At 69.8% G+C, this 115,343-nt stretch carries 86 protein-coding genes and 2 tRNA genes (2 of these 88 cut by a window edge); 56 read left to right on the top strand and 32 right to left on the bottom strand.

The features are described from left to right. The 13 genes from NKJ47_RS14405 to pnp form a co-directional block, all read left to right on the top strand. A protein-coding gene (locus tag NKJ47_RS14405; protein ID WP_254458533.1) for an NADH-quinone oxidoreductase subunit J crosses the window boundary here: on the top strand, positions 1-515 show its 3' portion. It extends 133 nt beyond the left edge of the window; 515 of the gene's 648 nt are visible here — the last part of the coding sequence; its start codon lies off the left edge, out of view; the stop codon is at positions 513-515. Further along, positions 512-817 carry an NADH-quinone oxidoreductase subunit NuoK gene (gene nuoK, locus NKJ47_RS14400; protein WP_017908131.1) on the top strand — a complete coding sequence of 102 codons (306 nt, stop codon included), beginning with the start codon at positions 512-514 and terminating at the stop codon, positions 815-817. Before NKJ47_RS14405 ends, nuoK begins: the two co-directional genes overlap by 4 nt. A gap of 7 nt (positions 818-824) precedes the next feature. Further along, positions 825-2,987, top strand: coding sequence for an NADH-quinone oxidoreductase subunit L (gene nuoL, locus NKJ47_RS14395; protein ID WP_254458532.1), 2,163 nt, complete (start codon positions 825-827; stop codon positions 2,985-2,987). A gap of 20 nt (positions 2,988-3,007) precedes the next feature. Continuing rightward, positions 3,008-4,510 carry an NADH-quinone oxidoreductase subunit M gene (locus tag NKJ47_RS14390; protein ID WP_254458531.1) on the top strand — a complete coding sequence of 501 codons (1,503 nt, stop codon included), beginning with the start codon at positions 3,008-3,010 and terminating at the stop codon, positions 4,508-4,510. Between the two features lie 36 nt (positions 4,511-4,546). Beyond that, complete coding sequence (gene nuoN, locus NKJ47_RS14385) at positions 4,547-6,022, top strand: NADH-quinone oxidoreductase subunit NuoN (protein ID WP_254461436.1); 1,476 nt, start codon at positions 4,547-4,549, stop codon at positions 6,020-6,022. A gap of 217 nt (positions 6,023-6,239) precedes the next feature. Further along, positions 6,240-6,316, top strand: a tRNA-Met gene (locus NKJ47_RS14380). Positions 6,317-6,523: 207 nt separating this feature from the next. Then, positions 6,524-7,129 carry a ribosome maturation factor RimP gene (rimP, locus tag NKJ47_RS14375; RefSeq protein WP_254458530.1) on the top strand — a complete coding sequence of 202 codons (606 nt, stop codon included), beginning with the start codon at positions 6,524-6,526 and terminating at the stop codon, positions 7,127-7,129. After that, positions 7,126-8,637: a transcription termination factor NusA gene (gene nusA / locus NKJ47_RS14370; RefSeq protein WP_254458529.1), complete on the top strand. Its 1,512-nt coding sequence runs from the start codon at positions 7,126-7,128 to the stop codon at positions 8,635-8,637. The genes rimP and nusA overlap by 4 nt, the downstream gene beginning before the upstream one ends. Positions 8,638-8,732: 95 nt before the next feature. Next, on the top strand, positions 8,733-11,450 hold the full coding sequence (infB, locus tag NKJ47_RS14365) for a translation initiation factor IF-2 (protein WP_254458528.1): 2,718 nt from the start codon (positions 8,733-8,735) through the stop codon (positions 11,448-11,450). Positions 11,451-11,563: 113 nt separating this feature from the next. Then, entirely contained in the window at positions 11,564-11,977 is a 414-nt protein-coding gene (gene rbfA / locus NKJ47_RS14360) for a 30S ribosome-binding factor RbfA (RefSeq protein WP_254458527.1), read from the top strand. 220 nt (positions 11,978-12,197) lie between these two features. Continuing rightward, a complete protein-coding gene (truB, locus tag NKJ47_RS14355) occupies positions 12,198-13,124 on the top strand; it encodes a tRNA pseudouridine(55) synthase TruB (protein WP_254458526.1) in 927 nt (308 codons plus the stop codon). Between the two features lie 201 nt (positions 13,125-13,325). Next, the gene (rpsO, locus tag NKJ47_RS14350; RefSeq protein ID WP_003467392.1) at positions 13,326-13,586 is read left to right on the top strand and encodes a 30S ribosomal protein S15; all 261 of its coding nucleotides are present in this window, start codon (positions 13,326-13,328) and stop codon (positions 13,584-13,586) included. A 163-nt stretch (positions 13,587-13,749) separates the two neighbouring features. After that, the gene (pnp, locus tag NKJ47_RS14345) at positions 13,750-15,858 is read left to right on the top strand and encodes a polyribonucleotide nucleotidyltransferase (RefSeq protein WP_254458525.1); all 2,109 of its coding nucleotides are present in this window, start codon (positions 13,750-13,752) and stop codon (positions 15,856-15,858) included. A 348-nt stretch (positions 15,859-16,206) separates the two neighbouring features. Here pnp and NKJ47_RS14340 read toward each other — a convergent pair whose 3' ends face one another. Then, positions 16,207-17,550 carry a sensor domain-containing phosphodiesterase gene (locus tag NKJ47_RS14340; protein ID WP_254458524.1) on the bottom strand — a complete coding sequence of 448 codons (1,344 nt, stop codon included), beginning with the start codon at positions 17,548-17,550 and terminating at the stop codon, positions 16,207-16,209. A 108-nt stretch (positions 17,551-17,658) separates the two neighbouring features. Continuing rightward, positions 17,659-17,979, bottom strand: coding sequence for a DUF3175 domain-containing protein (locus NKJ47_RS14335; protein ID WP_254458523.1), 321 nt, complete (start codon positions 17,977-17,979; stop codon positions 17,659-17,661). Positions 17,980-18,517: 538 nt separating this feature from the next. Here NKJ47_RS14335 and NKJ47_RS14330 point away from each other — a divergent pair. The 5 genes from NKJ47_RS14330 (at position 18,518) to NKJ47_RS14310 (ending at position 27,533) form a co-directional block, all read left to right on the top strand. Next, positions 18,518-22,861 (top strand): DEAD/DEAH box helicase, encoded by a 4,344-nt coding sequence (locus tag NKJ47_RS14330; RefSeq protein ID WP_254458522.1) that lies wholly within the window; start codon positions 18,518-18,520, stop codon positions 22,859-22,861. A gap of 439 nt (positions 22,862-23,300) precedes the next feature. Further along, entirely contained in the window at positions 23,301-24,968 is a 1,668-nt protein-coding gene (locus NKJ47_RS14325) for a methyl-accepting chemotaxis protein (RefSeq protein WP_254458521.1), read from the top strand. Positions 24,969-25,049: 81 nt separating this feature from the next. Further along, on the top strand, positions 25,050-26,732 hold the full coding sequence (locus NKJ47_RS14320) for a methyl-accepting chemotaxis protein (protein WP_254458520.1): 1,683 nt from the start codon (positions 25,050-25,052) through the stop codon (positions 26,730-26,732). 11 nt (positions 26,733-26,743) lie between these two features. Further along, entirely contained in the window at positions 26,744-27,265 is a 522-nt protein-coding gene (locus NKJ47_RS14315) for a chemotaxis protein CheW (RefSeq protein ID WP_254458519.1), read from the top strand. A gap of 85 nt (positions 27,266-27,350) precedes the next feature. Further along, positions 27,351-27,533 carry a hypothetical protein gene (locus tag NKJ47_RS14310; protein WP_254458518.1) on the top strand — a complete coding sequence of 61 codons (183 nt, stop codon included), beginning with the start codon at positions 27,351-27,353 and terminating at the stop codon, positions 27,531-27,533. Positions 27,534-27,860: 327 nt separating this feature from the next. On the opposite strand, the gene NKJ47_RS14305 is transcribed toward NKJ47_RS14310, so the two are convergent. Next, a tRNA-Ala gene (locus NKJ47_RS14305) sits at positions 27,861-27,936 on the bottom strand. Positions 27,937-28,164: 228 nt separating this feature from the next. Here NKJ47_RS14305 and NKJ47_RS14300 point away from each other — a divergent pair. Then, the gene (locus NKJ47_RS14300; protein ID WP_017917624.1) at positions 28,165-28,569 is read left to right on the top strand and encodes an H-NS histone family protein; all 405 of its coding nucleotides are present in this window, start codon (positions 28,165-28,167) and stop codon (positions 28,567-28,569) included. A 119-nt stretch (positions 28,570-28,688) separates the two neighbouring features. Here the strand turns inward: NKJ47_RS14300 and rnd are convergent, their stop codons facing one another. Further along, positions 28,689-29,774, bottom strand: a complete 1,086-nt coding sequence (gene rnd, locus NKJ47_RS14295) for a ribonuclease D (RefSeq protein ID WP_254458517.1) — start codon at positions 29,772-29,774, stop codon at positions 28,689-28,691. Between the two features lie 139 nt (positions 29,775-29,913). On the opposite strand from rnd, the gene NKJ47_RS14290 reads away from it, so the two are divergent. From NKJ47_RS14290 to NKJ47_RS14280, 3 genes are all read left to right on the top strand, one after another. Further along, on the top strand, positions 29,914-31,785 hold the full coding sequence (locus tag NKJ47_RS14290; protein ID WP_254461435.1) for a formylglycine-generating enzyme family protein: 1,872 nt from the start codon (positions 29,914-29,916) through the stop codon (positions 31,783-31,785). Positions 31,786-31,841: 56 nt separating this feature from the next. Further along, positions 31,842-32,753: a M48 family metallopeptidase gene (locus NKJ47_RS14285; protein WP_254458516.1), complete on the top strand. Its 912-nt coding sequence runs from the start codon at positions 31,842-31,844 to the stop codon at positions 32,751-32,753. Between the two features lie 104 nt (positions 32,754-32,857). After that, positions 32,858-33,316, top strand: a complete 459-nt coding sequence (locus NKJ47_RS14280) for a DUF6491 family protein (RefSeq protein WP_254458515.1) — start codon at positions 32,858-32,860, stop codon at positions 33,314-33,316. A gap of 336 nt (positions 33,317-33,652) precedes the next feature. Here the strand turns inward: NKJ47_RS14280 and NKJ47_RS14275 are convergent, their stop codons facing one another. The 4 genes from NKJ47_RS14275 to NKJ47_RS14260 all read right to left on the bottom strand — a co-directional run bounded on the left by NKJ47_RS14275 (position 33,653) and on the right by NKJ47_RS14260 (position 37,837). Then, complete coding sequence (locus NKJ47_RS14275) at positions 33,653-33,931, bottom strand: oxidative damage protection protein (RefSeq protein WP_254458514.1); 279 nt, start codon at positions 33,929-33,931, stop codon at positions 33,653-33,655. A gap of 43 nt (positions 33,932-33,974) precedes the next feature. Beyond that, on the bottom strand, positions 33,975-35,036 hold the full coding sequence (gene mutY / locus NKJ47_RS14270; protein ID WP_254458513.1) for an A/G-specific adenine glycosylase: 1,062 nt from the start codon (positions 35,034-35,036) through the stop codon (positions 33,975-33,977). A 282-nt stretch (positions 35,037-35,318) separates the two neighbouring features. After that, positions 35,319-36,707, bottom strand: a complete 1,389-nt coding sequence (gene ftsY / locus NKJ47_RS14265; protein WP_254458512.1) for a signal recognition particle-docking protein FtsY — start codon at positions 36,705-36,707, stop codon at positions 35,319-35,321. A 422-nt stretch (positions 36,708-37,129) separates the two neighbouring features. Next, positions 37,130-37,837, bottom strand: coding sequence for an AraC family transcriptional regulator (locus tag NKJ47_RS14260; RefSeq protein WP_254458511.1), 708 nt, complete (start codon positions 37,835-37,837; stop codon positions 37,130-37,132). A gap of 171 nt (positions 37,838-38,008) precedes the next feature. Here NKJ47_RS14260 and NKJ47_RS14255 point away from each other — a divergent pair, with 171 nt between their 5' ends. The 20 genes from NKJ47_RS14255 to NKJ47_RS14160 all read left to right on the top strand — a co-directional run bounded on the left by NKJ47_RS14255 (position 38,009) and on the right by NKJ47_RS14160 (position 75,639). Beyond that, positions 38,009-38,950, top strand: coding sequence for a 4-hydroxyproline epimerase (locus NKJ47_RS14255; protein ID WP_254458510.1), 942 nt, complete (start codon positions 38,009-38,011; stop codon positions 38,948-38,950). Continuing rightward, a complete protein-coding gene (locus NKJ47_RS14250) occupies positions 38,947-40,050 on the top strand; it encodes an NAD(P)/FAD-dependent oxidoreductase (protein ID WP_254458509.1) in 1,104 nt (367 codons plus the stop codon). The genes NKJ47_RS14255 and NKJ47_RS14250 overlap by 4 nt, the downstream gene beginning before the upstream one ends. Beyond that, the gene (locus NKJ47_RS14245) at positions 40,047-40,295 is read left to right on the top strand and encodes a (2Fe-2S)-binding protein (protein ID WP_184502469.1); all 249 of its coding nucleotides are present in this window, start codon (positions 40,047-40,049) and stop codon (positions 40,293-40,295) included. The genes NKJ47_RS14250 and NKJ47_RS14245 overlap by 4 nt, the downstream gene beginning before the upstream one ends. Beyond that, on the top strand, positions 40,288-41,658 hold the full coding sequence (locus tag NKJ47_RS14240) for an NAD(P)/FAD-dependent oxidoreductase (RefSeq protein WP_254458508.1): 1,371 nt from the start codon (positions 40,288-40,290) through the stop codon (positions 41,656-41,658). Before NKJ47_RS14245 ends, NKJ47_RS14240 begins: the two co-directional genes overlap by 8 nt. Continuing rightward, on the top strand, positions 41,655-42,560 hold the full coding sequence (locus NKJ47_RS14235) for a dihydrodipicolinate synthase family protein (RefSeq protein ID WP_209031823.1): 906 nt from the start codon (positions 41,655-41,657) through the stop codon (positions 42,558-42,560). Before NKJ47_RS14240 ends, NKJ47_RS14235 begins: the two co-directional genes overlap by 4 nt. A 1-nt stretch (position 42,561) precedes the next feature. Beyond that, a complete protein-coding gene (locus NKJ47_RS14230; RefSeq protein WP_254458507.1) occupies positions 42,562-44,154 on the top strand; it encodes an aldehyde dehydrogenase family protein in 1,593 nt (530 codons plus the stop codon). Next, the gene (locus tag NKJ47_RS14225) at positions 44,151-45,359 is read left to right on the top strand and encodes a M24 family metallopeptidase (protein ID WP_254458506.1); all 1,209 of its coding nucleotides are present in this window, start codon (positions 44,151-44,153) and stop codon (positions 45,357-45,359) included. Before NKJ47_RS14230 ends, NKJ47_RS14225 begins: the two co-directional genes overlap by 4 nt. An 82-nt stretch (positions 45,360-45,441) precedes the next feature. Then, positions 45,442-47,271 (top strand): DUF885 domain-containing protein, encoded by a 1,830-nt coding sequence (locus NKJ47_RS14220; protein WP_254458505.1) that lies wholly within the window; start codon positions 45,442-45,444, stop codon positions 47,269-47,271. Continuing rightward, complete coding sequence (locus NKJ47_RS14215; RefSeq protein ID WP_254458504.1) at positions 47,268-49,109, top strand: DUF885 domain-containing protein; 1,842 nt, start codon at positions 47,268-47,270, stop codon at positions 49,107-49,109. Before NKJ47_RS14220 ends, NKJ47_RS14215 begins: the two co-directional genes overlap by 4 nt. Before the next feature lie 566 nt (positions 49,110-49,675). Then, the gene (locus NKJ47_RS14210) at positions 49,676-51,247 is read left to right on the top strand and encodes an APC family permease (protein ID WP_254458503.1); all 1,572 of its coding nucleotides are present in this window, start codon (positions 49,676-49,678) and stop codon (positions 51,245-51,247) included. A gap of 141 nt (positions 51,248-51,388) precedes the next feature. Next, the gene (locus NKJ47_RS14205; RefSeq protein ID WP_254458502.1) at positions 51,389-53,701 is read left to right on the top strand and encodes a S9 family peptidase; all 2,313 of its coding nucleotides are present in this window, start codon (positions 51,389-51,391) and stop codon (positions 53,699-53,701) included. Between the two features lie 295 nt (positions 53,702-53,996). Next, positions 53,997-54,305: a flagellar basal body protein gene (locus tag NKJ47_RS14200; protein ID WP_254458501.1), complete on the top strand. Its 309-nt coding sequence runs from the start codon at positions 53,997-53,999 to the stop codon at positions 54,303-54,305. Positions 54,306-54,455: 150 nt separating this feature from the next. After that, positions 54,456-56,822, top strand: coding sequence for a Tat pathway signal protein (locus NKJ47_RS14195; protein WP_254458500.1), 2,367 nt, complete (start codon positions 54,456-54,458; stop codon positions 56,820-56,822). Between the two features lie 333 nt (positions 56,823-57,155). Then, positions 57,156-59,984 carry a TonB-dependent receptor domain-containing protein gene (locus tag NKJ47_RS14190; protein WP_254458499.1) on the top strand — a complete coding sequence of 943 codons (2,829 nt, stop codon included), beginning with the start codon at positions 57,156-57,158 and terminating at the stop codon, positions 59,982-59,984. A gap of 167 nt (positions 59,985-60,151) precedes the next feature. Further along, positions 60,152-64,330 carry an Ig-like domain-containing protein gene (locus NKJ47_RS14185; RefSeq protein WP_254461434.1) on the top strand — a complete coding sequence of 1,393 codons (4,179 nt, stop codon included), beginning with the start codon at positions 60,152-60,154 and terminating at the stop codon, positions 64,328-64,330. Beyond that, the gene (locus NKJ47_RS14180) at positions 64,327-65,922 is read left to right on the top strand and encodes a family 43 glycosylhydrolase (RefSeq protein ID WP_254458498.1); all 1,596 of its coding nucleotides are present in this window, start codon (positions 64,327-64,329) and stop codon (positions 65,920-65,922) included. The genes NKJ47_RS14185 and NKJ47_RS14180 overlap by 4 nt, the downstream gene beginning before the upstream one ends. 254 nt (positions 65,923-66,176) lie before the next feature. Then, positions 66,177-68,021: an Svx/AvrXca family virulence/avirulence protein gene (locus NKJ47_RS14175; protein ID WP_429002432.1), complete on the top strand. Its 1,845-nt coding sequence runs from the start codon at positions 66,177-66,179 to the stop codon at positions 68,019-68,021. Between the two features lie 396 nt (positions 68,022-68,417). Further along, positions 68,418-70,832 carry a beta-L-arabinofuranosidase domain-containing protein gene (locus NKJ47_RS14170; RefSeq protein ID WP_254458497.1) on the top strand — a complete coding sequence of 805 codons (2,415 nt, stop codon included), beginning with the start codon at positions 68,418-68,420 and terminating at the stop codon, positions 70,830-70,832. 504 nt (positions 70,833-71,336) lie between these two features. After that, on the top strand, positions 71,337-74,213 hold the full coding sequence (locus tag NKJ47_RS14165; protein ID WP_254458496.1) for a TonB-dependent receptor: 2,877 nt from the start codon (positions 71,337-71,339) through the stop codon (positions 74,211-74,213). A 502-nt stretch (positions 74,214-74,715) separates the two neighbouring features. Beyond that, positions 74,716-75,639, top strand: a complete 924-nt coding sequence (locus tag NKJ47_RS14160) for an IS110 family transposase (RefSeq protein WP_254458495.1) — start codon at positions 74,716-74,718, stop codon at positions 75,637-75,639. Between the two features lie 69 nt (positions 75,640-75,708). On the opposite strand, the gene NKJ47_RS14155 is transcribed toward NKJ47_RS14160, so the two are convergent. After that, entirely contained in the window at positions 75,709-76,731 is a 1,023-nt protein-coding gene (locus NKJ47_RS14155; protein ID WP_254458494.1) for an Ldh family oxidoreductase, read from the bottom strand. 367 nt (positions 76,732-77,098) lie between these two features. On the opposite strand from NKJ47_RS14155, the gene NKJ47_RS14150 reads away from it, so the two are divergent. Continuing rightward, on the top strand, positions 77,099-77,389 hold the full coding sequence (locus tag NKJ47_RS14150) for a hypothetical protein (RefSeq protein ID WP_254458493.1): 291 nt from the start codon (positions 77,099-77,101) through the stop codon (positions 77,387-77,389). Between the two features lie 451 nt (positions 77,390-77,840). On the opposite strand, the gene htpG is transcribed toward NKJ47_RS14150, so the two are convergent. Then, entirely contained in the window at positions 77,841-79,745 is a 1,905-nt protein-coding gene (htpG, locus tag NKJ47_RS14145) for a molecular chaperone HtpG (protein ID WP_254458492.1), read from the bottom strand. A gap of 126 nt (positions 79,746-79,871) precedes the next feature. Here htpG and rsmD point away from each other — a divergent pair, with 126 nt between their 5' ends. The 4 genes from rsmD to NKJ47_RS14125 all read left to right on the top strand — a co-directional run bounded on the left by rsmD (position 79,872) and on the right by NKJ47_RS14125 (position 82,230). Further along, complete coding sequence (gene rsmD / locus NKJ47_RS14140; RefSeq protein WP_429002431.1) at positions 79,872-80,564, top strand: 16S rRNA (guanine(966)-N(2))-methyltransferase RsmD; 693 nt, start codon at positions 79,872-79,874, stop codon at positions 80,562-80,564. Beyond that, complete coding sequence (gene coaD / locus NKJ47_RS14135; protein ID WP_254458490.1) at positions 80,561-81,067, top strand: pantetheine-phosphate adenylyltransferase; 507 nt, start codon at positions 80,561-80,563, stop codon at positions 81,065-81,067. The genes rsmD and coaD overlap by 4 nt, the downstream gene beginning before the upstream one ends. Positions 81,068-81,107: 40 nt before the next feature. Beyond that, a complete protein-coding gene (locus NKJ47_RS14130; RefSeq protein WP_254458489.1) occupies positions 81,108-81,602 on the top strand; it encodes a hypothetical protein in 495 nt (164 codons plus the stop codon). A 130-nt stretch (positions 81,603-81,732) separates the two neighbouring features. Further along, a complete protein-coding gene (locus NKJ47_RS14125; RefSeq protein WP_254458488.1) occupies positions 81,733-82,230 on the top strand; it encodes an AAA family ATPase in 498 nt (165 codons plus the stop codon). On the opposite strand, the gene NKJ47_RS14120 is transcribed toward NKJ47_RS14125, so the two are convergent. Then, complete coding sequence (locus NKJ47_RS14120; protein ID WP_254458487.1) at positions 82,227-83,267, bottom strand: NmrA family NAD(P)-binding protein; 1,041 nt, start codon at positions 83,265-83,267, stop codon at positions 82,227-82,229. The two genes, NKJ47_RS14125 and NKJ47_RS14120, sit on opposite strands and share 4 nt — an antisense overlap. 265 nt (positions 83,268-83,532) lie before the next feature. On the opposite strand from NKJ47_RS14120, the gene NKJ47_RS14115 reads away from it, so the two are divergent. The 3 genes from NKJ47_RS14115 to NKJ47_RS14105 are packed head-to-tail and all read left to right on the top strand — an operon-like array spanning position 83,533 to position 86,517. Further along, complete coding sequence (locus tag NKJ47_RS14115) at positions 83,533-83,817, top strand: YfhL family 4Fe-4S dicluster ferredoxin (protein ID WP_017908325.1); 285 nt, start codon at positions 83,533-83,535, stop codon at positions 83,815-83,817. Then, entirely contained in the window at positions 83,814-85,571 is a 1,758-nt protein-coding gene (ggt, locus tag NKJ47_RS14110; RefSeq protein WP_254458486.1) for a gamma-glutamyltransferase, read from the top strand. Before NKJ47_RS14115 ends, ggt begins: the two co-directional genes overlap by 4 nt. A 52-nt stretch (positions 85,572-85,623) precedes the next feature. Beyond that, complete coding sequence (locus NKJ47_RS14105; protein ID WP_254458485.1) at positions 85,624-86,517, top strand: MBL fold metallo-hydrolase; 894 nt, start codon at positions 85,624-85,626, stop codon at positions 86,515-86,517. A 53-nt stretch (positions 86,518-86,570) separates the two neighbouring features. On the opposite strand, the gene NKJ47_RS14100 is transcribed toward NKJ47_RS14105, so the two are convergent. The 5 genes from NKJ47_RS14100 to NKJ47_RS14080 are packed head-to-tail and all read right to left on the bottom strand — an operon-like array spanning position 86,571 to position 94,559. After that, positions 86,571-88,028, bottom strand: coding sequence for a heavy metal sensor histidine kinase (locus NKJ47_RS14100; protein WP_254458484.1), 1,458 nt, complete (start codon positions 88,026-88,028; stop codon positions 86,571-86,573). Then, positions 88,025-88,708: a heavy metal response regulator transcription factor gene (locus tag NKJ47_RS14095; RefSeq protein WP_254458483.1), complete on the bottom strand. Its 684-nt coding sequence runs from the start codon at positions 88,706-88,708 to the stop codon at positions 88,025-88,027. The genes NKJ47_RS14100 and NKJ47_RS14095 overlap by 4 nt, the downstream gene beginning before the upstream one ends. After that, positions 88,705-91,857 (bottom strand): efflux RND transporter permease subunit, encoded by a 3,153-nt coding sequence (locus NKJ47_RS14090; protein ID WP_254458482.1) that lies wholly within the window; start codon positions 91,855-91,857, stop codon positions 88,705-88,707. Before NKJ47_RS14090 ends, NKJ47_RS14095 begins: the two co-directional genes overlap by 4 nt. Further along, a complete protein-coding gene (locus tag NKJ47_RS14085) occupies positions 91,854-93,056 on the bottom strand; it encodes an efflux RND transporter periplasmic adaptor subunit (RefSeq protein ID WP_254458481.1) in 1,203 nt (400 codons plus the stop codon). Before NKJ47_RS14085 ends, NKJ47_RS14090 begins: the two co-directional genes overlap by 4 nt. A 3-nt stretch (positions 93,057-93,059) precedes the next feature. Continuing rightward, positions 93,060-94,559, bottom strand: a complete 1,500-nt coding sequence (locus tag NKJ47_RS14080; RefSeq protein WP_254458480.1) for an efflux transporter outer membrane subunit — start codon at positions 94,557-94,559, stop codon at positions 93,060-93,062. 188 nt (positions 94,560-94,747) lie between these two features. On the opposite strand from NKJ47_RS14080, the gene NKJ47_RS14075 reads away from it, so the two are divergent. Beyond that, the gene (locus NKJ47_RS14075; RefSeq protein ID WP_254458479.1) at positions 94,748-96,478 is read left to right on the top strand and encodes a glycoside hydrolase family 9 protein; all 1,731 of its coding nucleotides are present in this window, start codon (positions 94,748-94,750) and stop codon (positions 96,476-96,478) included. A 25-nt stretch (positions 96,479-96,503) separates the two neighbouring features. Here NKJ47_RS14075 and upp read toward each other — a convergent pair whose 3' ends face one another. The 9 genes from upp to NKJ47_RS14030 all read right to left on the bottom strand — a co-directional run bounded on the left by upp (position 96,504) and on the right by NKJ47_RS14030 (position 106,119). Continuing rightward, positions 96,504-97,136, bottom strand: a complete 633-nt coding sequence (upp, locus tag NKJ47_RS14070; RefSeq protein ID WP_010342021.1) for a uracil phosphoribosyltransferase — start codon at positions 97,134-97,136, stop codon at positions 96,504-96,506. Positions 97,137-97,274: 138 nt separating this feature from the next. Beyond that, on the bottom strand, positions 97,275-99,455 hold the full coding sequence (locus tag NKJ47_RS14065) for a methyl-accepting chemotaxis protein (RefSeq protein WP_254458478.1): 2,181 nt from the start codon (positions 99,453-99,455) through the stop codon (positions 97,275-97,277). Between the two features lie 318 nt (positions 99,456-99,773). After that, on the bottom strand, positions 99,774-100,106 hold the full coding sequence (locus NKJ47_RS14060) for a non-heme iron oxygenase ferredoxin subunit (protein ID WP_254458477.1): 333 nt from the start codon (positions 100,104-100,106) through the stop codon (positions 99,774-99,776). After that, the gene (locus tag NKJ47_RS14055) at positions 100,103-100,639 is read right to left on the bottom strand and encodes a GNAT family N-acetyltransferase (protein WP_254458476.1); all 537 of its coding nucleotides are present in this window, start codon (positions 100,637-100,639) and stop codon (positions 100,103-100,105) included. Before NKJ47_RS14055 ends, NKJ47_RS14060 begins: the two co-directional genes overlap by 4 nt. A gap of 168 nt (positions 100,640-100,807) precedes the next feature. After that, positions 100,808-102,058 (bottom strand): cysteine desulfurase, encoded by a 1,251-nt coding sequence (locus tag NKJ47_RS14050; RefSeq protein ID WP_254458475.1) that lies wholly within the window; start codon positions 102,056-102,058, stop codon positions 100,808-100,810. Continuing rightward, positions 102,055-103,317, bottom strand: coding sequence for a Fe-S cluster assembly protein SufD (gene sufD / locus NKJ47_RS14045; protein WP_254458474.1), 1,263 nt, complete (start codon positions 103,315-103,317; stop codon positions 102,055-102,057). Before sufD ends, NKJ47_RS14050 begins: the two co-directional genes overlap by 4 nt. Beyond that, positions 103,314-104,081, bottom strand: a complete 768-nt coding sequence (sufC, locus tag NKJ47_RS14040; protein ID WP_254458473.1) for a Fe-S cluster assembly ATPase SufC — start codon at positions 104,079-104,081, stop codon at positions 103,314-103,316. Before sufC ends, sufD begins: the two co-directional genes overlap by 4 nt. A gap of 121 nt (positions 104,082-104,202) precedes the next feature. Continuing rightward, entirely contained in the window at positions 104,203-105,645 is a 1,443-nt protein-coding gene (gene sufB, locus NKJ47_RS14035; RefSeq protein WP_254458472.1) for a Fe-S cluster assembly protein SufB, read from the bottom strand. Between the two features lie 15 nt (positions 105,646-105,660). Continuing rightward, positions 105,661-106,119, bottom strand: coding sequence for an SUF system Fe-S cluster assembly regulator (locus NKJ47_RS14030; protein WP_017909662.1), 459 nt, complete (start codon positions 106,117-106,119; stop codon positions 105,661-105,663). A gap of 196 nt (positions 106,120-106,315) precedes the next feature. On the opposite strand from NKJ47_RS14030, the gene NKJ47_RS14025 reads away from it, so the two are divergent. Together NKJ47_RS14025 and NKJ47_RS14020 are read left to right on the top strand one after the other, a co-directional pair. Then, complete coding sequence (locus NKJ47_RS14025; RefSeq protein ID WP_254458471.1) at positions 106,316-106,783, top strand: SET domain-containing protein; 468 nt, start codon at positions 106,316-106,318, stop codon at positions 106,781-106,783. Between the two features lie 98 nt (positions 106,784-106,881). Continuing rightward, positions 106,882-107,427 carry a type 1 glutamine amidotransferase domain-containing protein gene (locus tag NKJ47_RS14020; RefSeq protein WP_254458470.1) on the top strand — a complete coding sequence of 182 codons (546 nt, stop codon included), beginning with the start codon at positions 106,882-106,884 and terminating at the stop codon, positions 107,425-107,427. Positions 107,428-107,548: 121 nt separating this feature from the next. On the opposite strand, the gene NKJ47_RS14015 is transcribed toward NKJ47_RS14020, so the two are convergent. From NKJ47_RS14015 to NKJ47_RS13995, 5 genes are all read right to left on the bottom strand, one after another. Continuing rightward, positions 107,549-108,145, bottom strand: coding sequence for a DUF1439 domain-containing protein (locus tag NKJ47_RS14015; RefSeq protein ID WP_254458469.1), 597 nt, complete (start codon positions 108,143-108,145; stop codon positions 107,549-107,551). A 91-nt stretch (positions 108,146-108,236) separates the two neighbouring features. Continuing rightward, positions 108,237-108,539, bottom strand: coding sequence for a DUF3861 family protein (locus NKJ47_RS14010; RefSeq protein ID WP_254458468.1), 303 nt, complete (start codon positions 108,537-108,539; stop codon positions 108,237-108,239). A 94-nt stretch (positions 108,540-108,633) separates the two neighbouring features. Continuing rightward, positions 108,634-109,200: a M23 family metallopeptidase gene (locus NKJ47_RS14005; RefSeq protein WP_254458467.1), complete on the bottom strand. Its 567-nt coding sequence runs from the start codon at positions 109,198-109,200 to the stop codon at positions 108,634-108,636. Between the two features lie 4 nt (positions 109,201-109,204). Continuing rightward, complete coding sequence (locus tag NKJ47_RS14000; protein ID WP_254458466.1) at positions 109,205-109,909, bottom strand: tellurite resistance TerB family protein; 705 nt, start codon at positions 109,907-109,909, stop codon at positions 109,205-109,207. Positions 109,910-110,053: 144 nt separating this feature from the next. After that, positions 110,054-110,452, bottom strand: coding sequence for an HU family DNA-binding protein (locus NKJ47_RS13995; RefSeq protein ID WP_254458465.1), 399 nt, complete (start codon positions 110,450-110,452; stop codon positions 110,054-110,056). 290 nt (positions 110,453-110,742) lie between these two features. Here NKJ47_RS13995 and NKJ47_RS13990 point away from each other — a divergent pair, with 290 nt between their 5' ends. Together NKJ47_RS13990 and NKJ47_RS13985 are read left to right on the top strand one after the other, a co-directional pair. Beyond that, on the top strand, positions 110,743-111,174 hold the full coding sequence (locus tag NKJ47_RS13990; RefSeq protein WP_254458464.1) for an OsmC family protein: 432 nt from the start codon (positions 110,743-110,745) through the stop codon (positions 111,172-111,174). Between the two features lie 258 nt (positions 111,175-111,432). Then, positions 111,433-112,038 (top strand): glycine zipper 2TM domain-containing protein, encoded by a 606-nt coding sequence (locus NKJ47_RS13985; RefSeq protein ID WP_254458463.1) that lies wholly within the window; start codon positions 111,433-111,435, stop codon positions 112,036-112,038. A 98-nt stretch (positions 112,039-112,136) separates the two neighbouring features. Here the strand turns inward: NKJ47_RS13985 and NKJ47_RS13980 are convergent, their stop codons facing one another. Both NKJ47_RS13980 and NKJ47_RS13975 read right to left on the bottom strand, forming a co-directional pair. Beyond that, complete coding sequence (locus NKJ47_RS13980) at positions 112,137-113,015, bottom strand: PhzF family phenazine biosynthesis protein (protein ID WP_254458462.1); 879 nt, start codon at positions 113,013-113,015, stop codon at positions 112,137-112,139. 37 nt (positions 113,016-113,052) lie between these two features. Then, a complete protein-coding gene (locus NKJ47_RS13975) occupies positions 113,053-113,199 on the bottom strand; it encodes a hypothetical protein (protein ID WP_254458461.1) in 147 nt (48 codons plus the stop codon). An 81-nt stretch (positions 113,200-113,280) separates the two neighbouring features. Between NKJ47_RS13975 and NKJ47_RS13970 the strand changes: the two genes are divergently transcribed. Beyond that, on the top strand, positions 113,281-115,343 hold the 5' portion of the coding sequence (locus tag NKJ47_RS13970) for a bifunctional aspartate kinase/diaminopimelate decarboxylase (RefSeq protein WP_254458460.1). 547 nt of this gene lie beyond the right edge of the window; only the first 2,063 of its 2,610 coding nucleotides appear in the window; its start codon is at positions 113,281-113,283; its stop codon lies beyond the right edge, outside the window.

Here is a 115,343-nt window from a genome sequence, read left to right as displayed (position 1 = left end):
TGTGGCTGCTGGTGGGCGCCGAGTTCCTCGGCGTGACCCTGGTGCTGGTCTATGTCGGCGCGGTGATGGTGCTGTTCCTGTTCGTGGTGATGATGCTGGACATCGACACCGCCCGCATGCGCGAGGGCTGGGTGCGCTACCTGCCGGTCGGCCTGGTGGTGGCGGTGGCGATGCTGGTGCAGATGATCACCCTGATCGGCGTCAAGGCGCGCAGCGCCGCGCCGTTCCCGGCCGACAACGCCGCGGCGCAGGCGGCCGACACCTCCAACATCACCTGGCTGGCCAAGACCCTGTTCACCCAGTTCCTGCTGCCGTTCGAGTTCGCCGCGATCATCCTGACCGTGGCGGTGGTGGCCGCGGTGATGTTGACCCTGCGTAAGCGCACCGGCATCAAGACCCAGAACCCGGGCGACCAGTCGCGGGTCAAGGCCGGCGATCGCCTGCGCATGGTCAAGATGGACGCCGAGAAGCCCACGCTCCACACTCCGCCGGCATCGCAGGAGGGCCAGCCATGATCTCCCTAGGCCATCTGCTGGCGCTCGGCGCGGTGCTGTTCTGCATCGCCCTGGCCGGCATCTTCCTCAACCGCAAGAACGTCATCGTGCTGCTGATGTCGATCGAGCTGATGCTGCTGTCGGTCAACATCAACTTCGTCGCCTTCTCGCGCGAGCTCGGCGACGCCGCCGGCCAGTTGTTCGTGTTCTTCATCCTGACCGTGGCCGCGGCCGAAGCCGCCATCGGCCTCGCGATCCTGGTGACGCTGTTCCGTACCCGCCACACGATCAACGTGGCCGAAGTCGATTCGCTGAAGGGCTGACCCGCAGATGGAAATTACGCTCTCCAAGAGTCTGCTGATCGCGGTGGTGCTGGCCCCGCTGGTCGGCAGCATCATCGCCGGCCTGTTCGGCCGTCAGGTCGGTCGCAAGGGTGCGCAGTTCGCCACCATCCTCGGCGTTGCGATCAGCTGCGCGCTGTCGTGCTGGACCCTGTACCAGCTGGTCGGGCAGGGCGCCTCGCCGTTCAACCAGAACCTCTACACCTTCTTCGAGGTCGGCCACTATTCGGCCCACGTCGGCTTCATGGTCGACCGCCTGACCGCGATGATGATGGTGGTGGTGACCTTCGTGTCGCTGCTGGTGCACATCTACACCATCGGCTACATGGCCGACGACCCGGGCTACCAGCGCTTCTTCAGCTACATCTCGCTGTTCACCTTCTCGATGCTGAGCCTGGTGATGAGCAACAACTTCCTGCAGCTGTTCTTCGGCTGGGAAGCGGTGGGCCTGGTGTCGTACCTGCTGATCGGCTTCTGGTTCAAGCGCCCGACCGCGGTGTTCGCCAACATGAAGGCGTTCCTGGTCAACCGTGTCGGCGACTTCGGCTTCATCCTCGGCATCGCCGGCGTGCTGCTGTGGTTCGGCACGCTGGACTACGCCACCGTGTTCGCCAACGCCACCGCGGTGCTGGGCAGCGAGGCAGCCGGCGGCCTGGCCCAGGTGCAGCTGTTCCAGGGTCATGCCTGGAACGTCTCCACCATCATCTGCGTGTGCCTGTTCATCGGCGCCATGGGCAAGTCGGCGCAGGTGCCGCTGCATGTGTGGTTGCCGGACTCGATGGAAGGCCCGACCCCGATCTCGGCGCTGATCCACGCCGCGACCATGGTCACCGCCGGCATCTTCATGGTGGCGCGCATGTCGCCGCTGTTCGAGCTGTCGCAGACCGCGCTGAACTTCGTGCTGGTCGTCGGCGCCACCACCGCGTTCTTCACCGGCCTGATCGGCATCGTGCAGAACGACATCAAGCGCGTGGTCGCCTACTCGACGCTGTCGCAGCTGGGCTACATGACCGTGGCGCTGGGCGTGTCGGCGTACTCGGCGGCGGTGTTCCACCTGATGACCCACGCCTTCTTCAAGGCGCTGCTGTTCCTGGCGGCCGGCTCGGTGATCATCGGCATGCACCACGAGCAGGACATGCGCAAGATGGGCGGCCTGCGCAAGTACATGCCGATCACCTACTGGACCAGCGTGATCGGCACCCTGGCGCTGGTCGGCACCCCGTTCTTCGCCGGCTTCTACTCCAAGGACACCATCATCGAGGCGGCCCAGCTTCATGCCGAGGGCGCGCCGTTCTGGAGCATCGCCAGCTACGGCTACTGGGCCGTGCTCGGCGGCGTGCTGATCACCAGCTTCTACAGCTTCCGCCTGCTGTTCCTGACCTTCCACGGCCAGGAGCGCTTCCGCGATGCGCCCGCGCACGACGACGCGCATCATGACGCCCACGGCGCGCATGTCGACGACGACCACGCCCACGACGATCACAGTCACGACGATCACGGTCACGGCCATCATGGCGCGCACGAACCGCACGAGTCGCCGTGGGTGGTGACGGTACCGCTGATCCTGCTGGCGATCCCGTCGATCGCGATCGGCTTCTTCACCATCGGCCCGATGCTGTTCGGCACCGACTGGGCGGGGCACCATGCCGCGGCGGCGATCAAGGGCCAGGCGGTCAGCTTCTTCACCGGCATCGTCGACTTCTACAATCCGGCGCGCGACACCGTCGGCGCGCTGGCCGAGGAGTTCCACGGCCCGGTCGCGTTCGCCCTGCACGGCCTGACCCAGCCGCCGTTCTTCCTGACCCTGGCCGGTTTCGCCCTGGCCTGGATCCTGTACCTGTGGAAGCCGGAACTGGCGGCGAAGGCACGCAAGACCTTCTCGGTGCCGGTGTGGATCCTCGAGAACAAGTACGGCTTCGACAAGCTCTGGATCGGTGGTTTCGCCGGCGGCGGCCTGCGCCTGGGCAAGGTGTCGCGCGCGGTGGATACGCATGTCGTGGACGGCATCATGGTCAACGGCACCGCGCGCGTGATCGACCTGGCGGCCAACCTGCTGCGTCGCACGCAATCCGGTTTCCTCTATCACTACGCCTTCGCGATGATCGTCGGTCTCATTGCCCTGCTGGGCGTGCTGATGCATTTCTGGCGTTGACCTGTACGGAATAAGAACACGTGTCGAACTGGCCTCTACTCTCCATCCTGATCTGGCTGCCGATCGTCGGCGGCGCCCTGGTGCTCGCCCTGCGTGATGCGCGTGCGGCGCGCTGGGCGTCGCTGCTGGTGGCGTTGCTGACCTTCGCGCTCAGCGTGCCGCTGCTCACCGGTTTCGACTACGCCAGCGACGCGCTGCAGTTCGTCGAGACCCACGCCTGGATCCCGGCGTACAACATCGGCTACAACCTCGGCGCCGACGGCATCGCGGTGGCGCTGATCGTGCTGACCACGTTGGTCACGGTGCTGGCGCTGATCGGCGCCTGGACCTCGATCGACAAGCGCGTCAACCAGTACGTGGCCGCGTTCCTGATCCTGGAAGGCGTCACTGTCGGCATTTTCGCCGCCACCGACGCGATGCTGTTCTACGTGTTCTTCGAGGCGATGCTGATCCCGATGTTCCTGATCATCGGCATCTGGGGCGGCCCGCGCCGCATCTACGCCGCGGTCAAGTTCTTCCTGTACACCTTCCTCGGCTCGGTGCTGATGCTGGTTGGGTTGATCTACCTGTACCTGAAGGGCGGCAGCTTCCAGCTCGCCGACCTGTACCAGCTCTCGCTCACCTCCAAGGAGCAGACCTGGCTGTTCTTCGCCTTCCTGATCGCCTTCGCGGTCAAGGTGCCGATGTTCCCGGTGCACACCTGGCTGCCGGACGCGCACGTGGAAGCGCCGACCGCCGGTTCGGTGATCCTGGCGGCGATCGCGCTGAAGATCGGCGGTTACGGCTTCCTGCGCTTCAACCTGCCGATCCTGCCCGACGCCAGCAACGAGTGGGCATGGCTGGTGATCGCGCTGTCGCTGATCGCGGTGATCTACGTCGGCCTGGTCGCGCTGGTCCAGGACGACATGAAGAAGCTGATCGCGTATTCCTCGATCGCGCACATGGGCTTCGTCACCCTCGGCACCTTCGTCGCCTTCGCCCTGGTCGGCTTCGGCAGCGTCGACGCCGCGCGGCTGGGCCTGCAGGGCGCGATGGTGCAGATGATCTCGCACGGCTTCGTGTCCGGCGCCATGTTCTCCTGCGTGGGCGTGCTGTACGACCGCATGCACACCCGCCGCATCGCCGACTACGGCGGCGTGGTCAACGTGATGCCGTGGTTCGCGACCTTCGCGATGCTGTTCTTCATGGCCAACGCGGGCCTGCCGGGCACCAGCGGTTTCGTCGGCGAGTTCATGGTCATCATGGCCAGCTTCCAGGCGCACCCGTTGCTGGCCTTCGGCGCGGCGACCACCCTGGTGATCACCGCCGCCTACACCCTGTGGCTGTACCGCCGCGTGTTCTTCGGCGAGGTCGCCAATGCGCACGTGGCCGAGCTGAAGGACATCAACGGCCGCGAGGCGCTGGTGCTGGGCGTGTTCGCGGCCGGCGTGCTGGCCCTGGGCCTGTATCCGAAGCCGTTGACCGACCTGATGGAGCCCTCGATCGCGAAGCTGGCGGCGCAGATCGCCACCAGCAAGCTGTAAGCGGCCGTCGAGCGTATTGATTCCAGAGATTTGATGATGACCACCCCTGCGCTGCTGCCTCTGACCACCGTCGACCTGCCGCCCCTGCTGCCCGAGCTGGTGCTGACGGCCGGTGCCTTCTTCCTGCTGATGCTCGATCTGTTCATCAGCGAGCGCAACAAGGTCTGGACCCACATCGTCTCGGTGGCGATCCTGGTCGCGGTGTTCGCGATGCTGGTGGCCGGCGTGGGCGGGCAGGGCGAGGTGTTCCACGGCATGTTCGTGCGCGATGCCGCCGCCGACGTGATGAAGACGGTGATCGTCGGCCTCAGCGCGCTGACCCTGATCTACGGCTGGAGCTACCTGCGCGAGCGCAAGCTGTACCAGGGCGAGATCCCGGTGCTGGTGCTGTTCGCCACCGTCGGCATGATGATCCTGGTCTCGGCCGGCAGCCTGCTGATGGTGTACCTGGGCCTGGAACTGCTGGCGCTGTGCTCCTACGCGCTGGTCGCCTCCAGCCGCGACAACGGCATGGCCACCGAAGCGGCGATGAAGTACATCGTGCTCGGTTCGCTGGCGTCCGGCCTGCTGCTGTACGGCATGTCGCTGATCTACGGCGCCACCGGCACGCTGAGCCTGGCCGGCATCCACGAGGCGATCGGCAGCGGCCGCGAGCACACCCTGCTGCTCACCGGCACCGTGTTCATGATCGCCGGCGTCGCCTTCAAGCTCGGCGCCGCGCCGTTCCACATGTGGCTGCCGGACGTCTACCAGGGCGCCCCGGCGCCGGTCGCGCTGTTCATCAGCTCGGCCTCCAAGCTGGCCGCGTTCGGCATGGCCTACCGCCTGCTGGAAGTGGGCGTGGGTCCGCTGGCGCCGCAGTGGCACTGGGTGATCGGCGGCCTGGCGGCGCTGTCTCTGGTGGTCGGCAACCTGATGGCGGTGGCGCAGAGCAACCTCAAGCGCATGCTGGCGTACTCCACGGTCTCGCACATCGGCTTCCTGCTGCTGGGCGTGGCCGGCGGCGGCGAGCGCGGCTACGCGGCGGCGCTGTTCTACGCGATTTGCTACGCGGTGATGTCCACCGCCTCGTTCGGCGCGATCATCGCGTTGTCGCGCAAGGGCTTCGAGGCCGAGAACATCGACGACTTCAAGGGCCTGAACGCGCGCAACCCGTGGATGGCGCTGCTGGTGCTGTGCATCATGGCCTCGCTGGCCGGCGTGCCGCCGTTCCTGGGCTTCTGGGCCAAGCTGGCGGTGCTGGGCGCGGTGGTCGCGGTGCCCGACCAGAACCTGTGGTGGACCGGCCTGGCGGTGCTGTCGGTGCTGTGCGCGGTGATCGGCGCCTTCTATTACCTGCGCGTGATCAAGGTGATGTATTTCGACGAGCCGGTCGGCGCGCCGCTGCCGGCCAACGACGACCGCGTGCTGGGCGTGGTGCTGGGCGTCAATGCGCTGGGCCTGCTGGCCTTCGGCCTGGCCTGGAGCCCGCTGATGGCGTGGTGCCAGCGCGCCTTCGCGCACCTGGCCTGATCGCGAACCGATCGCGAAAGGGCGGCTTTCCCGCTGTTTCCGCCAACGCCGCCGCAGGGCGGCGTTGGCGTTTTTGCATTTGGCGATGCGATTACTGTTTCGTTTTCCATCGTGTGCGGTTATCATGGCGTCCTTCGCACGGCAGCCTCGCTACCGCGTCGAGATGAAAATCAGGGCTTGCAATCGACGCACTGATTCTTCATAATTCCGCTTCTGCTGCGGGGTGGAGCAGTCTGGCAGCTCGTCGGGCTCATAACCCGAAGGTCGCAGGTTCAAATCCTGCCCCCGCTACCATATTTGTCTGCAGCGGCAACCAGTACACCGGTTGCCTGCGGCAGGGAAATCTGGGCTTCGCGATGACGCATGTTCCCGTCGTCGCAACCGGAATCCAGAGTGACCGGAGTTTTACCGGACAAGGGGCCCAGAGGGCCCTTTGTCGTTTCCGGGGTCCGGGAAATGCACGCAATCGACTCTTCAACCATTTCAGATGCAAGGCAGGCTGTGAGCGACAAGGCAAACGAAATCGCGACTCTGCTGGGCCCGACCGTGGACGCGTTGGGCCTGGAACTGCTGGGGGCCGAGTACCTGCCGGCCCCCGGCGGCGCCACGCTGCGCCTGTACATCGACGTGCCGCTGGCCGAGCAGCCCGAGCGCGTGGTCAATATCGACGACTGCGAGCGGGTCAGCCGCGAGGTCTCGGCGCAGCTGGACGTGGAAGACCCGATCAGCGGCAACTACACGCTGGAAGTGTCCTCGCCGGGCGTGGACCGGCCGCTGTTCAGCGCCGAACAGTTTTCCCGCCACCAGGGCGAATCGGCCAAGGTGGTGCTGAAGCTGCCGCAGCAGGGCCGTCGGCGCCTGCAGGGGCGCATCGTGCAGGCCGACGCCGCTGCCGGCCGCATTACCTTCGAGGTCGACGGCGCCGAACTGGCGGTGGACTTCGACAACATCGACAAGGCGCGGATCCTGCCCGACTGGGCGGCGCTGGGCCTGGCGCCGACCAAGCCGGGCAAGGGCCCCAAGCCGGCCGGCAAGAACGCAAAATCCAATAAGAAACCATCCAACGAACCGGCGGCCGACGAGGCTGCGCGCGGAGCGAAAGAATGAGCAAGGAACTGTTGCTGGTAGTCGACGCGGTGGCCAACGAGAAGGGCGTGCCGCGCGAAGTGATCTTCGACGCGATCGAGGCCGCCTTGGCGTCGGCGGCGAAGAAGCGCTACCCCGACCAGGACGTGCTGACGCGCGTCACCATCGACCACAAGGACGGCACCTACGAGACGTTCCGGCGTTGGGAAGTGGTGGCCGACGATGTGGTGATGGAGTCGCCCGACCGGCAGATCCGCCTGATGGACGCGGTCGACGAGGCCGAGGGCGTGGACGTCGGCGACTACATCGAAGAGCAGATCGAGAATCCGGACTTCGGCCGCATCGCCGCGCAGGCCGCCAAGCAGGTGATCGTGCAGCGCGTGCGCGAGGCCGAGCGCCAGCAGGTGGTGGACGCGTGGAAGGATCGCGTCGGCGAGCTGGTCACCGGCGTGGTCAAGCGCGCCGAGCGCGGCAACATCTACGTGGACCTGGGCGGCAACGCCGAGGCCTTCATTCCCAAGGACAAGGGCATTCCGCGCGACGTGCTGCGCGCCGGCGACCGCGTGCGCGGCTACCTGGCCGAAGTGCGTTCGGAGCCGCGCGGCCCACAGCTGTTCATCAGCCGCGCCGCGCCGGAATTCATGATCGAGCTGTTCAAGCTGGAAGTGCCGGAAGTGGGCCAGGGCCTGGTCGAGATCAAGGCCTGCGCGCGCGACCCGGGCGACCGCGCCAAGATCGCGGTGCTGGCGCACGACACCCGCACCGATCCGATCGGCGCCTGCATCGGCATGCGCGGTTCGCGCGTGCAGGCGGTGTCCAACGAGCTCAACGGCGAGCGCGTGGACATCGTGCTGTGGAACGACAACCCGGCCAACTTCGTCATCAACGCGATGGCGCCGGCCGAGGTGCAGTCGATCATCGTCGACGAAGAGAAGCACTCGATGGACCTGGCGGTGGCGGAAGACCGCCTGGCCCAGGCGATCGGCAAGGGCGGGCAGAACGTGCGCCTGGCCAGCCGCCTGACCGGCTGGCAGCTCAACGTGATGACCGCCGAGCAGGTCGCGGCCAAGTCCGAGGCCGAGCAGGCCGTGGCCCGCCAGCTGTTCATGGACAAGCTGGAAGTGGACGAGGAGATCGCCGCAATCCTGGTCGCCGAGGGCTTCAACTCGGTCGAGGAAATCGCCTACGTGCCGGTCGGCGAGCTGCTGGCGGTGGAAGGCTTCGACGAGGACATCGTCGAGGAACTGCGCGCTCGCGCCCGCGACGCGCTGCTCAACGAGGCGCTGGCCGCCGAGGAGAGCGACGAGGATGGTGTGCCGGCGGCGGACCTGCTGTCGCTGCCGGGCATGGACGAAGCCACCGCCTACGCGCTGGCCGGTCATGGCGTGCGCACCAGCGAGGACCTGTCGGATCTGGCTGCCGACGACATCCTCGAGTTCGGCATCGAGGACCTGGACAAGGACCGCGCCGCGGCCCTGATCCTGGCCGCCCGCGCCGAGGAGATCGCCCGCCTGGAGCGCGGCGAATGAGTCAGCGATGAATGCCGCCCTGACCCGATCAGGGCTTAGAATCCGCGCTACCTTCGCACGCGGCGAGGGGGCGCCAACCAGATCATAGGATCCGAATGTCGCAGCAAACCACCATCCGCAAGCTGGCCGAACTGGTGAACACGCCGGTCGAGAAACTGCTGGTTCAACTGGCTGACGCCGGGATGAAGTTCAGCGGTCCCGACCAGGTCGTCACCAGCACCGAAAAGATGAAGCTGCTGGGCTTCCTGCGCCGTACCCACGGCAAGACCGACAAGCCGGTCGAGGAAGAGGCCCAGGCGGCGCCGAAGAAGATCACCCTGAACCGGCGCAAGCTGCAGGAAGTGACGGTCAGCGCCGGGCGCAGCAAGACCACGGTCAACGTCGAGGTCAGGCAGAAGCGCACCTACGTGAAGTCGGCCGAGGACCTGGCCGCCGAGCGTGCGGCGCCGGCCGCGGGCGGACGGGTGGACGACGAGCGCGCCGAGATCCTGCGCAAGCTGGAGGAATCCAAGCAGCGCAACCTGGCCGAGCAGCAGAAGCTCGCCGAGCAGGACCGTGCGCGCGCCGAGGAAATCGAGCGCAAGCGCAAGGCCGAGCAGGAAGCGCGCGAGCGCGCCGAGGCCGAGCAACGCGCGGCCCAGGCCGCGCTGGAAGCCGCGTCGGCGCCGCCGGCCGCGACTCCGTCTGCGGCGCCTGCCGCCGACCGCAGCGCCGCCGCCCCCGCCGCGCCGCGCGCGCCGCGTCCGGCGGTGGCACCGCGTCCGGCCGGTGCGGCACATCCGGCCAAGCCGGCGGCGCCGCGCAGCGACGACCGCAACAATGCCAACAACAAGCACAAGACCCGCGGCTCGCACGTGATGGTCGCCGGGGTCGAGGACGACGACAGCACCAGCCGCTTCGCCGGCCAGCTGCACCTGTCCGCGGCCGACCGCGCGCGCCGTTCCAACGTGCGCGGCAAGCCGCGCGGCGGCAGCCACAGCGGCGGCCGTCGCCAGGCCGAGCCGTCGCGCAGCGGCGGCGGCGCGCATGGCTTCGAGCGTCCCACCGCACCGGTGGTGCGCGAAGTGGCGATCGGCGACACCATCACCGTGGCCGACCTGGCGCAGAAGCTCGCGCTGAAGGGCGGCGACGTGGTCAAGGCGCTGTTCAAGATGGGCGTGATGGCCACCATCACCCAGTCCATCGACCACGACACCGCTGCGCTGGTGACCGAGGAACTCGGCCACAAGCCGGTGCGTGCGGGCAGTGCCGACGCCGAGGACGCGCTGCTGGCGCACACCGAGGACGCGCAGGGCGAGAAGCTGCCGCGGCCGCCGGTGGTCACCATCATGGGCCACGTCGACCACGGCAAGACCTCGCTGCTGGACTACATCCGTCGCACCAAGGTCGCCTCGGGCGAAGCCGGCGGCATCACCCAGCACATCGGCGCGTACCACGTCGAGACCGACCGCGGCGTCATCAGCTTCCTGGACACCCCGGGCCATGCCGCGTTCACCTCGATGCGCGCGCGCGGCGCCAAGCTCACCGACATCGTGGTGCTGGTGGTCGCGGCCGACGACGGCGTGATGCCGCAGACGGTCGAGGCGGTCAAGCATGCGAAGGCGGCCGGCGTGCCGCTGATCGTGGCGGTCAACAAGATCGACAAGTCCGGCGCCGATCCGCTGCGGGTCAAGAACGAGCTGCTGGCGCAGGACGTGGTCGCCGAAGAGTTCGGCGGCGACACCCAGTTCGTCGAACTCTCGGCCAAGACCGGCCAGGGCATCGACACGCTGCTGGATGCGATCTCGCTGCAGGCCGAAGTGCTGGAACTGCGGGCGGTGGCCGAAGGCCGCGCCAGCGGCGTGGTGATCGAGTCCTCGCTGGACAAGGGCCGCGGCCCGGTGGCGACGGTGCTGGTGCAGCAGGGCGCGCTGAAGAAGGGCGACTACCTGGTGTGCGGCATCCAGTACGGCCGCGTGCGTGCGCTGTTCGACGAGACCGGCAAGCAGCCCGATTCCGCGGGTCCGTCGATCCCGGTGCAGGTGCTGGGCCTGTCCGGCGTGCCGGATGCCGGCGACGACTTCGTGGTCGTCGACGACGAGCGCCTGGCCAAGGACGTGGCGCAGCAGCGCGAGACCAAGCGCCGCGAGTCGCGCCTGGTGTCCTCGGCGGGCAGCCGCATGGAAGACATCATGTCGCAGCTCGGCAAGGGCGAAGGCCAGCTGTCGCTGAACCTGGTGATCAAGGCCGACGTGCAGGGTTCGGTGGAAGCGCTGAAGCAGTCGCTGACCGCGCTGTCCAACGAGCAGATCCGCATCAACGTGATCCACTCCGGCGTGGGCGGCATCACCGAGTCCGATGCGAACTCGGCGCTGGCGTCCAAGGCCACGGTGATCGGCTTCAACGTGCGTGCCGACGCCTCGGCGCGGCGCATCATCGAGACCAACGGCATCGACCTGCGTTACTTCTCGATCATCTACGACGTGATCGACCAGGTGAAGCAGGTGGCGTCCGGCCTGCTGGGCGTGGAGATCCGCGAAGAGATCATCGGTATCGCCCAGGTGCGCGACGTGTTCCGCAGCTCCAAGTTCGGCGCCGTCGCCGGCTGCATGGTGGTGGAGGGCGTGGTCAAGCGCAACAAGCCGATCCGCGTGCTGCGCGACAACACCGTGGTGTTCGAGGGCGAGCTGGAGTCGCTGCGTCGCTTCAAGGAGAACGTCGACGAAGTGCGCAACGGCACCGAGTGCGGTATCGGCGTGAAGGCCTACAACGACGTCAAGGCCGGCGACCAGATCGAGTGCTTCGAGCGCATCGAAGTGCAGCGTACGCTGTAAGAGCTGGGATTCGGGAATCGGGATTGGGGAATGGGAAGAGCGGGGCGCTGCAGGCGCGTCGCTCGTCCCGGCTCCTTCCCGATTCCTTTGTTCCGAACAACGAGATTTTCGATATGCCGACCAAATCCTTTCACCGTACCGATCGTGTGTCCGCGCAGATCCGGCGCGACCTCGGCACGATCGTGCATGCGGCCGTACGCGATCACGGCCTGCCGTCGGTCAGCGTGTCCGACGTCGAAGTCACCCGCGATCTGGCCCATGCCAAGGTGTTCGTCACCGCGCTGATGCAGGAACGCTCGGCCGAGGCGGTCAAGGGCCTGAAGGAGCTGGCGCCGCAACTGCGCAGCGAACTGGCGCGGGCGATGAAGCTGCGCCATGTGCCCGAACTGCATTTCCACTACGACGATTCGGTCGATCGCGGCGAGCGCATCGACAACCTGCTGCGCGACATGCCGGAACTGCAGCAGGAGCAGGACGCCGACGGTCATGCCGTCGACGACGGTGACGCGGCGCCGCGCAAGGACTGAGTCCGCCGCCGACGCCGCGGCATCGGTGTCCATTGTCTGAATGCGGACGCCGAACGCGGGCGTCCGTTTCGCAGCCGCGATCGCGGCGTGCTTTCATCCGTACGGCGTCCCGCTGTTCCTGGCGTGCCTGCGCTTTCCGCCCGTGCCGTTCGCATGCGCCGTGCCGGGGCTGGATCCGCCAAGCCCGAATCCCCACTCCCCACATCCCCGTCCGCACCCCATGCCCGTCTTCGGCCCGCGCCTGCCCCGTATCGTTTTCCGCCGCCTCGATGGCATCGTGCTGCTCGACAAGCCGATCGGCATGAGTTCCAACGCGGCGCTGCAGGCGGCGCGGCGGCTGTTCCGTGCGGAGAAGGGCGGCCACACCGGCAGCCTGGATCCGCTCGCCACCGGGCTGCTGCCGCTGTGCTTCGGCGAGGCGACCAAGCTGGCCGGGCTGCTGCTCGGCTCGGCCAAGGCCTACGAAGCGGAGGTCGTGCTCGGTGTCACCACCGACAGCGATGACGCCGAGGGCGCGGTGCTGCGGACCCGGCCGGTGCCGCCGCTGGACGCGGCGACGCTGGAGGCGGCGCTGGCGCCGCTGCGCGGGCGTATCCGCCAGCGCGCGCCGATCTACTCCGCGCTCAAGCAGGGCGGCGAGCCGCTGTACGTCAAGGCGCGCCGCGGCGAGGCGATCGAGGCGCCGGAGCGCGAGGTCGAGGTGCATGCGATCGACGTGCTGGCCCATGCCGGCGAGCGCCTGCGCCTGCACGTGGCCTGCGGGTCCGGCACCTACATCCGCAGCCTGGCCCGCGACCTGGGCGAGGCGCTGGGCTGTGGCGCGCACATCGCCGCGCTGCGGCGGCTGTGGGTGGAGCCGTTCCGGACGCCGCAGATGGTCACCCTGGAGCGATTGCAGCACCTGGCCGCGCACGATCCGGCGGCGCTGGAGGCGCTGGTGCTGCCGCTGGCCGCGGGCCTGGCCGATTTTCCGCCGGTGCGCTTGGAGCATGCTGCGGCGCAGCGTTTTCGCATGGGCCAGCGCCTGCGCGATCCGGCCTGGCCGCCCGGCCTGGTCGCGGTGTTCGACGCCGACGGCGTCGCGCTGGGCCTGGGCCAGGTCGATGCCAGCGGGCTGCTGGCGCCGCAGCGCATGTTCAATCTGTGAACGCGAGCGGTCGCGCGGGCGCTATCTGACCGCCGTTCAGTCATGACGCTGTCTTAACGCCTTGTTCCCCCGGGCCGGGGCCGGTACAATTTCGCGGCCTTTCCGGCACGCTGCGCTCCGGCGCAATCCTTCGCAATCGGCGAGCCAGGCGGTGCGTCCTCTGCACGTTCCTGCCGGCCCCGCATCTCTAGAGAAAACCTCATGTCCATCGACACCCAGAAAGTCATCGAAGAAAACAAGCGCGGCGCCGCCGACACCGGTTCGCCGGAAGTCCAGGTCGCCCTGCTGACCGCCCGCATCGAACTGCTGACCGGTCACTTCAAGACCCACAAGAAGGACCACCACAGCCGCCGCGGCCTGCTGCAGATGGTCAACCGCCGCCGCAGCCTGCTCGACTATCTGAAGAAGAAGGATGGCGAGCGCTACAAGGCGCTGATCGAGAAGCTCGGCCTGCGTCGCTGAGTCAACGAACCCCACCGCGGCGCAGTGATGCGCCGCGGTTTTGTTTTGGGTAGTACCGTGGCCCGGGATCGCTCCGCGCCACTGGCCGGATCCTCCCGGCCACCCGCCAGCGGCATGGGCCGTCAGCGGTCCATTTGCAGATAGCATCATCCAAGGAAACCCCGTGGCAAAAATCACCAAAACCTTCCAGTACGGCAAGCACACCGTCACCCTCGAAACCGGCGAGATCGCCCGCCAGGCCGGCGGCGCCGTCATCGTCAAGATGGACGACACCGTACTGCTGGTCACCGCCGTCGCCGCCAAGAGCGCGCGCGAAGGTCAGGACTTCTTCCCGCTGACGGTCGACTATCAGGAGAAGTTCTACGCCGGCGGCCGCATCCCCGGCGGCTTCTTCAAGCGCGAGGGCCGTGCGACCGAGAAGGAGACGCTGATTTCGCGTCTGATCGACCGTCCGATCCGTCCGCTGTTCCCGGAGGATTACAAGAACGAAGTGCAGATCATCGCCACGGTGATGTCGATGAACCCGGACATCGACGGCGACATCGCCGCGCTGATCGGCGCCTCGGCCGCGCTGTCGCTGGCCGGCACCCCGTTCAAGGGCCCGATCGGCGCCGCCAAGGTCGGCTACAAGAACGGCGAGTACATCCTCAACCCGACCGTGTCGGACCTGAAGGACTCGCAGCTGGAGCTGGTCGTCGCCGGTACCGCCAACGCCGTGCTGATGGTCGAGTCCGAAGCCGCGCTGCTGTCCGAAGAAGTGATGCTGGGCGCGGTCACCTTCGGCCACCGCGAGATGCAGAAGGTCATCAACGCGATCAACGAGCTGACCGTCGAAGCCGGCACCAAGCCGTCCGACTGGGTCGCCCCGGCCAAGAACGAAGCCATGATCGCCGCGCTCAAGGAAGCCGTCGGCGATCAGCTGGCCGCCGCGTTCCAGGTGCGCGACAAGCTGCAGCGCCGCGACGCCATCGCCGCGATCAAGAAGGACGTGCTGGCGCAGCTGGCGCCGCGCGCCACCGCCGAGAACTGGGTCGCCGCCGACCTGGCCAAGGAATTCGGCGAGCTGGAATACCAGACCATGCGCGGTTCGGTGCTGAGCACCAAGGTGCGCATCGACGGCCGTGCGCTGGACACCGTGCGCCCGATCAGCGTGAAGGCCGGCGTGCTGCCGCGCACCCACGGCTCGGCGCTGTTCACCCGCGGCGAGACCCAGGCGATCGTGGTCACCACGCTGGGCACCGCCCGCGACGGTCAGGTGATCGACGCGGTCTCCGGCGAGTACAAGGAAAACTTCCTGTTCCACTACAACTTCCCTCCGTACTCGGTGGGCGAGTGCGGCCGCTTCGGCGCGCCCAAGCGTCGCGAGATCGGCCACGGCCGCCTCGCCAAGCGCGGCGTGCTGGCGGTGATGCCGACGATGGAAGAATTCCCGTACACCATCCGCGTGGTCTCGGAAATCACCGAATCCAACGGTTCCTCGTCGATGGCCTCGGTGTGCGGCAGCTCGCTGGCGCTGATGGACGCCGGCGTGCCGGTGAAGGCGCCGGTGGCCGGTATCGCCATGGGCCTGGTGAAGGAAGGCGACGACTTCGTGGTGCTGTCGGACATCCTGGGCGATGAAGATCACCTGGGCGACATGGACTTCAAGGTCGCCGGTACCGCCGACGGCGTGTCCGCGCTGCAGATGGACATCAAGATCGAAGGCATCACCGAGGAGATCATGAAGCAGGCCCTGGCCCAGGCCAAGGCCGGCCGCCTGCACATCCTCGGCGAGATGGCCAGCGCGCTGACCACCCCGCGTGCGGAGCTGAGCGACTACGCGCCGCGCCTGCTGACGATCAAGATCCACCCGGACAAGATCCGCGAAGTGATCGGCAAGGGCGGTTCGACCATCCAGGCGATCACCAAGGAAACCGGCACCCAGATCGACATCCAGGACGACGGCACCATCGTCATCGCCTCGGTCAACGCGATCGCCGCGCAGGCCGCCAAGTCGCGCATCGAGCAGATCACCTCGGACGTCGAGCCGGGCCGCATCTACGAAGGCAAGGTCGCCAAGATCATGGACTTCGGCGCGTTCGTGACCATCCTGCCGGGCAAGGACGGCCTGGTGCACGTCTCGCAGATCTCCAGCGAGCGCGTGGAGAAGGTCGGCGACAAGCTGAAGGAAGGCGACGTGGTCAAGGTCAAGGTGTTGGAAGTGGACAAGCAGGGCCGCATCCGCCTGTCGATGAAGGCCGTGGAAGAAGGCGAGGGCGCGTCGGCCGAATAAGCCGCACGCTGCCAGCGTCGTTCCAGGAAAAAGCGGGCTTCGGCCCGCTTTTTTCTTGCCCGGCGTTTGCGTCGGCCGCGACGGCGCGTCAACGGTGACGCCCTGTCGCGGCTGAAGCCGCTCCTACGCAGGATGACGCTTGGCCCGCGACTGAGCCGAGGCCGTCGCCGATCGCTTGAGAGCGTCTCCAGATGCACTGACAGCGGCCCAGGATCGGCGAGGGTGGGTAGCGCACGCTTGCGTAGGAGCGGCTTCAGCCGCGACCGGGCTGGCATGGCGATCTATCGGGATATCCGGTCGCGGCTGATCCCGCACCGGGGACAAGCGCCGCGCCTGTGGTGGACGTTCTCAGCCGAGGCCGTCGCCGATCGCCGGATAGCGCGCCAGATGCGCCGACAGCGGCCCGGGATGGGCGAGGTGGTAGCCCTGGCCGTAGCGCGCGCCCAGCGCCTGCAGCGTCGCCAGTTCGCTCTCGCTCTCGATGCCTTCGACGACCACGTCGGCATTGGTTTCCGCGGCGAAGGACAGGATCGCCATCGCCAGCCGCTGCCGGCGCGGCTCGGCGTCGATGCCGCGGGTCAGGGTCAGGTCCAGCTTGATGATGTCCGGCGCCAGGTGCAGCAGGTGGCGCAGGCTGGCGAAGCCGGTGCCCGCGTCGTCCAGGGCGATGCGCAGGCCCTGCCGCTGCAGCAGGCCGATGGACTCGGACAGGCGCGGATAGTCCGGCGCCTGCAGTTGCTCGGTGATTTCCAGCACGATCCGCGACAGGTCATGGCCGTGCAGCAGCGCCTGCAGTTGCGGATGCAGCAGCGTCGGCGCGGACACGTTGATCGCCAGATACAGCGGCGCCGGCAACTGCGTCAGCAGCTCCAGCGCCTTGCGCGCGGCGGCCAGTTCCAGCTCCAGCGCCAGCCCGACCCGGCTGGCGTCGTCGAACCAGCGCAGCGGCGGCAGCGCCGGCTGCGCGGGAAAGCGCGATAGTGCTTCCACGCCGACGATGCGCTGCGAGGGCAATGCCAGCACCGGTTGGGTCACGATCTGCAGGCGCGCCCCGGCGACGGTTTCGCGGATGCGCGTGGCGATCGCCGCCTTCTCGCGGAACGCGTGTTTTTCCGCGTTCTGGCGGCGCGCGATGTCGGTCTGCAGCGCGGCGCGGTCCATCGCCAGCGCCAGCGTCGCGCCGACCAGGGTCGCCAGCAGCTCCAGCGTGCGCACGTCCTGCGCGCTGTACGCGCCCGGCTGCGGCGCCATCACCTTGAGCACGCCGATGCTGCGGTCGCCGTAGCGCAGCGGCACCACCAGCATCGAACGCAGGCCGATGCGCCGGCACGCCGCGCGATCGACCCGCGGATCCTCTTCCGAATCGTCGCAGCGCAAGACCTGGCCGGTGCGCATGCACAGCCCGGACAGGCTGCCGTTGCTGGGCAGGCGCAGGCCGAGGTGGCGCTCGGCGATGCCGCTGGCCGACCAGTACAGCATGTCCTTGCCGTCGCACATCTCCACTACCGCGCCGCTGGAGCGGGTCAGCTCCTGCGCGCGGCGGGTGACCACGTCGACCACCTGCAGCGGATCGCCGCCGGCCGCGGCGATCTCGCCCTGCGCCAGGATGATGCGCGACAGCAGCGCCGCGTCGTCCTGTGTCGCGACGGCGGCGTGCTGGATGAGGTCCGACATGTCGGATGCCTTGGCCATGTCCACATCATGTGGCACTGCGTCGGAGGACGGCAATCGGGCGACGTGCGCCTGGCATGGGCAGCGTGCGGAACTGATCGCTCCATCACGCTGCGCGAGCGCGCGTGCTCAGTCGCCGGCGCTGCCCTTGCGCGGTTTGCCATACAGGCTGCGCAACTCGTCCTTGGCCTGCTCCAGGACCTGGCGGCGCTGCGCCGGCAACTGGTCGCCGGCGCGATTGATGTAGAAGGTCAGCATCGACATGGCCGAACGATACGGTCCCGTGCGGCGGCGTGCGTGCAGGTCGGCCGATTGCTTGAGCGCGCGTGCGATGGCGGCTGGATCGTGGCCTTCGAACACGTTCGGCGCAACGCCGAGCGACGGTTGCGGGTCGCTGCTGCGGTGCTGGTTGAGGTCGTTGTGAGAGCGGTAAGGGCTGCTCTGTGCCATTGGTGATGCTCCTTGGCGATGGCGGATGGAAGGTGCAACGCATGCGCAGTCCCGCAGTGCAGGACCCAGTGGCGGATGCCGCCGCCACCGCTGCCACACGCCGCAAGGCGAGGACAGTTCGACATCGAAGGGAGACGGAGGCGGAGGCGAACGCGCGCCGCCGCATTCGCGTGCGCGGGTGGTGCAGCGTCCCGCGCGCGTGATGGGCGATGCCGTTGTTCGCTGGTGGTGCCGTGCCGCATTCCGTTCCCAAAGGCGAAGCTTGCGTGTGATGCGCAAACGCTAGGCCGGGATACGTGATGCCTTCGACAACATAACCGCGCTGCGCGGAGCGCGTGGTAGACATTGTGTCGTCGGATGAACGCTTAATGGAAAACCCCTTAAAAACAGCGGCCGTGTGGCGGTGTGCTTGATCGTCGGGATAACGTCACCATTTTCATCGTCGAGGCGATGGCGCGAGACAGTCGCGTGGACAATGCGCACAGGTGGCATCGCCGGCGCGCCGCACGTTCGTTGCGGCGGCGGCACAGGAGATCGCATGTCGTTGGCGCAAACGCGCTTCCATCCCGCCGTTGCACGTTGGTTCGAGCGGCGTTTCGCTGCGCCCACGCCGGCGCAGGAGCGCGCGTGGCCGGCGATCCAGGCCGGACGGCACACGCTGGTCGCCGCGCCGACCGGCTCCGGCAAGACCCTGACCGCATTCCTCGCCGCGCTGGATGCGCTGGTGCGCGAGGGCTTGCGCGACGGCGGACTGCAGGACCGCACCCAGGTGCTGTACGTGTCGCCGCTGAAAGCGCTTTCAAACGACATCCAGCTCAATCTCGAGGCGCCGCTGCAGGGCATCCGCGCCGAACTGGCGGCGCTGGGCTTGCCGGATGTGCAGATCCGCACCGCGGTGCGCACCGGCGACACGCCGCAGCGCGAGCGCGCGCAGGCGCGGCGGCGGCCGCCGCATGTGCTGGTGACCACGCCGGAGTCGCTGTACGTGTTGCTGGGATCGGTGTCCGGGCGTGAATCGCTGCGGCATGTGCGCACGGTGATCGTCGACGAGATCCATGCGCTGGCGGCGAACAAGCGCGGCAGCCATCTGGCGCTGTCGCTGCAGCGCCTGCAACACCTGTGCGAGGTACCGCCGTTGCGCATCGGCCTGTCGGCGACGCAGAAGCCGATCGCGGCGGTCGCGCGCTTTCTGGTCGGCAGCGCGGCGGTGCGAGATGGCGAGGCCGACTGCGCCATCGTCGACATCGGCTATGCGCGCGCCCGCGACCTGGCGCTGGAGGTGCCGCCGACGCCGCTCAGCGTGACCATGTCCGCCGACCAATGGCAGCAGGCGTACGCGCGCCTGGCCGAGCTGGTGCGCGCGCACCGTACCACGCTGGTGTTCGTCAACACCCGGCGCATGGCCGAGCGGACCGCGCGGCACCTGGGCGAACTGCTCGGCGTGCAGGCGGTGGCGGCGCATCACGGCAGCCTGGCACGCGAGACCCGGCTGCTCGCCGAGCGCCGGCTCAAGGCCGGCGACCTGCAGGTGCTGGTGGCCACCGCCTCGCTGGAACTGGGCCTGGACATCGGCGATGTCGACCTGGTCTGCCAGCTCGGCTCGCCGCGTTCGATCGCCGCGTTCCTGCAGCGCGCCGGCCGTTCCGGGCATGCGGTGGGCGGTACGCCGAAGGCGCGGCTGTTTCCGCAGTCGCGCGACGACCTGGTCGAGTGCGCGGCCTTGCTGGATTGCGTGCGCCGCGGCGAACTGGACGCGCTGCGCATGCTCGATGCGCCGCTGGACGTGCTCGCCCAGCAGCTCGTCGCCGAGGTGGCCTGCCAGGAGTGGGAGGAGGACGCGCTGTACGCGCTGGTGCGTGGCGCCTGGCCGTATGCGGCGCTGCCGCGCGCGCAGTTCGATGCGGTGCTGCGCATGCTCAGCGATGGCTTCAGCACGCGGCTGGGGCCGCGCGCCGGCTACCTGCATCGCGATGCGGTGCATCGCCGCGTGCGCCAGCGCCGTGGCGCGCGGATGGCGGCACTGACCTCCGGCGGCACCATCCCCGAGACCGGCGACTACAGCGTGGTGCTGGAGCCGCAGGCGCAGACCATCGGCACGGTCAACGAGGATTTCGCGGTGGAGAGCCTGGGCGGGGACGTGTTCCAGCTCGGCAACGCCAGCTACCGCATCCTGCGCGTGGAAGCGGGGCGGGTGCGGGTGGAGGACGCGCGCGGCGCGCCGCCCAACATCCCGTTCTGGATCGGCGAGGCGCCCGGGCGCAGCGACGCGTTGTCGCTGGGGGTGTCGCGGCTGCGCGCCGAGGTCGCGCAGGTGCTGGAGCAGGGTGGGGCGGCGCAGGCGCTGGCCTGGCTGTGCGGCCCGCTGGCGCTGGACGCCGCCGCCGCGCAGCAGATCGTCGACTACCTGGGCCGCGCGCATGCGGCGCTGGGCGCCTTGCCGACCCAGCAGTGCATCGTGCTGGAGCGCTTCTTCGACGCTACAGGCAGTACGCAACTGGTGATCCACAGCGTCTACGGCAGCCGCATCAACCGCGCCTGGGGCCTGGCCCTGCGCAAGCGCTTCTGCCGCACCTTCAATTTCGAGCTGCAGGCGGCGGCGACCGAGGACGCGATCGTGCTGTCGCTGTCGACCCGGCACAGCTTCGCCCTGGACGAGGTGGCGCGCTACCTGCGCGCCGCTTCGGCGCTGGACGTGCTGGTGCAGGCGCTGCTGGACGCGCCGCTGTTCGGCGTGCGCTGGCGCTGGAACGCCACCAACGCGCTGGCGTTGCCGCGCTTCACCGGCGGGCGCAAGGTCGCCCCGCAACTGCAGCGGATGAAGTCCGAGGACCTGCTGGCCACGGTGTTTCCGGACCAGGTGGCGTGCGCGGAGAATTTGGTCGGCGAACGCGAGATTCCCGACCATCCGCTGGTGGCGCAGACCCTGCGTGATTGCCTGGACGAGGCGATGGACAGCGGCGGCTGGCTGCAGCTGCTCCGCGGCATCGAGGCCGGCCAGGTGCGGGTGCTGGCGCGCGAGCTGACCGCGCCGTCGCCGCTGGCGGCCGAGGCCCTGGATGCGCGGCCCTATGCCTTCCTCGACGACGCGCCGCTGGAGGAACGGCGGACCCAGGCGGTGCACAGCCGCCGCTACCAGGATCCGGACAGCGCCGACGATCTCGGCCAACTCGACCCGCAGGCGATCGCCGCGGTGCGCGAGGAGGCCTGGCCGCAGCCGCGCAGTCGCGACGAGATGCACGAGGCCTTGCTCACGCTCGGTGTGGTGAGCGCGGACGAGGCCGCCGCGCGGCCGCAGTGGCAGCAATGGTTAGGCGAACTGGCCGGCGACGCGCGCGCCACCTGCCTGCACGGCGTCGATGGCGCCGCCGCGGCGCTGTGGGTGACCGCCGAAGCGCTGGCGGCGGTGGCGCCGCTGTACCCGCGGGGCCACGCGCAGCCGGCGATCGCGATTCCCGAGGGCTATGCGGTCGCCGACTGGGACCGCGACAGCGCGTTGCGCGAACTGCTGCGCTGGCGCCTTGCAGGGCTGGGGCCGGTCACCGCGGCCGCGCTGGCGGCGCCGCTGCACCTGCCGCTGCGCGAGGTGCAGGCCGGACTGCTGGCGCTGCAACAGGACGGCTATGTGCTGGGCGGGCGTTTCAGCGCCGATGCCGAGGCCGAGGAATGGTGCGAGCGGCATCTGCTGGCGCGGATCCATCGCTACACCCTCGGCCGCCTGCGCCGCGAGATCGAGCCGGTGGCGCCGCGCGACTACGCGCGCTTCCTGTTCCGCTGGCAGCATCTGGATGCGCAGGGCCAGGTCGCCGGCGCCGACGCGCTGGCCGCGGTGCTGGCGCAACTGGAGGGCGTCGAGGCCGCGGCGCCGCTGTGGGAGGCGGAATTGTTGCCGGCGCGGGTGCGCGACTATCGTCCGGCGTGGCTGGACGAGGCCTGCAGCGCCGGCCGCACGCTGTGGACGCGGCTGCGCCCCGGCGCCGGCGGCGCAGCGCTGACGCTGCGCAGCACGCCGATTCTGCTGCTGCCGCGGCGCAGCGCCGGGCATTGGTCGCGGCTGTCGCCACCGCCGCAAGCCGACGCGCTGGGCTCGCGCGCGCGCAAGGTCGCCGACCATCTCGAGGCGCACGGCGCCTCGTTCTTCGACGAGATCGCCGAGGCCACCCGGCTGCTGTCCACCGAACTGGAGGCGGCGCTGGCCGAACTGGTCGCCGCCGGCCGGGTCCATTGCGACAGCTACGCCGGCCTGCGCGCCTTGCTGGTGCCGGCCTCGAAGCGGCCCTCGGCGCTGTCGCGGCGGCGGCCGCGGATGGCGCGGTACGGCGGCATCGAGGACGCTGGGCGCTGGGCGGTACTGCGCGCCGGTAGCGAGGCCGACGACCCGGCCGCGCGCAGCGAGGCGGTCGAGCACGTCGCGCGCACCCTGCTGCGCCGCTACGGCGTGGTCTGCTGGCGCCTGCTCGAGCGCGAGGCGGCATGGTTGCCGCCGTGGCGCGAGCTGCTGCGGGTCTACCAACGGCTGGAGGCGCGCGGCGAGATCCGCGGTGGCCGCTTCATCGATGGCCTGTCCGGCGAGCAGTTCGCCCTGCCGGAGGCGATCGGCCTGCTGCGGCAACTCCGCCGCCAGCCCGGCGACGGCAGCTGGCTGTGCGTGGCCGCCGCCGATCCGGCCAATCTGCTCGGCAGCGTGTTGCCCGGTACGCGGGTGCCGCGGGTGGCGGGGGCGCGGGTGCTGTACCGCGACGGCGTGCCGATGGCGAGCTGGGTCGGCGAGCGTTTCGAGCCGCTGCAGGACCTGGGGGCCGAGGAGCGCGCGCTCGCGCAGCGGCTGTTGCGTGGTGGCACGGCGGCGGAGCGGCGCACAGCGCTGGCGCTGCCTACTGTGTGAAGGCGCTGCCGCATGCGCGCGCCTGCGCAGCGCCAGTGCGCGCGGGCCGGGGTCGCTTCACGTTCTGTCTACAAATTAACGGGGTTGATATCCCACATCGTCCTCGGCGCAAGACCGGGGCGTTCTGCCATTGCAGAACAACTACGGCATCCGCGCCGCATGCGCCAAGCGTGCTTCTTCGTCGCTTCGCGTGCTGCGCCGCAACGCCTGCTGCGTATTCATGCCACGCCGCCGCGGCGCCTGCGCTATGCGGAATTCCGCAGTTTTCACGCGTTTTAAAGGCGCCGTCAATGACGCCGATAGCCCTCACGCACAGACGTTGCGGCGCAGCGTCCTCGCTCGCAGCAGGGCGGGTGTGTCCACTCCGCGAGGCGCTGCGGAACAGGTCCGGAGGCGCTGCTGGCGCCACCGGACGTACACGAAGAACTTGGGGAACATCATGTTGGGCAATATGAAAATCGGGGTCAGGCTGACGGTGGCGTTCCTGATCGTGGCGGCGATCGGCGCCTGCATCGGCTGGGTCGGCATCCGCAATTCGGGCCGGATCAACGACTACGCCACGGTGCTGTACGAGCGCGAACTGCTCGGCCTGTCGCACCTGAAAGAGGCCAACATCAATCTGCTCAATGCCGGTCGCGCGCGCCTCAATCTGCAGTTGGCCAGCACGGCGGAAGACCGGGCCAAGCACGTGGCCAATCTCGACAAGTACACAGCCAACGTGGTCGAGCACATGGGCAAGGCCAGGGCGTCGCTGGACGGGCCGGCGACGCAGGCCAAGCTGGCGCGCTTCGACCAGGTCTGGAAGACCTATCTGGAGCGGCGCGGCCAGTTCGTCGACTCGGTGATGCGCGAGCCGCTGCCGGAAGGCAATGCGCAGCTCGCGGAACTGTCGAAGAGCGTGCGCAGCAGCTCCGACGAACTGGACGCGCTGATGTCGGAACTGAGCGAAATCAAGGAGGCGAATGCGTCCAAGGCCAACACCGCCACCGACGAGATCTACGCCAGCAGCACCCGCACCATGCTGGCCATCGTGATCGGCGGCGTGTTGCTCGGCGTGGGCCTGGGCGTGTTCATCAGCCGCAGCGTGACCCGGCCGATCGGCAAGGCGGTCGGCGTGGCCAATGCGCTGTCCGCGGGCGACCTGAGCATGTCGATCGACGTGCGCGGCCGCGACGAGACCGCGCAGTTGCTGCTGGCGATGCAGCGCATGGTCGCCAAGCTGCAGCAGGTGGTCGGCGAGGTCAACGCCAGTGCGCAGAGCCTCGCAGGCGCGTCGGAAGAAGTCAGCGCCACCGCGCAGTCCTTGAGCCAGGCCTCGACCGAGCAGGCTGCCGGCGTGGAAGAGACCAGCGCTTCGCTGGAGCAGATGACCGCCTCGATCGCGCAGAACACCGACAACGCCAAGATCACCGACGGCATGGCCGCGCAGGCGGCCCGCGAGACCCTGGAAGGCGGCGAGGCGGTGGTGGCCACGGTGGCGGCGATGAAGCAGATCGCGCACAAGATCGGCATCATCGACGACATCGCCTACCAGACCAACCTGCTGGCGTTGAACGCGGCGATCGAGGCCGCGCGCGCCGGCGAGCACGGCAAGGGCTTTGCCGTGGTCGCCGCGGAAGTGCGCAAGCTGGCCGAGCGCAGCCAGGTGGCCGCGCAGGAGATCGGCGAGGTCGCCGGCTCCAGCGTGGAATTGGCCGAACGCGCCGGTCAGCTGCTGGAGACCATCGTGCCCAGCATCAGGAAGACCTCGGACCTGGTGCAGGAAATCGCTGCCGCCTCGCAGGAGCAGTCCTCCGGCGTCACTCAGATCAACGCGGCGGTGGTGCAGCTGAGCCAGATCACCCAGCAGAACGCCACCGCCTCCGAAGAGCTGGCCGCGACCGCCGAATCGATGAGCACGCAGGCCGTGCAACTGCAGGACAGCATGGCCTTCTTCCAGTTGTCCGCCGGCGCGCGCCGCGCCGCGCAGATGCTGGATGAACACGAGGCGTCGCTGCCGTTGCGCGTGGCCAGCACGCGCTGGACGGCGCGTGCGCCATCGGCCGTCGCGCGCCGTGCCGGTGCAGGCAATCACGACCGCAGCGACGCGCTGCTGGGCCACGCCTGATCCTTTTCGTGGCGGCGCCGGTCGCGCCGCCGCTCCATGTCGCTGTCGTTGTCACAACTGCCCCATCGTCGGGAGAGTGCCGTGTTCAAGAATCTCAAGATCGCAACCAAACTCTACGGCGGCTTCGCCGTGGTCCTGTGCATCCTGCTGGCCCTGGCCGGCGTCGCCTACTTCAACGTGTCGGCGTTGTCGCAGGCCAACTACTGGAACACCCACACCTACAAGGTGATCGCCGAAGTCGATGCCGCGCTCAGCAGCCTGATCAACATCGAGACCGGCACGCGCGGCTTCTCGCTGACCGGCGAGGATGCGTTCCTGCAGCCCTACCGCGACGGCGTCGCCAGCTTCGACAGCCACCTGCGCACGGCGCAGGAATTGACCGCGGACAATCCCAAGCAGCAGGAGCGCCTGAATGCGTTGAAGCAGACCCAGGCGCAGTGGCTCAGCCAGGCGGTGCATCCGCAGATCGCGCTGCGCCAGAACGTCAACAGCGGCCAGGCGACGATGGAAGCGCTGAGCGCCGCGGTGCGCGCCTCCAAGGGCAAGGCCTACATGGATGCGATGCGCGATCGCATGGCCGAAGTGCGCCGCGCCGAAAGCGAATTGCTGGCCGTGCGCGCCGCCGAGGCCGAGCAGTTGCAGCAGCGCACCAACCTCACCCTGATCGCGGGCAGCCTGGTCGCGGCGCTGTGCGCCTCGCTGATCGGCTTCCTGATCGCGCGCTCGCTGATGCGCGAACTCGGCGGCGAGCCGAGCACGGTGATGGAAGTCGCCTCGCGGATCGCGCGTGGCGATCTCACCGTGCAGGTGCCGACCCGCGCCAACGACAGCACCAGCGCGATGGTGGCGCTGCAGGCGATGGTGGAGCGCCTGGCGGAGGTGGTCGGCGAGGTCAATGCCGGCGCGCAGTCGCTGGCCGGTTCGTCCGAGGAAGTCAGCGCCACCGCGCAATCGCTGAGCCAGGCCGCCACCGAGCAGGCCTCCGGCGTGGAAGAGACCAGCGCCTCGCTGGAGCAGATGACCGCGTCGATCGCGCAGAACACCGACAACGCCAAGGTCACCGAGGGCATGTCGGCGCAGGCGGCGAAGGAGGCGGTGGAGGGCGGCGAGGCGGTGCTGGCCTCCACCCACGCGATGAAGCAGATCGCGCAGAAGATCGGCATCATCGACGACATCGCCTACCAGACCAACCTGTTGGCGCTGAACGCGGCGATCGAGGCCGCGCGCGCCGGCGAACACGGCAAGGGCTTCGCCGTGGTCGCCGCCGAGGTGCGCAAGCTGGCCGAGCGCAGCCAGGTGGCGGCGCAGGAGATCGGCGAGGTCGCCGCCAGCAGCGTGGGCCTGGCCGATCGCGCCGGCAACCTGCTCGGCACCATCGTGCCCAGCATCAAGAAGACCTCGGACCTGGTGCAGGAGATCGCGGCCGCTTCGCAGGAGCAGTCCTCCGGGGTCACCCAGATCAACCTGGCGGTGGCCCAGCTCAGCCAGGCCACGCAGCAGAATGCCGCGGCCTCCGAGCAACTGGCGGCGACCGCCGAGCAGATGAGCACCCAGGCCGAATCGCTGCAGCAGGCGATGGCCTTCTTCCGCCTCAGCCGCGAACAGGACGTGGCCGGGCCACGCCGCGCCGCGCCGGCGGCGCCCAGGCCGGCCGCCACGCGGCCGGTGCGCAGCGCCGGCAAGGGCCTGCGCCCGCGGGCACGCCCGGTTCCGGCCTACACGCTGGCGGATGCGCCGGACGAAGGCCAGTTCGTCAACTTCTGAAGGGGAAGCGCATGTACAACGATCGTTACGAGAGCGTGGCCGAGCACGCGCCGCAGGGCGCCTTGCAGTTCCTGACCTTCCAACTGGATCGCGACCTGTTCGGGCTCAACATCGCCGGCATCCACGAGATCATCGAGTACCGTCCGCCCACCCCGGTGCCGACCATGCCGGCCTGCGTGCGCGGGGTGATCAACCTGCGTGGCGCGGTGGTGCCGGTGGTGGATCTGCAGTCGCGGCTTGGTCGCGCGCCCAGCCAGGTCACCCGGCGCAGTTGCATCGTCATCGCTACCGGCGCCACCGACGAGGGCGGCGGCGCGCAGTCCTTCGGCCTGCTGGTGGACGCGGTCAACGAGGTGCTGGAGCTGTCGCCGCAGCAGATCGAGGCGCCGCCGGCCTTCGGCAGCGACATCCGCCGCGATCTGCTGCAGGGCATGGGCAAGCTGGAGGATCGGCTGGTGATCCTGCTGGATCGCGCGCGGCTGCTGCGCAGCGACGACATCGCCGAATCCGGCGTACCGGCGTTGGCAGCGTAACGTCCTGTCACGCCGTGATCCGTGCATCACGGCGGCCTCGCTAGGGTGGTGAAGCACGGGCATCCGCCCCAGCGAGGTGCACACCATGGCGAACAACGAGACCACCGAGTCCGGCAAGCAGCAGGGCATCCACGAGGGCCAGCAGGATCGCGCTCAGGACGACACCGCCAAGCAGCGGCCCGGCCTGGAGGACCAGAAACTGCGCGACGCGCACGAGCGCGGCCCGCGTTCCGGCCACGGCGAGATCGCGCAGGACGACAAGGGCTGACGGCCGCCGCGGGGACGCGGGCGCGGCGGCGCCAGCGTCCGAGCGATAGGGATGTTGGCCGCGTGCCGTCTGCGGTATCGCGCATGCGGCGCGGCGGCAGGCGATAGCTACGTGGTTGGCATGCCCTGGCGCTGGGGACTCCTGCACGGGCGGCAGGACATGCCAACCAGGCTTCCATGCGATCGAGTCGGCCAGATTGCGACAACGGCTGGGTGAGGCTGCCGCGTTCGCACGGCAGTACGCCACACGCAGGGCCACGCGGGTCCTGGCGCGCCGCCAACAAAAAAGGCCAGAGAGCCTGGTGGCTTTCTGACCTAGTTTGCAAGATGGTGGAGCGGAAGGGGATCGAACCCTCGACCTTCGCATTGCGAACGCGACGCTCTCCCAGCTGAGCTACCGCCCCACATCAGACGCGTAGTGTAACTGGGCGCGGGGCCGCATGCCAAGGGGGGAGTGCAACTCCGCCGCGCGCCGCCGATCGGGCCGATGCCATGTGCGACCGCCCTGTTGTCTACAGTGTCGGCATGGAGCCGATATACTCGGCGGCCGAAATCCCGCCTCAGGCGATTTCGTCCCGGATGAAATATTCCGTCCGCTTCAAACACTTTTTACAGATACGGGTCTTTTCAACATGACGGAAGTTCGCAACTTGCAACAGATCGCCGAAGCCAAGGCCAAGCTGCAGGAAGAAATGCGCAAGCTGGAAGAGCAGGAACGGCAGGCGCGCGAGGGCGAAACCAATGCCGCGCATGCCAACGTGCTGTCGCTGCTGGAGCAGTTCGCCGAGTTCTTCAGCGCCAAGCAGCGCAACGAGATCGCCGCCTACGTGACCAGCGCGGCGTCCAAGCCGGCCAGCAGCAAGTCCGCCGGCGGCCGCAGCGAGGTCAAGCCGAAGTACCAGTTGCCGCACACCGGCGAAACCTGGTCCGGCCGCGGCCGCACGCCCAAGGCCTTCGCGGCCTGGGAAGGCACCGCCGCCTACAACGAATGGAAGGCGCGGCATCCGGACCTGAAGTTCCCGCTGTTCAAGTACTGAGCAGACGAAAAAAGGCCAGGGATTCCTGGCCTTTTTTCATGGGCGCGCGTTTTTATGGAGGCGCGCGGCGCGCGGCGCGCGGCGTGCGGCGGCAGCCGCAGCGATTCGGCCGCGCGCCTTCAGCGTGCGCCGCCCAGCAGCGGCTGCAGCCGCGGTTCCAGTTCGCGCCGGCGCCAGCCCGCCAGCGGCTGCGGCCACTGCGCGCTTTCCAGCAGGGCTTCCAGGTGCTTGCGCGAGGCCAGCAGGCCGTCGGGCAGGCCGAGTTCGGCGCTGCGCGCGGCCACCGCGTCCTGCAGCCGCTTCAGCGCCGCCTTGTTGTCGTCGCTGGCGGCCAGCGCCAGCGGCGCGTCGGCCTCGTCGGCCAGCGGCGTGGTCAGCGCCTGCCACAGCGCATCGCTGAGCTTGCGTGGCGCCTTGGGGTGCTTGTCGAACAGCGCCAGCAGCGCCTGCCGGTCGTCCGGCGGAAACCGCGCCAGGGTGGCGGCCAGTTCGTTGTCCAGGATCCAGCTGCGCGGCTTGTCGCTGTGCCGGGCCTGCGCGTCGCGCCAGCGCAACAGGCGCAGCAGGCGCAGCTGCGCGGGGCGGTCCATGAACTGCGCCGAGCGCATGCCCAGGTGCGGCCAGCGCTCGCCGTCGTCCTGCTCGACGGTGCCGAGCAGGCGCTCGCCGTCCTCGTGCAGCCAGGCGCTGCGGTCCAGGGCCTGCAGCCGCGTCTGCAGCGCGTCGTGCATTGCGAACAGATGGCGGACGTCGTCGGCGGCGTACTCCAGTTGCGCCGGCGACAGCGGGCGGCGCAGCCAGTCCGAGCGGGTCTCGCCCTTGGCCAGGTGCACGCCGGTGATCTCCAGTACCAGCTTCTGGTAGCCCATACCGGCGCCGAGTCCGGCCAGGCCGGCGGCGATCTGGGTGTCGAACAGCGGCCGCGGCAAGGTACCGCACGCGCACTTGAAGGCGACCAGGTCTTCGCTGGCGCTGTGCATGATCTTGAGGATGTCCGGGGCGCTCAGCCACGGCGCCAGCGCCTGCGGCATGCCCGGGATCAGCGGGTCGATCAGCAGGATCTCGTCGCCCACCGCCATCTGCACCAGCGCCAGTTGCGGCCAGTAGGTCCGCTCGCGGACGAATTCGGTATCTAGGCCGATGCGGGCCGGGCGCTGCGCCAGCCGCTCGCTCAGCTCGGCAGGTTGCTTGATCCAATATGGCACGTGATTTCCGTCGAATGCAGGGTTTGCTCAGGCAGGCGAGAATAGCCTAACGTCGCTCCGCCGGCCGCACGGCGCGCCGGGCGGGACGGCGTCGCCAGGGCCATGATTCGGAGGAAGGGTGCGCAGCAGCGGCGTTGTGATGGTCTGGACCGTGCTGGCGGCGTTGCTGGCCGGCTGCGCACGGCAGCCGCCCGCGCCGCCGACCGACGCCGCGCCCAAAGCCTCCGTGCCCAAGGCCGCCGCCGCGCGCGCGCCGACGCCGGCCAAACCGGTGCAGGCGCCCAGCGTGACCATCGGCGGCGAGGATGCGGCCGAGACCGTGGCGCGCTGGCAGCCGCCGTTGCCGGTCTTGACCCGCAGCGGCCTGCCGCAGGCGCGGCGCCAGGCGGCGCGCGCGCTGGCCGAGGACCGCCTGTTCGCCGATGCGCAGTCGGCGATTCCGTTGTACCTGGCGATCCGCAGCCTCGCACCGCACGATCGCGTCGCGCAGGACGGCCTGCGCAAGGCGCGGCGGCGCCTGCTGCAGCTCGGCGCGCAGGCGCTGGGCGATCCGGAACTCTCCGAGCGCACGCTCGAGCAGGCCGCGCGCATCGCGATGGTGGCGCTGTGGCTGGATGCCGAAGACCCGGCGGTGCGGCGCCTGCAGCAGCGGGTGGAGACCGCTTCGCGCGTGCTGGCCTACAACCGCGCCGGCGAGGACGACCTGCGCGGCGGCCGCCTGGGCGAGGACGGCAACGGCGCGCTGGCCAATTTTCGCGAGGCGCTGCTGCTGGATGCCGACGATGCGCGCGCGCGGCAGGGCGTGGCGGCGGTGGAGAGCGCGTTGATCCGCCGCGCCGAGGCGGCTGCGGCGGCCTCGGATTTCGCCGCGGCCGGCAGCTGGCTGGCGCGCGCGGCGCGGGTGCGCGAGGACGCGCCCACGGTGCGCGACGCGCGCGCGCGCGTGGAGCAGGTGCGCGTGGCGCGCATCGCCGCCTTGCGCGATGCCGGCCTGCGCGATCTGGTCACGCCGGCCGGGTTGAAGTCGGCGCGCGAGCGCCTGGGCGATGTGCTGCGCATCGCCGATCCCGGCGATCCGGTGGCGGCGATGCTGCGCGAACGCATCGACCTGGCCACCCACTACGGCAGTTTCCGCCCCGGCCAGGTGTTCACCGACGGCATGCGCGACGGCGGCCGCGGCCCGCAGATGATCGTGGTGCCGCACGGCGGCTTCCGCATGGGCGCGGCCGAGAGCGAACCCGGCGCCTCGCCGGCGGAGATGCCGCAGCACTACGTGCGCTTCGACCGCGGTTTCGCCATGTCGATCACCGAGGTCACCGTGGCCGAGTTCCGCCGCTTCGTGGAGGCGACCAAGGCGCGTCCGCGCGCCACCCGGCGCGGCCATTCCACCGTCTACGACGAGCGCAGCGGCAACTTCGTGCGCCGCAACGGGGTGGACTGGCAGTCGGACTACCAGGGCGCGCGCGCCGCGCCGAACAGCCCGGTAATGCACGTCAGCGTGCGCGACGCCGAAGCCTACGCGGCCTGGCTGTCGCAGCAGACCGGGCGGCACTACCGGCTGCCCAGCGAGGCCGAGTTCGAATACGCCCTGCGCGCCGGCAGCCGCGGCCGCTATCCCTGGGGCAACGCCGGCACGCCGCCGCGCGGCAGCGGCAACTTCACCGGCGGCGGCGATGTCTCGCCCAGCGGCCGGCACTGGCGCAACGCCTTCGTCGGCTACACCGACGGATTCTGGGGCCCGGCCCCGGTCGCCAGTTTTTCCGCCAATGCCTGGGGCCTGCACGACATGGCCGGCAACCTCAGCGAGTGGGTCGCCGACTGCTGGCATGCCAGCTACCGCCGCGCGCCGGCCGACGGCGCGGCCTGGTACAACCCGGGCTGCCGCTCGCGGGTGGTGCGCGGCGGCAACTGGGCCAACGCGCCGGAACAGACCCGCGCGGCATGGCGGCTGATGCAGGATTCGGACAGCACCAGCGCGCGCGTCGGGTTCCGCCTGGTGCGCGGCATTTGACGCCGCCAAGTCGGTGCCGACGCTAGATTGCCTCACCAGTCAGCGAGGGGAACGGGATGAACGAGGTCTTCGGCCGCCAGGGCGGCGAACCGGGAGGCGGCCGCCGCGGGCCGTTGGGCGGGGTGCGCTGGCTGGTGCTGCTGGGGTTTGCGGTCTATGCCGGGTACTACTGGTTCTCCAACCGCAGCGAGGATCCGTATACCGGCGAGCGGGTGCTGATCGACCGCTCGTTGAACGTGGAGGACGAGAAGGCGCTGGGCCTGCAGGCCTATCGCGAGATCCTGGCGCAGGAACGGCCGCTGGACCCGCAGGCGCCGCAGGCGCAGCGGGTGCGCGCGATCGCGCAGCGGCTGATCGCCAAGGTCGACGTGGTCGAGGACGCGCTGGCCGCCGAACACGGCATGCAGGCGCAGCACGCCGCGCGCAGTTTCGACTGGGACGTCAACGTGATTCCGTCCGAGCAGGCCAACGCGTTCTGCCTGCCCGGCGGCAAGATGGCGGTCTACACCGGCCTGTTCCCGGTCGCCGGCAATGCCGATGCGATGGCGGTGGTGATGGGCCACGAGATCGCGCATGCGCTGCTGCGGCATGGCGCGCAGCGCATGGCCCAGCAGAAGCTGACCCAGATCGGGCAGATGGCCGGCGCCGCCGGCGGCCTGGACCCGCAACAGCAGCAGATGGCGATGGCGGCGATGGGCTACGGCTACCTGCTGCCATACGCGCGCAGTCACGAGACCCAGGCCGACGAAGTGGGCCTGATGCTGGCCGCGGCGGCCTGTTTCGACCCGCGCGAGGCGGTGCCGCTGTGGCAGCGGATGAGCGCCAGCAGCGGCGGCCAGGCGCCGCCGGAGTTCGCCTCCACCCATCCCAATCCGGGCACCCGCATCCAGAACCTGCAGGCGCTGATGCCCAAGGCGCTGGAGTACCGGCAACGCTTCTGCGAATCGGCGCGCAGCACCGCGCAGTGACGGTCCGCGCCTGGCTGCCTTGTCGCTGAACGCCGCGCGCGCGCCCATGCGCGCGTGCGCGGCGGCGGGCGCATGATGCGTTCCACACCATCAGGAGCACTGCCATGAAACGCCTGCTGCTGTCCGCTCTCTTCGCCACGGCCGCACTGGGCGGCTGCGCCACCAACCGGCTCAGCGACGACGAGCGCCTGGCCCTGTATCGCGCCCACGCCGGTGCGCCGGTGCGCGACTTCCAGTACTTCAACCAACTCAACGGCTGGACCGCGCTCGGCGACAGCGCGCTGGCGGTGTGGACGCGTCCGAACCAGGCCTATCTGCTGGAGTTCGCCGGTCCCTGCCAGGACCTGGATTTCGCGCCCAGCATCGCCATCACCCATTTCGGCAGCCAGGTCTCGGCGAAGTTCGACGACGTGCTGGTGCTCGGCGGCGGCCCCGGCGCGATTCGCCTGCCGTGCCGCATCGACAGCATCCGCCCGCTCGACGTCAAGGCACTGCGTGCCTCGGAGAAGGAACTGCGCGAGGCGAAGGTGCAGGAGCGGGCGCAGCAGGTGCCTGGGGGCTGAGCCGGGATTCGGGATTTGGGATTCGCTAGGCGGCGGGGCGGCGGGGCGAGTGCGGGGTTGCGCTGCCGCTCCTCCCTGGCGCTACGGGTTGCAGCCTGGTGCGTTAGGTGTGGCGGAAAATGTGCGCACGCCCTGATAGCCGCAGGGCGCACGCGTGGGAGCGGCTTCAGCCGCGACGGGCTTGCCGGTAACGCCCGTCGTGGCTGAAGCCGCTCCCACAGGGCGCGTCCCGGCGTTATTGAGGTGCCCTGAAGCCGCTCCTGCGCGATGGCGTGATGCTGACGAAGTGCGTGGTTGGTGGTGTGCGCGCGCGACGCGACGACGCGGCGCCGCCGCTCAGGGCGCCTGGTCGGGCGCCACGTAGCCGTCGGGCTTGGCGGCGCCGCCCTGGAACAGGAACTTCTCCAGTTCCGCTTCTAGGAACGCGCGGTGCTTGGGGTCGCGCGGCGACAGCCGGTTCTCGTTGATCAGCATGGTCTGGTGCGCCAGCCACGCCTGCCAGCCGGCCTTGCCGATGTGCGCGAACACGCGCTTGCCGAGCTCGCCGGGATACGGCACGTAGTCGAGCCCTTCGGCGTCGCGTTGCTGGTACTGGCAGAAGACGGTGCGGGACATGGCAATTCCTGGCGATGCGCGCGGCGCCGCGCGCCGGTGCGCGCTAGAGGCCGTCGAGCAGTTTGCGGATCGGTGCGGGCAGGCCCAGCGTCGACAGGTCGGCGCGCGCCACCCAGCGCAGGTCGGCATTGTCGCCCAGCGCATCGCCCATGGCGACCTTGCGCAGGCGCAGCGGCTGCAGATGCAGGCGGTAATGGCTGAAGGTGTGCACGATCGGCGGCAGCGCTTCGGCGTCGTCGTAGGCGCGCCCGCGCATCCAGCGCGCGTACCAGGCGCGCAGTTCGCTGTCGGTGTCGGCCTGCGGCAGGGTCCACAGCGAGGCCCAGATGCCGGTCGGCGGACGCCGCTGCAGCAGCAGTTCGCCGGCGGCGTTCTCCAGCAGCAGCGCCAGCGCCTCGCGCTCGGGCAGGGTCTTGCCCGGCTTGGGCGTGGGCAGCGCCTCGACCAGGCCGTCGCGGCGCGCCACGCAGTCGTCCTGCAGCGGGCACAGCACGCAGGCGGGGTTGGCGCGGGTGCACAGGGTGGCGCCGAAATCCATCTGCGCCTGGGTGTAGTCGGCCATGCGCCGGTCGGGCACGGCGTCCACATGCGACTGCGCGAGCGCCCACAGCGGCTTTTCCACCGCCGGCAGGCCGGGGTAGCCGGCGATGCCGTGGTAGCGGGTCAGCACGCGCTTGACGTTGCCGTCGAGGATCGGGAAACGGTCGTTCCAGGCCTGGCTGAGGATCGCGCCAGCGGTGCTGCGGCCGATCCCGGGCAGCGCGTGCAGGGCCTCGAAATCGCGCGGCAGCTCGCCGCCGTGCAATTCCACGCAGCGCTTGGCGGCGGCATGCAGGTTGCGCGCGCGGGCGTAGTAGCCGAGCCCGGCCCATTGCGCCATCACCGCGTCGTTGTCGGCGGCGGCCAGCGCCGGCAGGGTCGGGAAGTGCTGCAGGAAGCGCAGGAAGTAGGGGATGACCACCGCCACCTGGGTCTGCTGCAGCATGATCTCCGACAGCCAGACCCGGTACGGGCTGCGCGGATGCTGCCAGGGCAGGTCGTGGCGCCCGTGGCGGTCGAACCAGGCGAGCAGGCGGGCGGGGAAGGTGTCAGAGGGCTGGCGCATGCTGGCTTCAAAGTTCCTTCTCCCCTCGGGAGAAGGTGCCCCGCAGGGGCGGATGAGGGGAGGGCTATTCCTTCTCCCCTCGGGAGAAGGTGGCCCGAAGGGCCGGATGAGGGTGCGCGCGAAGCCTAGTGCACTTGATTCCGCGAGACGCTTCGCGCCGCACCCTACACCCCAACCCCGCTCCGCGCCCCGGCCCGCGCTTGCGGCGCGGGCGCTCCAGGGCACGCGCGCCAGTGGCGCGCAAGCCGTGCCCTGTCGCCCCGGGGGGGAGAGGGGCTTCAATCAGCCGCCCAATGCCTCCGGCAGCAAGGCGTCGACGAAGGCCTCGGCGTCGAACACGCGCAGGTCTTCGGGGCGTTCGCCGATGCCGGCGAAGCGGATCGGGATGCCGAACTCGCGGGCCAGGGCGAACACCACGCCGCCCTTGGCGGTGCCGTCGAGCTTGGTCACCACCAGGCCGGTGACGCCGACCGCGGCGTGGAACTGGCGCAGCTGCGACAGCGCGTTCTGGCCGGTGGTGCCGTCGATCACCATCAGCACCTCGTGCGGGGCGCTGGGGTCCAGCTTGCCGAGCACCCGGCGGATCTTGCCCAACTCGTTCATCAGCCCGGTCTGGGTGTGCAGGCGGCCGGCGGTGTCGGCGATCAGCACATCGGTGCCGCGCGCCTTGCCGGCCTGCAGCGCGTCGAAGGCCACCGAGGCGGCGTCGGCGTTCTGGCCCTGCGCGATCACGCTCACGCCGTTGCGCTCGCCCCAGGCCTGCAGCTGCGCCACCGCCGCGGCGCGGAAGGTGTCGCCGGCGGCCAGCATCAGGCTGTGGCCCTCGTCCTTGAAGCGCTTGGCCAGCTTGCCGATGGTGGTGGTCTTGCCGACGCCGTTGACGCCGACGGTCAGCACCACGAAGGGCTTGGCGTTGCGGTCGATGCGCAGCGGCTGCGCCACCGGCTGCAGGATCGCCAGCAGGTCGGCGCGCAGCGCCTGCTGCAGCGCCCGGGCGTCGGCGAACTCGCGCGCCTTCATGCGCTTGCGCAGGCTCTCGATCAGCGCGGTGGTGGCGGGGATGCCGACGTCGGCGGTGATCAGCGCGGTCTCGATCTCGTCGAGCAGGTCGTCGTCGAGCTTGGGGTTGCGCGAGAACAGGCTGCCGACGCTGCGCGCGAAGCTGCTGTTGCGCAGGCGCTCGCGCCAGCCGGGCTTGCCGGCCGGCGCGGCGGGCAGCGCGTCGCTGCGTGCCAGGTCGGCGTCGGCGGCGGGCACGGACGCGGCGACAGGCGACGGCGCGGGTACCGCGGCGGAAGGCTGGGCGGGAACGGGTGTCGGCTGCGGCACGCTCGGCGCCGGCGCGGCGGCCGGCGTCGGCACATAGGCCTGCGGCGGCGGGGTGGGCGCTGCGGGCGGCAGCGGCGTCGGTTGTGGCTGCGGGACCGCGACCGGGGCGGGCGCCTGGACGGGGTGTTCGGCGACCGGCGCGGGCGTCGGCTCCGGGGCAGCGGCGGGGACGGGAGCGGCGGGCGCGGCCTCAGTGGCAGGCGGCGCCGACGGCGCAGGCGCCGCCGGTTCGGCGCTTGCCGGCTTGGGGAAGGCGGCGGCCAGTTCCTCGATGCTGTAACGCTGCGTGCGGCTCTCGCCGGCGTTGTCCTGGGGCTTGTTGCGGCGGAATAGGCTGACCATGGATGACGCGTGGACCGGAAACGCGGAATGCTACCACTTGCGACCTGAGCGGCCTGTGCAGCGGGGGCAGGCTGGGATGGTTGGCGGGATGGGATTAGTGCGTCGTGAACGCGTGTGCGTAGGTGGACGCGTTTCTTCAGTCGCGATCGGGCGCTCCCGGTGAAGCCATCCTCTCAGGGCAAGCGCGGATTTGTCATGGTGTTTCGACGCAATGGCTGCGCCGGACCCTCACCCCAACCCCCGCTCCTCGCCCCGGCCAGCGCTTGCGGCGCGGGCGCTCAAGGGCACGCGCGCCAATGGCGCGCAAACCGTGCCCTTTCGCCCCGGAGGGAGAGGGGCTCTGCATTCGTAGCGCCGCGATCCCAACGCCCGCATTCAGCCAAAAAACGAATCCCCAATCCCCAATCCCCATTCCCAGCTCTTCACAGCTTGCCCTTCATCGACCGGTAGTCGCGCGGGGTCATGCCGACAGTGGCCTTGAACTGGCGGGCGAAGGCGCTCTGGTCGGCGAAGCCGCACAGCTGGCCGATGCTGGCGATGCTGTCGTCGCCGTGCAGCAGGCGCATCGCCGCTTCGATGCGCATCTTGGTCAGCAGTTGCTGCGGGGTCAGCTGGAACACGCGGCGGAAGTGCCGCTCCAGTTGCGCCACCGACAGCTCGGCCAGGTCGGCCAGGGTCTGCACGCGCAGGTTGTCGCCGTAGTGCGCCTGCATGTGCTCCATCGCGCGGCTGATGCGCTCGTAGGCGGAATGGCGGCTGTCCGGCTGGCCCAGGTCGCGGGAGATGCCGACCACGCCGATCACCTCGTCGCCCTCGCACAGCGGGCGCTTGAAGGTCAGGCACCAGCCGGGGGTACGGTTCGGGAACAGGTGCACTTCCAGCTGGTTCTCGATCACCTCGCCGCACAGCACGCGCCGGTCCTGCATGAGGTAGCTGCCGCCCAGCGGCAGCGGGAACACGTCCGCGGCCGATTTGCCGATCAGGTCGGCGCGGTGTTTCTTGCCCAGCCGCCGCACCAGGGTCAGGTTGACGTGGGTGTAGCGGCCGTCGCGATCCTTCACGAAGAACACCACGTCCGGCAAGGCGTCGAACAGCGTCTGCAGTTCCAGTGCCGAAATCAGAGTGTCCATGGCGTTCACCTGGGGGAGTGGGTGGCGGCGCGGGCGCGCTGCCGCGCGTCCCCGGATGTCGATGCTAGCCTAAGTCGGCGCTGCCCGGCGTTGTCGGGTTGTGCGAATTTCCGCATTTGCGACAGGCAAACGCTGCTAGCCGGCGGCGGGGCCGAATGTGAGCATGGCGCCATGCATACACTCGATGTCATCGACTCGCACAGCGCCGGCGAACCGACCCGTGTCGTCGTCTCCGGCTTCCCCGATCTGGGAACCGGTTCCCTGGCCCAACGCCGCGAACTGTTCCGCACGCGCTTCGACCGCTGGCGCAGCGCCATCGCCTGCGAGCCGCGCGGCTCGGACACCATGGTCGGCGCGCTGCTGCTGCCGCCGGTGGCCGCCGATGCCTGCGCGGCGGTGATCTTCTTCAACAACGTCGGCTACCTGGGCATGTGCGGCCACGGCACCATCGGCCTGGTGCGCACGCTGGCCGACCTGGGCCGGCTGAGCCCGGGCACGCACCGCATCGAGACGCCGGTGGGCACGGTCGGCGTGGAACTGCATGCCGACGGCCGGGTCTCGGTCGACAACGTCGAGAGCTACCGCCATGCCACCGGCATCGACGTGCTGGTGCCCGAGTACGGGCGCGTGCGCGGCGACGTCGCCTGGGGCGGCAACTGGTTCTTCATCACCGAACAGACGCCGTGCGCGCTGGAGCTGCGCCACCAGCGCGCGCTGACCGCCTATACCGAGGCGGTGCGGCTGGCGCTGGAGGCGGCGGGCATCCGCGGCGCCGACGGCGGCGAGATCGACCATATCGAGATCAACGGGCCGGCGCCGGACGCCAGCGCCGATGCGCGCAACTTCGTGCTGTGCCCGGGCCTGGCCTACGACCGTTCGCCGTGCGGCACCGGCACCAGCGCCAAGCTGGCGTGCCTGGCCGCCGACGGCAAGCTGGCGCCGGGCCAGGTGTGGCGCCAGCAGGGCATCCTCGGCAGCGTGTTCGAGGGCAGCTATGCGCCCGGCACCCGCGGGGTATTGCCACGCATCACCGGGCAGGCCTTCATCACCGCCCGCGCACAGTTGCTGCTCGATCCGCAGGATCCGTTCGCCTGGGGCATCGGCGCCGCATGAGCAGCGGTTTCGACCTGATCGTCGTCGGCGCCGGCATCGTCGGCGCGGCCTGCGCCGATGCGGCGGCGGCCGCCGGCCTGCGCGTGGCGATCGTCGAGTCGGGCAGCATCGGCGGCGGTTCCACCGCCGCGGCCATGGGCCATCTGGTGGCGATGGACGACGATCCGGCGGAACTGGCGCTGTCGGCGTACTCGCTGCGCCTGTGGGAAGAGTTCGCGCCGCTGCCGCAGGCCGAGTTCAGCCGCTGCGGCACGCTGTGGGTGGCGCGCGAGGCGCGCGAGCTGGCGGCGATTCCGGCCAAGATCCAGCGCCTGGCCGCGGCCGGCGTGCACGCCGAAGCGCTCGATGCGCAGCGCTTGTATCAACTGGAGCCGGCGCTGGTGCCGGGCCTGGCCGGCGGCATGCGCGTGGCCGCCGAGGCGGTGGTGTATCCGCCGCGGATGGCGCGCTACCTGGTCGAGCGCGCCTGCGCCGCCGGCGCGCAACTGTACGCCGGGCGCCGCGCCACCGCGCTGGTCGCTGCCGGCGTGCGCCTGGACGACGGCAGCGCGCTGCATGGCCCGGTGCTGGTCGCCACCGGCTGCGCCCTGCCGGAACTGTTGCCGGAACTGCCGATGCGGGCGCGCAAGGGACAATTGGTGATCACCGATCGCTATCCGGGCTTCGTCGCCCATCAATTGCTGGAGCTGGGCTATGCCGACAGCGCGCACGGCAGCGACGGCAGCAGCGTGGCGTTCAACGTGCAGCCGCGGCCGACCGGGCAGATCCTGATCGGCTCCTCGCGCGAATTCGATGCGACCGACCGCGCGGTGTCGATGCCGATGCTGCAGCGGATGCTGGAGCGCGCCTTCGCGTTCCTGCCGGGCCTGCGGCAACTGCAGGCGATCCGGGTGTGGACCGGCCTACGTCCGGCCACGCCGGACGGGCGCCCGTACCTGGGCGTGGTGCCGGAGCGGCGCGACGTGTGGGTCGCGGCCGGCCACGAAGGCTTGGGCGTGACCACCGCGCTGGGCAGTGCGCGCCTGCTGCTGGACCAACTGCTGCAGCGGCCCGCGGCGATCGATCCGGCGCCGTACGCGCCGGCGCGGGCGCTGGCATGAGCGCGCGGATGCTGCGCCTGCAGGTCGATGGCCGCGACGTCGAAGTACTCGACGGCAGCAGCGTGGCCGCGGCGGTGGCGCAGGTCGCCCCGCATTTCCGCCGCTCGCGCAGCGGCCAGCCGCGTGCGCCGCTGTGCGGCATGGGCGTGTGCGCCGAATGCCGGGTGCGCATCGACCGCGTCGGCCAGTTGCGCGCCTGCATCACCCCGGCGCGCGACGGCATGCAGGTGTGGACCGATGGCTGAGCCGCGCGCCCACTACGAGGTACTGGTGATCGGCGCCGGCCCGGCCGGGCTGGCGGCGGCGCTGGCCGCGGCAGGGCATGGCCGCCGCGTCGGCCTGGTCGATCTGCAGGCGCGTGCCGGCGGCCAGATCTGGCGCCACGACGTGGCCCAGGCGCCGCCGCGCCTGGCCGCGCGTGCGCTGGCGCAACTGGCGGCCAGCGCGGTGACGTTCCTGCCGCAGACCCAGGTGCTGCTGGCGCAGGACCGGCAGTTGCTCACCGATGGCCCGGACGGCCCGCGCTGGCTGGGCTACGACGCGCTGGTGCTGGCCACCGGCGCGCGCGAATTGCTGTTGCCGTTCCCGGGCTGGACCCTGCCCGGGGTGACCGGCGCCGGCGGCGCGCAGGCGCTGGCCAAGCAGGGCTGGCCGCTGCACGGGCGGCGCGTGCTGGTCGCCGGCAGCGGGCCGCTGCTGCTGGCCTCGGCGGCGACGCTGCAGCGCCATGGCGCGCAGGTGCTGGGCATCGTCGAACAGGCGCCGTGGCGCGCGCTGGCCGCATTCGCCGCGCAATTGCCGCTGCGCTGGCCGGACAAGGCGCTGCAGGCGCTGGCGCTGCGCACGCAACTGGCCGGGGTCGGCTACCACGCCGGCAGCGTGGTGCTGGCCGCGCACGGCGAGGGCCGCGTGCAGGAAGTGGAGATCGACGGCCCGCGCGGTCGCCGCCGTCTGGCCTGCGATCAACTGTCGGTGGGCTACGGCCTGGTGCCGAACGTGGAACTGGCGCAACTGCTGGGCTGCCGACTGGGGCGCAGCGGCGTGCACCCGTGCGTGGCGGTGGATGCGCAGTTGCGCACCAGCGTCGACGGCGTGTACGCCGCCGGCGAGGCGCTGGGCATCGGCGGGCGCGATTGCGCGCGCGCGGAAGGCGCGATCGCCGGCCACCTGGCCGCCGGCCAGGATGCCGCGGCGCAGGCGCTGCAGCCGCGGCGGCGCCGTGCGCGCGCCTTCGCCGCGTTGCTGCAGCGGCAGTTCGCGCTGGACCCGCGCATTCATGCACTGGCCGCGCCGGACACGCTGGTGTGCCGCTGCGAGGACGTGCCGCTGGCGGCGCTGCGCGGCCACACCGATCTGCGCGACGCCAAGCTGGCTTCGCGCTGCGGCATGGGCGCCTGCCAGGGCCGCATCTGCGGCAGTGCGCTGACCGAACTGGGGCTGGCCGCGCGCGCCGACGATTTCTCCGACGACGGCCGCCGGCCGCCGCTGTTCCCGGCGCGGCTGCACGCGCTGGCCCATCCCTGTCCGGACCCGGGTCCGGACACCGCTTGCGCCGCGCCTTCGTGCGCGGCATCCCTTCGCAACTCTCCACAAGGTGTACTTCCATGAGCAAGGCTTCCTTCTGGTACGGCGTGCTGCCGGCCATCACCACCCCGTTCAACGCCGACGGCAGCATCGACCACGCGTTCCTGGCCAAGCATGCGCAGCTCATGGTCGACGCCGGCTGCACCGCGATCGTGCCGCTGGGTTCGCTGGGCGAGGCGGCCACGCTGAGCTTCGACGACAAGCTGGCGATCCTGAAGACCCTGGTGCAGGCAGTCGACGGCCGCATCCCGGTGGTGCCGGGCATCGCCGCGCTGTCCACCGACGAAGCGGTGCGCCTGGCGCAGGCGGCCAAGCAGGTCGGCTGCGGGGGCATCATGGTGCTGCCGCCGTACGTGTATTCCACCGACTGGCGCGAGATGGGCGCGCACATGCGCGCGGTGATCGCCGCCACCGACCTGCCGGCGATCCTGTACAACAATCCGATCGCCTACAAGACCGATTTCAGCCCGGCGCAGATCGCCGAGCTGGCGGCCGAGTTCCCGAACCTGCAGGCGGTCAAGGAATCCTCCGGCGACGTGCGCCGCTTCGCCGCGCTGGGCGAGCTGCTCGGCGACCGCCTGGTGCTGCTGGTGGGCATGGACGATGCGATCGTCGAAGGCCTGAGCATGGGAGCCAAGGGCTGGATCGCCGGCCTGGTCAACGCGTATCCGAAGGAGTCGGTGAAGCTGTTCGAGCTTGCCCGCGACGGCGGCTACCCGGCGGCCAAGGCGCTGTACGACTGGTTCCTGCCGCTGCTGCGCCTGGATACCGTGCCCAAGTTCGTGCAGCTGATCAAGCTGGTGCAGGAGAAGGTCGGCCTGGGCAGCGAGCGCGTGCGCGCGCCGCGGCTGGTGCTGGAAGGCGCCGAGCGCGAAGCCGCGCTGAAGGTGATCGACCACGCCATCGCCACCCATCCCGGGCACTGAGATGAGCATGCAACCGCTGTTGCTGGCCGGCCACTGGCAGGCGTCGCTGGAGGAGCGCGGCAGTTTCCGCGCCGAGGATCCGCGCGACGGGAGCGAATTCGGCCCGTCGTTCCCGGTCAGCGGCGCCGCCGACCTGGAAGCGGCGCTGAGCGCGGCGGCGCTGAGCGCCGATGCGCTGGCCGCGGCCGCGCCGGAACGCATCGCCGGGTTCCTGGAGGCGTACGCCGACGCGATCGACGCCGACCTCGCGCAGCTGGTGGCGCTGGCGCATGCCGAGACCGGGCTGCCGGTGGAGCCGCGCCTGGCCAAGGTGGAACTGCCGCGCGCCAGCGGGCAGTTGCGCCAGGCCGCGCAGGCGGTGCGCAGCCACAGCTGGGCGCAGCCGGTGATCGACACCGCGGCCGGCCTGCGCGCGCAGCTGGGGCCGCTGCACAAGCCGGTGCTGGTGTTCGGCCCGAACAATTTCCCGTTCGCGTTCAACGCGGTGGCCGGCAGCGATTTCGCCTCGGCGATCGCCGCGCGCAATCCGGTCATCGCCAAGGCGCATCCCTCGCATCCTGCCACCAGCCAGCGCCTGGCCCAGCTCGCGCACCAGGCGCTGCTGGCGCACGACCTGCCGGCGGCGACGGTGCAGTTGCTGTATCACTTCGATAGCACGCTGGGCCTGGAACTGGCCGGCGATCCGCGGCTGGGCGCGATCGGCTTCACCGGCAGCCGTGCCGGCGGGCTGGCGCTGAAGGCCGCCGCCGACCGGGCCGGCGTGCCGGCCTACGTCGAGCTGTCCAGCGTCAATCCGGTGTTCCTGCTGCCGGGCGCGCTGGCCGAACGCGGCGCGGCGCTGGCGCAGGAGTTCTTCGCCTCCTGCACCATGGGCAGCGGCCAGTTCTGCACCAACCCGGGCATCGTGGTGGTGCCCGAGGGCGAGGCCGGCGATGCCTTCGTCGCCGCGGCCACCGCGCATTTCGCCGCGGCCGCGCCGGCGCTGCTGTTCTCGCGCGGCGTGCTGGAGCATCTGCAGCGCAGCGTGGGCACGCTGCGCGATGCCGGTGCCACGGTGCTGGCCGGCGGCGAGGCCGCCGCGGGGCCGGGTTACCGACATGCGCCGACCCTGCTGGAAGTATCGGCCGAGGCGTTCCTGCAGCAGCCCGAGGCGCTGCAGACCGAGGCCTTCGGCCCGGTCAGCCTGATCGTGCGCGGCGGCGGGCTGGGGCAGTTGACCGCCCTGGCGCGCAGCTTCGAGGGCAACCTCACCGGCACCCTCTATCGTGCCGCCGACGGCAGCGACGACCCGGCCTTCGCCGCGCTGGCCGCGGCGCTGCGGCCGCGGGTGGGGCGCCTGATCTGCAACAAGATGCCGACCGGCGTGGCGGTGAGCCCGGCGATGAACCATGGCGGCCCGTATCCGAGCACCGGCCATCCGGGCTTCACCGCGGTCGGCATGCCCGCGGCGATCCGCCGCTTCGCCGCGCTGCACAGCTACGACGGCGTGCCCGACGCGCTGCTGCCGGCGCTGCTGCGCGACCGCAATCCCGGCGGCGTGCAGCGGTTGATCGACGGCATCTGGAGCACCGCCGACGTGGAGCGCAGCGCATGAGCGAGCACAGCCAGATCGGCGGGCTGACCCTGGAGCAGGCGCATGCGCAACTGGCGCCGTGGCCGCAGCGCGCGCCCGCGATCCACGAGCAGGAATACCGGCAACGCCTGGCCAACGCGCGCGCGCTGATGCGCGCGCACGGCGCCGACGCGCTGCTGATCGGCGCCGGCGCTTCGCTGCGCTACTTCACCGGGGTGCCGTGGGGCGCCAGCGAGCGCCTGGTGGCGATGCTGCTGACCGCCGAAGGCGATCCGCTGCTGATCTGCCCGGCGTTCGAGGAAGGCTCGCTGGACGCGGTGCTGTGCCTGCCGGTGCGCAAGCGCCTGTGGCAGGAACACGAGGATCCGCACGCACTGGTCGCCGAGGCCTTGCTGGAACTGGACGCGCAGACCCTGGCGCTGGACCCGGGCGTGGCCTTCGCGGTGCATACCGGCCTGGCCGCGGTGCTGGGCCGGATCGCGATCCGCGATGCGACGGCAATCGTCGACGGCTGCCGCATGCGCAAGTCGCCGGCGGAACTGGCGCTGATGCAGCAGGCCTGCGACATGACCCTGCAGGTGCAGCGGCTGGCCGCCGGGCTGATCCGCGAGGGCATCACCACCGCGGAACTGACCCGCTTCATCGACCAGGCGCACCGCGCGCTCGGCGCCGACAACGGCTCGACCTTCTGCATCGTGCAGTTCGGTCACGCCACCGCGTATCCGCACGGCATTCCCGGCGTGCAGGCGCTGCGCCCGGGCGAGCTGGTGCTGATCGACACCGGCTGCACCGTGCAGGGCTACCACTCCGACATCACCCGCACCTACATCTTCGGCGAGCCCAGCGAGAAGCAGCGGCGCATCTGGCAACTGGAGCACGACGCGCAGGCGGCGGCGTTCGCCGCGGTGCGTCCGGGCGTGGCCTGCGCGGTGGTGGACGAGGCCGCGCGCAAGGTGCTGCAGCGTGCCGGACTCGGCCCGGACTACCAACTGCCCGGGCTGCCGCACCGCACCGGCCACGGCTGCGGCATGAGCATCCACGAGGCGCCGTATCTGGTGCGCGGCAATGCCTTGCCGCTGGCCCCGGGCATGTGCTGCAGCAACGAACCGATGATCGTGGTGCCGGGCGAGTTCGGCGTGCGCCTGGAGGATCATTTCTACGTCACCGAAGACGGCGCGCAGTGGTTCACGCCGCCGTCGCCGGCGATCGACCGGCCGTTCGCCTGATGCGGGCGGCGGCGGCCCCGGCAGCTTGCGCGGCGTGTGCCGCGCCGTGCAGCGGACACGCCCCGTCCCGCGGAGTCCACCGATGAAACACCTGCGCCTGCCCGTCGCCAGCGTGCTGGCGCTGGCCCTGACCGCCTGCCAGCCGTCCGCACCGCCGGCGCCCTCCGCGCCGGCGGCCGCGGCGCCGGCAAAGGCGGCCGCGTCGCCATCGCAGGCCTTCGCCGCGCTGCTCGATGCGCAATGGCAGTACCACCTCGCGCACCATCCCGAATTCGCCAGCATCATCGGCGACACCCGCTACAACGACCGTTGGAGCGATTATTCGCCCGCCGCGCTGGAGGCCGAACGCCAGGCGACGACGGCGTTCCTGGCGCGCTTCGATGCGGTCGATGCCAAGGCGCTGTCGGCGCAGGAGCAATTGAGCCTGCAGATGATGCAGCGGCAGCTGCGCGACCGCCTGGAGGCGATCGCGCTGAAGAACGACGAGATGCCGCTGGAGCCGGTGGGCGGCATCCAGGTCGCACTGCCGGGTTATGCGCAGGCGTTTCCGTTCGCCAGCGTCAAGGACTACGAGGACTACATCAAGCGCCTGCAGGCGATCCCGGCGCTGCTCGACCAGGTGGTGGCGCTGTCGCGCGCCGGCGCCAGGGACGGGCTGGTGCAACCGAAGTACCTGCTCGAGCGCATTCCCGCGCAGGTGCGCGAGATCGCCGCGCCGGCCGGCGCCGACAGCCCGTTCGCGCTTCCGCTGCAGCAGTTCCCGGCGGCGGTGCCGGAGGCCGAGCGGCCACGCCTACGCGCGGCGATGATCGCGGCGATCGACCAGCAGGTGCGCCCGGCCTACCGCAAGCTGGCCGACTTCGTCGCCGACGAGTACGCACCGCAGGGCCGCCTGCACGAAGGCCTGTGGTCGCTGCCCGATGGCGCGCGCCGCTACCGCTATGCGATCCACACCCAGACCACCACCGATCAGTCGCCCGAGCAGATCCACCAGACCGGCCTGGCCGAAGTCGCGCGCATCGAGGGCGAAATGGGCGCCATCGCCAAACAGCTCGGCTACGCCGACCTGGCGGCGTTGCGCCAGGCGGTGGCGCAGCAGCGCCGCTTCTTCGCCACCTCGCCCGAGCAGATCCTGCAACGCTACCGCGACGCCATCGCGCAGATGCAGCCGCAACTGCCCAAGCTGTTCGGCACCTTGCCGAAGACGCCGCTGGAGGTGCGCGCGATGGCCGCGTTCCGCGCCACCGCGCCCGGCGCCGAGTACTGGCAGAGCGATGCGCAGGGCAGCAAGCCGGGGCTGGTGATGGTCAACACCAGCGACTACGCGCACCGCACCCTGGTCAACATCGAGGCCACCGCGTATCACGAGGGCGTGCCCGGCCACCATCTGCAGATCTCGCTGGCCCAGACCCTGCCGCTGCCGCCGTTCCGCCAGCAGTCCGGCTACAACGCCTATGTGGAAGGCTGGGCGCTGTACGCCGAGCGGCTGGGCAAGGAAGTGGGCTTCTACCGCGATCCGTACAGCGACTACGGCCGCCTGGCCGGTGAACTGTTGCGCGCCAACCGGCTGGTGCTGGACACCGGGGTGCATGCCAAGCGCTGGACCCGGCAGCAGATGATCGACTTCTTCCACGCGCATCCGTCCGACGACGAACCCAGCATCCAGTCCGAGACCGATCGCTACATCGTCTGGCCGGGCCAGGCACTGGGCTACAAGCTCGGCGAACTGGACATCCTGGCGCTGCGCGCGAAGGCCAAGCGCGCACTGGGCGATCGCTTCGACATCCGCGCCTTCCACGATGCCGTCCTCGGCGGCGGCGCGATGCCGCTGGACCTGCTGAACGCGCGCATCGACGCCTGGATCGCCCAGGTCCAGGCCGGCGCCCCCGCCACTCCGGAGACCCCGCGATGACTTCCCGTTCCCGACTGCCTACCGCATTGGCCCTGGCCATCGCCTGCACCCTGGCCTGGCAAGGCGCCGCCGCCGCCGCGCCGGCCGCGGCGTCCGCCGCGGCCTCCGCTGCACCCGCCAGCGATGCCGGTGCGCGCTTCAAGGCCCTGTACCAGCGCGAGTGGAAGTGGCGCCAGGAGCAGTTCGCCGGCGCCGACGACGAAGACGCGCAGGGGCAGGCCGCCGATCACCTGCCCAAGGTCGATCCGGCCACCCAGGCGCAGCGCACCGCGTACTGGCAGCAGGTGCTGCGCGACCTGGACGCGATCGACCCCAGGCAGCTGTCGGCGCAGGACCAGGTGAACTACCAGGTCTATCGCCAGCAGCTGCAGGTGCTGCTCGACCAGCAGCGCTTCCGCGTCTGGGAAATGCCGTTCAACAGCGATACCGCGTTCTGGAGCGACCTGGGCTTCACCGCGCGCGCCACCCTGCGCAGCCGCGAGGACTACCAGCGCTACCTCGGGCAGCTCGCCGACATTCCGCGCTACTTCGACGAACAGATCGCCAACATGCGCGCCGGCCTGGCGCGCGGTTTCGCGCAGCCGGCGGTGACGCTGCAGGGCCGCGACCAGTCGATCGCCGAGGTGGCGCAGGCGCCGGGCGAAAGCAACCTGTTCTACACCCCGTTCAAGCAGATGCCGGCGACGATCCCGGCGCCGCTGCAGGCGCAGCTGCGCGCGCAGGCGCGCACGGCGATTGCCCAGCAGGTGGTGCCGGCCTACGCCAAGCTGCTGCGCTTCATGCGCGAGGAGTACCTGCCCAAGGCGCGCCCGGCGCTGGCAGCCGAATCGCTGCCCGACGGCGTGGCGTACTACCGCGCGCAGATCCGCGAATACACCACGCTCGACCTCAGCCCCCAGCAGATCCACGCGGTGGGCCTGAAGGAAGTGGCGCGGCTGCGCAAGGAGATGGACCAAGCGATCGCCGACAGCGGCTTCAAGACCCCGCCCGGGCAGCAGACGTTCCCGGCGTTCCTGCATTACCTGCGCACCGACCCGAGGTTCTACGCCAAGACCCCGGAGGAACTGCTCAAGGATGCGGCGTGGATCGCCAAGCGCGTGGACGGCAAGATCGGCGACTACATCGGCCGGCTGCCGCGGCAGCGCTTCGCGATCGAGCCGGTGCCGGCGGACCTGGCGCCGTTCTACACCGGCGGCCGCGGCGGCCCCGGCATCTACCTGGTCAACACCTACGATCTACCGTCGCGGCCGCTGTACAACCTCACCGCGCTGACCCTGCACGAGTCCTCGCCCGGGCATGCGCTGCAGATGCCGTTGGCGGCCGAGCAGGGCAACCTGCCGGATTTCCGCCGCTACACCTTCATTTCCGCGTACGGCGAGGGCTGGGCGGTGTACTCGGAATACCTGGGGCAGGAGATGGGGATGTACGACACCCCGTACGACCGCTTCGGCTACCTGACCTACCAGATGTGGCGCGCGTGCCGGCTGGTGATCGACACCGGCATCCATCACGACGGCTGGACGCGGGAGCAGGCGCAGGCGTTCCTGCGCGACAACACCGCGCTCAGCGAGCACGAGGTGACCACCGAGGTCGACCGCTACATCGCCTGGCCCGGACAGGCGCTGTCCTACTACCTGGGCGAGCTGAAGATCCTGGAGCTGCGGCGCAAGGCCGAGCAGGCGCTGGGCGAGAAGTTCGACATCCGCGCCTTCCACGATGCGGTGCTGGAGACCGGCTCGGTGCCGCTGCCGGTGCTGGAGCAGCGCATCGACCGGTTCATCGCCGAGGGCGGGAAATCGCCGTGGGGCGCCGCAACGAACGCACCGATGGCGCCATGACGAACGCGTCGCCACGCGCCGGGATGGCGAACGGCCCTCGCCGCCGTTCGAGGCCATGGGGCAGGGTGGAGATGCGAGCGAGGGGATGCGGGTGAGGGGACGTGGTGCAGTCTTGAGCGGTCGAACTGGCACGAGGCTACGCCCGGACCCTCATCCGCCCCTTCGGGGCACCTTCTCCCGGAGTGAGAAGGGACGTACAAGCCCCTCTCCCTCGGGAGAGGGGTTGGGGTGAGGGTAGTGCGCGAAGCGCATGAGGGATTCAGCTGCACGAGGCTGCGCCCGGACCCTCATCCGCCCCTGCGGGGCACCTTCTCCCGGAGGGAGAAGGGAGGTACAAGCCCCTCTCCCACCGGGAGAGGGGTTGGGGTGAGGGTCGGGGCGCGAAGCGCATGCGGTGTTTCAACTGCACGAGGCTGCGCCCGGACCCTCATCCGCCCCTGCGGGGCACCTTCTCCCGGAGGGAGAAGGGAGTAGCCCCTCTCCCATCGGGAGAGGGGTTGGGGTGAGGGTAGGGAGCGCCGCAGATCGTTGAATCGCCAGTGACACCACTTCCAGCGGGAGACGCCATGGCCGCACAAGGCAAGTTCCACAAGCGCTTGAGCCTGACCGATCTGACCTTCATCGGGTTGGGCTCGATCTTCGGCTCCGGTTGGCTGTTCTCGGCCAGCCACGTCTCGGCGATCGCCGGGCCGGCCGGCATCGTCTCGTGGATCGCCGGCGGCGTGGCGGTCCTGCTGCTGGGCCTGGTGTACTGCGAACTGGGTGCGGCGCTGCCGCGCGCCGGCGGCGTGGTGCGCTACCCGGAGTATTCGCACGGCGTGCTGCTGGGCTGGCTGATGGGCTTCATCACCCTGATCGCCTTCTCCAGCCTGATCGCGATCGAGGTGGAGGCGGCGCGGCAGTACGCGGCGGCGTGGTTCCCGTGGCTCAACCAGGCCGGCAGCACCCATCCCAGCGTCGCCGGCTGGCTGCTGCAGCTGGCGCTGCTGGTGGCGTTCTTCCTGCTCAACTACTACAGCGTCAAGACCTTCGCCACCGCCAACAACATCGTCAGCGTGTTCAAGTTCCTGGTGCCGGTGCTGGTGATCGTGCTGCTGATGGCGCACTTCGATGCGCGCAACCTGCACGTGCAGGGCTTTGCGCCGTTCGGCGCGGCCGGGGTGGAGGCGGCGATCTCCGCCGGCGGCATCATCTTCGCCTACCTGGGGCTGACCCCGATCGTGTCGGTGGCCAGCGAAGTGCGCGATCCGCAGCGCAACATCCCGATCGCGTTGATCCTGTCGGTGGCGCTGTCCACGGTGATCTACGTGCTGCTGCAGCTGGCGTTCCTGGGCGGGGTGCCGGCGCAGCACCTGGCCAACGGCTGGGGTGGCATCGACAAGGCGTTCTCGCTGCCGTACCACGACATCGCCCTGGCGCTGGGCATGGGCTGGCTGGCGGCGCTGGTGATCTGCGACGCGATGATCTCGCCCAGCGGCACCGGCAACATCTACATGAACGCCACGCCGCGGGTGGTCTATGGCTGGGCGCGCAGCGGCGGCTTCCTGCCGGTGCTGACCAAGGTGGATGCCGCCTCCGGCATTCCGCGCCCGGCGCTGTGGTTGAGCCTGGGTCTGTCGGTGTTCTGGACCCTGCCATTCCCCTCGTGGGAGGCGCTGATCAACGTGGTGTCGGCGGCGCTGGTGCTGAGCTACGCGGTGGCGCCGGTGACCGTGGCCGCGTTGCGGCGCAGCGCGCCGGAACTGCCGCGGCCGTTCCGGCTGCGCGGCATGGCGTTGCTCGGCCCGCTGTCGTTCATCGTCGCAGGACTGATCGTGTACTGGTCCACCTGGAACACGCTGTCGTGGCTGCTCGGCCTGCAGATCGCGATGTTCGCGCTGTACGTGCTGTACCGCCTGCCCAACGCCGCCGGCCGCGCGCGGTTGTGGCGGCAGGTGCGCGGCGTGCTGTGGCTGATCGTGTTCTTCGCCCTGGTGCTGGTGGTGTCGCGCCTGGGTACCTTCGGCGGCAGCGGCTGGATCGCGCATCCCTGGGACACGCTGTGCGTGGCGGCGATCGCGCTGGGCTGCTATCACTGGGGTGCGCGCAGCGGCCTGCGCCCCGAGGAGCTGGCGCTGGAAGAGGACGACGGGGAATAACCGTTGCGTGTGTGGAAGGGCTTAGGAGCGGTTCTTGTCCCCTTTGTGGGATTGGCCGCGACGGGCTTTACCGGTAATGGCTGTCGCGGCTGAAGCCGCTCCTACGCAAAAAAGCGTGTTATCGAAGTGATTGGAAACAGTATGAACAAGTTCGTCGTATCGATCGTCATGGCCCTGGCATGCTGCGCCGGTGCCGCACAGGCCGCCCCCAGCGTCGCCGACTACCAGCGTTCGCTGGGGTTGCGCGAGGCCTGGATCGGCCTGACCGAGAACGTGACCTGGCCGGCGCAGTGGCGCGACGACGGCGCGTTCTACTACCGCAAGACCGTGCCGGGCGGCTTCGCCTTCGTGGTCGAGGACGTGGCCAGCCAGCGCAAGCAGCCGGCGTTCGACCAGGCGCGGCTGGCGCGTGCGCTGGGCGCGGCCACCGGCACCGACTATGCGGCGCTGCGCCTGCCGTTCGCGCGTTTCGCCTACGTCGCCGAGGGCGGCCAGGCGCAGGCGGCGATCGCCTTCGAACTCGACGAAACGCCGTGGCGTTGCACCCTCACCACCTATGTCTGCGTCCGCGCCGACAGCGGCCCACAGCCGCGGCCGCGCGGCTTCGGCGTGGTGCGCGACCTGAGCGTGCCGGCCGATTCAACCCCGCGGCGCTCGCCGGACGGGCGCTGGGACGCCTACGTCGACGGCAACGCGGTGATGCTGCGCGCGGTGGCCGACGGGCGCACGTTGCGTCTGGCCGACGATGGCCGCAGCGACGATTTCTACGATCCGGAAACGATCGCCTGGTCGCCGGATTCGCAGCGGCTGGCGCTGTACCGGGTGAAGCCCGGCTTTCCCCGCCGCGTCACCCGGGTCGAGGCGGCGCCGCCCGGCGGCGGCCAGCCGGTGGTGCGCACCCAGTTGTATCCCAAGCCCGGCGATGCGGTGGACATCGAGCGGCCGGTGCTGTTCGACCTCGGCGCGCTGGCACGCGGCGGTGCGTCCAGGCGTCTGGCCATCGACGATGCCTTGTTCGCCAACCCCTACCAGCTCTCGCCGATCCAGTGGCGCCGCGACAGCGCCAGCTTCGTGTTCGACTACGTGCAGCGCGGCTTCCAGCGCATGCGCGCGATCGCGGTGGATGCGGCCACCGGCAAGGCGCACGTGGCGGTGGGCGAGGATGCCAAGACCTTCGTCTATGCCGACCGCAGCTACCGCCACGATGTCGATGGCCTGGGCAAGGAGATCCTGTGGATCTCCGAGCGCGACGGCTGGCGCCACCTGTACCTGTTCGACGGCGCCAGCGGCCGCATCAAGGCGCAGGTCACCAAGGGCGAGTGGATCGTGCGCGACGTGTTGCGCGTGGACGACGCGCAGCGGCGCATCTGGTTCACCGCCAGCGGCATGGATGCGGGCAAGGATCCGTACTATCGACAATTGTTCGCGGTGGATTTCGACGGCAGCCACCTGACCCGGCTGACCGAGGCCGATGCCGACCACGACGTGGCGATCGCCGACGACGGTCGCCATTACGTGGACGTGTATTCGCGTCCGGACATGGCGCCGGTGATGGAACTGCATGCGATCGACGGGCGCCTGCTGCAGGTGGTCGAGCGCGGCGACATCCGCAAGCTGCAGGCCGCCGGCTGGCGCGCGCCGCAGACCTTCGTCGCCAAGGGCCGCGACGGCAAGACCGACATCTGGGGCATGGTGGTGCGCCCGCGCGACTACGACCCGCACAAGCGCTATCCGGTGATCGAGAACATCTACGCCGGCCCGCACGATTCCTTCGTGCCCAAGACCTTCTGGCCGTTCGGCTACCACTCCGGCGGCGACAAGCAGATCGGCATGCAGGCGCAGGCCGATCTGGGCTTCATCGTGGTGATGATCGACGGCATGGGCACCGCCAACCGCTCCAAGGCCTTCCACGATGTGGCCTGGAAGAACCTCGGCGATTCCGGCTTCCCCGACCGCATCGCCTGGCACAAGGCGCTGGCGGCGCAGGATCCGTCCTACGACATCGGCCGTGTCGGCATCTACGGCGCTTCGGCCGGCGGGCAGAGCACGCTGGGCGCGCTGGAGCGGCATCCGGACTTCTACAAGGTCGGCGTGGCGTATGCGGGGTGCTACGACAACCGCATGGACAAGATCAGCTGGAACGAGCAGTGGATGGGCTGGCCGGTGGACGCCAGCTATGCGCGCGCCTCCGGCGTGGACAATGCGGCCAAGCTGCGCGGCGACCTGCTGCTGATCGTCGGCGAGCAGGACAGCAACGTCGACCCGGCCTCGACCGGGCAGGTGGTGGACGCGCTGATCAAGGCCGGCAAGGACTTCGATCTGCTGGTCGTGCCCGGCGGCGAACACTCCGTCGGCCGCTCCACCGGTCCCATCGACTATGTGCAGCGGCGCCAGTACGACTTCTTCGTGCGGCATTTGCTTGGGGAGCCGACGCCGGCATGGAACCGGCTGTAGGGAGCTGGGATTGGGGATTGGGGATTCGCAAAAGCGCATTGATTCCCTTCTCCCCTCGGGAGAAGGTGCCCCGCAGGGGCGGATGAGGGTACGGGCGATGCACTGGGTTCTGGGGCATCGCGGTGCTCCAGGACCCTCACCCCAATCCCTCTCCCGAGGGGAGAGGGGCTTTGAGCGTCGGCGCCGCCGCAGTTGCTCTTGCGAATCCCCAATCCCCAATCCCCAATCCCCGCCACTAAAGACATCGCCACATCAGCCGATACCCCGGCAAGCCTCCCTGCGCGCCCCGTCTGCCATGACCGCCATCGCTCCCAGCTCCTCGATCGCGCTGTCCGGCATGCGCGCCGCCGCGTCGGGGCTGCAGGTGCGCGCCAACAACATCGCCAATCTCGCCACCGACGGCTTCCAGCGCTCGGTGCCGGTGAACCAGGCGAGCGCCGGCGGCGGCGTGGTCGGCCAGGTGCAGCAGGCCGACGGGCAGGGCAGCGATCTGGTCGACGACATGGTCGGCGCGCTGACCGAGCGCACCGCGTTCCAGGCCAATGCGCGGGTGCTGCGCGCGGCCGACGACAGCATCGGCAGCCTGCTCGACGTGCTCGCCTAAGCCGTCACCGCCGCGTCGCGCTGCCGTGACGCAGCACCGCCGCGACCACGTGGCTGTGCGGTTTTCCGCACCGATCCTCGGCACAGCGCACAAGACGCTGCGGCGCGCGCGGCGCACGATGCGACGATCGCATTGCATCGGGGACGGTAGATGGATCGGAGAGATTTCCTGCGTCAGGGCCTGGCGGTCGGCGCGGTCGCCGGCGTGGAAGCGCTGGCCGGGCGTGCCGCCGCGGCACCGGCGGCCGCCAGCGCCGCGCGCGCGCCTGCGCCGCCGCAACTGCAGCCACTGGCGGCCGACGCGCTCGCCGGGCACACCCTGCAGTGCCGCTTCGTCGAGGCCGGCGCGACCTGGGAGGTGTACGAGGATCTGCGCCAGCCCGATGGCGACCTGACCCTGCTCGGGCCGGGCGGGGCGCTGGTGCTGGGCAAGCGCACCGAAGCGGTGTACCCGGCCGCGCAGGCGCCGTACTTCGGCATGGCCCTGGCCGAGGTGGCGATGGCCGACGCCGACCTGCTCGCCGATCGCCTGCTGCGCGACGGCGACCCGAGCGCCGAGGCGGTGCGCGACGTGGCGCCGCCGCCGGCCTCGCAGCTGGACCCCAAGGACTACAACGGGCGCCTGCCGTGGACCACCTTCATCGGCACCCGCGAATGCGCCGACACCATGCCGGTGTACCCGGACGGGCGCACCCGCTGCTACCGCGCCATCCAATCGTTCCCGGAACTGGGCAAGGACGAACTGGTGCGGCGGCGTAGCGAAGGCCTGCTCGGCGGCTGGATGCCGGCGGTGCGCAAGGTGGTGCCCGCTGGCGACAATCGCTACTACGACATCCTGCTGTTCGCCGACGTGCTGGCCGAGGACCGTTTCGTGGTGCAGACCTGGCACCGCAGCGCGCTGGTCGAGCACGGCAAGATCAGCAAGGTGGTGTACGGCTACAGCTATCCCGACTATCCGCCGCGACGCGGTCCGCGCAGCGCCGAAGAGTTCTACCGTGGCCTGCTCGCCTTCGCCGGCTACTGGCAGGCGCAACTCGCCGACACCGTGCAGGCGCAGACCCCGGACCCGAGCTGGCGCGACATGGCGCGCTTCGCCTTCGCCCGCGAGCTGGTGGTGCGCCCGGGCGGCACCTATCCCAAGTACGGCGCAGTGGATCGCGACTACTACGGCAACGAGTACGACGGCTTCCAGGACACCTTCACCAGTTCGCTGTACGCCAACCTGGAATGGGGCCGCTTCCGTCAGGCGGCGGCGGTGCTGGACGGCTATTTCAGCGATTTCGTGCAGGCCGACGGCATGGTCAACATGCGCGGCCCGGAGACCGGCCAGTTCGGGCTGACCCTGTCGCTGCTGGCGCGCTACCTGCGCTACACCGGCGATGCCGCACTGCTGCGCAAGCACCGCGACAAGATCGCCGCCACCGCGCAGGTGCTGGCCGAACTGCACGACGCCAGCCTGCGCCTGCCGGCGTCGGCACCCGGGTACGGCCTGATCCACGGCTGGAACGAATCCGATGCCTGCCTGTTCCCCGATCCGCAGGTGTGGTGGAAGCCGTACTACGCCAACAGCGCGCTGGCCGTGCGCGGCTGGCAGGACCTGGCCGCGGTGTGGAGTGGCATCGCCGGGCCGGGCGGGCAGGCCGCCGCGGCGCAGTGGCAGCGGCGCGCACAGCAGCTGTCCGCGCAACTGCTGCGCACGCTGCGCGGCAACGTCCGCCACGAGCTGCAGCCGCCCTACATCGGTCCGCTGCCCGGGGTGAAACTCACCTTCCGCCAATCGCTGCAGCAGGAACACCCCAGCGAGCAGGGCTGGCCGCACCGCGCCTACGCCGAACTGCTGCAGGCCGACGTGCTGCCCGACGACCTGGCGCACCTGGTCATCGACTGCGTGCGCGGCCACGGCGGCACCAGCCTCGGCGTGGTCGGCAACATCACCGCGCCGACGCCGGAGGCGCGCGACCTGCTCGGCTTCATCTCCTACGGCTATGCGCAGCAGTTGCTGCGCCTGGACCGCATCGAGGAATACCTGCTGTTCCTGTACGCGCACCGCTACCACGTGCATACCCGCGGCAGCTGGACGGCGGGCGAGGTCAGCGGCATCACCGGCGGCATGCCGCTGTTCTGCATCCCGGCGCAGATGACCATCCCGCTGCTGCTGCGCTGGATGCTGGTGTTCGAGGACAGCGCCGGCGAGGAACTGTTCCTGGCGCGTGCGCTGCCGCGCGACTGGCTGGGCAGCGGCGAGACGATCGCGATCGACGCGGCGCCGACGCGCTGGGGCAAGGTCTCGCTGGCGCTGCACGGGGATCCGGCGCGCAAGCGCATCGACGGCAGCGTGACACTGCCGGCGCAGCGGCCGGCACGGACCTGGCTGACCCTGCGCGTGCCGGCCGGCACCCGCCTGCACGAGGTGCGGCTGGACGGGCAGCCGGCGGCGCTGTCGGGGCCGCGCAACGAACGTGTGCTGGTGCCGGCCGGGAGCGCGGCGACGGTGGCGATTTCGGCCGTCTACGGCTGAGTGGCGAAAAAGTCGGAAACGTCCCGCCGGCCTGCGGGGCAGTGCGGTATTCCGCACGTTTTCCCGATAAATACGACAAGACGCCGCGCGCGTCCTACGCGCACATTGTGACCGTGCAGTGAATGTCCAGGGGGAGATTCACTGCACCTCACCGGGGACGCAGCGCATGGCTCCTGCGCGTCGCCGTGCAGGCGGCGTCGGGATCGTCCCGTCCGGCGGCGCATGCGTGGACACGTCCGTTTTCGTATCCGCCACACGCGCTGGCGATGGGGCGCCCGCCTGGGGAAGGGCGGCGCTCCGGCGATCGCCAGGCTGCCGCTCAGGAGATTTCCGATGCCGTCTTTGCTCGAACGCGTTGCGCCGCTGCTCCCGTGTCCCTGGCGCGCCGCGCCGCAGCCCGGTCCATTGGGTGCGGCGATCTGCACCGTCCTGACCCTGCTCGCGCCGGCGGCGCAGGCGCAGGAGGCGTCGACCCAGGACACGCAGGCGACCACGCTGGAACGGATCAGCGTCACCGGCAGCCACCTGCGCCGCGTCGATGCGGAAACCGCCAGCCCGGTCATCACCATCGATCGTCAGCGCATCGAGGACAGCGGCCAGGACACCCTCGGCCAGTTGCTGCAGCAACTGCCGGCGATGGCCGGCAACATGCCCAACGTCGCGCTCAACTCCGGCTTCAGCCACGGCCGTGCGCTGGTCTCGCTGCGCAACCTGGGACCCGAGCGCACCCTGGTGCTGGTCAACGGCCACCGCATGGCCGGCCCGGCCAGCAGCGTCGCCGCCGCGCCCGGCGTGGACGTCAACGCGATTCCGGCGGCGATGGTCGAGCGCATCGAGGTGCTCACCGACGGCGCCTCGTCGGTGTACGGCTCCGACGCCATCGCCGGCGTGGTCAACATCATCCTCAAGGACAAGTACGACGGCTTCGCCGCCACCGCCGACTACGGCCTGAGCACGCACGGCGACGGCAACCGGCGCTCGCTCGGCCTGGAGTGGGGCAAGACCTGGGAGCGCGGCGGGCTGATCCTGGGCGTGAGCCGCAGCTCGATGAACGCGCTGTACGACAGCGACCGCGACTACGCGCGCACCGCGCAGAATTACCTCAACGGCCAGGTGCTGGAACGCCGCGGCAACGGCACCCGCGCCTTTCTCCGCAACGGCAGCGTGCTCACCCCCAACGCCGACCTGCCGCCGGGCCAGGTCACCGCCAGCGACTTCCACACCTACAGCCAGGCGGTCGAAGGCTACAACGCGTACACCGGGCAGTACCTGATCACCCCGGTGCAGCGCACCAACGCCTCCGCGCACGCCAGCTTCGACTTCACCCCGAACGTGCAGGGCTACCTGGACATGTTCTGGACCCGCAGCCAGACCACCTCGCAGCTCACCGCCTACGGCCTGGAACTGCCCAACGCCGCGCAGAACTACTACAACCCCTTCGGCAGCCAGCTCAGCCGCTACCTGCTGCGCTCGGTGCCGGCCAACACCCGCGTCTACACCTCGACGATGTACCAGACCAACATCGTCGCCGGGCTGCGCGGCAAGGTCGGTGACAGCAGCTGGCAGTGGGACGCGGCGGCCGGCTACGCGCACTACAAGGACACCCTGGTGCGCAACGGCTTCTCCATTACCTCGGCGCTGAACAACGCGGTCGGCGCCTCGTTCCGCGACAGCGACGGCACCATCAAGTGCGGCACACCGGGCAACGTGATCGCCGGCTGCACCCCGATCAACGTGTTCAACCCCGACGATCCGGCCACCATCGCCGCCATCAAGGCCACCCAGAGCGCGGTCGACCTGATCGACGAGAGCACCATGAAGTTCGCCGAGGCCAGCGTCAACGGCGACCTGTTCGCGATGCCGGCCGGCGCGGTGCAGGCCGCGTTCGGCCTGTCGTTCCGCAAGAACGGCTTCTCGCAGGGCACCAGCAACCCGGTGGCGGCGGCCGATGCGGAAGGCAACTGCGACTACAACGACGGCTGCATCATGAACCAGGGCCACGACGAGACCATCAAGGAAGCCTACGCCGAAGTGCTGGTGCCGCTGCTCAAGGGCGTGACCGGCGCGCAGGCGCTGAACCTCAACCTCGGCACGCGCTACTCGCGCTACGACTACTGGGGCAGCACCACCAACAGCAAGGTCGCGCTGGAGTGGCGGCCGATCGACAACCTGCTGATCCGCGCCACCGGCTCGCAGGTATTTCGCGCGCCGGCGCTGGGCGACCTGTACGGGTCGCCGTACAACGGCGTGGTCGACGACGTCGGCAGCTACACCGATCCGTGCAACGGCTACACCGGCGGCGGCAATCCTGCCGCCTGCGCCAACGTGCCGACCAACGGCAGCTTCGTCAACACCTCCACCTTCACCGTGCTCACCACCGGCTCGGCCAACGCCGGTTTCGCGATCAAGCCCGAGCAGGGCCGTTCCTACAACATCGGCGCGGTGTACGACCCGGGCTGGGCCGAGGGCCTGTCGCTGAACCTGGACAGCTGGCGCGTCACCCTGGACGACATGATCAACGGCGTCGGCCTGGATCAGGTGCTGCAGAACTGCTACGACGGGCAGAGCGCCTATTGCCCGCTGATCAAGCGCGGCCCCACCGGGCAACTGGTCAGCGTGACCGTGCCGTTCGCGATCAACAGCGGCAAGGTCGACATCCGCGGCGACGACGTCGGCATCAAGTACGCCTTGCCCGAGACCGCCTGGGGCCGCTTCCGGGTTGGCGTCGATGCCACCTACCTGTCCAGCTACCGTTTCAGCGGCGACCCGCACAACTACGTGGGCGAACAATCCAGCTACGGCAACCTGCCGCGTTGGCGGGCCAACTTCACCGTCGACTGGGACAACGGCCCCTGGCATGCGAGCTGGAACACCCGCCTAATCGGACGGACCACGGTCGGCAGCGCCTACGAGGACTTCTGCGTCAACACCGCCGCCGACGGCAGTTGCGTGTACTTCCCGGTCGGCACGGTGACCTACCACGACGCCAGCGTGAGCCGGAAGTTCGAGCGCCTGCACAGCACGCTGGCGCTGGGCGTGAACAACCTAGGCGACCGCACGCCGCCGCGCTACTACGGCTACGCCAGTGCGGCCAATACCGACGCGTTCACCTACGACACGCTGGGGCGCTACTTCTGGGCGCGGATCAGGACCGAGTTTTGAGTCGCACCTCTGCACCCGGTGGCGCCGCGTCGCGCGTGCGGCGCGGCGCTGCCGCCCTCCTGGTTAGCCTGTGGTTCGCCGCTGCGGCTGCGTCGGCCACGGCTGGCAATCTGCCCGACAGCGACAGCGACGGCGAAGGCCTGCAGGCCAGCAACGCCGCGATCGGGATGCCGCGCTTCAGCGGCGATGCGCACCCGCTGCCGGACAGCGGCGTGGCGTTCGCGCCGGGGCAGCGGCAGGGCCAGTTGCAGCGGGTGTTCGCCGCCGACCTGGCGGCAGGCGCCGGCAGTGCGCCCGGCCGCGATTTCTGGATCGACCGCATGCTGGCGCGGCAGGGCACCGGCGGCGGTTTCGGCGACAGCAACAACTGGCTGTTCACCCGCGGCCGTGCCGCCTACCTGTACACGCACAAGCCGGAGGAGCCCGGCTTCGTCGGCGACGTGGCTTACGTGCACAAGACCGGCCACGACGCGCTGTTCCGCTTGCAGGTGGAACGCGACGGCGCGCCCGTGCCACTGGTCGAGGACAGCGCGCAGCGGCGGCAGACGCCGAGTTACTTCAGCAGCGTGTACAGCGGCGCCGGCGTGCGCCTGCAACTGGTCAAGTTCATCAGCGAGCAGAACGTGGCGGTGGCCGAGGCCACGCTGTCCAGTACCGATAGCGTCGCGCACACGCTGACCATGCGCGCGGTTTCGCCGATGGCCACGCATCCCGACGGCGCCGAGCTGACCGGCGCCTTCGTCACCCACAACGCCATCACCACGCTGTTCCCGCGCCTGTCCGGCGACGGCTTCGCGGTGCAAGGCGCGAACATCGCGCGGCAGGTGGTCGTGCCGGCGCACGGGTCCGCGCCAACGCTGAAGGTGCAACTGGGGCTGATCGCGCACGAACTGCCGGCCTCGCTGCAGGAATACCGGCGCATCGCCGCGCAATCGCCGCAGCAGGCCTACCGCGACCATGTCGTCGCCTACAACCGCTGGTGGGCCGACAACCTGCCGTACCTGGATACGCCCGAGGACAATCTCGACAAGACCCTGTTCTATCGCTGGTGGCTGCTGCGCTTCAATTTCCTCGATGCCGCGGTTCCCGGCAACGACTACCAGTTCCCGGTGGCGATCGAAGGCGTGCTCGGCTACGACAACGCCATCGTGCTGACCACCGGCATGTTCATCGACGACCTCAAGTACCTGCGCGATCCGCTCTACGCGTACGGCTCCTGGCTCGGTACCGGCGAGACCGCCGGCGGCGGCAAGTACGTGGACAATCCCGGCGCGCCGGAGAACTGGTCCAATTCCTACGCCCAGTACCTCAGTGCCGCCGCTTGGCGCGCCTACCAGGTGCATGGCGGGCCGCCGGCGATCGCAGGGCAACTGGCGCGCTACGCCAGCGAAGACGTGGAGGCGCTGCTGCGCGCCTACGATCGCAACGGCAACGGCCTGATCGAGTACGACTGGGCGGCGATGACCGGCAACGACGCCGATGCGGTCTCCTTCGATTGGGCCAAGCGCCACGGCGCGCCACGCATGGATCGCAGCGAGAGCGCGTACGTGTACGCCAATGCGCTGGCCGCCGCACAGGCTGCGCATGTGGCTGGCGATGCTGCCACCGCAGTAAGCATGCAGGCGCTGGCGGCGAAGATCCGCTGCGCCGTGCTCGAGGTGCTGTGGCAGGACCGCAGTGCGCAGGCCGACGGCATGGGCCTGCACGGCGACCTGCTCAAGCAGCGCCAGGCCGATGGGCCGCGCCTGCCGGTGGACTGGAAGGAGACCAACAACTACTCCCCCTTCAGCGTCGGCCTGATGCCCAAGCACGGCGATGCCGACGACGATCCCAAGTACGTGCGCGCGCTGCGCCTGTTCGCCGACGCCCGGCAGTTCCCGCTGTTCCCGTTCTACACCGCCAACCAAGCCGATGCGCAGGCGCGCGGGGAGGGCGGCAGCAACAATTTCTCGGTGATCAACGCCACCGTGGCGTTCCGCCTGCTCGGCAGCGTGTTGCGTGATTACCCGAGTCCGTACCTGGACGCGTCCAGTTATCGCACGCTGCTGTACTGGAACGCGTGGGCGCACTACATCGACGGCGACAACCGCTACCCGGACCAGAACGAATTCTGGGCGCAGGGCAGCGCCGCCGACGGCGGCCGCATCGGCTACCGCTCGTGGATCCACCATACCCAGCTCGGCGCCACCAACTTCACCGTGATCGAGGATGCGATGGGCTTGCGCCCGCGCAGCGACGCCAAAATCGAGTTGTATCCGATCGACATCGGCTGGGACCATTTCGCCGCCGACCGCCTGCGCTACCGCGACCGCGACCTGAGCATCGTCTGGGACCGCGACGGCCGCCATTACCGCGGGGCCGCGCCGAAAGGCTATTCGCTGTACCTGGACGGGCGCCTGGCCTTCACCGTCGATCGCCTGGCACACGTGCTGTACGACCCGGCCAGCGGCCGCGTGCAGGCGTTGCCGGACGCGATCAACGCCGGCACGGCGCCGCTGCGCGTGCTGGCCGCGCATCCGCTGGCGCTGCAGGCGCCGCAGCAGGTGCGCTTTCCCGGCGCGGCGCGGATCGGCGAGGTGCTGGCCGATGCCGGACTCGACACCGCGCTGCCGCCGGGTGCGCGCAACCTGGCGCAGGGCGCGGCGGTCAGCGCCAGCTATACCGCCGACGGATTTCCGGCCACCGCCGCGGTCGACGGCAGCACCGCCAATGAGCCGTTCTGGGGCACGGCCGGTTCGGGCAACACCCGCGACTGGCTGGAACTGGATCTGGGCCGGCCGCAGAGCCTGGACGACGTGCGCGTGTACTTCTATCGCAGTTCCTCGCCGCCGGGCGAACAGCACGGCTTCCCGTCGGGCACGCGTGCCGGCTACGCGCCGCCGTGGATGTACGTGCTGCAGTATTTCGATGCCGGCGCATGGAAGACCGTGCCCGGGCAGGTGCGCGATGCGCCGATCGCGCAGGGCAACCGCAACCGCATTCGCTTCCCGCCGCTGCGCGCGCAGCGTTGGCGCCTGCAAGTGACCCATGCCGGCACGCTGCGTACCGGCATCAAGGAGATCCAGGCCTATGCCAGCGGCGCCGCGGCACCGGTGGCGCACGGCAACCAGGCGCCGCGGGTCGAGGCCTGGCAGCAGGACGGCGGCGCTGCCGGCGGCGTGATGCGCCTGGTCGGCCGGGTCGGCGACGATGCGTTGCCGAACGGCACGCTGGCGCTGCATTGGCGCACGCTGCAGGCGCCGCCTGGCGGCGCCGCGCTGTTCGAGCAGCCGCAGGCAGCAGCGACCGAGGTGCGCTTCACCGCGCCCGGCGCCTACACCCTGCAATTGCAGGCCGACGATGGCGCGCTGCAGGGCCAGGCCGCGGTCGCGGTGATCGCCGCGGCCACGCCGGCCGGGCAGACCCTGCAGGTGCAGGGCGAGGCCACGCCGAGTGCACAGTTCACCGCCGGCCACCACCGGCTGCAGGCGCTCAACGATGGGCTGCTGCCGGCACCGGACCAGGTGCCGGCCGCCGACCGCCGCTGGGGCAGTTGGGGACGTGCGCAGCCCGCCTCGGTGTGGGTGCAGTACCGGTGGCCGCAACCGCAGCGGTTGAACGCGGCGGCGCTGTACTTCTGGGACGACCAGCCACAGGGCGGGGTGGCGCTGCCGCGCGCGTGGACGCTGCAGTACCTCGACGGCACGCAGTGGCGCGACATCGCGGTACGCGGCGGCTATCCGGTGCAGGGCGATGGCGCGCCAAGCCGGGTGACGTTCGCGCCGGTGGTCACCACGGCCTTGCGTGCGGTGTTGCAGACCGCGGCGCAGGGCGAGGGCCGTTACGCGGTCGGCCTGGACGAATGGCAGGTGTTCGCCGAGCGTGCGGTAGCCACCGAAGCGGTGGACGTACGCATCGCGCCCGGGCAAGTGCCGGCGCTGCCGGCGCACATCGCCGGCTACTTCGCCGACGGCAGTTGGGGCTGGCTGAGCGTGCGCTGGTCGCCACCGGATCCGGCGACGCTGGCCGGCGAGGGCCGCGTGCAGGTGCAGGGCCTGGCCGACGGCGGCGTGCCGGTGACGGCCAGCGTCTGGGTCCGCGCGACCGCACCTGGCCAGCTCACCACGGTGCAGGCGCCGCCGCCGTTGCACGTGCCTGTAGGGCAGGCGCCGACGCTGCCGGAACTGGTTGCCGTGCAGTACAACGACGGCTCGCGCGAGCGCGTGCCGGTGCGCTGGCCGCCGCTGGCGCTGGCCGCCTATGCGACGGCCGGACGCCTGAGCCTGGTCGGGCAGGCGCAGGGGCGCGAGGGCAGCGGCGAACTGCCGGTGCGGCTGGAGTTGGTGATCGAGGCGGAGGTGCCATGAGCCGCCCTCTCGTGCGCAGCATGGTCGCCTGCCTGTTGCTGGCGTGCGCCGCTTGCATCGGTCTGGCCGCGGCCGCGGCGCTGGCAGTGCCGTGGTCGCGTCAGGTGCAGGCGCCAGGCAATCCGATCCTGGCCGACGGCCGCGACTATGCGGCCGACCCGGCGCCGCTGGTCGCCGACGGCAAGCTCTATATCATCGCCGGCCGCGACGAAGCGTCGCCGGAGGTCAACGACTTCGTCATGGACCGCTGGCAACTGCTGGTCACCGACGACGTCGGCAGCGGCCGCTGGACCTACTATCCGGCGCTGCTGCGCCCGCAGCAGGTGTTCGCCTGGGCCGCGCCCGGACATGCCTACGGCGCGCAGATCGTGCAGGGCCCGGACCGGCGCTACTACCTGTATGCGCCGGTGCAGGAAGCGCACTCGCGCAACGCCGATCCGTTCGCGATCGGTGTGGCGGTGGCCGACAGCCCGCTGGGGCCATGGCGCGACGCGCATCCGCAGGGGCCGATCCTGTCGCAATCGCGGCCGGCGCCCAACGCCATCCAGAACATCGACCCGACCGTGCTGGTCGACGACGACGGCCGCGTGTACCTGTACTGGGGTACCTTCGGCAAGCTGTTCGGCATCGAGCTGGAACGCGACATGGTCACGCCGAAGGGCCCCGCGGTGGCGGTGACCACGCTGGACGGCTACTTCGAGGCGCCCTGGCTGTTCAAGCGCAACGGCACCTACTACATGGCCTATGCCGGCAACCGTGCCGGGCCTGCCTCCGACTGCACGCCGACGCTGTACCACGCCTGCATCGCCTACGGCAGCGCGCCCTCGCCGCTGGGGCCGTGGACCTACCGCGGGGTGATCCTGCCGCCGGTGTCCTCGACGACTTCGCATTCGGGCATCGTGCAATTCGAGGGCCAGTGGTATCTGGTCTACCACACCGCCGATGCCAAGGGCGGCGGGCATTTCCGCCGCAGCGTGGCGATCGACCGATTGCAGTGGGACGACAGCCGGCAGCCGGCGCGGATCGTGCCGGTGGTGCCCACGCGACGGCCGCAACCGCCGCTGCCGGCGCAACGCAACCTCGCCCGCTACGCGCAGGCCAGCGCGTCCAACGGGCCGGACATCCCGCACCAGTACTGGATCGCCGCGCTCAACGACGGCCGGGTCAAGCGCAATCCCTTGCCGCCGCAGCTGTGGGGCAGTTGGACGCCACACAATCCGCCGCAGCAGTGGCTGCAGTACAGCTGGGCGCAACCGGTGACGCTGCAGCGCAGCCGCATCCTGTTCTGGGCCGACCATCCGCCAGGTGCGGACAGCGGCGTGGCGCCGCCAGTGCGCTGGCGGCTGGAATACCGCCGCGATGGGCGCTGGTGGCCGCTGGCGCAGAGCGGGCGCACGCCGGCGGCCGGCCGTTGGCAGACGTTGCGCTTCGAGCCGGTGACCACGCGCTGTGTGCGCGCAGTGCTCGATGCTGCCGGCGGCGATGGCCGTTACGCCGCGTTGGCGGTGCAGGAGTGGGAGATGCTGGCGCCGCACGCGCAGCGCCTGCCGCTGCCCAGCGCCGCCGATGCGCAGCGCTGCGATGCGCGTTGATGGACGTGCGCCTGCCGAGCGCGCCGGTGTTTCGTCTTCGTCGACGACGGCACGCTCGGCATGACGGCATTCGCGCGCGTCCTGGCCGGAAACGGCCAGGACGCGCGCTTGTGACGGGGGTTCGGGTTTCCAAACATCGTGAGAGGAGGTGCTGATCGCATCAAGATCGCTGCAAGGTAAATTCGCTGTTGCCGCACTGGATTCGGTCCGCGAATCCAACTTCTAACTTCACCGGACAAGAGGAATTTAGAATCGTGGAAACGACCGCTGCTGGATTTTTCCGCCTGGCCTCCGTGGTATGTCTTGCGTTCGTCCTGGCCCTGGCGTCGCCGCGTGTGCAGGCGGCGGCCGCCTGTACTGCCGGCCAATGGACCGCCAATCCCGACGACACGGACATGCCGGCCGTCCGCTACGAAACCGAACACTTCGCCTTCCGCTGGAAGGACGGATTGGATGTTGCGCAGGATCGTGTCGCCTCGGCAGGCAAGGAACTGGAACAGATATGGAACACGTATCTCGGCCGCATCGGTTTTCCTGAGCCTTACTGCAGTTCGCAGAAAAAGTACAAGGTCAGCGTCTTTCTGGATGACAGCTTCGGCCTGAACGGTGGCGTCGCCGACAGTGGCGGCATGGGCATGTGGATCAATCCGAATCAATTGGAGTACCACTGGGGCCTGGCGCACGAATTGACCCATGCGTTGCAGGGGAGTACGGACGGGTTGCGTGACTCGCCGTACGTCGGCTGGATCTGGGAATCGCACGCCGAATGGATGGCGCACCAGTATCTGCACGACAATCTGGGCTGTTCGGAAATGCTGGTGAACTACCCGCATCTTTACCTTGGCTCGACCCGCGACCGCTACTGCAACTGGCAGTTCATGGAGTACCTCAAGGATCGCTTCGGTTACGCGATCATCAACGATCTGTGGGCCAAGGCGCCCAAGCCCGGCGATTCCCGCCAGGCCGATGCCGACCCGTTCTCGATCATCCGCGACAACATGGGCTGGAGCCAGTCGCAGCTCAACGATGTGCTGGGCCAATGGGCCATGCACAACGTGACCTGGGACTACACCGACCCGGATGGGCGCGATCATGGTGCCTTGATGCGCCAGGGCTATGGCAGCAATACCGCTTTTGATCCGGAGCGCCCGTCCGACGCGGACAATGGCGACCGCGCACTGCGCCTGACCCGCTTGGACCCGGTCCAGGGGCAGGCGGGCAGCTACCAGGTGCCATTCGACTGGGCGCCGCAACGGTGGGGGTACAACCTGGTCCGGCTGGTGCCCGCGCAAGGCGCCGATACGGTCGTGGTGCGATTCCACGGCAATGTGCAGCAGGCCTCGGCGGTGGACACGTTGCCTGGGCTGGCGAACGATCCGGAGACCATCGGTACTCCGGACTCGGATTGGCGCTGGGGGCTGGTCGCGGTCGATGCGAACGGCAAGCCTCGCTACAGCGCCTTGCAGCAGGGCGCAGAGGCGTCGCTCTCGTTCCAGGTCAGCGACAGCGACACCGGTCTGTACCTGGTGGTCATGGGGACGCCGAGCAAGATGCAGAAGATCAAGTGGGATCAGTCCTACTATTCGATCTACCGCTATCCATGGCGCATCGCGCTCGAAAATGCCTATCCGTCCGGTTTGCAGCCGGATGCGCCGACCCCGACCCGCGTCGGCAGCCGTCACCCCAATGGCGGTGGCTGGGTCGCCCAGAACGCCTATGTCGCATCCACGGCCTATGTCGGTCCGAACGCGCAAGTGCTGGCGGGGAAGGTGCTCGGCGATGCTCGGATCGAGGACCACGCGACGATCCTGGGAGGAGAAGTGCGCGATGACGCCGTGGTCGGCGGGTTGAGCCTGCTGCAGGACGGCGTGACGATCGCCGATCGTGCTCAGTTGCACACGGTGTTCAAGGCCTCGGGAGCGTTCGGCGGGTTCTCCCTGTCCAGTTCCGCGCAGTTGCGTGGCGATGTCGAGCAGCGTGGCGCTTCGGCCAGCAAGGGCGTGTTTTACGGCTACGTGGATGCGGAGACGGTAACCAATCCCGACTATGGCGCCGACCTGACCGACGCGGTGCCGGAGGTCACGGCAACGCCGCGTTGATCGACTGAGGACTGCAATGCCGGCGGTGTCGCGGTTGCGGCACCGCCGCAGTTTTCCCGATGCTGGCGTGACGCAACCTGTCGCGCAGGGATGCTGACCTGGAAGGGCGCGGCGTGCTGGCACGTTCGTTTGCAATGGGCGCATGGGCTGGTCGCCTGCTGCGCGCTGGGTCGCGACGTCCCATCGCCGGTGGCGGGTCGGCGCGGCGATTCGGCAAAAATCCGCATCTGCACGCAGCAGGGGGGACAAGACGCGTTGTCACCCGGATGACACAGTGACAACGGATCCGCCGGTCAGGTGCCCTGCAGCGTCGGTGTCCCGCCACCCCATACAGGAGCAGCTCATGCCTCGATGCGTTTCTTTCCCGCAGGCCGCGTCGCACGCGGGAGGCCGGCGATGAGCGGGCAGGGCACGCATCGGCACGGCGCTGCGTGTGCGCATGCCGTCGACGGCGCGGCCGGCGTTGCGCTGGATCCGTCGCGGCGTCGCTTCCTGCAATGGAGCGCGCTGGCGGTGGCGGCCGGGATGCTGCGGTTCCCGCTGGACGCCGCCGCGTCCATGCCCGGGCGGGTGCAGGCGCTGCCGTTGCAGCAGGTCACGCTGAAGCCGTCGCTGTTCCTGGATTCGCTGCAGACCAACCGCCGCTATCTGCTGGAACTGGAGCCGGACCGCCTGCTGCACAACTTCCTGCAGTACGCGGGCCTGCCGCCGAAGGGCGCGGTGTATGGCGGCTGGGAGGGCGACACCATCGCCGGCCACACGCTGGGCCATTACCTCAGCGCACTGGCGAAGATGCACGCGCAGACCCGCGACCCCGTGCTGCGCGAGCGCATCGACTACATCGTCGCCGAACTGGCGCGCGCGCAGGCGCAGGATCCGGACGGCTACGTCGGCGGCTTCACCCGCAAGAACGACAAGGGCGAGATCGAGGGCGGCAAGGCGGTGCTGGAGGACGTGCGCCGCGGCATCATCAAGGGCAGCAAGTTCAACCTCAATGGCAGTTGGTCGCCGCTGTACACCCAGCACAAGCTGTTCGCCGGCCTGCTCGACGCGCATGCGTTGGCCGGCAGCACCCAGGCGCTGGCGGTGCTGTTGCCGCTGGCCACGTACACCGCCGGCGTGTTCGACGCGCTCGACCACGCGCAGATGCAGACCCTGCTCGACACCGAGTTCGGCGGTCTCAACGAGTCCTACATCGAGCTGGGCGCGCGCACCGGCGATGCGCGCTGGATCGCCATCGGCAAGCGCCTGCGCCACGAGAAGGTGATCGACCCGGCCGCGGCCGGGCGCGATGCCTTGCCGCACATCCACGCCAACACCCAGGTGCCCAAGTTCATCGGCGAGGCCCGCCAGTTCGAGGTCGCCGGCGATGCCGACGCGGCCGCGGCGGCGCGCTTCTTCTGGGAGACGGTGACCGCGCACTACAGCTACGTGATCGGCGGCAATGCCGACCGTGAGTACTTCCAGGAACCGGACACCATCGCCGCGTTCCTGACCGAGCAGACCTGCGAGCATTGCAACAGCTACAACATGCTCAAGCTGACCCGGCACCTGTACCAGTGGACGCCGCAGGCGCGCTACTTCGATTACTACGAGCGGACCCTGCACAACCACACCATGGCTGCGCAGCATCCGGCCACCGGCATGTTCACCTACATGACGCCGATGATCAGCGGCGGCGAACGCGGCTTCTCCGACAAGTTCGATTCGTTCTGGTGCTGCGTCGGCAGCGGCATGGAAGCGCATGCGCAGTTCGGCGATGCGATCTACTGGCATGACGCCACGTCGCTGTACGTGAATCTCTATATCCCTTCGCGCCTGGACTGGCCCGAGCGCGACCTGGCGCTGGAACTGGACAGCGGCGTGCCCGACAACGGCAAGGTGCGCCTGCAGGTGCTGCGTGCCGGCGCGCGTACGCCGCGCCGGCTGCTGTTGCGGGTGCCGGCCTGGAGCCAGGGGCGCTACACGTTACGCGTGAACGGCAAATCCGCACGTGCGGCGCTGGCCGACGGCTACCTGGCGCTGGAACGCGACTGGCGCGATGGCGACGTGGTCGACCTGGAGCTGGCCACGCCGCTGCGGCTGGAGCAGGCCGCCGGCGATGCGGACACGGTGGTGGTGATGCGTGGGCCGCTGGCGCTGGCCGCCGACCTGGGGCCGGTGAGTATGCCCTACGACGCGCCCGACCCGGCGCTGGTGGCCGCCGCCGATCCGCTGCGTGGCTTTGCCGAGTTGCCGCAGCCGGGCCATTTCCTGGCCAGCACCACGCAGCCGCCGGGCCTGACCTTCGTGCCGTTCTACGCCCAGTACGAACGCCGCAGTGCGCTGTACTTCAAGCGCCTGGACCCTGCCCAATGGGAACAGGAAGCGCAGCGGCGGGCGCGCCGTCAGGCCGAGCAGGACAGCTTGCGCGCCACGGCGGTGGACATGATCCAGTTCGGCGACGACGCATCCGAGCAGGCCCACCAGTTGCGCAGCGACACCTCCTTCGGCGGCGCCTACCGCCGCCAGCAGTGCCGCGACGTGCGCGGCAAGGGCTTCGTCGAGTTCCGCATGCGCGGCAGCACGCAGCCGCTGGCCTTGCGCCTGCGCTTCTGGGGCAGCGACAAGGGGCGCTTCAACATCCTGGTCAACGGGCAATTGGCGGTGGAGGTGGCGGTGGAACGCGGCCAGGTGATCGATTTCGTCGACCGCGACTATCCGCTGCCGCCGGCGCTGACCCGCGATGCGCAGATGCTGACCTTGCGCATCGAACCGCAGCACGGCGACACCGCCGGCCCGCTGTTCGGCGGCTGGCTGATCCCGGCGTGACGCGGCTTGCGTGCACCGTCGGCATCGCCGCGCGCGGCCGATGGCAGCGTGTGCCTGTCGTGGTCGTGTCTGCGCGACACAGCGCCATGCCGCGGCATGGTTGCCGCGTGCCGGCGCCGAGCCGCGCACGACCATGCATGATTCCGCACGCGAAACCGCGAATCGCGACAAGACGCGGCCGCGTATCCACGTCACAGTGTGACCGTGTGATGAAAATCTGATCGCATCGTCGTACCGGCCGTGGCGCCGGCGCGCGCCACCGGAGCGCCGCCGTCGTCATCGGACGTCATCGCAGTAGCGGGGGAGCCGCGCACCAGCCGTGCGCGCAGGACATCGGCTTCCCCGCGGTGCGCCAGACCGTCATGGTCCGGCGCAGGCACGCCACCGCAGGCGCCGCGCAGGCGCCACCGTCAGCAGGTCCGTCCGTCGGCATGGCGCCGGCACGGCGTCGTTCGGCCTGCGTTTGTCCACTGTCCCGTCTTCCCACCCTCCAGGAGTCCGCTCATGTCGTCTTCGCCGTCACGCCCTCGTTTCCGCCATGCCGCGACGCCGCTGGCGCTGGCGGTCGCCACCGCCTTGGCGCTGGGCAGCGCGGGAGCGGCACAGGCGCAGGAGGCCAGTGCCGACAGCGCCACCCAGACCCTGGACAGCGTCGTGGTCACCGGTTCGCGCCTGCGCCGCGTCGACACCGAGACCGCCAACCCGGTCGTGACCATCAGCCGCGCGCAGATCGAGGCCACCGGCAAGGCCACGCTCGGCGATCTGGTGCAGGAGTTGCCATCGATCGCCGGCAACGCCACCAACCCCAACACCAACAACGGCGGCGGCACCGGCGCCTCGGTGATCTCGCTGCGCGGCCTCGGCGAGAAGCGCACCCTGGTCCTGGTCAACGGCACGCGCCTGGCCAGCAACGATGTCAACGCGATCCCGGCGACCATGATCGAGCGGGTGGAGGTGCTCAGCGACGGCGCCTCGGCGGTGTACGGTTCGGACGCCATCGGCGGCGTGGTCAATTTCATCCTGCGCAAGGGCTTCGACGGCATCGAGGCCAGCGCCGATTTCGGCACCAGCTCGCGCAGCGACGGCAACCGCCGCAATTTCTCGCTGACCGCCGGCAAGACCGGCGAGCGCGGCAGCATCGTCGCCGGCCTGTCCTACCACGACATCGATCCGGTCTCGGCCGGCGCGCGGGCCTACTCCAAGGATGCGCTGTCGCTGATCGACGGCGTCGGGGTGAAGCAGGGCTCTTCGGCCACGCCGACCGGCAGCATCAGCTTCAACGACGGCTCGGCCGCGGCCAAGGCGCTGGCGGCGAGCAACGGCTGTTCGCGGGTCACCTTCAACGGCGGCAGCAGCAGCCCGACCAACGCCAGCCAGTACCACTGCTACGTCGCCTCGACCGATTCCTACAACTACCAGCCGTACAACCTGCTGCAGACCCCGCAGGAGCGCACCAACGCCTTCGTGCTCGGCAGCTATCGTTTCAACGATCACCTGGAAGGCTACGTCAACAGCTACTTCAGCAAGACCACCTCGTCCTCGATCATTGCGCCGATCCCGATCTTCGCCAACGGCGACAACTTCCTGGTCTCCTCGGCCAGCTACTACAACCCGTTCGGGGTCAACTTCGGTACCGATCGCAGCACCGGCACCTCGTACAACAACTTCAATACGCGCGCCACGGTGCTGGGCAACCGCCGCTACGAGTACAACACCTACAATTTCCAGATCAATCCGGGCCTGCGCGGCAGCTTCGGCGACAGTTCCTGGCAATGGGATGCCAGCCTCAACTACGGCAAGGTCAAGCAGAAGTCGATCAACTACGGTTTCCTCGACTACGCCGGTTTCAATGCCGCTGTGGGGCCGTCTTTCCTGGCCGCCGACGGCACGGTCAAGTGCGGCAGCGCCGGCGCGGTGATCGCCGGCTGCACCCCGATCGACGTGTTCAACCTCAACGCCGCCAGCAACAAGGCCGCGCTGGAAGCGCTGGTGGTCAACCCGATCGTCACCAACGTCTATACGGTCAAGCAGTTCGAGGCCAACGCCAACGGCGAACTGTTCGCACTGCCCGCCGGCACCGCGAGCCTGGCCGTGGGTGTCTCCTATCGCAAGGAAAGCACCAGCACCGCCGCCGATCCGCTGTGGACCGGCGACGAGAACGGCATGTGCGGGGTGCTCGAGTTCTGCGCCTCCGTGCTCGGCGGCAGCTTCAGCGTCAAGGAAGCCTATGCCGAAGCGCTGTTCCCGCTGCTGGCCGGCCTGCCCGGCGTGCATTCGCTCAACCTGACCGTCGGCAGCCGCTTCTCCGACTACGACACCGTCGGCAGCAAGACCAACAGCAAGGTTTCGCTGGAGTACCGCCCGATCGAGAACCTGCTGCTGCGCGGCACCGCCTCGCAGGTGTTCCGCGCGCCCAACATCAGCGAGCTGTATGCCGGCGTGGCCGGCGACTCGCCGTCGGTCACCGACCCGTGCAACGGCTATACCGGCGGTCATGCCGCGGCCTGCACCAACGTGCCCACCGACGGCAGCTACCAGCAGGCCGACAACCAGGTCGGCGCCAAGGCCTCCGGTGCGGCGGTGGCCGGCTACCAGCTCAAGCCGGAGACCGGCATGTCCTACGACTTCGGCGTGGTCTACGACCCGGGTTGGGTCGAGGGCCTGTCGATGAGCGCGGACCTGTGGAGGATCAACCTCAAGGACACCATCACCCAGGTCTCGGCGCAGACCGTGCTCAACCAGTGCTACGCCAACGACGCCAGCGCGTTCTGCGCGCTGATCCACCGCAACGACAATGGCACCATCAACTACATCGCCGAGCCCACCGTGAACCTGGGCAAGCTGTGGGCCAGCGGCGCCGACTTCAGCCTCAACTACCGGCTGCCGGACACCGCCTGGGGCAGCTTCAGCGCCGGCCTCAACGGCACCTATGTGATCCGCTACGACATCAACCCCGACACCACCGACCCCAGCACTGTCACCATCCACAATGCCGGCAAGTACACCTACGCCTACGGCAACTTCCCGCGCTGGCGCGCGCTGGGCACGCTGAACTGGAACCTGGGCGACTGGAGCGCGTCGTGGCGCGTCCGTTACATCGGCCGTACCGAGATCGGCAGCGCCGATACGCGGCAGAGCCTGTCGGCCGACGCCGACCAGCCCGCCGTGGTCCGCGACATCGGCGCCTACGTCTACCACAGCGTGCAGGTGGGCTATCAGGTCAAGCCGTGGAACACGCGCTTCGAAGTGGGTGTGGACAACCTGGCCGACCGGCAGCCGCCGCTGTACTACGCCAACAACGTCACCAACGCCAACACCGACGTGGCCACCTACGATCTGCTCGGCCGCTACTACTGGGCGCGGGCGACGGTGAAGTTCTGAGGCGGAGCCTGTTGGCGCGGTGAGCGGAGTGCCGGTGCCGTGGCGGGGGGGGGGGGGGGCCGCCGCGGGACGCCCGAGTGGCGCGATTGCGCGCCGGCGGTGATGGCCGGCACGGCGTGCGGATCGCGCGGGCGCCATGCCTGCGCGGTCTAACATCCGGCATGGCGCATTACTCGATCGCGTCGCGCAGCTTCAAGAAAGCGTCTAATGACGGAAGCCCACGCGTGTAGGAGCGGCTTCAGCCGCGACGGGCGTTACCGGCATGCCTAGTTGCGGCTGAAGCCGCTTGTGTCAAATGAGGGTCTATCGTTATAGGTGAGAGCGGAGTGCGGCAGGCCGTTTAGCCGCAGTGCCAGCAAGCACGAGTAGGAGTCAGCGCCGCCGCACCCCGTATCTCCTGCCTCATCAGCCCGAACAGTTGCCCGAGTCGCGAGCTCGAACTCCACAAGCATGGGCATCGGCAGGAGTGCTCTCGTTCCTGAGTCTACTGCGGAGAACGTCTATGCGGCGCTATGTCGGGATCGATGTATCCAAGGCCGAACTGGTCATTCATGTCCTGCCGGACGAGCAGGCCTGGACCCAACCCAATACGCCACAGGGGCAGCGTGCGCTGGCCCAACGCCTGGCGGCGCTGGGCTGCGAGCGGATCGTGCTGGAAGCCAGTGGCGGCTACGAACATGCCGTGCTGCAGGTACTCCGAGAGGCGGACCTGCCGGCAGTGCGGATGGCCGCCGATCGTCCGCGCAAGCTAGCCCAAGCCTTGGGCCTGCAGGCCAAGACCGACGCCCTGGACGCGCGCCTGCTGGCCATCGCCGCCCAGCACATCCCGGCCACGCCCACGACCGTGGTGCCCGAGCATCTTCAGTCCCTGCGCGAACTGCTGGACCTACGCGCCACCCTGGTGGGCCAGCGCGATGCCCATCGGCGGCGCCTGGAGCACATCACCAGCGCCAAGGTGCAACGCCGCTGCCGAGAGGTGGTCGCCCTGCTGAACCAGCAGATCCAGACATTGACGCAGGAGATCGAGCAGCAGGGCAAGACCTGCTCGAGCTTGCCCAAGGTGCCTGGGCTCGGCACGATCCTGCGCGCGGTCCTGGCCGCGCGGTTGCCAGAGCTGGGCACGCTGCCGCCACGCAAGCTCGCCGCCCTGGTCGGGCTGGCCCCGTTCAATCACGACAGCGGCTGCTGGAAAGGCCAACGTCGCATCAAAGGCGGCCGTGCCGACGTGCGAGGCGTGCTGTACATGGCCACCTGGGCCAGCATCCGCGCCAAATCCCCCTTGGCCAACACCTACGCGCGCTTGCGCGCGGCCGGCAAGCCGGCCAAGGTCGCCATCGTCGCCTGCATGCACAAGTTCCTGCGCTGGCTCAATGCCATCGCGCGCGATCAGGCACCGTACGCCCCTCCGGTTATCGCTGGGGCATGACAGTTGACTCCTACACGACAACCACGTATCCCGCCGAGCCGTGGCAAAGCGCGTTGTTGGAGATCCCCCTCAATCGAGCAGCGCCAGCAGATCCTGGTGCAGGGCCTGCGGAATCCGCACGCCTTCGCTGCGGCTGCGTGCCCGCGCCTGGTAGCGGCGTTGCGACGGCAAGCGCGCCCCGGTGGCCTCGTAGGCCGCAAAAAAGGCTTCCGCTCGGGCCAGGTGCGTGGCCCGGTCGGCGCCGAGGAAGCGTGCCGGATCCAGTGCCAGGATCAGCTCGCCGTGGTAGGGCGCCGCGCCGGCGCCGGCGTCGTGCGCCAACGATTCGGCGCTGGTGAGATCGCCGATCAAGGGGCCGGCGATCAGCTCGATCATCGCCGACAGCGCCGAGCCCTTGTGTCCACCGAAGGTCAGCATCGCGCCGCCGTCGGCGACCGCGGCCGGATCGGTGGTCGGCGCGCCCGCCGCGTCCACGCCCCAGCCTTCGGGAATCGCCTGGCCGGCGCGGCGGCGCAGCTCGATCTCGCCGCGCGCCACCGCGCTGGTGGCGAAATCGAACACGAACGGCGGCGCATCCACGCGCGGCCAGCCGAACGCCAGCGGATTGGTGCCCAGCAGCGGCGTACGACCGCCGGCCGGCGTGACCCAGGCATGGCTGGGGTTGCAGATCAGCGCGACTAAGCCGGCCTCGGTGAGCCGTTCCATCTCTGGCCATAGCGCGGAGAAATGCACGCAATGATTGATCGCCAGCGCCGCCAGGCCATTGCCGCGCGTCTTCTCGATCAACAGCGGCAACCCGCGTTCGAACGCCAGCAGCGAGAACCCGCCGCGCGCATCGACCCGGACGATGCCGGGCGCATGGTCGTGCACGACAGGCTCCGCATCGCCCATCACCTTGCCGTTGCGCAGCGTCGCCACGCAGCCGAGCGTCCGGTACAGCCCGTGCGAGGCACAGCCGTCGCGCTCGCCGGCCACGATTGTGTGGGTGAGGGCGTGCACATGCGCTGGGCTGAAGCCGGCGTGGGACAGGATGCGGTCGACCAGGGTGGTGGCCTGGTCCAGGGACAGCGTGATGGTGGGGTTGCTGTTCATCGAAGAAGGCGGCCAGGAAATAAGGCGGATTCTCGCCTGCAAGGCGCTTCGGGAGAAGACTGGGAGCGTCAGGTCACCTGGAGGCTTTACCCGCATGCCGCGCAGATATCTTGCATGCTCTGCACCACGTCGGAGTCAACGTAATGACTGATCGCTAAGGATTGTGCAGTTGATAGACTAACGACGTCCAAGGTTTCGAGTAAGCGAGAGGCTGTTCATCGGGCGCCTAGAATTTCCTTGACAGCCATCCCTGAGCTGATTCGATAATTCGACAAGGTCATCATAGGTCTTGCAGAGGATTTTCGTTTGACCGGGTAGCGCGGAAGCTTCAATGCATGCTGGCGCGCAATTTATGGTTCGGTGATCAATGAAGACTAAAGTTGCCAGGCTTTTCGTAATGCCGAGTTTTCTTACTGGGGCGGCCATGATTTTTCTTGGCGAGCCTTACATTACTCGCGTGCTCATTTCGAAGAGTCCTCGGGTTGCGGATTATTCGGTTGGCAAGATCTACGAATATAATCAACACGGCCATTTGGTGTTTTTGAGTTGGTTTGATCTTTTTTTGATGAATGCTATGGCTGTTGGTGGTGTTTGTCTCCTGCTGATTTGCGGCATCTTGTTGAAGTCAATAAATAGAGTTGATATGCAGCTTAAGTGAATTTAAGGTGGAATGTTTTCTGTGCATGCTTTGATGGGCTTTTGAAGTCAAGGTGGTTTATTTAATGTGTCGTTGGCTTAAATTCCATTAGTGGCTGCTATCTATCATATTTTTTGCGATAAGTAGCAAGCTGGTCAGCGTGAGGAAGTGGCAGGCGATGTCGGGTAAGACAGGCATTAGATAGTGTGGCGACGCATACGTGTCGCGCCGCACGCCAGAGTCGCCTTGTCCCATCGGGCGCGTGTTTTCTGGTGGTGCCAAGGGGCGCGTCCGTGACCACGCCGACCGGCTCGAATTGGTGCCTACGCCGTATTCTGCCTTGAGCCAATAATCTCAATACGGCACCAGAATCTCGCAAAGTTTGTTCGGCTTCGGGCAATCGGAGTGGGCTGTGTAAAAAACAAAGCCGGCAGATGCCGGCTTCGTTCTTTCGTGATCACACGTCTCAGGCCTATACCGACAACTCCAACAACAGCTTATTGAGCCGCCGCACATACGCTGCCGGGTCCTTGAGGCTATCCCCAGCCGCCAACGCAGCCTGATCGAACAGCACCCGAGCCAGATCACCGAAGCGCTCCCCATCGGCTTCCGAGTCCAGCTTCTCGATCAGCGGGTGCGCCGGGTTGAACTCGAACACCGGCTTGCTCTCCGGCAGCTTCTGGCCGCTGGCTTCCAGGATCTGCCGCATCTGCAGGCCCAGGTCGCCTTGGCCGATGGCGAGGATCGCCGGCGAGTCGGTCAGGCGGTGCGAGACGCGCACTTCGGCCACGTCGTCCTTGAGCACGTTCTGGATGCGCTCGACCAGGCCCTGCTTGGCCTTGGCGGCTTCTTCCTTGGCTTGCTTCTCTTCTTCGCTGTCGAGCTTGCCCAGGTCCAGGTCGCCGCGCGCCACGTCGACGAAGGACTTGCCGTCGAACTCGGTGAGGTAGCTCATCAGCCACTCGTCGATGCGGTCGGTGAGCAGCAGCACTTCGATGCCCTTCTTGCGGAACACCTCCAGGTGCGGGCTGTCCTTGATCTGCGCGTAGCTCTCGCCGGTCAGGTAGTACAGCTTGTCCTGGCCGTCCTGCATCCGCGCCACGTAGTCGGCCAGCGACACGTTTTGCGTGCCGTCGCTGCCATGGGTGGAGGCGAAACGCAGCAGGCCGGCGATCTTCTCGCGGTTGCCGAAGTCCTCGGCCGGGCCTTCCTTCAGCACCTGGCCGAAGTTCTTCCACACGCCCTGGTAGCGCTCGGCATCGTCCTTGGCCAGCTTCTCCAGCATGTCCAGGGCGCGCTTGGTCAGCGCCGACTTCATCGAGTCGATCACCGGGCCGGACTGCAGGATCTCGCGCGAGACGTTCAGCGGCAGGTCGCTGGAATCGACGATGCCCTTGATGAAGCGCAGGTACAGCGGCAGGAACTGCTCGGCCTGGTCCATGATGAAGACGCGCTGCACGTACAGCTTGAGCCCGCGCGAGGCGTCGCGCTGGTACAGGTCGAACGGCGCGCGGCCGGGCACGTACAGCAGCGAGGTGTACTCCAGCTTGCCCTCGACCTTGTTGTGGCTCCACGCCACCGGGTTCTCGTGGTCGTGGGCGATGTGCTTGTACAGCTCCTGGTATTCCTCGTCCTTGATCTCGTTGCGCGGGCGCGTCCACAGCGCGCTGGCGCGGTTGACCGTTTCCCACTCGAGGGTTTCCGGCTTGTCCTTGTCCTCGCCGTAGTGCTCCTTGGGCAGTTCGATAGGCAGGGCGATGTGGTCGGAGTACTTGCGCACGATGCCGCGCAGCTTCCAGCCGTCGGCGAAGTCCTTCTCGTCGTCCTTCAGGTGCAGCACGATGCGGGTGCCGCGCTCGGCCTTCTCGATCGTGGCGACCTCGAACTCGCCTTCGCCGCGCGAGGACCAGTGCACGCCTTCGCTGGCCGGCAGGCCGGCGCGGCGGCTGTACACGTCGACCTGGTCGGCAACGATGAAGGCGCTGTAGAAGCCCACGCCGAACTGGCCGATCAGGTGCGAGTCCTTCTTCTGGTCGCCGGACAGGTGCTTGAGGAAGTCGGAGGTGCCGGACTTGGCGATGGTGCCCAGGTGCGCGACGATCTCTTCGCGGCTCATGCCGATGCCGTTGTCGTCGATGGTGACGGTGCCGGCCTCCTTGTCGAAGCCGATGCGGATGCGCAGTTGCGCGTTGCCGTCCAGCAGCTCCGGCTTGACCAGCGCCTCGAAGCGCAGCTTGTCGGCGGCGTCGGAGGCGTTGGAGATCAGCTCGCGCAGGAAGATCTCCTTGTTGGAATACAGCGAATGGATCATCAGCTGCAGCAGCTGCTTGACCTCGGTCTGAAAGCCCAGGGTTTCTTTTTGGGTTTCCACGCTCATCGGTAGGTGCTCCATGAAGGATGGGCGGCCGCGCGGAGGAGGGCGCGGCTCTGCCGGCCGACATGGTGGCGGCCGCGGCCGGCTTCAAGCGCCGCGCCGCGCATACGCTGGTCAGCGGGCTGGTCTATGATCCGGACCCCGTTTCCGCCGCCCGCCGCCCATGCCGTCCCTGCGTTCCCCGTCCCGCCTGTCCCGGCCCCCGCGAGGCCGCCGATGAGCCGTCCCGGCGGCGGCCAGGTGCGGATCATCGGCGGGCGTTGGCGCAACACGCGGCTGCCGGTGCCGGAGCTGGCCGGGCTGCGCCCGACCTCCGACCGGGTCCGCGAGACCCTGTTTAACTGGCTGCAGCCGGTGCTGCCCGGGGCGCGCGTGCTGGACCTGTTCGCCGGCAGCGGCGCGCTGGGCCTGGAGGCGGTGTCGCGTGGCGCGGCCGGCGCGGTGCTGGTCGAGCGCGATCCCGGCCAGGCGGCGCAACTGCGCGCCACGGTCGCGCGGCTGCAGGCGCAGGACCAGGTGCAGGTGGTGCAGGGCGATGCGCTGCGCTGGCTGGCCGAGGCGCCGGCCGATGCCGCGGCCGACATCGCCTTCGTCGACCCGCCGTTCGCCGCGGGGCTGTGGGACGCGGTGCTGCAGCGCCTGCCGGCGCGGCTGGCGGCCACGGCCTGGTTGTACCTGGAGTCGCCGGCCGGGCAGGCGCCGGCGGTACCGGCGCCCTGGGCGCTGTACCGCGAGGGCGGCAGCCGCGAGGTGCGCGCTGCCCTGTACCGGCGCACCGCTGCTACACTTCCCGGCGACCTTCACGCGGTACCCGACGCATGACCGTGGCCCATAGCCGCATCGCCGTCTATCCCGGCACCTTCGATCCGATCACCAACGGCCATATCGATCTGGTCAACCGTGCCGCGCCGCTGTTCGAGCAGGTGATCGTCGGCGTGGCGCAGAGCCCGTCCAAGGGGCCGACCCTGCCGCTGGAACTGCGCGTGTCGCTGGCCCGCGAGGCGCTGGCCGGGCACCGCAACGTGGAGGTCCTGGGCTTCGACACGCTGCTGGCGCATTTCGTGCGCTCGGTCGGCGGCGGCGTGCTGCTGCGCGGCCTGCGCGCGGTGTCCGATTTCGAATACGAGTTCCAGATGGCGAGCATGAACCGGCATCTGATCCCGGAGGTGGAGACGCTGTTCCTCACCCCGGCCGAGCAACACAGCTTCATTTCGTCCTCGTTGGTGCGCGAGATCGCGCGCCTGGGCGGGGACGTGTCCGGCTTCGTGCCGCCGTCGGTGGTGCAGGCGCTGGTCCGGGCCCGCCAGGCCGCCGCGCAGCGTTGAGCCGCCCACCATTCACTGACGACACAGAGGGAGCCGTTCCATGAACACCACCGCACGCGCGTTGCTGATCGCTTCGCTGGCCCTGGGCTTCACCGCCTGCAAGAAGGAAGAGGCCGCCAAGCCGGTCGCCGATGCGCAGCCCGCGCTGACCGCCCCGGCCAAGGACGACGACGCCGGCTGGAAGAAGTACCTGCAGGAGGTGGCGATCCAGAACATGGGCAACGTCACCAACAGCCCGTTCCTCTACTACCTGCCGCCGGAATCGGATGCCGATTTCCAGGCCAAGTACGAGCGCCAGGTCGAGAGCGCCACCACCGCTATCGGCCGCGGCATCCAGCCGGGCAACATGCTGGCGTTCGGCTCCTCGGCCTCGGCCAAGATGGCCGACCTGATCGCCGCCGCGTTCGCCAAGGTCGAGCCGAACACCATGAAGGGCGTGCGCGTGGTCTACATCGGCGCCCCGGCCGACAACGCCCGCGTCGAAGCCGTGGTCAAGCCGACCGGCGCCGACTACATCTTCGTCGAAGCCAAGTAAGCCCCGCGCGGACCGTCGCGCCGATGCGCGCCGGTCCGGCGATTCCGCGCCGCCCGCAACGGGCGGTCACGTCGCGCGGACGCGCTGCCTGCCGTCGCGTGGTTGCGCACTTTCGGGCAGGGCACAGGCGATGCGGATCTTCATCACCGGCCCCACCGGCGCCGGCAAGACCACCCTGGCGCGCCGGCTGGGCCGCCGTCACGGCATTGCCTGCCATGCTCTGGACGATCTGCACTGGGTCCGCAGCGCCGAGGGCGACGTCCGTCGGCCCCTCGAGGACAAGCGGCCGCTGCTGCAGCGCATCGTCGACGGCGAGCGCTGGATCGTCGAAGGCGTGCAGTTCAAATGGGCCGACGCGGCGCTCGCGCGCGCCGACCACATCGTGGTGATCGACGCGGCACCCTGGCGCACCACCCTGCAGATCGTGCTGCGCCTCGGCCGGCAGTGGCTGGGCCTGGAGGCCGCCGCCTATCGGCCGACCCTGGCGCGGCTGCCGCGGATGCTGGCCTGGAGCCGCGACTACCACCGCGAGGAGCGCGCGCTGCTGCTGGCCAAGCTCGCGCCGTTCCGCGGCAAGACCCTGCTGATCCGCCACAGTCGCGCGCCGTTGCCGCCGCCGTTGGGTTAGCCGCTGTTTGACCAGTCGGTTGCCGGACCGCTCCATGCGGAGGATGGCGCCAGCAAGGCCTGCCGATGCGCGGCGATCCAGGCGTCGATCGACCCGGGTCGGAACGTCTCCAGTCCAGGCTGTGCCTGCAGCGGCGCGGCGAGCAGCGCATCGGCCTGCTGCGGGAACTCGGCGAAGAAGCGGAACTTCGATGCCACCACGCGTCCATGGCCGGCGCCCAGCGCCGCATCCACCTCGCGCTCGAACACATCCAGCGGCTGCGCGCGATAGCACACCGGGCGGCCGAGCCCGGCCGTGAGCCGCTGCACCAGTTCCGGGCCGGTCAGGCTCTCGGTGCCGGCGATCCGGTAGCAGCCGCCGTCCGTGCCGTACCGCAGCAGTGCCAGTGCAGCCTCGGCGCAGGCATCTGCCGAGGTCCAGGCGATGCGTTGCGCGGCGGCGATCGGCGGTGCGAAAACACCGTGTGCCACGATCTCAGTACGCGCCGAGGGCTTCAGCAGGTTGTCCAGGTACAGCGTCGGCCACAGGATCGCGCAGGGCAGGCCGGCGCCGCGCGCCAGCGCCGCGAGGTCGGCGTTGGTGCGCAGACTGGGTTCCGGACACGGCGCCGGCAGCGGCGCGCTGCTCAGCTTCAGCACGAATGAGGTCAGCCGCGCCGCGCGCGCGGCGGCCAGTGCATGTCTGGCCCGCGCCAGCGTCGTCTCGCCGGGGCCGGCGGGCAACTGCAGCACCGCGTGGGCGACGCCGCGGCTGGCCGCGAGCATGGCGGCGGGATCGTCCAGGTCGGCTGCGACCACCTCCGCGCCCAGTGCCTGCAGCGCCGCGGTGGCCGCGCCTTCGCGAACCAGGGCGCGGACGGCCAGGCCGTGCCGGCGTGCGGCGCGGACCACGGCGGCGCCCTGCACGCCGTTGCCGAGATAGACGAGGAGGGGACCGGAAAGGGGAATCGGGGACATGCGTTGGCTCCTGCTGGAGGGATCCGCCGCAGCAAGCCCGGTCGAAGGCGGCCCACGGACAGACCCCGGGACGATGGACACGGGGACTGTCGGGGAATCGCGCGGCACGGCGCGAACAGAGCCTCTCCGCCAGCGCGGAGAAGGGCCTGGGCCTACCGAGACCAGGCCAGCCATTTTCGACGCGGCGACTCTAGGCCTGGCCGGCACCGGCGTCAATCGCCACGGGCCGTTCGCTTCGCCGGTCCGGCGCGGCGGCAATACAGCGTTCCGTACTGTGGCGGCGCCTTCGCGGGGCCGTCCCGCCCCGATCCGGTAAACTGCCCGGGTCAGTGCCGAATTGCGCCACATGTCCCTCAAGATCAACGAGCTCTGCGTCAACTGCGACGTCTGCGAGCCGGCCTGCCCGAACCAGGCCATCGCCATGGGCGAGACGATCTACGTGATCGACCCGGCCCGCTGCACCGAATGCGTCGGCCATTTCGACGAGCCGCAGTGCGTGGTGGTGTGCCCGGTGGAATGCATCGACCCGGACCCGGCCATCCCGGAAACCCACGCGCAGTTGCTGGCCAAGTTGCAGCGCCTGCAGCGCGATCACCCCGAGTTGTACCCACAGGAGCCCCCCGCCGCATGAGAAGCCTCGTCCGCCGTGTCCTGCTGCTCGCCCTGGTCCTGACGCCGTCGGCGTGGGCCGAGGCCCCGGTCGCCGAAGCGACTGCCACCGCCCCGGCCGCGCATCCGCCCGGCGCCGCCATCGCCAGCGGCCACCGGCTGGCCACCGAGGCGGGCCTGCAGATCCTGCGCGAGGGCGGCAATGCCTTCGACGCCGCGGTGGCGGTGTCCTCGACGCTGTCGGTGGTCGAACCGATCAGCTCCGGCCTCGGCGGCGGCGGTTTCTTCCTGCTGCACGACGCCAAGACCGGCAAGGACGTGATGCTGGACGCGCGCGAGACCGCGCCGGAATCGGCGACGCCGGCCGCGTTCCTAGATGCCAAGGGCGAACTGGACCGCGACCGCTCGATCAACGGCCCGTGGTCGGCCGGCATTCCCGGGCTGCCGGCGGCGCTGGTGGAACTGGCGACCAAGCACGGCCGGCTGCCGCTGCGGCAGTCGCTGGCGCCGGCGATCCGCATCGCCCGCGAGGGCTTCCCGGTGTACGCGCGCATGGCCGAGGGCTACCAGTCGCGGCGCAAGGTGATGGAGCGCTATCCCGGCACCCGCGAGGTCTACCTGCGCAACGGCCGGCCGATCGCCGAGGGCGACCTGTTCAAGCAGCCGGAACTGGCGAACACGCTGCAGTTGCTGGGCGACAAGGGCTTCGACGGCTTCTACCGCGGCACCACCGCCAGGAAGCTGCTGGCCGGGGTCAAGCAGGCCGGCGGGCGCTGGACCGCGGAGGAACTGGCCGGCTACACGGTCAAGGAACGCACGCCGATCCGCTTCGACTACAAGGGCTGGACCATCACCACCGCGCCGCCGCCGTCCTCCGGCGGCATCGCCCTGGCCAGCATGCTGCAGATCCTGGAAGGCTACGACCTCAAGAGCATGGACCCGGTGCACCGCGTGCACCTGACCGTGGAAGCGATGCGCCGCGCCTACCGCGACCGCACCTTCTTCCTGGGCGACCCGGATTTCACCCACGTGCCGCAGCGCATCCTGCTGAGCAAGGACTACGCGGTGGGTCTGCGTTCGGGCATCAACCCGGAGAAGGCCACGCCCAGCGACCTGCTGTCCGGCCAGCCGACCCCGCTGGAAGACGACGAGACCACGCATTTCTCGATCATCGACGGCGAGGGCAACCGCGTCGGCGCCACCCAGACGGTCAACCTGCTGTACGGCTCTGGCTTGATTCCCAAGGGCACCGGCGTGCTGCTCAACAACGAGATGGACGATTTCGCGCTGCGTCCGGGCACGCCCAACGCCTTCGGCGTGATGGGCTACGCGGCCAACGCACCCAAGCCGGGCAAGCGCCCGCTCAGTTCGATGTCGCCGACCTTCATGGAGAACGCGGACAAGGCGATCGTGCTCGGCACCCCGGGCGGCAGCCGCATCATCACCATGGTGCTGCTCGGCATCCTCGGCTACGACGACGGCCTCACTGCGCAGCAGGTCGCGGCGTTGCCGCGCTATCACCACCAGTGGCTGCCGGACGTGATCGAAGCCGAGACCGGCACCTTCGACGCGGCCACGGCCAAGGGCCTGGAAGCGATGGGGCATGCGCTCAAGCTGCCCGGCGACACCGCCGAGGACGGCCACGGCTCCAGCCACGTCTGGGGCAACCTGCAGACGGTGGAATGGGACAAGCGCCGCAACGTGCTCAGCGGCGGCAGCGACCCGCGCAACCCCGTCGGCAGCGCCGAAGTGCTGCAGACCGCGCCGGCGCCCTGACGCGCGTTTTGCGAATTTCCCATCCCTAATATCGACTCCCGAATCCCCGCCCATGAAGCTCTGGTCCATCCAAGGCAACGCGCAGAAACTCGATGGCGGCGCGATGTTCGGCAACGCGCCCAAGGCGCTGTGGCAGCAATGGGCCGCGCCCGACGACGGCAACCGCATCGCGCTGGCCTGCCGCGCGCTGCTGGCCAGCCCGCTGGCCGGCAAGACCGTGCTGTTCGAGACCGGCATCGGCGCGTTCTTCGCGCCGGCGCTGCGCGAGCGCTACGGCGTGCAGGAGGCCCGCCACGTGCTGCTGGATTCGCTGCAGGACGCCGGCTTCGCCCACACCGACATCGACGTGGTGGTGCTGAGTCACCTGCACTTCGACCATGCCGGCGGCCTGCTGGCGCCGTGGCGCGAGGGAGCGGCGCCGGAACTGCTGTTCCCCAACGCGCAGTTCCTGGTCGGCGCGGCGCACTGGCAGCGCGCGCTGCAGCCGCATCCGCGCGACCGCGCCAGCTTCATCCCGGAGCTGCCCGGCCTGCTCGAGGCCAGCGGCCGTCTGGAACTGGTCGACGGCGCGTACTCGCGCGCGCTCGGCGAGGCGGTCCGGTTCCGTTTCAGCGACGGCCACACGCCGGGGCTGATGCTGGCCGAGATCGTCGGCCCCCGCCACGGCGAGGACGGCCAGGCGCACGGCGGGGTGGCGTTCTGCGCCGACCTGATCCCGGGCCGTTCGTGGGTGCACGTGCCGATCACCATGGGCTACGACCGCAACGCCGAGCTGCTGATCGACGAGAAGCGCGCGTTCCTGGAGGACGCGCTGGCGCGCGACGTGCGCCTGTTCTTCACCCACGACCCGGACTGCGCGCTGGCGCAAGTGCAACGCGACGCCAAGGGACGGTTCGGTACCGTGCACGAACTGCCGGCGCTGCAGGCGCGGCTGCTGGCGGCCTGAGCGCAATCGCGGCGTTTCCGGCTGATGCACGTCGGGACGCCGCGGGCGCCGCGTCAAGCCTGCCAGCGCAGGGCGGTGTTGGTCGGCGCATCGGTAGCGGTGCCGTCCAGCGCCACCGAAAAGCCGATGGTGGTGATGCCGTCGCGGTGCTGCGCGAACACGCGCCCGCCGTGCATGGTCGCCACCGCCTTGACGATCGCCAATCCCAGGCCGTGGCTTTCGCGGCTGTTGCTGCGGGCGGCGTCGCCGCGGTAGAAGCGGTCGAACAGGCGCTCCAGATGCTCCGGCGCCAGCGCCACGCTGGGGTTGGAGAAGGCGATCTGCGCCTCGCCGCCGCGCTGCGCGATCTCCACCACGATCGGCGCGGCGTTGGCCGAATGCTGGATGGCGTTGTGCAGCAGGTTGGACAGCGCGCGCCGCAGCAGCGACTTCTCGACCTGGGTGACCGTATCGCCGCGCATCTCCACGCGCAGGCCGGCCTCGTCCAGCAGCACTTCGAAGAACTCCACGGTCTTGCCGACTTCCTCGGCCAGCGACGCGTCCTCGCACTGCCGCGCGCGCTGGCCCTGCTCGGCGCGGGCCAGGAACAGCATGTCGGCGACGATCGCGCGCAGCCGCTCCAGTTCCTCCAGGTTCGACTGCAGCACCTGGCGCAACTGCTGCGCCTCGCGCTCGCGGGTCAGTGCCACCTGGGTCTGGCCGATCAGGCTGGCCAGCGGCGTGCGCAGTTCGTGGGCGACGTCGGCATTGAAGCTTTCCTGCTGCGCGTAGGCAGCGTCGAGCCGGTCGAACGCCGCGTTCAGCGAGGCGCCCAGGTCTTCCAGCTCGCGCGGCAGCCGCGGCAGGTCCAGCCGGCGCCGGTCGTGCGGGCCGATGCGCTGGGCGTCGGCCGACAGCCGTTGCACCGGGCGCAGGCCGAGCTTGGCGGTCCAGTAGCCCAGCGCGCCGACCAGCGCGGTGCCGGCCAGTGTGACCAGCGCCAGGGCGATGTCGAAGCGGCGCCTGGTCAGTGCGAACGGGGTGCTGTCCATCGCCGCGATCAACTGCACCGGGGGGCGCACCGGCGTGGCCGGCAGCGTCTGGCCGATGGCCTGCCACGCCTGCGGATGCGCATCGGCGATGCCCAGCGCCTGCGCATCGCGGATCTGCACCAGGCCGCTGCGCCCGCGGGTGGCCTGCGCCATCGCCTCGGCGCCGCGTCCGTAGCGGAACGCCGGTTCCTCGCTCCACAGCCAGAAGCGCAGGTCCGGCACGCTGGACACGCTGGCCAGGCGGGTGCGCGCATGCGCGGCCAGGTCCGGCGAGCGGCTGTTGACCAGCATGTACTGCACCGCGTCCATGCGCGAGTGCAGCTCTTCGCGCTGGTGACGGCGCAGCTCGTGTTCCAGCACCTGGTGCAGCACCAGCCCGATCAGGGCGAAGCCGAGCAGTGCGGTGGCCGCGAACAGGCCGGCCAGGCGCAGCGCGATCGAGGGCCGCGGCGGCGCTTGCGCGCGCCCTGCCGCGCTCATCCGGGCGCGTCCTCGCGTTGTTCCAACACGTAGCCCATGCCGCGCACGGTGTGCAGCAGCGGCGCGCCGAACGGCACGTCGATCTTGGCGCGCAGGCGCTTGATTGCCACTTCCACCACGTTGGTGTTGCTGTCGAAGTTCATGTCCCAGACCATCTCGGCGATCGCGGTCTTGGACAGGATCTCGCCCTGGTGCCGGGCCAGCGCCGCCAGCAGCGCGAACTCCTTGGCGGTCAGGTCCAGCCGCTGCCGGCCGCGCACGGCCTTGCGGCTGATCATGTCGATCTGCAGGTCGCCCACGCGCAGCAGCGTGCTTTCCTGGGCGCGGCCGCGCCGCGCCAGCACCTGCAGCCGCGCCAGCAGTTCGATGAAGGAGAACGGCTTGATCAGGTAGTCGTCGGCGCCCTCGCGCAGGCCCTTGACCCGGTCCTCCACGCTGTCGCGCGCGGTCAGCATGATCACCGGCGTGGTCTTGACCGACCGCAGCGAGCGCAGGATGGCGAAGCCGTCCAGGCCCGGCAGCATCGCATCGAGCACGATCACGTCGAAGTCGTAGTGCAGGGCCAAATGCTGGCCGTCGATGCCGTCGTAGGCCACGTCGACCGTGCAGCCCTGTTCGCTCAGCCCCTGCTGCAGGTAGTCGGCGGTCTTGCGCTCGTCCTCGACGATCAGCACCTTCACGGCTGCAGCGCCTGCGGCGTGGCGCGATGCGCGCGCCGTGCCTGGCGGCGCCGCATGTACCAGCCGTGCAGGCGGTCCAGGTACAGGTACACGATCGGCGTGGTGAACAGGGTCAGCAGCTGCGACAGCAGCAGCCCGCCGACCATCGCATAGCCCAGCGGCCGGCGCAGTTCCGAACCGGCGCCGTGGCTGAGCATCAGCGGCAGGCCGCCGAGCAGGGCGCACAGGGTGGTCATCATGATCGGCCGGAAGCGCATCAGGCAGGCCTCGAAGATCGCATCGCGCGAGGACAGCCCGCGTTCGCGTTCGGCATGCAGGGCGAAGTCCACCATCATGATCCCGTTCTTCTTGACGATGCCGATCAGCAGGATGATGCCGATCATCGCGATCACGCTCAAGTCGTAGCCGCCGGCCATCAGGATCAGCAGGGCGCCGACGCCGGCCGAGGGCAGGGTGGAGAGGATGGTCAGCGGATGGATGTAGCTCTCGTAGAGCAGCCCGAGCACGATGTAGACCGCGATCAACGCCGCCAGGATCAGGTACGGCTGGGTCCGCAGCGAGGCGCTGAACGCCTGCGCGGTGCCCTGGAAGCTGCCGCTGAGCGTGGCCGGCACCCGCAGTTGCGCCTGGGCCTGCTGGATCGCGTCCACCGCATCGCCCAGCGCCGCGCCCGGCGCCAGGTTGAAGGAGATGGTCACCGCCGGGAACTGGCCCTGGTGGCTCACCGACAGGTAGCCGGTCTTGCTGGTGTCGAGCAAGGCGAAGGTGGACAGCGGCACCTGCCGGCCGTTCAGCGGTGAGGTCAGGTACAGCCGCTGGAACAGCGACGGATCGCCCTGCAGCGCCGGCGTCACTTCCAGCACCACGTGGTAGCTGTTGAGCTGGGTGAAGTACTGCGCGACCTGGCGCTGGCCGATGGCGTCGTTGATGGTCGCGTCGATCTGCTGCGGGGTGATGCCGAAGCTGGCCGCGCGCTGGCGGTCGATGGTGATGCTGGCGATCGGCGCGGCGTTCTGCTGGTCGGAGGCCACGTCGGTGAGCTGCGGCAATGCGCGGAACGCCTTGAGCAGCCGCGGCGCCCAGGTATTGAGCTCGCCGAGGTCGGCGTCGGTCAGGGTGTACTGGTACTGGGTGCGGGCCAGGCGGCCGCCGACGTTGATGTCCTGTCCGGCCTGCATGAACAGGGTGACGCCCTGCACCTGCGCCAGGCGCTTGCGCAGCCGCGCGATCACCTGGTCGGCGCTGGCGGTGCGCCCTGCGTCCTTGGGCCGCAGCGCGATCGAGAAGGTGCCGGAGTTGAAGGTGCTGGCGCCGCTCTGCATGCCGAAGGACAGCACGTCCGGATCGCGGCGGATGATGTCGGCCAGCTGCAGCATGCGCGTGCGCATCGCCGCCGAGGACGAGTCCTGCGCCGAATCGGCGGTGCCGGAGATGAAGCCGGTGTCTTGCTGCGGGAAGAAGCCCTTGGGCATCACCACGAACAGCGCCACGCTGGTGGCCACGGTCAGCAGGAAGCTGGCCAGGGTCAGGCGCGGATGCCGCAGCACCGTCTCCAGGCCGCGCCGGTATGCCGCCAGCATCGCCTCGAAGCCGCGCTCGAACGCGCGCGCCAGGCGTCCCTGCGGCTGCTCGGCGTGCGGCTTGAGCAGGCGCGCGCACAGCATCGGGGTCAGGGTCAGCGACACCAGCAGCGACATCAGGATGGTCAGGCTCACCGTCACCGCGAACTCGCGGAACAGTCGCCCGACGATGCCGCCCATCAGCAGCAGCGGGATGAACACCGCCACCAGCGACACCGAGATCGAGACCAGGGTGAAGCCGATCTCGGCCGCGCCCTGCAGCGCCGCCTGCAGCGGCGCCATGCCGTCCTCGATGTGCCGATAGATGTTCTCCAGCATCACGATGGCGTCGTCGACCACGAAGCCGACTGCGATGGTCAGGCCCATCAGCGACAGGTTGTCCAGGCTGTAGCCGAGCACGTACATCAGCGCGGCGGTGCCGAGGATCGCCAGCGGCACGGTCAGGCTCGGGATCAGGGTGACCACCGCGCTGCGCAGGAACACGAAGATCACCGCCACCACCAGCGCGATCGACAGCAGCAGGGTGAACTCCACGTCCTTCACCGAGGCGCGGATGTTCTGTGTGCGGTCGGCGAGGATCTTGACGCTGACGCTGGGCGGGATCGACGCCATCAGCTTCGGCAGCGCGGCCTTGACCTGTTCCACCGTGTCGATGACGTTGGCGCCGGGCTGCTTGGTGATGGCGATCATGATCGCGCGGCCGTCGACGATGCCGCTGTCGGCGGGCGCCGCGGCACCGGCGTAGCCCCAGGCGGCGATCTTGGCGTTCTCCGGCCCGTCCACCGCGGTGCCGATGTCGCGCACGCGGATCGGCGCGCCGTTGCGCCAGGCCAGCACCGCATCGTTCCAGGCCGCGCTCTGCAGCAATTGATCGTTGGTGGAGACGGTGAAGGCCTGGCGCGCGCCGTCGATCGAGCCGGTGGCCGCGTTCACCGTGGTGGTGGCGAGCACGGTGCGGACGTCCTCCAGGCTCAGTCCCAGCGCCGCCAGCTTGGCCGGGTCGGCCTGCACCCGCACCGCCGGCTTCTGCGCGCCGTACAGGTTGACCAGGCCGACGCCCGAGATACGCGAGATCTGCTGCGCCAGCACGTTGTCGGCGTAGTCGTCGACCTTGGTCAGCGGCAGCACCTGCGATTGCACCGCCAGGATCAGCGCCGGCGATTCGGCCGGGTTGATCTTGCGGAAGCTCGGCGCGCTCGGCAGCGCGCTGGGCAATTGCCCGGACGCGGCGTTGATCGCGGTCTGCACGTCGAGCGCGGCGGCGTCGATGCTGCGGTCCAGGTCGAACTGCAGCGTCACCTGGGTCGAGCCCAGCGCGCTGGTCGAGGTCATCTGGCTCAGGCCCGGGATCAGCGACAGCTGCCGCTCCAGCGGCTGCGCCACGTTCGAGGCCATGGTCTGCGGGCTGGCGCCGGGCAGGTTGGCCGAGACCTGGATGGTGGGGAAGTCGACCTGCGGCAGCGGCGCCACGGGCAGCAGCGGCCAGGCCACCAGGCCCAGCAACAGCAGTGCCGTGGCCAGCAGCGAGGTGCCGATCGGGCGTTTGATGAAGGCCGCCGAGACGCTCACGCCTGCGCTCCCGCCGTGGCCGGCTTGGCGTGCTTGGCCGGCTTGGCTTCGACCACCTTCGCCCCCGGGTGCAGCCGGTACTGCCCGTCCACCACCACCCGCTGGCCGGCCTGCAGGCCCTGGCCGATCACGGTCTGGCCATCGGCCTCGTCCAGCACCTGCACCGGCTGCTCGCGCACGCTGCGGTCGGCACCGACCACGTACACGAACTCGCCGTCCTGGCCGCGCTGCACCGCCGCGCTCGGCACCACCAGCGCGGCGCTGCGCATGCCCAGGGTAATGCGCGCATCCACGGTCTGTCCCGGCCACAGCGTGTGCGCCGGGTTGGCGAAGTGCGCCTTCAGGGCGATGGTGCCGGTGCTGGTGTCGATCTGATTGTTGAGCAGGGCCAGCGTGCCGTGCGCCAGCACCAGGCCGCTGCCGTGCTCGACCGCGTCCACGCCCACGCCAGACGGCGCGGCCTGCAGCGCGCGGTTGATCTGCTGGAAGGCGCTTTCGGGCAGGGTGAACTGCACCGCGATCGGGTCGATCTGGTTCAGTACCACCAGCCCGCCGGCATCGCTGGCGTGGACGATGTTGCCCGGATCCACCAGCCTTGCGCCGGCGCGGCCGTCGATCGGCGCGCGGATGGTGGTGAAGTCCAGTTGCACCCGCGCGCTGTCGATGGCCGCCTGGTCGCTCTGCAGGGTGGCGCGCAGTTGCGTCACCAGCGCCTTCTGCGTGTCCAGGGTCTGGCGGGTGGTGGCGTTGTCCTGCAGCAGTTGCGTGTAGCGCTGCAGGTCGGCCTGCGCATTGCCCAGTTGCGCCCGGTCCTTGGCCTGCTGCGCGGTGGCCGCGGCCAACTGCGCCTGGTAGGTGCGCGGATCCAGCCGCGCCAGCACCTGCCCGGCCTTGACGTCCTGGCCCTCGGCGAAGCCCACGTCGATCAGTTGCCCGTCGATGCGCGAGTGCACGGTCACCGAGGCGATCGGCAGCACGGTGCCGATCCCGGTCTGGCGGATCGGCACATCCTGGCGCAGCACCGGCGCGCTGGTCACCGGGACCGGTGGCGTGGCGGCGGCCGGCGCCTGGCGCGGGCGCAGCCACAGCGCCAGCAGCAACGCGACCAGCAATGCGGCGACGACAAGCGGCCAGCGCCGCCGCGGCGTGGCGCGAGGCGGCGGCGGATCGGCGGGGCGGACGGGAGCGGCGGTCGACATGGGTTACTCCGAGACGACTGGAGCCGGCGTGGCGCCCGGCGAGGCGCCGCGCACGGCGGGGAGACGAGTGCTGTCCCAGTCGCCGCCCAGCGCGACCAGTAGAGCGACCTGGGCGCCGAACTGGCGCGCTTGCACCTGCAGCAAGCTGCGTTGCGCGTCCAGCGCATTGGCCTGGGCGGCGATCACCGCGCTGTACAGCGCGGTACCGGCCTTGTACTGATCCATCAGCACGCGTTCGGCCTGCTGCGCGGCATCGGCGGCGCGGCGCTGTTGCTGCTGTTCGCGGGCCAGTTCGCGGGTGGCGGCGAGTTGGTCCTCCACGCCCTGGAACGCGCTCAACACGGTTTGCCGGTAGCTGGCGGCGGCCGCATCGAAGGTGGCTTGCGCCTGCGCGCGTTGCGCGCGGCGCGCGCCGCCGTCGAACAGCGTGCCGGCCAGCGCCGCGCCCACCGCCCAGACCCGGTTCGGCATGCTCAGCAGCGAGGCCAGCCCGGCGCCGTCGTAGCCGCCGCTGGCGCTCAGCGACAGGGTCGGGAACCACGCCGCCACGGCCATGCCGATGCCGGCATTGGCCGCGGCCATGCGCCGCTCGGCGCCGGCGATGTCCGGGCGCCGCTGCAGCAGCACCGAGGGCAGGGCCGCCGGGGTCGGCGGCAAGGCCGGCAGCGGTGCGTCGCTGGCCGCCAGCGAGAAGTCGGCGGGCGCGCGGCCAAGCAGCACCGCCAGGGCGTGGTCCAATTGCCGGCGCGACAGCGCCAGATCGGTCGACGCGGCTTCGGTGCCCTGCAGGGTGGCTTCGGCCGCGGCCACGTCGGCGTCGCTGGCGACCCCGGCGCGCAGCCGCGCCTGGGTCAGCCGCAGCGCGTCGCGATACCCGGCCAGGGTGCGCTGGTACAGCGCCAGGGTCTGGTCGTCGAAGCGCAACTGCAGGTAGTCGGCCACCACCGCGGCCTGCAGCGACAGCCGCGCCTGCGCCAGGTCGGCGGCGCTGGCCTGGGCGTTGTCGCCGGCCTGTTCGACGCTGCGCCGGACCCGGCCCCAGAAGTCCGGCTCCCAGCTGGCGCTCAGCCCCACCGCATCGGTGTCGCGCAGGTCCGGCTTGGGGGTGACGGTGCGCGCGCGTCCGGCCGAGGCCTGCACGCCCAGCGTCGGCGCCTCGGCCGCGCGCGCGCTGCCGAGCAGCGCCTGCGCCTGCCGATAGCGCGCCTCGGCCTGGCGCAGGGTCTGGTTGGCGCGGTCGGCCTGGTCGACCAACGCATCCAGTTGCGGATCGCCGTAGCGCGTCCACCACGCCAACGCCGGGTCGGCCGCGGCCGGCGCGGCGGGCGTCCAGTGGCCGTCGGCTTCCGCGAACGGCTGCTGCGCGGCGGCCGGCGCCGCCGGGCGCACGTAGTCGGGGCCGGCCATGCAGCCGCCGAGCAGCACGCTCAGCAATGGCGCGCTCAGCCGCCGCGCGAGCGGCGCCAGGCGGCGGGAAGCGGGTGGTGGGGGCAGGGCGGTCACGGGGGCGGCGCCGGCAGCGGAAACGGGCCTTCACCGTAGAAGCCGCAGGGCAACCCCACGCTGACGCCGCGCTGACGGCGCTGTCAGCGACGCCGCCTGCGGCCGTCGCCGGCCGGGTCGCAGGCCGTGCCCGGCATGCCTGCGACGTGGCGCTTGCAGCCGTCATCATGGCCGGCCAGTATCGGCGCATGAAGCTGCCCCATCCCCTGTCCTGCCTGTTCCTCGCCTGCCTGCTGCTGGGCGGCTGCACCTCGCGCGCCGACACCTCCGTGCCATCGCCGATCCGCCTGAACCAGGTCGGTTTCCTGCCTGCCGCGAGCAAGCTGGCGGTGGTGCCGGATGGCCACGGCGAGGCGTTTTCGATCGCGCGCGCCGACAGCGACGAGGTGGTGCTGCGCGGCACGCTCGGCGCCGCCGCGACCTGGCCGCCGGCGCAGCAGACGGTACGCATCGCCGATTTTTCCGCGCTGCGCACGCCGGGCCGCTACCGCCTGCGGGTCGACGGCCTGCCGCCGTCGGACAGCTTCGTCATCGGCGAGGACGCCTACAACGCGCTGTCGCGCGCCGCGCTCAAGGCCTACTACTACAACCGCGCCAGCACCGCGCTGGACGGCGCCTACGCCGGCCGCCACGCGCGTGCCGCCGGGCATCCCGACGACCAGGTGCTGGTGCATGCCTCGGCGGCCTCGCCGGAGCGCCCGGCCGGCACCGTGATCGCCGCTCCCAAGGGCTGGTACGACGCCGGCGACTACAACAAGTACGTGGTCAACTCCGGCATCACCGTCTACACCCTGCTGGCCGCCTACGAGCAGTTCCCGGCGTATTTCGCCGCGCATCCGGAAGGCATTCCCGACAGCGGCGGCGGGGTGCCGGACATCCTGCGCGAGGTCGACTGGAACCTGCAGTGGCTGCTGGCGATGCAGGATCCGCACGACGGCGGCGTGTACCACAAGCTGACCAACCTGGACTTCGCCGGCATGCAGATGCCGGACCAGGCGCGCGCGCCGCGCTACGTGGTGCAGAAGAGCACCGCGGCCACGCTCGACTTCGCCGCGGTGATGGCCCAGGCCAGCCGTGTCTACGCGCCGTTCGATGCGCAGTTCGGCGGCCTCTCCACGCGCATGCTCAAGGCCTCGCGGCGCGCCTGGGCGTGGGCGCAGGCGCACCCGGACGTGGCCTACCGGCAGCCGGACGACGTGCACACCGGCACCTACGGGGACAACCAGTTCGACGACGAATTCGCCTGGGCCGCGACCGAGCTGTACCTGGCCACCGCCGACGACGCGTTCTATGCGGCGGCGATGGCGCGCGACGTGCCGGCCAGCGTGCCGGACTGGCGCCAGGTCGGCGGCCTGGCCTGGATGTCGCTGGCGCAGCACCGCGCGCGCTTGACCCCGCGCGCCGACCAGGCGCGCATCGCCAGCGAGATCGAGGGCCTGGCCGATCATCTGGTGCAGGTCTGGCAGGAGTCGGCCTGGCGGGTGACGATGCGCGAGGCCGACTTCCACTGGGGCAGCAACGGCACCGCGATGAACCAGGCGATGATGCTGCTGCAGGCCTACCAGTTGCAGCGCAAGCCCGAATACCTGCAGGCCGCGCAGTCGCAGCTGGACTACGTGCTCGGCCGCAATCCGCTGGGCATGTCCTTCGTCACCGGCATCGGCGCGCGCTCGCCGATGCACATCCACCATCGCATCTCCATCGCCGACGGCGTGGCCACGCCGGTCCCCGGCCTGCTGGTCGGCGGCCCGCAGCCGGGCCAGCAAGATGCCGAGGCCTGCAAGCACGCCTACGTGTCGAAGCTGCCAGCGCTGTCGTACCTGGACAAGGAATGCAGCTACGCCACCAACGAAGTGGCGATCAACTGGAACGCGCCGCTGGTGTACGTGAGCGCGGCGCTGCAGAACCTGCAGCGATGAGCCACCGCCGGCGCGATGGCGCCGCTCACCCCAGGCGGGTGCCGAAGATGCGGTCGCCGGCGTCGCCCAGGCCCGGCAGGATGTAGCCCTTGTCGTTGAGCCGTTCGTCGATCGCGGCGGTGTACACCTCCACGTCCGGATGCGCCGCTTCCAGCGCCTGCAGGCCTTCCGGGGCGGCGACCAGGAAGATGCCCTTGATCCGCCGCGCGCCGGCGCGCTTGAGCATGTCCACGGTGGCGATGAGGGTGCCGCCGGTGGCCAGCATCGGGTCCAGGATCAGCGCGTCGCGCTCCTCCAGGCGGCCAGTGAGGCGTTCGAAGTAGGGCACCGGTTGCAGCGTTTCCTCGTCGCGCTGCAGGCCGACCACGCTGACCCGCGCCGCGGGAATCAATGCCAGCACGCCGGGCAGCATGCCTAGCCCGGCGCGCAGGATCGGCACCAGGGTGATCTTGGCGCCGGCGATGCGCTGCACCTGGGTCGGGCCGGCCCAGCCGTCCATCGTGTGGGTCTCGGTCTCCAGGTCGGCGGTGGCCTCGTAGCCGAGCAGGGTGCCCAGTTCGGTGACCAGCTCGCGGAAGCCCTTGGTGCTCAGCGCCGCGTCGCGCAACAGGCCGATCTTGTGTTGCACCAGCGGGTGGCGGACTTCGACGATCTTCATGGGCGCGCTCGCAAGGGGGAGGCGCACAGTGTGCCGCAGCCGGCTCCGGCGCCGCCAGGTGTCCGATGCCGGCGCATGCCGCGCGCATGGCCTGCGACGCGCCGATCGTGCGCGTCGCAGGCCATGCCGAGGCCGGGCTCAGGCCGCGGGGGCGAGCACTTCGGCGGCGGGCGCCTGGGTGCGCGGCGCGGCGACGCTGCGGGTCACACCCGGTGCCGCGTGGCCCGTGTCGATCTTGAACAGCGCCACCGCCTGGGCCAGTTGCCCGGCCTGGTCTTCCATCGACCGCGCCGCGGCCGTGGCTTCTTCCACCAGCGCCGCATTCTGCTGGGTGGCTTCGTCCATCTGGGTCACGGTCTGGTTGACCTGCTCGATGCCGGCCGTCTGTTCCTGCGAGGCCGCGGAGATCTCGCCCATGATGTCGGTGACGCGCTGCACCGAACCCACGATCTCCTGCATGGTCTTGCCGGCCTGGTCGACCAGGGCGGAACCCTCGGCAACGCGGCCGACCGAGTCGTCGATCAGCGTCTTGATCTCCTTGGCGGCATTGGCCGAGCGCTGCGCCAATGTCCGCACTTCGGTGGCGACGACCGCAAAACCACGGCCCTGGTCGCCCGCGCGCGCGGCTTCCACCGCCGCGTTCAAGGCCAGGATATTGGTCTGGAAGGCGATGCCGTCGATGACGCTGATGATGTCGGCGATCTTCTTCGACGAGGCTTCGATCCCGCTCATGGTCTCGACCACCTGGCCGACCACGCTGCCGCCCTGCGAGGCCACCGAGGCGGCACCGACGGCCAACTGGTTGGCCTGGCGCGCGTGCTCGGCGTTCTGGCGCACGGTGGAGGTCAGTTCCTCCATCGAGGCGGCGGTCTCTTCAAGGCTGGCGGCCTGCTGTTCGGTGCGGCGCGACAGGTCGTCGTTGCCGGTGGCGATCTCGGTGGCGGCGGCATTGATGCTGACCGCCGCGGTCTGGATGCGGCCGACGATGCCGGTCAACTGGTCGGCGGTGGCATTGGCATCGTCGCGCATCTGCGCGAACACGCCCTGGAAGTCGCCGTGCATGCGCGCGGTCAGGTCGCCGGAGGCGATGGACTGCAGCAGGGACGACAGCTTGCCCAGGTTGCGATCGCTGACCTCCATCATTGCGTTGAGGTCCTGCACCATCAGCCGGAAGTCGTGCTGGAAGCGGCCGGCATCGCCGCGGGCGCTGAAATCGCCGGCCGCGGCGGCCGCGGCCAGGCGCTTGATCTCGGTATTGATCGCCAGCAGGCTGGCCTTGGCCGCATCCATCGATTCGTGCAGCACGGCGCGGCTGCCGGGCAGGCGCTGTGCGTCGCGGCGCAGGTCGCCGTTGGCGTATTCGTTGAGCACGCCGATGGCGTCGACAAAGGCGTCCAGGTGCTCGAACATCATGGTGTTGATGCCCTTGCTCAGCTCGCCGTACACGCCCGGGAAGTCCTGCGGCATGCGGTGGCTCATGTCCTTGTCCGCGTGCAGTTCGATCATCAACGCGGTCTCGTGGGAGAAGCGCTGCAACTGGGTCTGCATGCGGCCCATCGCCAGCAGCAGGCGGCCGGGTTCGTCGCGTGCGTCGGTGGCCACGTCGTTGTCCAGACGGCCGTCGGCGATGGCTTCGGCGGCGCGGGTGGCGCGGGCCAGCGGCACGGTGAGGCTGCGGGTGATCATCCACGCCAGCAGGCTGCTGACCAGCACCACCGCCACGCCGCCGGTGATGAGCAGGATGCGGCCGCGGTCCATTGCCGCGGTGGCGGTGGCATAGGCCTGTTCGCCGTTGTTGCGCTGCCAGACCGCATAGCCGCCGATCGCTTCGCGCCAGCGCTGGGTGGCCGGCGCCGCCTGGTACAGCAGCACCTTCATCGCATCGTCGGACTTGTAGGTCAGTCCCAAGTCCAGCACCTGCTGGTTGAGCTCGGTCGCCTGCGCGTAGGTCCGGTTGATCTGCTCGCGCAGGGCGCGATCGCGCAGGCTGGTAGTGGGGATGGCGAACAGCTTGTCGCAGTACTCGCGATAGCGGCGCAGTTCCTTCACCATGATCTTGGCGAAGGCGATGTTCTCTTCCTGCGTGGTCGGCAGCACGATGTTGCGCAACTGGATGCCGATGTCCGAACTGGCGTCGAGCATTTCGTTGGTGTAGACGATGGTGGAAACCGTGCGGCGGGCGACAGTATCCAGCTGGCTGCGCGCTTGCGAGAGGGTGAGCAGACCACCCACCACCAGCCCACAGGACAGCAGGATGAGCAGGCCGAAGGCGAAGGAGAGACGTCGTGAGACGTTGTAGCGATGCAGAAGAGCGGTCATGCTCTGGTCCTAGCAAGAGGAGTGGGAGTACCAGGGAACGGTCGCGGCACTGATTGATACGAAATGCAACGAATATTTCATGCAATCGTGACGGGAGTGCATATTCGTCTACCTCGTCTCTCCGTTAGCGGCCAGTTGATTGAGATCTTTAATTGGATCGATTGAGATGGTCTTTCCATCCCAGTTGTGGCCTTGCGGACGCGCACGGCGCTGGGCCCCGGCGAGCGCAGCGCAGGGGGCGATAGAGGCAGAGAAGCGCACCGGGCGACCCGCCGAGAGGCGCGGTCGACGCCGGTGGCGCGATGAAAACGCGCGGTCTCAGTCGCGGTCGTCGCGGGTCCACAGCCCGCCGTGTTCTGACTTCACCGGAAATTTCGGCACCGGGCCATAGGCCGGCGCGCACAGTGCGCGGCCGTCGCGCACGTCGAAGCGGGCGCCATGCAGCACGCATTCGATGCTGCCGGCGGCGGCGTCGAAGGTGCCGGGCGACAGCTCGTAGTCCTCGTGGCTGCAGCGGTCTTCCAGCGCATAGAACTGACCGTCGAAGTTGAACACCACGATCGGCGTGGCGGTCACCTCGTCCCACACCGTCTTCATTTCGCCGGGCAGCAGTTCGCCGTCGGCGCAGACGAAGGTCCAGGTCTCGCTCATGCGGCACCGCCCAGCGGCTTTTCCAGCACTTCGAAGCGCAGGTCGTCGCGGCGGGGCAGGCCGAAGCGCGCATCGCCGTAGGGGAACGGCTTCTTGATCCCGGTGCGGCGATAGCCGCGGCGCTCGTAGAAGGCGATCAGTTCGTCGCGCAGGTCGATCACCGTCATCCGCATCAGCGGCAACCGCCATTCCTGCCAGGCGATGCGCTCGGCCTCGGCCAGCACGGTCTTGCCCAGGCCGCCACCCTGCGCCTGCGGCTGCACCGAGAACATGCCGAAGTAGCCGGCACCGTCCTCGTCGGCGACGTGCGCGCAGGCGATCAGCACGCCGTCGCGTTCGGCCAGCAGCACCAGGCTGCGCGGGCGCAGGATGTCCGCGCGCAACACCTCGCGGTCGATGCGGTTGCCGTCGAGCAGGTCGGCTTCGGTGGTCCAGCCAGCACGGCTGCTGTCGCCGCGATAGGCCGAGGTGACCAGGGCGGCGATGGCGTCGATGTCCTCGACGGTGGCGGTGCGGAAGGTCAGGGTGTGCATGGCGCGATTTTAGGGCGTGCCGCAGGGAATGGGGAATGGAGACTCGGGAATCGAGATGCGCGCGCTCAAGGCGGGAAGGGCGCCTTGAGCACCACTTCTGCCAGGCGAAGTCCGCACGTGCAGTGCTTTGCCGATTCCCGATTCCCTACTCCCGATTCCCGGCTCCAATCACGCCAACAGCGTCCGCACCTTGCGCAAGGCCGCCACGAAGCGCTCGATTTCCTCGTGCGTGTTGTAGAACGCCAGCGAGGCGCGGCAGGTGGCGGCGACGCCGTAGAACTGCAGCAGCGGATGCGCGCAGTGCTGGCCGGAACGCACCGCCACGCCTTCCAGGTCGAGCAGGGTGGCCAGGTCGTGGGCGTGGGCGCCCTCGATCAGGAACGAGACCACCGCGGCCTTGCCCGGTGCGGTGCCGAACAGGCGCAGGCCGTCGATCCGCTGCAGCTCCTCGGTGAGGTGGGCCAGCAGTTCGGCCTCGCGCGCTTCCACGTGCTGCAGGCCGAGCGTCTGCAGGTAGTCCACCGCCGCGCCGAGGCCGACGAAGCCGGCGATGTTCGGGGTGCCGGCCTCGAACTTGTGCGGCGGGTCGTTGAACACGGTGCCGTCGAAGCTGACTTCCTTGATCATCTCGCCGCCGCCCAGGAACGGCGGCATCGCCTGCAGGTGCTCGCGCCGCGCCCACAGCGCGCCGGTGCCGGTCGGGCCGCACATCTTGTGGCCGGTGATGGCGTAGAAGTCGCAGCCGATCGCGGCCACGTCCAGCGGCCGGTGCGGCGCGGCCTGCGAGCCGTCGATGACGCTGACGATGCCGCGCTTGCGCGCCTCGCGGCAGATCTCGCGGACCGGGTTGACCGTGCCCAGCACGTTGGAGACATGCGCCAGGGCCAGCAGCTTGACGTCGGCGGTCATCGCCGCGCGCAGCGCGTCCAGGTCCAGCGCGCCGTCGGCGGTGATCTCGGCCACCTTGATGGTGGCGCCGGTGCGCTGGGCGACCAGTTGCCACGGCACGATGTTGGCGTGATGCTCCATGCGCGACACCAGGATGGTGTCGCCGGCGCGCAGCCGCGGCAGTGCCCACGAGTACGCCACCAGGTTCAGCGCGAAGGTGGCGCCGCTGCACAGCACCAGTTCGTCGGCGCGCACGTTGAGGAACTGCGCCAGCCGGGTCCGCGCGCCTTCATAGGCCTCGGTGGCCTCGCTGCCGAGCGCGTGCACCGCGCGGCTGACGTTGGCGTTGTGGCGGCGGTAGAAGGCATCGGTCGCGGCGATGACCTGCAGCGGCTTCTGCCCGGTGTTGGCGTTGTCGAAATACACCAGCGGCTTGCCGTGCACCTCGCGCAGCAGCAGCGGGAAGTCGCGCCGGACCGCGTCCCAGTCCGGCGCCAGCGGCGTGGCGGCGTGCGTGGCGGGCCCGTTCATGCCACGCCTGCGGCGCTCAGCGCCCGCTCCAGCCGCGCCAGCAGGAACTCGGCTTGCGCCGGCGCCAGCGCGCGCAGCGGCTCGCGGCAGAACGCGGCGGTCAGCAACTGCTGCGCGCGCTCCTGCGGCAGGCCGCGCGAGCGCAGGTAGAACAGCGCATTGGCGTCGAGCTGGCCGACGGTGGCGCCGTGCGCGGCCTTGACCTCGTCGGCGTCGATCACCAGCACCGGCTGGGTATCGATCTCGGCGTCGGCGGACAGCAGCAGGTTCTTGTTCGACAGCGCCGCGTCGGTGCCGTCGGCACCGTGGCGGATGTGGATGCCGCCATGGAAGGCCACGCGGCTGCGCCCGGTGGCGACGCCGCGCCACAGCAGTTCGCAGGCGGTGTCGCGGGCGATGTGTTCGATGCCCAGGCGGGTGTCGAGCTGGCGCCGGCCGTTGCCGAGCAGCACGCCGTTGGCGACCAGCCGGGCGTTGTCGCCCTCCAGACGCACGTTCAGTTCGTGCCGGGCCAGCGCGCCGCCCAGTTCCAGGTCCACGCGCCGGTACTGCGCGTCGCGCGCCAGCACCGCGTCGGTGCGCAGCAGCGCGGTGACGCCGGCCGCGTCGTCCTGCACGCGGGCGTGGGTCAGCTGCGCGCCGGCGGCCAGGTGCACGTGCGCCAGGCTGTTGCTCAGGTGCGCGGCGTCGCCGGCATGCAGGTGATGCTCGACCAGCGCCAGCGCCGCGTCCTGGCGCAGTTCGATCAGGTGCCGGTGGTGCCAGGCCAGGTCGGCCGCGGCGGCGGTGGAGACGAACACCAGGTGCAATGGCGCCTCCACGCGCACGCCGGCGTCCACCCGCAGCACGCTGCCTTCGTCGGCGAGGGCGGCGTTGAGCCGGGCGAACACCTCGTCGCTGCGTTCGAAGCGGCGGCCGAGGAAGCGCATGGCATCGTCGCCGCTGCGCAGGATGGTCGACAGGCGCTGCAGCTCCACCCCGGCCGGCAGGCCGGACAGGTCCGACAGCGCGTCGCTGGCGCGGCCGTTGACGAACACCAGGCGCGGCGCCGGGATGCCGTCGAGCAGCGCCGCGTCCACCGGCGCGGCGGCCTGCGGCGCGGGCGCGAAGCTGCGCCGTTCCAGCGCGCGCAGCGAGGTGTATTTCCAGGCTTCGCTGCGCGGGCCGGGCAGGCCGTCGCGCAGCGCCTGCTCCAGCGGCGCGCGGCGCGCGCCATCGCCATGGAACGCGGCGGCCAGCGAGTCGAGCAGGGCGCTCATTGCAGCGCCGCCTCGGGCGCCACGCGCTCCTTCAGCCAGGCATAGCCGTGCGCTTCCAGCTCCAGCGCCAGTTCGGGGCCGCCGGTCTGCACGATGCGGCCGTCGGCCAGCACGTGCACCACGTCCGGCTTGATGTAGTCGAGCAGGCGCTGGTAGTGGGTGATCACCACGAACGCGCGCTCCGGCGAGCGCAGCGCGTTGACACCTTCGGCCACGGTCTTGAGCGCGTCGATGTCCAGGCCGCTGTCGGTCTCGTCGAGGATCGCCAGCTTCGGCTCCAGCACCGCTAACTGGAAGATCTCGTTGCGCTTCTTCTCGCCGCCGGAGAAGCCTTCGTTGACGCCGCGATGCAGCAGCTCGTCCTTCAGGTGCAGCACCGCCAGCTTCTGCCGGACCAGCTTGAGGAACTGCATCGAATCCAGCTCGGCCTCGCCGCGCGCCTTGCGCTGCGCATTGAGCGCGGCGCGCAGGAAGTAGGTGTTGTTGACGCCGGGGATTTCCACCGGGTACTGGAAGGCCAGGAACAGGCCGGCGGCGGCGCGCTCCTCCGGTTCCAGTTCGAGCAGATCGGTGCCGTCGAAGCGCACGCTGCCGTCGGTCACGGCGTAGCCATCGCGGCCGGCCAGCACGTTGCCCAGGGTGGACTTGCCGGCACCGTTGGGACCCATGATGGCGTGCACTTCGCCGGGCTTCACCTGCAGCGACAGGCCCTTGAGGATGTCCTTGCCGGCGACGGAGGCGTGGAGGTTGTCTATGGTCAGCATGATATTGGGAATTGGGAATCGAGAATGGGGAATGGGGACGAGCAGGTAGCGGTGCAGCGGAAAGATGCGGGAAGAGAACCGATTCCCGATTCTCCATTCCCGATTCCCGGCTTCGCAGGCGTCAGCCGACCGAGCCTTCCAGCGACACTTCCAGCAGTTTCTTGGCTTCCACCGCGAACTCCATCGGCAGTTCGCGGAACACCTGCTTGCAGAAGCCGTCGACGATCATCGACACCGCGTTCTCCTGGTCGATGCCGCGGGCGCGACAGTAGAACAGCTGGTCGTCGCTGATCTTGGACGTGGTGGCCTCGTGCTCGACGGTCGCGGTCGGGTGCTTGACCTCGATGTACGGGAAGGTGTGCGCGCCGCACTGCTTGCCGATCAGCAGCGAGTCGCACTGGGTGTAGTTGCGCGCGCCTTCGGCGCTGCGCTCCACCTTGACCAGGCCGCGGTAGGTGTTCTGCCCGCGGCCGGCGCTGATGCCCTTGCTGACGATCTTGCTCTTGGTGCGCTTGCCGATGTGGATCATCTTGGTGCCGGTGTCGGCCTGCTGGCGGTGATGGGTCAGCGCCACCGAGTGGAACTCGCCCACCGAGTCGTCGCCCAGCAGCACGCACGAGGGGTACTTCCAGGTGATCGCCGAGCCGGTCTCGACCTGGGTCCAGGTGATCTTGCTGCGCGCGCCGCGGCACTCGCCGCGCTTGGTCACGAAGTTGTAGATGCCGCCGCGGCCTTCCTCGTCGCCGGGGTACCAGTTCTGCACGGTGGAGTACTTGATCTCGGCGTCTTCCAGCGCCACCAGCTCGACCACCGCCGCGTGCAGCTGGTTCTCGTCGCGCATCGGCGCGGTGCAGCCTTCCAGGTAGGACACGTAGGCCTGGTCCTCGCACACGATCAGGGTGCGCTCGAACTGGCCGGTGTGGCCGGCGTTGATGCGGAAATAGGTGCTCAGCTCCATCGGGCAGCGCACGCCCTTGGGAATGAACACGAAGCTGCCGTCGGAGAACACCGCCGAGTTGAGCGCGGCGAAGAAGTTGTCGCCGACCGGCACCACGCTGCCCAGGTACTGCTTGACCAGTTCCGGGTGCTCCTTGATCGCCTCGGACATCGAGCAGAAGATCACGCCCTTCTCGGCCAGTTCCTTGCGGAAGGTGGTGCCGACCGAGACCGAGTCGAACACCGCGTCCACCGCCACGCCGGCCAGCTTGGCGCGCTCGTGCAGCGGCACGCCGAGCTTGTCGTAGGTGTCCAGCAGTTCCTTCGGCACCTCGTCCAGCGAAGCGTACTTGGGCCCCTTGGGCGCGGAGTAGTAGCTCAGCGCCTGGAAGTCGATCGGCGCGATGTCCAGCTTGGCCCAGTGCGGCATCGGCATCTTCAGCCAGTGCCGGTAGGCGGCCAGGCGCCATTCGGTCATCCATTCCGGCTCGTCCTTCTTCACGGACAGGGCGCGCACGACGTCCTCGTTGAGGCCGGGCAGGAACGAATCGGATTCGATGTCGGTGATGAAGCCGGCGTCGTAGCGACGTCCCAGCCGTTCCAGGATTTCAGCGTTTTCGGTGGCCATGGGGCTGCCTACAGGTCAGGTGGTCGCGAACCGCACGGCAATGGAGCGCCGCTTGGGATCGCCGGAAGGGGGGAGGGGGTGGAGCATCTGCGCCAGGGTCACGCCGCGCAGCGCGTCGGCGACCACGTCGTTGATCAGCCGCCAGTTGGAGCGCACGCCGCAGGTCTGGGCGATGCTGCACTGGCTGCCGTGGTGGCTGCATTCGGTGATCGCCAGCGGGCCTTCCATCGCCTCGACGATCTGGATCAGGGTGATGGCGTCGGCCGGGCGCGCCAGCCGGTAGCCGCCGCGCACGCCGCGCAGGCCCTCGACCAGGCCGGCCTGGGCCAGCGGCTTGAGCAGCTTGCTGACCGTGGGCGGCTCCAGCCCGGCCTGTTCGGCCAGTTCGGTCGCGCTCAACACCTCGTTCGGACGCGCGGCGAGCACGGTCAGCACGACGGTGGCGTAATCGGTGAGCTTGGTGACGCGGAGCATGGCGACACGGTGGGAGTTCAATGCGGACCGAAATTGTACTCTTTTGCGCCGCAGCGTCCAACCGGGCCGTTCATCTTTTCTTTCGATCGCTGCGATTCGGACCCGGGCCGGGCAAGGAATGGCCGACCGTCGCCCGCGGGCTTGGGATCGCGGGCGATGTGCGCCAGAATCTGCGCTTTCCTGTCCGGATCGCCGCATGCCCCGCAAGATCGCCGCCCGCAAGTCCCGCATCCATGGCAATGGCGTGTTCGCCGTGCTGCCGCTCAAGAAAGGCGAGCGGATCATCGAATACAAGGGCCGCCGCCGTACCCATGCCGAGGTCGACCGCGACGAGGCCGGCGACGTGGAGACCGGGCACACCTTCCTGTTCACCCTCAGCGACGACTACGTGATCGACGCCAACTACGATGGCAACGACGCGCGCTGGATCAACCACAGCTGCGCGCCGAACTGCGAGGCGGTGATCGTCGAGGCCGAGGGCGATGACCGGCGCAAGGACAAGGTGGTGATCGAGGCGCTGCGCGACATCAAGCCCGGCGAGGAACTCACCTACAACTACGGCATCACCCTGGCCGAGCGGCACACGCCGCGGCTGAAGAAGATCTGGGAGTGCCGCTGCGGCGCCAGGAATTGCACCGGCACCATGCTGCAGCCCAAGCGCTAGCGCACGCGCCGCCCCATGCACGCCGCGCCGACGCGCGGTTCACGGCACTGCCACCGACGCGCTTCTACGGTGGCACTCCCCTAGTCGAGGAGTGTCCCATGAGCGCAATGCCTTCCCTTGCCGGCAAGCAAGTGGCTGTCCTGGCCACCGACGGTTTCGAACAGTCGGAACTGCAGGAGCCCAAGCGCCTGCTCGAGTCCTGGGGCGCCCAGGTCGACGTGATCGCGCCGGGCGAGGCGAGCAGCATCCGCGGCTGGGACAAGAAGGACTGGGGCGACAGCGTGCCGGTGGACAAGCGCCTGCAGCAGGCCCAGGCCGGCGACTACGACGCGCTGGTGCTGCCGGGCGGGGTGATCAATCCCGACAACCTGCGCACCGAGCCGACCGCGATCGCCTTCATCCAGTCCTTCGCCAGCGCCGGCAAGCCGGTGGCGGCGATCTGCCATGGTCCGTGGCTGCTGGCCGAGAGCGGGCTGGTGCGCGACCGCCAGGTCACCTCGTGGCCGTCGCTGAAGACCGACCTGTCCAATGCCGGCGGGCGCTGGAAGGACCAGGAGGTGGTGGTGGACGGCAACCTGATCACCAGCCGCAAGCCCGACGACATCCCGGCCTTCGCGCAGGCGGTGGCCAAGGCGCTGGGCTGAGTCCGGCGGCGGCATGGCGCCGCCGCGGCGCGGCGAGTGAAACAGACAGCAGAACGGCGGCCGAGGCCGCCGTTCCTGCATGTCCGTCCAGGGCAGGCTCAGGGCGTGCCGGAGCGTGGGTCTACTGCGCGGGAAGCGCGCCGGCCGGCACCAGCTTGCCGATGTCCTGGTTGAAGCGCACCACCAGCGTGCCGTTCTCCACGCCGGCCGACTGGATCTGCACGTCGCCGAGCATGGACGTCAGGCGCGGATCGAGTTTGTAGATCGGTTCCTTGCGCGCGTAGTCCTCCAGCCAGGCATTGAGCAACTCGCGGGTATTGGCGTCGAGCTTGCCGCCGTTGGCGGCCGGGTGGAAGTCGTCGATGGTCGGGGACTGCAGGTGGAAGCTCTGGCTCTGCTGGTCGTAGCGCAGGCCGCTGGTCAGCAGCACCTGGCCCAACGGCGTCGGCGTGCCGCCGCCGGTGGCCATGCTGAGGTCGAACTGCATCTTCAGCCGGTCGCCCGGCGGCAGGCTCAGCTTCGGGTCGCGGACGGTCATCTTGATCAGCCCGCCCAGCGCCTTGTGCGTCTGCGGGAAGCTGCCGTCCAGATAATGCTGCACGTCGGCGGCGCCGACGCTGACCTGGCGGCCCTGGATGGTCGGCTCGGCCTGCGCCTGGGCGGCGGTGGCGAGCAGCAGCAGCGCCGCGGCGCGCAGGGTGAACTGGCGGAGGGTCATCGAGCGGGCCTTGGCAACGGATGAGGATTTCACCATAACCGCGCGCGGTGAATGCGCGATTAGCGGAATCGCTGCGCTGGCGCCGCGCTGCTTACGCGGCAGGCGCAGGCGCCAGCCGCGCCAGCAGCGCGTCCAGCGCCGGCTGCAGCGGCGCCAGCAGCGCGCGCGCCTCGCTGTCGCTGCGCTCGCCCAGGCTGCGCAGCAACTGCGTGCCGACGATCAGCGCGGCACGCTCGTCGCCGCGCAGGCCCGGCTGGCGCTGCGCCGCCTCGAGCAGGCGCATCCAGTCCTGCCGGCAGCGTGCCTCCAGCTCGATGGTGCAGCGGCCCTGGCAGGGCAGGCCGTCGTCCTGGATCGGGGTGACGGTGACGCGGTAACGTTGGGAGGCGGTCATGGCAGTGGCGCACGCGAAGTGTGCCTCCAAGATAGGCGCGGCCGGCCGCCACCACGAGCCTGCTGCCCGCGACGCTCTGTTCCAGTGCTTCCGTTCAGCGTGCCGCGCGCAGCAGCGGCAACGGGTCGTAGGCGCCGCCTTCGGCATAGACGCCGTAATGCAGGTGCGGCGGCGTGCCACGCGCGTTGCCGCTGTCGCCTACCGCGCCGAGCGGGTCGCCGGGCTCCACCAGGTCGCCGACCTGCAGCCCCGGCGCCCATGTCTCCAGGTGCGCGTAGTAGTGCCGCTGCCGGGCCGGGCCGAGCACCCAGACCTGGCGGCCACCCAGGCCGCGCTCGGCGATGGCGACGACGATGCCGCGCGTCGCCGACACCACGGGCGTGCCGCGGTTGGCGAAGATGTCCACGCCGGCGTGCTGGCGGTCGCGCCCTCGCGGCGCGCCGAAGGTGGCGGCGACGCGCCGCGGATCCACGCCCTCGACCGGCATGTGCAGCGCGGTCGGCGCCGGTTGCCGCGCCAGCTCCCAGCCGATCCGCAGGCGGTGCGCCCACGGATGCCGCCACGCCCAGGCGGCGGCCACCGCCAGCCCCGCCAGCAGCGCCACGCGCAGCAGCCCGCGGCGCAGACGCTGCGCTGGCGAAGGCGCGGGCGCCGCGGCCATGCGCTCAGTCCGCGTGCAGGGCGGCCGCCTGTTCCTGCAGGCGCTGCTTCAGGGCGTCGTCGATGCCGAGCTGCCGTGCCAGTTCGTCCAGGTAGCTGCGCTCCATGAAGCCCTGCTCGTCGGCGGCGAGCAGACTGGCCAGATACATTTCCGCGGCCATCTCCGGGGTGGTCGACGCGCGCGCCACTTCGGCCGGATCCAGCGGCTTCTCCAGTTCCGCATGCAGCCACTGCTGCACGTCGGCGTCGTTGCCGTGGAGGCGGGCGAACTCGCCTTCGATCAGGCTGCGTTCGCGTTCGTCCAGGTGGCCGTCCGCCTTGGCCGCGGCGACCAGCGCGCGCAGCACCGCCTGGCTGTGCTGTTCCACTTCCAGCGGCGGCAGCCGGTCCAGCGTCTGCGGCTCGGGTGCGGCGGGGCCGATCTGCTGGCGCCGGTAGTCGCCGTAGGCGCGATAGGCCATCAGCCCCAGCGCGGCCAGGCCGCCGTAGGTGGCCAGCTTGCGCGTGGTGCGGTGCTTGCCGAGCAGCAGGCCCAGCGCGCCGCCGCTGAGGGCTCCCTTGCCGAAGTCGGCGTTGAGCAGGCCGCCCAGGCCGCCGGCGCCCGGTTGCGCCGGTGCGGCGGGAGCGGTGCCGCCGGTCTTGCCCATGGCCTGGCCGGCGGCGCCTTGCGCCGATTGCAGCAGTTGGTCGAGGAAGCCCTGGAGTTTCATGCACGCGGTCCTGTCGAAGTGAACCACCGGTATAGCCGCCGCGGCCTTAGCGGCCCGTCAATCCGCCCGCGCGGGCCGCGCAAAAAAAAACGAGACGGCCGGGGCCGTCTCGTCGGTGTGCTTGCCTGGATCAGGCGACGCTGCTCAGAGCGCGGCGTCCTTGAGCTTCTTCAGCGGGCGCACCTTGAGCTTGGTGGTGGCCGGCTTGGCGGCGAACCACTGCTCTTCCTTGGTGAACGGGTTGATGCCCTTGCGCTTCGGCTTGGCCGGCACGCTGACGGCGGTGATCTTCAGCAGGCCCGGCAGGGTGAACGAGCCAGCGCCCTTCTTGCTGACCGAACCGGCCACGGCGTGCTCCAGCGAGGCCATCACGGCGCGCACGTCCTTGGCGATCACGCCGCTGGTCTCGGCGATGTGCGCCACGAGCGCGGACTTGCTCAGCACGTCCTTGATCGGCTTGGGGGCGGCCGGCTTGGCGGCGGCCTTGGTCGCTGTTTTCTTCACTGCCTTCTTCGGGGCAGCCTTTTTCGCGGTCTTTGCCATGATGTCCTGATTCCGTATTTGGTGGTGTTGGGTCGCGCCGACCCCGTCGGCATGGCGAAATGTAGGGCATGTGCTACGCCGCGCCAATAGGCCGGAAGTAAAAAAACGCGAATAACCGCCGCGAGCGCGGACTTTTTCGCCGTTGGCCGGCACCGCCACCGGCACATCCGCGCGGCGGTGCGGGGCATTTGCCGCTGTGTGCGCGGCGAGCGCGATCGTCGCGCGGGAGCACGTCTGCGTCACGCGGCCTGGCCTATGGTCCGCCCTCCACTCACCGACAGGAGCCTCGCATGGGCATTTCGCGTCACGCCACCGCGCATTGGGAAGGCGATCTCAAGACCGGCCAGGGCCGTTTGAACACGCCGCAGAGCGGTCTGCTGGAGAACACCCGCTATGCGTTCAGCAGCCGCTTCGGCGACGAGAAGGGCACCAATCCCGAGGAACTGATCGCCGCCGCGCACGCCGGCTGCTTCACCATGGCGCTGTCGGCCAAGCTGACGGAAGCCGGCTTCCCGCCGACCGCGCTGGATACCCGCGCCGACGTCGATCTGTCGATGGAGGGCGGTCCGCAGCTGTCGCAGATCCGCCTGAAGGTCAAGGCCGTGGTGCCGAACATCGATGCCGCGCGCTTCCGCGAACTGGCCGACGACGCCAAGCAGAACTGCCCGGTGTCCAAGGCGCTGAGCGCGGTGCCGATCAGCCTGGAAGCGGAACTGGGCTGAGTCCCGGCGCGGCCCGGCAGCACGCCGGGCCGCGATCGCCTGCGCCGCGCCTGCGGCACCGCCCACCGCCCGCCTGCCACGCAGCGTCTTTGCGGTGTGGTTTCTCTTCCGGCATCGCTCTTCCGGCATCGGCGCCAAGGTCGGCGCGTAGCTGTCGCAACGCTAAACGCGTGCGCCGCAGCGGTCCCAATTCAGTCTGGTTTCACCGCCTCGGATCGAGCATGCAGTCGCGCGATCCACGCGCCTGGAACCATCGCCATGAACAAGCTCTCGACCCGTCTGTTGACCGCTGCGCTCGCTGTCGGTGTCATCGGCTCCGCCGCCGCGCAGGATTACGGTTACACCCGCTACGACGACTACCGCGACCGCGGCTACGCGGCCGGCACCTACGACTATGCGCGCGTGGTGCGCGCCGATCCGATCCTGGTGCAGGTCAACGGCCCGCGCGAGACCACCGAGCGCTGCTACGACCGTCCGGCCTCCGGCAGCTACGCCAGCGACTACGGCTACCGTGGCACCGACGGCGGCCGCACCGTCTCGTCGGTGGTCGGCGGCATCGCCGGCGCCGTGCTGGGCAGCCGCGTGGGCGGCGGCGATGGCCGCTTCGTCGGCACCGCGGTCGGCACCATGCTCGGCAGCCTGGCCGGCCGTTCGATCTACGACACCAACACCCGCGCCTACGGCGGTGGCTACGGCGGTGGCGTAGTCCGCGAATGCGACCCGGTGTCCTACCGGACCGAGCGCTACGACCGCGTCGACGGCTACGACGTGACCTACGAATACGGCGGCCGCTACTACCACACCCGCACCGCCTCGCCTCCGGGCGACCGCATCCGCGTCCGCGTTGACGTGCTGCCCGACTGACCTGTTGCCCGATTGACCTGCAGGGCGCCTCGTCGCGAGGCGCCCTTTGTTTTGCGCGGCCGGCCGCGCCTGCGGGGCAGGGCGGCGGCCGCTGGCGATCACGGCCAGTCGATGCGGCCTTCGATCACCGTCTGTACCTGACCGCCCGACCACACCTCGCCGGCCTCGTCCACGCACAGCGTCAGCAGCGCATCGTGGCCGACTTCGCGGCCCTGGCTGGCGACGTAGCGGCCGCCGTGGCCGGGCAGGGCGGCGCTGTGATCCAGCCACGCCGCCAGCACCGCATTGGCCGCGCCGGAGGCGGCGTCCTCGAAGCGCCGGCCGTTGCCGACGAAGGCGCGCACGGCCAGCGCGTAGGCCTGGCCGCTGGCACGCGCGTAGGCGAATACGCCCATGCTGGCGGTGCTTTCGGCCAGGGTGGCGATCGCGTCCCAGTCCGGCGCCAGCGCGCGCAATGCCGCTTCGTCGGCCACTTCCACCAACCACCAGCAGCGGCCGCCGTCCATGCGCACCGGCGGCAGCGCGCCCAGCGGCCAGCCGCGCAGCGCCGCCTGCAGGCGCGGATCGGCGGCATCGGCGATCTCGGCCACCTGCGCGCGCGGGGTGCGGATGGCGATGCTGCGTACCCCGGCATCCACGTCGACCCGCAACGGCAGCAAGCCGGCGATGCCGTCCTGGGTCAGCACGCCGTCGCGCGGCGTGGCGATGCCCGCTTCCAGCACGACGTGCGCGGTGCCGACGCTGGGATGGCCGGCGAACGGCACCTCCTTCTGCGGGCTGAACATGCGCAGGCCGTAGCTGGCGTCCGGCCGCGTCGGCGCGAACACGAAGGTGGTTTCCGGCAGGCGCGTCCAGCGCGCGATGGCCTGCATCGTGGCGGCGTCCAAGCCATCGGCATCGAGCACCACGGCCAAGGGATTGCCGTTGCCGGCGCGGGCGGAGAAGACATCGACCTGGAAGAAGCGGCGTGCGGCCATGGGGGAAACTCCGGACTGCGGTGGGGGAGGCCGGAGCTTAGCAAGCGATCTTGTCAGCGATCACCACTTGCACCATGCCGCCGATCCACGCCTGCTCCCCGTCGGTCAGACACCACGCCCAGCCGATGGCCCAGTCCCGGGCCGGCGGAAAGACGTCCAGCTGCGGGGAGTCGTGCGCGCTCATCGGCGCTCCGTTGGCAGTAGAATCGGGGGTTGCGCCTGCGCATGCCGGCCTTTTTCCCCACATTCCAGACACCCCCACTCCATGCCAGCTTCCTCTCCTGCCGATCGTTGGATCGTCCTCAAGTTCGGCGGCACTTCGGTGTCGCGTCGTCATCGCTGGGACACGATTGGGACGCTGGCGAAAAAACGCGCGGAGGAAACCGGCGCGCGGGTGCTGGTGGTGGTTTCGGCACTGTCCGGGGTCACCAACGAACTGACCGCGATCGCCGACGGCAGCGCCGACAGCGCGCAACGCGTGGCCGCGCTGGAGCAGCGCCACCGCGACTTCCTGGCCGAACTGGAGCTGGACGCCGAGGCTGTGCTGGGCGAACGCCTAGCGGCGCTGCGCGGCCTGCTCGCCGATCCGCGCGCGGCCGAGCGCACGCTGGACTGGCAGGCCGAGGTGCTGGGGCAGGGCGAACTGCTGTCCTCGACCCTGGGCGCGGCCTATCTGCGCGCCAACGGCCTGGACATGGGCTGGATGGATGCGCGGCAGTGGCTGGACGCGCTGCCGCCGCAGCCGAACCAGAGCGCCTGGTCGCGGCGCCTGTCGGTGTCCTGCCAGTGGCAGTCCGATCCGCAGTGGCGCGCGCGCTTCGTCGCCCAGCCCACGCGCATGCTGATCACCCAGGGCTTCATCGCCCGGCATGAGGACGGCGGCACCGCGATCCTCGGCCGCGGCGGCTCGGATACCTCGGCGGCGTATTTCGGCGCGCTGCTCGGCGCCAGCCGGGTGGAGATCTGGACCGACGTGCCGGGCATGTTCAGCGCCAATCCGCGCGAGGTGCCGGATGCGCGCCTGCTGACCCGCCTGGACTACTACGAGGCGCAGGAAATCGCCACCACCGGCGCCAAGGTGCTGCACCCGCGCTCGATCAAGCCGTGCCGCGACGGCGGCGTGCCGATGGCGATCCTGGACACCGAGCGCCCGGAGCTGCCCGGCACCAGCATCGACGGTAACGCCCGCACCGTGCCCGGGGTCAAGGCGATCAGCCGCCGCAACGGCATCGTGCTGGTGTCGATGGAAGGCATCGGCATGTGGCAGCAGGTCGGCTTCCTCGCCGACGTGTTCGCGTTGTTCAAGAAGCACGGGCTGTCGGTCGACCTGATCGGCTCGGCCGAGACCAACGTCACCGTGTCGCTGGACCCGAGCGAGAACCTGGTCAACACCGACGTGCTGGCGGCGCTGTCGGCCGACCTGGCGGAGATCTGCCGGGTCAAGATCATCGTGCCGTGCGCGGCGATCACCCTGGTCGGGCGCGGCATGCGCTCGCTGCTGCACAAGCTCTCGGACGTGTGGGCCACGTTCGGCAAGGAGCGCGTGCACATGATCTCGCAGTCGTCCAACGACCTGAACCTGACCTTCGTCATCGACGAGACCGACGCCGACGGGCTGCTGCCGATCCTGCATGCCGAACTGATCGACAGCGGTGCGATGCCGGTGGAGGAAACCGAGGTGTTCGGCCCGCGCTGGCGCGAGATCGCCGGCACCGTGCGGCCGCGGCCGGTGCCGTGGTGGCAGGGCGAGCGCGCGCATCTGCTGCGCCTGGCCGAGGCCGGCACGCCGCGCTACGTGTATCACCTGCCGACCCTGCGCGAACGCGCGCGCGCGCTCAAGGCGATCGCCGCGGTGGACCAGCGCTACTACGCGATCAAGGCCAACGCGCATCCGGCGATCCTGCAGACCCTGGTCGAGGAGGGCTTCGGCCTGGAGTGCGTCTCCCACGGCGAGCTGCGCCGGGTGTTCGAGATCGTGCCGGAACTGTCGCCGCGGCGCGTGCTGTTCACCCCCAGCTTCGCGCCCCGCGCCGAGTACGAAGCCGCGTTCGCGCTGGGCGTGACCGTGACCGTGGACAACGTCGAGGCGCTGCAGCGCTGGCCGGCGCTGTTCCGCGGCCGCAGCCTGTGGTTGCGCATCGACCTGGGCCATGGCGACGGCCACCACGAGAAGGTCAACACCGGCGGCAAGGCCTCCAAGTTCGGGCTGTCGGCGACCCGCGTCGACGAGTTCGTCGAGGCCGCGCGCGCGCTGGACATCCGCATCGTCGGCCTGCATGCGCACCTGGGCAGCGGTGTGGAGACGGCGCAGCACTGGCGGCGCATGTG

Source organism: Xanthomonas sacchari, from assembly GCF_024266585.1.
In the GTDB taxonomy this organism is placed as follows: Bacteria; Pseudomonadota; Gammaproteobacteria; order Xanthomonadales; family Xanthomonadaceae; genus Xanthomonas_A; species Xanthomonas_A sacchari_C.
This window is presented reverse-complemented; position numbering and strand designations above follow the sequence as displayed.

Bases quoted from the DNA above. Each gene is read 5' to 3' on its own strand.
- NKJ47_RS14060 (WP_254458477.1), bottom strand. From the start codon at position 100,106: ATGAGCGAGACCTGGACCTTCGTCTGCGCCGACGGCGAACTGCTGCCC.
- NKJ47_RS14000 (WP_254458466.1), bottom strand. From the start codon at position 109,909: ATGAAACTCCAGGGCTTCCTCGACCAACTGCTGCAATCGGCGCAAGGC.
- rsmD (WP_429002431.1), top strand. From the start codon at position 79,872: ATGATCCGGACCCCGTTTCCGCCGCCCGCCGCCCATGCCGTCCCTGCG.
- NKJ47_RS14030 (WP_017909662.1), bottom strand. From the start codon at position 106,119: ATGCTCCGCGTCACCAAGCTCACCGATTACGCCACCGTCGTGCTGACC.
- NKJ47_RS14325 (WP_254458521.1), top strand. From the start codon at position 23,301: ATGTTGGGCAATATGAAAATCGGGGTCAGGCTGACGGTGGCGTTCCTG.
- NKJ47_RS14285 (WP_254458516.1), top strand. From the start codon at position 31,842: ATGAACGAGGTCTTCGGCCGCCAGGGCGGCGAACCGGGAGGCGGCCGC.
- NKJ47_RS14165 (WP_254458496.1), top strand. From the start codon at position 71,337: ATGTCGTCTTCGCCGTCACGCCCTCGTTTCCGCCATGCCGCGACGCCG.
- NKJ47_RS14195 (WP_254458500.1), top strand. From the start codon at position 54,456: ATGGATCGGAGAGATTTCCTGCGTCAGGGCCTGGCGGTCGGCGCGGTC.
- NKJ47_RS14020 (WP_254458470.1), top strand. From the start codon at position 106,882: ATGAGCGCAATGCCTTCCCTTGCCGGCAAGCAAGTGGCTGTCCTGGCC.
- NKJ47_RS14125 (WP_254458488.1), top strand. From the start codon at position 81,733: ATGCGGATCTTCATCACCGGCCCCACCGGCGCCGGCAAGACCACCCTG.
- NKJ47_RS13995 (WP_254458465.1), bottom strand. From the start codon at position 110,452: ATGGCAAAGACCGCGAAAAAGGCTGCCCCGAAGAAGGCAGTGAAGAAA.
- NKJ47_RS14235 (WP_209031823.1), top strand. From the start codon at position 41,655: ATGAGCAAGGCTTCCTTCTGGTACGGCGTGCTGCCGGCCATCACCACC.
- NKJ47_RS14290 (WP_254461435.1), top strand. From the start codon at position 29,914: ATGGTCTGGACCGTGCTGGCGGCGTTGCTGGCCGGCTGCGCACGGCAG.
- coaD (WP_254458490.1), top strand. From the start codon at position 80,561: ATGACCGTGGCCCATAGCCGCATCGCCGTCTATCCCGGCACCTTCGAT.
- NKJ47_RS14075 (WP_254458479.1), top strand. From the start codon at position 94,748: ATGAAGCTGCCCCATCCCCTGTCCTGCCTGTTCCTCGCCTGCCTGCTG.
- NKJ47_RS14330 (WP_254458522.1), top strand. From the start codon at position 18,518: ATGTCGTTGGCGCAAACGCGCTTCCATCCCGCCGTTGCACGTTGGTTC.
- NKJ47_RS14245 (WP_184502469.1), top strand. From the start codon at position 40,047: ATGAGCGCGCGGATGCTGCGCCTGCAGGTCGATGGCCGCGACGTCGAA.
- NKJ47_RS14260 (WP_254458511.1), bottom strand. From the start codon at position 37,837: ATGGACACTCTGATTTCGGCACTGGAACTGCAGACGCTGTTCGACGCC.
- NKJ47_RS14170 (WP_254458497.1), top strand. From the start codon at position 68,418: ATGAGCGGGCAGGGCACGCATCGGCACGGCGCTGCGTGTGCGCATGCC.
- NKJ47_RS14230 (WP_254458507.1), top strand. From the start codon at position 42,562: ATGAGCATGCAACCGCTGTTGCTGGCCGGCCACTGGCAGGCGTCGCTG.
- NKJ47_RS14280 (WP_254458515.1), top strand. From the start codon at position 32,858: ATGAAACGCCTGCTGCTGTCCGCTCTCTTCGCCACGGCCGCACTGGGC.
- NKJ47_RS14220 (WP_254458505.1), top strand. From the start codon at position 45,442: ATGAAACACCTGCGCCTGCCCGTCGCCAGCGTGCTGGCGCTGGCCCTG.
- rpsO (WP_003467392.1), top strand. From the start codon at position 13,326: ATGTCCATCGACACCCAGAAAGTCATCGAAGAAAACAAGCGCGGCGCC.
- mutY (WP_254458513.1), bottom strand. From the start codon at position 35,036: ATGCGCCAGCCCTCTGACACCTTCCCCGCCCGCCTGCTCGCCTGGTTC.
- rbfA (WP_254458527.1), top strand. From the start codon at position 11,564: ATGCCGACCAAATCCTTTCACCGTACCGATCGTGTGTCCGCGCAGATC.
- NKJ47_RS14155 (WP_254458494.1), bottom strand. From the start codon at position 76,731: ATGAACAGCAACCCCACCATCACGCTGTCCCTGGACCAGGCCACCACC.
- upp (WP_010342021.1), bottom strand. From the start codon at position 97,136: ATGAAGATCGTCGAAGTCCGCCACCCGCTGGTGCAACACAAGATCGGC.
- NKJ47_RS14225 (WP_254458506.1), top strand. From the start codon at position 44,151: ATGAGCGAGCACAGCCAGATCGGCGGGCTGACCCTGGAGCAGGCGCAT.
- NKJ47_RS14055 (WP_254458476.1), bottom strand. From the start codon at position 100,639: ATGCACACCCTGACCTTCCGCACCGCCACCGTCGAGGACATCGACGCC.
- NKJ47_RS13985 (WP_254458463.1), top strand. From the start codon at position 111,433: ATGAACAAGCTCTCGACCCGTCTGTTGACCGCTGCGCTCGCTGTCGGT.
- NKJ47_RS14015 (WP_254458469.1), bottom strand. From the start codon at position 108,145: ATGACCCTCCGCCAGTTCACCCTGCGCGCCGCGGCGCTGCTGCTGCTC.
- NKJ47_RS14250 (WP_254458509.1), top strand. From the start codon at position 38,947: ATGAGCAGCGGTTTCGACCTGATCGTCGTCGGCGCCGGCATCGTCGGC.
- NKJ47_RS14255 (WP_254458510.1), top strand. From the start codon at position 38,009: ATGCATACACTCGATGTCATCGACTCGCACAGCGCCGGCGAACCGACC.
- sufD (WP_254458474.1), bottom strand. From the start codon at position 103,317: ATGAGCGCCCTGCTCGACTCGCTGGCCGCCGCGTTCCATGGCGATGGC.
- NKJ47_RS14275 (WP_254458514.1), bottom strand. From the start codon at position 33,931: ATGTCCCGCACCGTCTTCTGCCAGTACCAGCAACGCGACGCCGAAGGG.
- NKJ47_RS14340 (WP_254458524.1), bottom strand. From the start codon at position 17,550: ATGGCCAAGGCATCCGACATGTCGGACCTCATCCAGCACGCCGCCGTC.
- NKJ47_RS14010 (WP_254458468.1), bottom strand. From the start codon at position 108,539: ATGACCGCCTCCCAACGTTACCGCGTCACCGTCACCCCGATCCAGGAC.
- NKJ47_RS14100 (WP_254458484.1), bottom strand. From the start codon at position 88,028: ATGAGCGCGGCAGGGCGCGCGCAAGCGCCGCCGCGGCCCTCGATCGCG.
- NKJ47_RS13980 (WP_254458462.1), bottom strand. From the start codon at position 113,015: ATGGCCGCACGCCGCTTCTTCCAGGTCGATGTCTTCTCCGCCCGCGCC.
- NKJ47_RS14050 (WP_254458475.1), bottom strand. From the start codon at position 102,058: ATGAACGGGCCCGCCACGCACGCCGCCACGCCGCTGGCGCCGGACTGG.
- NKJ47_RS14215 (WP_254458504.1), top strand. From the start codon at position 47,268: ATGACTTCCCGTTCCCGACTGCCTACCGCATTGGCCCTGGCCATCGCC.
- NKJ47_RS14085 (WP_254458481.1), bottom strand. From the start codon at position 93,056: ATGTCGACCGCCGCTCCCGTCCGCCCCGCCGATCCGCCGCCGCCTCGC.
- NKJ47_RS14065 (WP_254458478.1), bottom strand. From the start codon at position 99,455: ATGACCGCTCTTCTGCATCGCTACAACGTCTCACGACGTCTCTCCTTC.
- NKJ47_RS14190 (WP_254458499.1), top strand. From the start codon at position 57,156: ATGCCGTCTTTGCTCGAACGCGTTGCGCCGCTGCTCCCGTGTCCCTGG.
- ftsY (WP_254458512.1), bottom strand. From the start codon at position 36,707: ATGGTCAGCCTATTCCGCCGCAACAAGCCCCAGGACAACGCCGGCGAG.
- NKJ47_RS14150 (WP_254458493.1), top strand. From the start codon at position 77,099: ATGAAGACTAAAGTTGCCAGGCTTTTCGTAATGCCGAGTTTTCTTACT.
- nuoK (WP_017908131.1), top strand. From the start codon at position 512: ATGATCTCCCTAGGCCATCTGCTGGCGCTCGGCGCGGTGCTGTTCTGC.
- sufB (WP_254458472.1), bottom strand. From the start codon at position 105,645: ATGGCCACCGAAAACGCTGAAATCCTGGAACGGCTGGGACGTCGCTAC.
- NKJ47_RS13975 (WP_254458461.1), bottom strand. From the start codon at position 113,199: ATGAGCGCGCACGACTCCCCGCAGCTGGACGTCTTTCCGCCGGCCCGG.
- NKJ47_RS14210 (WP_254458503.1), top strand. From the start codon at position 49,676: ATGGCCGCACAAGGCAAGTTCCACAAGCGCTTGAGCCTGACCGATCTG.
- NKJ47_RS14025 (WP_254458471.1), top strand. From the start codon at position 106,316: ATGCCCCGCAAGATCGCCGCCCGCAAGTCCCGCATCCATGGCAATGGC.
- NKJ47_RS14115 (WP_017908325.1), top strand. From the start codon at position 83,533: ATGTCCCTCAAGATCAACGAGCTCTGCGTCAACTGCGACGTCTGCGAG.
- NKJ47_RS14335 (WP_254458523.1), bottom strand. From the start codon at position 17,979: ATGGCACAGAGCAGCCCTTACCGCTCTCACAACGACCTCAACCAGCAC.
- NKJ47_RS14185 (WP_254461434.1), top strand. From the start codon at position 60,152: ATGCCGCGCTTCAGCGGCGATGCGCACCCGCTGCCGGACAGCGGCGTG.
- NKJ47_RS14180 (WP_254458498.1), top strand. From the start codon at position 64,327: ATGAGCCGCCCTCTCGTGCGCAGCATGGTCGCCTGCCTGTTGCTGGCG.
- NKJ47_RS14240 (WP_254458508.1), top strand. From the start codon at position 40,288: ATGGCTGAGCCGCGCGCCCACTACGAGGTACTGGTGATCGGCGCCGGC.
- NKJ47_RS14205 (WP_254458502.1), top strand. From the start codon at position 51,389: ATGAACAAGTTCGTCGTATCGATCGTCATGGCCCTGGCATGCTGCGCC.
- sufC (WP_254458473.1), bottom strand. From the start codon at position 104,081: ATGCTGACCATAGACAACCTCCACGCCTCCGTCGCCGGCAAGGACATC.
- NKJ47_RS13990 (WP_254458464.1), top strand. From the start codon at position 110,743: ATGGGCATTTCGCGTCACGCCACCGCGCATTGGGAAGGCGATCTCAAG.
- NKJ47_RS14315 (WP_254458519.1), top strand. From the start codon at position 26,744: ATGTACAACGATCGTTACGAGAGCGTGGCCGAGCACGCGCCGCAGGGC.
- nusA (WP_254458529.1), top strand. From the start codon at position 7,126: ATGAGCAAGGAACTGTTGCTGGTAGTCGACGCGGTGGCCAACGAGAAG.
- ggt (WP_254458486.1), top strand. From the start codon at position 83,814: ATGAGAAGCCTCGTCCGCCGTGTCCTGCTGCTCGCCCTGGTCCTGACG.
- NKJ47_RS14200 (WP_254458501.1), top strand. From the start codon at position 53,997: ATGACCGCCATCGCTCCCAGCTCCTCGATCGCGCTGTCCGGCATGCGC.
- nuoL (WP_254458532.1), top strand. From the start codon at position 825: ATGGAAATTACGCTCTCCAAGAGTCTGCTGATCGCGGTGGTGCTGGCC.
- NKJ47_RS14310 (WP_254458518.1), top strand. From the start codon at position 27,351: ATGGCGAACAACGAGACCACCGAGTCCGGCAAGCAGCAGGGCATCCAC.
- htpG (WP_254458492.1), bottom strand. From the start codon at position 79,745: ATGAGCGTGGAAACCCAAAAAGAAACCCTGGGCTTTCAGACCGAGGTC.
- NKJ47_RS14130 (WP_254458489.1), top strand. From the start codon at position 81,108: ATGAACACCACCGCACGCGCGTTGCTGATCGCTTCGCTGGCCCTGGGC.
- truB (WP_254458526.1), top strand. From the start codon at position 12,198: ATGCCCGTCTTCGGCCCGCGCCTGCCCCGTATCGTTTTCCGCCGCCTC.
- NKJ47_RS14300 (WP_017917624.1), top strand. From the start codon at position 28,165: ATGACGGAAGTTCGCAACTTGCAACAGATCGCCGAAGCCAAGGCCAAG.
- NKJ47_RS14105 (WP_254458485.1), top strand. From the start codon at position 85,624: ATGAAGCTCTGGTCCATCCAAGGCAACGCGCAGAAACTCGATGGCGGC.
- NKJ47_RS14005 (WP_254458467.1), bottom strand. From the start codon at position 109,200: ATGGCCGCGGCGCCCGCGCCTTCGCCAGCGCAGCGTCTGCGCCGCGGG.
- NKJ47_RS14160 (WP_254458495.1), top strand. From the start codon at position 74,716: ATGCGGCGCTATGTCGGGATCGATGTATCCAAGGCCGAACTGGTCATT.
- infB (WP_254458528.1), top strand. From the start codon at position 8,733: ATGTCGCAGCAAACCACCATCCGCAAGCTGGCCGAACTGGTGAACACG.
- nuoN (WP_254461436.1), top strand. From the start codon at position 4,547: ATGACCACCCCTGCGCTGCTGCCTCTGACCACCGTCGACCTGCCGCCC.